The organism is Cohnella sp. AR92 (genome assembly GCF_003990975.1).
Taxonomy (GTDB): Bacteria; Bacillota; Bacilli; order Paenibacillales; family Paenibacillaceae; genus Cohnella.
Window position 1 is genome coordinate 2501 of sequence record NZ_RZJR01000005.1, and the last position, 115343, is coordinate 117843.

General features: G+C 57.4%; 107 protein-coding genes, 2 rRNA genes and 3 riboswitches (2 of these 112 running past the window's edge). Of the genes, 72 read left to right on the forward strand and 37 right to left on the reverse strand.

What is annotated here, in order from left to right:
• Together ELR57_RS08755 and rrf are read left to right on the forward strand one after the other, a co-directional pair.
• Positions 1 to 1351, forward strand: a 23S ribosomal RNA gene (locus ELR57_RS08755) (it extends 1580 nt beyond the left edge of the window).
• A 104-nt stretch (positions 1352 to 1455) separates the two neighbouring features.
• A 5S ribosomal RNA gene (gene rrf / locus ELR57_RS08760) occupies positions 1456 to 1572 on the forward strand.
• A gap of 204 nt (positions 1573 to 1776) precedes the next feature.
• Here the strand turns inward: rrf and ELR57_RS08765 are convergent.
• The gene (locus ELR57_RS08765) at positions 1777 to 2286 is read right to left on the reverse strand and encodes a transposase (protein ID WP_126958663.1); all 510 of its coding nucleotides are present in this window, start codon (positions 2284 to 2286) and stop codon (positions 1777 to 1779) included.
• Positions 2287 to 2464: 178 nt separating this feature from the next.
• Between ELR57_RS08765 and ELR57_RS08770 the strand changes: the two genes are divergently transcribed.
• From ELR57_RS08770 to rsmI, 11 genes are all read left to right on the forward strand, one after another.
• Positions 2465 to 2635: a sigma factor G inhibitor Gin gene (locus ELR57_RS08770; protein ID WP_238162459.1), complete on the forward strand. Its 171-nt coding sequence runs from the start codon at positions 2465 to 2467 to the stop codon at positions 2633 to 2635.
• 129 nt (positions 2636 to 2764) lie between these two features.
• Positions 2765 to 4240: an aminotransferase class I/II-fold pyridoxal phosphate-dependent enzyme gene (locus ELR57_RS08775; RefSeq protein ID WP_126958665.1), complete on the forward strand. Its 1476-nt coding sequence runs from the start codon at positions 2765 to 2767 to the stop codon at positions 4238 to 4240.
• Between the two features lie 44 nt (positions 4241 to 4284).
• Positions 4285 to 5730: a glycan biosynthesis hexose transferase WsfD gene (gene wsfD, locus ELR57_RS08780; RefSeq protein WP_126958666.1), complete on the forward strand. Its 1446-nt coding sequence runs from the start codon at positions 4285 to 4287 to the stop codon at positions 5728 to 5730.
• A 69-nt stretch (positions 5731 to 5799) separates the two neighbouring features.
• Positions 5800 to 6447 (forward strand): dTMP kinase, encoded by a 648-nt coding sequence (gene tmk, locus ELR57_RS08785; RefSeq protein WP_126958667.1) that lies wholly within the window; start codon positions 5800 to 5802, stop codon positions 6445 to 6447.
• Positions 6448 to 6548: 101 nt separating this feature from the next.
• Entirely contained in the window at positions 6549 to 6878 is a 330-nt protein-coding gene (locus ELR57_RS08790; RefSeq protein ID WP_126958668.1) for a cyclic-di-AMP receptor, read from the forward strand.
• A gap of 23 nt (positions 6879 to 6901) precedes the next feature.
• Positions 6902 to 7345, forward strand: a complete 444-nt coding sequence (locus ELR57_RS08795) for a YaaR family protein (protein WP_126958669.1) — start codon at positions 6902 to 6904, stop codon at positions 7343 to 7345.
• 109 nt (positions 7346 to 7454) lie between these two features.
• Entirely contained in the window at positions 7455 to 8432 is a 978-nt protein-coding gene (gene holB / locus ELR57_RS08800; protein ID WP_126958670.1) for a DNA polymerase III subunit delta', read from the forward strand.
• A 2-nt stretch (positions 8433 to 8434) separates the two neighbouring features.
• Positions 8435 to 9235, forward strand: coding sequence for a PSP1 domain-containing protein (locus ELR57_RS08805; RefSeq protein WP_126958671.1), 801 nt, complete (start codon positions 8435 to 8437; stop codon positions 9233 to 9235).
• A gap of 46 nt (positions 9236 to 9281) precedes the next feature.
• Positions 9282 to 9644 carry an initiation-control protein YabA gene (locus ELR57_RS08810; RefSeq protein ID WP_370452233.1) on the forward strand — a complete coding sequence of 121 codons (363 nt, stop codon included), beginning with the start codon at positions 9282 to 9284 and terminating at the stop codon, positions 9642 to 9644.
• Between the two features lie 173 nt (positions 9645 to 9817).
• Positions 9818 to 10633 carry a tRNA1(Val) (adenine(37)-N6)-methyltransferase gene (locus tag ELR57_RS08815; RefSeq protein ID WP_238162460.1) on the forward strand — a complete coding sequence of 272 codons (816 nt, stop codon included), beginning with the start codon at positions 9818 to 9820 and terminating at the stop codon, positions 10631 to 10633.
• Positions 10630 to 11610, forward strand: a complete 981-nt coding sequence (gene rsmI / locus ELR57_RS08820; protein ID WP_126958672.1) for a 16S rRNA (cytidine(1402)-2'-O)-methyltransferase — start codon at positions 10630 to 10632, stop codon at positions 11608 to 11610. Before ELR57_RS08815 ends, rsmI begins: the two co-directional genes overlap by 4 nt.
• Positions 11611 to 11782: 172 nt before the next feature.
• Here the strand turns inward: rsmI and ELR57_RS08825 are convergent, their stop codons facing one another.
• Positions 11783 to 12037 carry an AbrB/MazE/SpoVT family DNA-binding domain-containing protein gene (locus ELR57_RS08825; protein ID WP_126958673.1) on the reverse strand — a complete coding sequence of 85 codons (255 nt, stop codon included), beginning with the start codon at positions 12035 to 12037 and terminating at the stop codon, positions 11783 to 11785.
• Between the two features lie 337 nt (positions 12038 to 12374).
• Between ELR57_RS08825 and ELR57_RS08830 the strand changes: the two genes are divergently transcribed.
• From ELR57_RS08830 to ELR57_RS08900, 15 genes are all read left to right on the forward strand, one after another.
• A complete protein-coding gene (locus ELR57_RS08830; protein ID WP_126958674.1) occupies positions 12375 to 13667 on the forward strand; it encodes an HD domain-containing protein in 1293 nt (430 codons plus the stop codon).
• Between the two features lie 38 nt (positions 13668 to 13705).
• The gene (locus ELR57_RS08835; protein WP_126958675.1) at positions 13706 to 14479 is read left to right on the forward strand and encodes a TatD family hydrolase; all 774 of its coding nucleotides are present in this window, start codon (positions 13706 to 13708) and stop codon (positions 14477 to 14479) included.
• Between the two features lie 178 nt (positions 14480 to 14657).
• A riboswitch (cyclic di-AMP (ydaO/yuaA leader) is annotated at positions 14658 to 14872 on the forward strand.
• A 275-nt stretch (positions 14873 to 15147) separates the two neighbouring features.
• Positions 15148 to 16296, forward strand: a complete 1149-nt coding sequence (locus ELR57_RS08840) for a resuscitation-promoting factor (protein ID WP_126958676.1) — start codon at positions 15148 to 15150, stop codon at positions 16294 to 16296.
• A gap of 227 nt (positions 16297 to 16523) precedes the next feature.
• Positions 16524 to 17090, forward strand: coding sequence for a ribonuclease M5 (rnmV, locus tag ELR57_RS08845; protein WP_126958989.1), 567 nt, complete (start codon positions 16524 to 16526; stop codon positions 17088 to 17090).
• A 4-nt stretch (positions 17091 to 17094) separates the two neighbouring features.
• Complete coding sequence (gene rsmA, locus ELR57_RS08850; RefSeq protein WP_126958677.1) at positions 17095 to 17994, forward strand: 16S rRNA (adenine(1518)-N(6)/adenine(1519)-N(6))-dimethyltransferase RsmA; 900 nt, start codon at positions 17095 to 17097, stop codon at positions 17992 to 17994.
• Between the two features lie 63 nt (positions 17995 to 18057).
• Positions 18058 to 18930 carry a sporulation peptidase YabG gene (yabG, locus tag ELR57_RS08855; RefSeq protein WP_126958678.1) on the forward strand — a complete coding sequence of 291 codons (873 nt, stop codon included), beginning with the start codon at positions 18058 to 18060 and terminating at the stop codon, positions 18928 to 18930.
• A 146-nt stretch (positions 18931 to 19076) separates the two neighbouring features.
• Entirely contained in the window at positions 19077 to 19352 is a 276-nt protein-coding gene (gene veg / locus ELR57_RS08860; RefSeq protein ID WP_126958679.1) for a biofilm formation stimulator Veg, read from the forward strand.
• 140 nt (positions 19353 to 19492) lie between these two features.
• On the forward strand, positions 19493 to 19672 hold the full coding sequence (locus tag ELR57_RS08865) for a small, acid-soluble spore protein, alpha/beta type (RefSeq protein WP_126958680.1): 180 nt from the start codon (positions 19493 to 19495) through the stop codon (positions 19670 to 19672).
• A gap of 186 nt (positions 19673 to 19858) precedes the next feature.
• A complete protein-coding gene (ispE, locus tag ELR57_RS08870) occupies positions 19859 to 20713 on the forward strand; it encodes a 4-(cytidine 5'-diphospho)-2-C-methyl-D-erythritol kinase (RefSeq protein ID WP_126958990.1) in 855 nt (284 codons plus the stop codon).
• Between the two features lie 128 nt (positions 20714 to 20841).
• A complete protein-coding gene (gene purR / locus ELR57_RS08875; RefSeq protein WP_126958681.1) occupies positions 20842 to 21675 on the forward strand; it encodes a pur operon repressor in 834 nt (277 codons plus the stop codon).
• Entirely contained in the window at positions 21675 to 22067 is a 393-nt protein-coding gene (locus ELR57_RS08880; RefSeq protein WP_126958682.1) for a RidA family protein, read from the forward strand. Before purR ends, ELR57_RS08880 begins: the two co-directional genes overlap by 1 nt.
• A gap of 118 nt (positions 22068 to 22185) precedes the next feature.
• Positions 22186 to 22470, forward strand: coding sequence for a septation regulator SpoVG (gene spoVG / locus ELR57_RS08885; RefSeq protein WP_027092136.1), 285 nt, complete (start codon positions 22186 to 22188; stop codon positions 22468 to 22470).
• Between the two features lie 139 nt (positions 22471 to 22609).
• Positions 22610 to 24004 carry a bifunctional UDP-N-acetylglucosamine diphosphorylase/glucosamine-1-phosphate N-acetyltransferase GlmU gene (glmU, locus tag ELR57_RS08890; RefSeq protein WP_126958683.1) on the forward strand — a complete coding sequence of 465 codons (1395 nt, stop codon included), beginning with the start codon at positions 22610 to 22612 and terminating at the stop codon, positions 24002 to 24004.
• A 48-nt stretch (positions 24005 to 24052) separates the two neighbouring features.
• Positions 24053 to 25009, forward strand: a complete 957-nt coding sequence (locus ELR57_RS08895; RefSeq protein WP_126958684.1) for a ribose-phosphate diphosphokinase — start codon at positions 24053 to 24055, stop codon at positions 25007 to 25009.
• Between the two features lie 61 nt (positions 25010 to 25070).
• Positions 25071 to 25718 (forward strand): 50S ribosomal protein L25, encoded by a 648-nt coding sequence (locus tag ELR57_RS08900; RefSeq protein ID WP_126958685.1) that lies wholly within the window; start codon positions 25071 to 25073, stop codon positions 25716 to 25718.
• Between the two features lie 86 nt (positions 25719 to 25804).
• Here the strand turns inward: ELR57_RS08900 and ELR57_RS08905 are convergent, their stop codons facing one another.
• A complete protein-coding gene (locus ELR57_RS08905) occupies positions 25805 to 26005 on the reverse strand; it encodes a hypothetical protein (protein WP_126958686.1) in 201 nt (66 codons plus the stop codon).
• Between the two features lie 169 nt (positions 26006 to 26174).
• Between ELR57_RS08905 and pth the strand changes: the two genes are divergently transcribed.
• From pth to ELR57_RS09015, 22 genes are all read left to right on the forward strand, one after another.
• Positions 26175 to 26744 (forward strand): aminoacyl-tRNA hydrolase, encoded by a 570-nt coding sequence (gene pth / locus ELR57_RS08910; protein WP_126958687.1) that lies wholly within the window; start codon positions 26175 to 26177, stop codon positions 26742 to 26744.
• A gap of 106 nt (positions 26745 to 26850) precedes the next feature.
• Positions 26851 to 27081, forward strand: a complete 231-nt coding sequence (gene fin / locus ELR57_RS08915) for an anti-sigma-F factor Fin (RefSeq protein WP_126958688.1) — start codon at positions 26851 to 26853, stop codon at positions 27079 to 27081.
• Positions 27082 to 27293: 212 nt separating this feature from the next.
• Positions 27294 to 30818 carry a transcription-repair coupling factor gene (mfd, locus tag ELR57_RS08920; RefSeq protein WP_126958689.1) on the forward strand — a complete coding sequence of 1175 codons (3525 nt, stop codon included), beginning with the start codon at positions 27294 to 27296 and terminating at the stop codon, positions 30816 to 30818.
• The gene (locus tag ELR57_RS08925; protein ID WP_126958690.1) at positions 30805 to 31878 is read left to right on the forward strand and encodes a peptidylprolyl isomerase; all 1074 of its coding nucleotides are present in this window, start codon (positions 30805 to 30807) and stop codon (positions 31876 to 31878) included. Before mfd ends, ELR57_RS08925 begins: the two co-directional genes overlap by 14 nt.
• Before the next feature lie 377 nt (positions 31879 to 32255).
• Entirely contained in the window at positions 32256 to 33551 is a 1296-nt protein-coding gene (gene urtA, locus ELR57_RS08930; RefSeq protein ID WP_238162461.1) for an urea ABC transporter substrate-binding protein, read from the forward strand.
• A gap of 251 nt (positions 33552 to 33802) precedes the next feature.
• Entirely contained in the window at positions 33803 to 34708 is a 906-nt protein-coding gene (gene urtB / locus ELR57_RS08935) for an urea ABC transporter permease subunit UrtB (RefSeq protein WP_126958691.1), read from the forward strand.
• A 48-nt stretch (positions 34709 to 34756) separates the two neighbouring features.
• Complete coding sequence (urtC, locus tag ELR57_RS08940; RefSeq protein WP_126958992.1) at positions 34757 to 35872, forward strand: urea ABC transporter permease subunit UrtC; 1116 nt, start codon at positions 34757 to 34759, stop codon at positions 35870 to 35872.
• On the forward strand, positions 35814 to 36608 hold the full coding sequence (gene urtD, locus ELR57_RS08945; protein WP_126958692.1) for an urea ABC transporter ATP-binding protein UrtD: 795 nt from the start codon (positions 35814 to 35816) through the stop codon (positions 36606 to 36608). Before urtC ends, urtD begins: the two co-directional genes overlap by 59 nt.
• Positions 36586 to 37293, forward strand: a complete 708-nt coding sequence (gene urtE, locus ELR57_RS08950) for an urea ABC transporter ATP-binding subunit UrtE (protein ID WP_126958693.1) — start codon at positions 36586 to 36588, stop codon at positions 37291 to 37293. Before urtD ends, urtE begins: the two co-directional genes overlap by 23 nt.
• A 142-nt stretch (positions 37294 to 37435) precedes the next feature.
• Positions 37436 to 38485 carry an agmatinase family protein gene (locus ELR57_RS08955; RefSeq protein WP_238162463.1) on the forward strand — a complete coding sequence of 350 codons (1050 nt, stop codon included), beginning with the start codon at positions 37436 to 37438 and terminating at the stop codon, positions 38483 to 38485.
• Entirely contained in the window at positions 38454 to 39128 is a 675-nt protein-coding gene (locus tag ELR57_RS08960; protein ID WP_126958695.1) for an energy-coupling factor ABC transporter permease, read from the forward strand. Before ELR57_RS08955 ends, ELR57_RS08960 begins: the two co-directional genes overlap by 32 nt.
• A complete protein-coding gene (locus tag ELR57_RS08965; protein WP_126958696.1) occupies positions 39125 to 39508 on the forward strand; it encodes a PDGLE domain-containing protein in 384 nt (127 codons plus the stop codon). The genes ELR57_RS08960 and ELR57_RS08965 overlap by 4 nt, the downstream gene beginning before the upstream one ends.
• Positions 39477 to 41063: a cobalt ECF transporter T component CbiQ gene (cbiQ, locus tag ELR57_RS08970; protein ID WP_126958697.1), complete on the forward strand. Its 1587-nt coding sequence runs from the start codon at positions 39477 to 39479 to the stop codon at positions 41061 to 41063. Before ELR57_RS08965 ends, cbiQ begins: the two co-directional genes overlap by 32 nt.
• Before the next feature lie 259 nt (positions 41064 to 41322).
• Positions 41323 to 41865, forward strand: a complete 543-nt coding sequence (spoVT, locus tag ELR57_RS08975; RefSeq protein ID WP_126958698.1) for a stage V sporulation protein T — start codon at positions 41323 to 41325, stop codon at positions 41863 to 41865.
• Positions 41866 to 42108: 243 nt separating this feature from the next.
• Entirely contained in the window at positions 42109 to 43776 is a 1668-nt protein-coding gene (locus ELR57_RS08980) for a polysaccharide biosynthesis protein (protein WP_126958699.1), read from the forward strand.
• 105 nt (positions 43777 to 43881) lie between these two features.
• Positions 43882 to 45363, forward strand: coding sequence for a bifunctional methyltransferase/pyrophosphohydrolase YabN (yabN, locus tag ELR57_RS08985; RefSeq protein WP_126958700.1), 1482 nt, complete (start codon positions 43882 to 43884; stop codon positions 45361 to 45363).
• A gap of 205 nt (positions 45364 to 45568) precedes the next feature.
• Positions 45569 to 45841 carry an HU family DNA-binding protein gene (locus tag ELR57_RS08990; protein WP_126958701.1) on the forward strand — a complete coding sequence of 91 codons (273 nt, stop codon included), beginning with the start codon at positions 45569 to 45571 and terminating at the stop codon, positions 45839 to 45841.
• Positions 45842 to 45844: 3 nt separating this feature from the next.
• Positions 45845 to 46117 carry an RNA-binding S4 domain-containing protein gene (locus ELR57_RS08995; protein WP_126958702.1) on the forward strand — a complete coding sequence of 91 codons (273 nt, stop codon included), beginning with the start codon at positions 45845 to 45847 and terminating at the stop codon, positions 46115 to 46117.
• Positions 46118 to 46405: 288 nt separating this feature from the next.
• Entirely contained in the window at positions 46406 to 47569 is a 1164-nt protein-coding gene (locus ELR57_RS09000) for an IS110 family RNA-guided transposase (protein WP_126958703.1), read from the forward strand.
• A gap of 222 nt (positions 47570 to 47791) precedes the next feature.
• Positions 47792 to 49786, forward strand: coding sequence for a M1 family metallopeptidase (locus tag ELR57_RS09005; protein ID WP_126958704.1), 1995 nt, complete (start codon positions 47792 to 47794; stop codon positions 49784 to 49786).
• A gap of 10 nt (positions 49787 to 49796) precedes the next feature.
• Positions 49797 to 50615, forward strand: a complete 819-nt coding sequence (locus ELR57_RS09010) for a hypothetical protein (protein WP_126958705.1) — start codon at positions 49797 to 49799, stop codon at positions 50613 to 50615.
• Positions 50616 to 50787: 172 nt separating this feature from the next.
• A riboswitch (cyclic di-AMP (ydaO/yuaA leader) is annotated at positions 50788 to 50928 on the forward strand.
• A 4-nt stretch (positions 50929 to 50932) separates the two neighbouring features.
• Positions 50933 to 51412, forward strand: coding sequence for a C40 family peptidase (locus tag ELR57_RS09015; RefSeq protein ID WP_126958706.1), 480 nt, complete (start codon positions 50933 to 50935; stop codon positions 51410 to 51412).
• An 88-nt stretch (positions 51413 to 51500) separates the two neighbouring features.
• Here ELR57_RS09015 and ELR57_RS09020 read toward each other — a convergent pair whose 3' ends face one another.
• The 3 genes from ELR57_RS09020 to ELR57_RS09030 form a co-directional block, all read right to left on the reverse strand.
• A complete protein-coding gene (locus ELR57_RS09020) occupies positions 51501 to 52289 on the reverse strand; it encodes a glucose 1-dehydrogenase (protein WP_126958707.1) in 789 nt (262 codons plus the stop codon).
• A gap of 225 nt (positions 52290 to 52514) precedes the next feature.
• The gene (uxaC, locus tag ELR57_RS09025; RefSeq protein WP_126958708.1) at positions 52515 to 53924 is read right to left on the reverse strand and encodes a glucuronate isomerase; all 1410 of its coding nucleotides are present in this window, start codon (positions 53922 to 53924) and stop codon (positions 52515 to 52517) included.
• A 12-nt stretch (positions 53925 to 53936) separates the two neighbouring features.
• Positions 53937 to 55238, reverse strand: coding sequence for a Gfo/Idh/MocA family protein (locus ELR57_RS09030; RefSeq protein WP_126958709.1), 1302 nt, complete (start codon positions 55236 to 55238; stop codon positions 53937 to 53939).
• Between the two features lie 136 nt (positions 55239 to 55374).
• Between ELR57_RS09030 and ELR57_RS09035 the strand changes: the two genes are divergently transcribed.
• Positions 55375 to 56229, forward strand: coding sequence for an AraC family transcriptional regulator (locus ELR57_RS09035; protein WP_158629971.1), 855 nt, complete (start codon positions 55375 to 55377; stop codon positions 56227 to 56229).
• A gap of 134 nt (positions 56230 to 56363) precedes the next feature.
• Here the strand turns inward: ELR57_RS09035 and ELR57_RS09040 are convergent, their stop codons facing one another.
• Positions 56364 to 57239 (reverse strand): ABC transporter ATP-binding protein, encoded by an 876-nt coding sequence (locus tag ELR57_RS09040; RefSeq protein WP_126958711.1) that lies wholly within the window; start codon positions 57237 to 57239, stop codon positions 56364 to 56366.
• A gap of 220 nt (positions 57240 to 57459) precedes the next feature.
• On the opposite strand from ELR57_RS09040, the gene ELR57_RS09045 reads away from it, so the two are divergent.
• Positions 57460 to 57810 (forward strand): hypothetical protein, encoded by a 351-nt coding sequence (locus ELR57_RS09045; protein WP_126958712.1) that lies wholly within the window; start codon positions 57460 to 57462, stop codon positions 57808 to 57810.
• A 43-nt stretch (positions 57811 to 57853) separates the two neighbouring features.
• On the opposite strand, the gene ELR57_RS09050 is transcribed toward ELR57_RS09045, so the two are convergent.
• A complete protein-coding gene (locus ELR57_RS09050) occupies positions 57854 to 58633 on the reverse strand; it encodes a YheC/YheD family protein (RefSeq protein WP_126958713.1) in 780 nt (259 codons plus the stop codon).
• A gap of 170 nt (positions 58634 to 58803) precedes the next feature.
• On the opposite strand from ELR57_RS09050, the gene ELR57_RS09055 reads away from it, so the two are divergent.
• From ELR57_RS09055 to ELR57_RS09065, 3 genes are read left to right on the forward strand one after another with little or no spacing between them, the layout of a single operon-like run.
• A complete protein-coding gene (locus tag ELR57_RS09055) occupies positions 58804 to 60039 on the forward strand; it encodes a phenylacetate--CoA ligase family protein (protein ID WP_238162464.1) in 1236 nt (411 codons plus the stop codon).
• A 13-nt stretch (positions 60040 to 60052) separates the two neighbouring features.
• The gene (sbnA, locus tag ELR57_RS09060; RefSeq protein ID WP_202866405.1) at positions 60053 to 61162 is read left to right on the forward strand and encodes a 2,3-diaminopropionate biosynthesis protein SbnA; all 1110 of its coding nucleotides are present in this window, start codon (positions 60053 to 60055) and stop codon (positions 61160 to 61162) included.
• A complete protein-coding gene (locus tag ELR57_RS09065; RefSeq protein ID WP_126958715.1) occupies positions 61159 to 62121 on the forward strand; it encodes a 2,3-diaminopropionate biosynthesis protein SbnB in 963 nt (320 codons plus the stop codon). Before sbnA ends, ELR57_RS09065 begins: the two co-directional genes overlap by 4 nt.
• A gap of 58 nt (positions 62122 to 62179) precedes the next feature.
• Here ELR57_RS09065 and ELR57_RS09070 read toward each other — a convergent pair whose 3' ends face one another.
• The gene (locus ELR57_RS09070) at positions 62180 to 63040 is read right to left on the reverse strand and encodes an alpha/beta hydrolase family protein (protein ID WP_126958716.1); all 861 of its coding nucleotides are present in this window, start codon (positions 63038 to 63040) and stop codon (positions 62180 to 62182) included.
• 493 nt (positions 63041 to 63533) lie between these two features.
• Here ELR57_RS09070 and ELR57_RS09075 point away from each other — a divergent pair, with 493 nt between their 5' ends.
• From ELR57_RS09075 to ELR57_RS09085, 3 genes are all read left to right on the forward strand, one after another.
• A complete protein-coding gene (locus ELR57_RS09075) occupies positions 63534 to 64811 on the forward strand; it encodes an EAL domain-containing protein (protein WP_238162465.1) in 1278 nt (425 codons plus the stop codon).
• Between the two features lie 216 nt (positions 64812 to 65027).
• Positions 65028 to 65780 carry a 3'-5' exonuclease gene (locus ELR57_RS09080; protein WP_126958717.1) on the forward strand — a complete coding sequence of 251 codons (753 nt, stop codon included), beginning with the start codon at positions 65028 to 65030 and terminating at the stop codon, positions 65778 to 65780.
• Between the two features lie 21 nt (positions 65781 to 65801).
• On the forward strand, positions 65802 to 66560 hold the full coding sequence (locus ELR57_RS09085; protein WP_126958718.1) for an exodeoxyribonuclease III: 759 nt from the start codon (positions 65802 to 65804) through the stop codon (positions 66558 to 66560).
• 52 nt (positions 66561 to 66612) lie between these two features.
• Here the strand turns inward: ELR57_RS09085 and ELR57_RS09090 are convergent, their stop codons facing one another.
• The 3 genes from ELR57_RS09090 to ELR57_RS09100 all read right to left on the reverse strand — a co-directional run bounded on the left by ELR57_RS09090 (position 66613) and on the right by ELR57_RS09100 (position 68658).
• Positions 66613 to 67374, reverse strand: a complete 762-nt coding sequence (locus ELR57_RS09090; protein ID WP_126958719.1) for a MerR family transcriptional regulator — start codon at positions 67372 to 67374, stop codon at positions 66613 to 66615.
• A gap of 87 nt (positions 67375 to 67461) precedes the next feature.
• Entirely contained in the window at positions 67462 to 68025 is a 564-nt protein-coding gene (locus tag ELR57_RS09095; RefSeq protein WP_126958720.1) for a hypothetical protein, read from the reverse strand.
• 180 nt (positions 68026 to 68205) lie between these two features.
• A complete protein-coding gene (locus ELR57_RS09100) occupies positions 68206 to 68658 on the reverse strand; it encodes an SRPBCC family protein (protein ID WP_126958721.1) in 453 nt (150 codons plus the stop codon).
• A gap of 135 nt (positions 68659 to 68793) precedes the next feature.
• Here ELR57_RS09100 and ELR57_RS09105 point away from each other — a divergent pair, with 135 nt between their 5' ends.
• Positions 68794 to 69618 carry a helix-turn-helix domain-containing protein gene (locus ELR57_RS09105; protein WP_126958722.1) on the forward strand — a complete coding sequence of 275 codons (825 nt, stop codon included), beginning with the start codon at positions 68794 to 68796 and terminating at the stop codon, positions 69616 to 69618.
• Between the two features lie 23 nt (positions 69619 to 69641).
• On the opposite strand, the gene opp4C is transcribed toward ELR57_RS09105, so the two are convergent.
• From opp4C to ELR57_RS09140, 7 genes are all read right to left on the reverse strand, one after another.
• Complete coding sequence (gene opp4C / locus ELR57_RS09110; RefSeq protein ID WP_126958723.1) at positions 69642 to 70562, reverse strand: oligopeptide ABC transporter permease; 921 nt, start codon at positions 70560 to 70562, stop codon at positions 69642 to 69644.
• Positions 70559 to 71533 carry an ABC transporter permease gene (locus ELR57_RS09115; protein ID WP_126958724.1) on the reverse strand — a complete coding sequence of 325 codons (975 nt, stop codon included), beginning with the start codon at positions 71531 to 71533 and terminating at the stop codon, positions 70559 to 70561. Before ELR57_RS09115 ends, opp4C begins: the two co-directional genes overlap by 4 nt.
• A gap of 21 nt (positions 71534 to 71554) precedes the next feature.
• Entirely contained in the window at positions 71555 to 72553 is a 999-nt protein-coding gene (locus ELR57_RS09120; protein ID WP_126958725.1) for an ABC transporter ATP-binding protein, read from the reverse strand.
• Positions 72550 to 73551 (reverse strand): ABC transporter ATP-binding protein, encoded by a 1002-nt coding sequence (locus ELR57_RS09125; RefSeq protein WP_126958726.1) that lies wholly within the window; start codon positions 73549 to 73551, stop codon positions 72550 to 72552. Before ELR57_RS09125 ends, ELR57_RS09120 begins: the two co-directional genes overlap by 4 nt.
• Before the next feature lie 103 nt (positions 73552 to 73654).
• Complete coding sequence (locus ELR57_RS09130) at positions 73655 to 75298, reverse strand: ABC transporter substrate-binding protein (RefSeq protein WP_126958727.1); 1644 nt, start codon at positions 75296 to 75298, stop codon at positions 73655 to 73657.
• A 237-nt stretch (positions 75299 to 75535) separates the two neighbouring features.
• Positions 75536 to 76318 (reverse strand): DUF1684 domain-containing protein, encoded by a 783-nt coding sequence (locus ELR57_RS09135; RefSeq protein WP_126958728.1) that lies wholly within the window; start codon positions 76316 to 76318, stop codon positions 75536 to 75538.
• Entirely contained in the window at positions 76315 to 77193 is an 879-nt protein-coding gene (locus ELR57_RS09140; protein WP_126958729.1) for an alpha/beta fold hydrolase, read from the reverse strand. Before ELR57_RS09140 ends, ELR57_RS09135 begins: the two co-directional genes overlap by 4 nt.
• 242 nt (positions 77194 to 77435) lie before the next feature.
• Here ELR57_RS09140 and ELR57_RS09145 point away from each other — a divergent pair, with 242 nt between their 5' ends.
• The 5 genes from ELR57_RS09145 (at position 77436) to ELR57_RS09165 (ending at position 82507) form a co-directional block, all read left to right on the forward strand.
• A complete protein-coding gene (locus tag ELR57_RS09145) occupies positions 77436 to 77891 on the forward strand; it encodes a MarR family winged helix-turn-helix transcriptional regulator (RefSeq protein ID WP_126958730.1) in 456 nt (151 codons plus the stop codon).
• Between the two features lie 30 nt (positions 77892 to 77921).
• A complete protein-coding gene (locus ELR57_RS09150) occupies positions 77922 to 79184 on the forward strand; it encodes a YhgE/Pip domain-containing protein (protein WP_126958731.1) in 1263 nt (420 codons plus the stop codon).
• A 179-nt stretch (positions 79185 to 79363) separates the two neighbouring features.
• Complete coding sequence (locus ELR57_RS09155; protein WP_126958732.1) at positions 79364 to 80446, forward strand: mechanosensitive ion channel family protein; 1083 nt, start codon at positions 79364 to 79366, stop codon at positions 80444 to 80446.
• A gap of 198 nt (positions 80447 to 80644) precedes the next feature.
• Positions 80645 to 81253 carry a DUF2306 domain-containing protein gene (locus tag ELR57_RS09160; RefSeq protein WP_158629972.1) on the forward strand — a complete coding sequence of 203 codons (609 nt, stop codon included), beginning with the start codon at positions 80645 to 80647 and terminating at the stop codon, positions 81251 to 81253.
• Positions 81254 to 81454: 201 nt separating this feature from the next.
• Positions 81455 to 82507: an NAD(P)/FAD-dependent oxidoreductase gene (locus tag ELR57_RS09165; RefSeq protein WP_126958734.1), complete on the forward strand. Its 1053-nt coding sequence runs from the start codon at positions 81455 to 81457 to the stop codon at positions 82505 to 82507.
• Positions 82508 to 82874: 367 nt separating this feature from the next.
• Here the strand turns inward: ELR57_RS09165 and ELR57_RS09170 are convergent, their stop codons facing one another.
• From ELR57_RS09170 to ELR57_RS09180, 3 genes are all read right to left on the reverse strand, one after another.
• The gene (locus tag ELR57_RS09170; RefSeq protein WP_126958735.1) at positions 82875 to 84623 is read right to left on the reverse strand and encodes a methyl-accepting chemotaxis protein; all 1749 of its coding nucleotides are present in this window, start codon (positions 84621 to 84623) and stop codon (positions 82875 to 82877) included.
• A gap of 142 nt (positions 84624 to 84765) precedes the next feature.
• A complete protein-coding gene (gene aguB, locus ELR57_RS09175; protein WP_126958736.1) occupies positions 84766 to 85641 on the reverse strand; it encodes an N-carbamoylputrescine amidase in 876 nt (291 codons plus the stop codon).
• Positions 85638 to 86651: an agmatine deiminase family protein gene (locus tag ELR57_RS09180; protein WP_370452244.1), complete on the reverse strand. Its 1014-nt coding sequence runs from the start codon at positions 86649 to 86651 to the stop codon at positions 85638 to 85640. The genes aguB and ELR57_RS09180 overlap by 4 nt, the downstream gene beginning before the upstream one ends.
• Before the next feature lie 179 nt (positions 86652 to 86830).
• Here ELR57_RS09180 and ELR57_RS09185 point away from each other — a divergent pair, with 179 nt between their 5' ends.
• The gene (locus tag ELR57_RS09185) at positions 86831 to 87715 is read left to right on the forward strand and encodes a pentapeptide repeat-containing protein (RefSeq protein WP_126958738.1); all 885 of its coding nucleotides are present in this window, start codon (positions 86831 to 86833) and stop codon (positions 87713 to 87715) included.
• A 427-nt stretch (positions 87716 to 88142) separates the two neighbouring features.
• Here ELR57_RS09185 and ELR57_RS09190 read toward each other — a convergent pair whose 3' ends face one another.
• The 7 genes from ELR57_RS09190 to ELR57_RS09220 all read right to left on the reverse strand — a co-directional run bounded on the left by ELR57_RS09190 (position 88143) and on the right by ELR57_RS09220 (position 94257).
• Complete coding sequence (locus ELR57_RS09190; RefSeq protein WP_126958739.1) at positions 88143 to 88436, reverse strand: lipid-A-disaccharide synthase N-terminal domain-containing protein; 294 nt, start codon at positions 88434 to 88436, stop codon at positions 88143 to 88145.
• 2 nt (positions 88437 to 88438) lie between these two features.
• A complete protein-coding gene (locus tag ELR57_RS09195) occupies positions 88439 to 89146 on the reverse strand; it encodes a glycosyltransferase family 2 protein (RefSeq protein ID WP_126958740.1) in 708 nt (235 codons plus the stop codon).
• On the reverse strand, positions 89143 to 90174 hold the full coding sequence (locus tag ELR57_RS09200) for a GDP-mannose 4,6-dehydratase (RefSeq protein WP_126958741.1): 1032 nt from the start codon (positions 90172 to 90174) through the stop codon (positions 89143 to 89145). The genes ELR57_RS09195 and ELR57_RS09200 overlap by 4 nt, the downstream gene beginning before the upstream one ends.
• A gap of 4 nt (positions 90175 to 90178) precedes the next feature.
• Positions 90179 to 91522: a UDP-glucose dehydrogenase family protein gene (locus ELR57_RS09205; RefSeq protein ID WP_126958742.1), complete on the reverse strand. Its 1344-nt coding sequence runs from the start codon at positions 91520 to 91522 to the stop codon at positions 90179 to 90181.
• A 351-nt stretch (positions 91523 to 91873) separates the two neighbouring features.
• Positions 91874 to 92140, reverse strand: coding sequence for a metal-sensitive transcriptional regulator (locus tag ELR57_RS09210; protein ID WP_126958743.1), 267 nt, complete (start codon positions 92138 to 92140; stop codon positions 91874 to 91876).
• 60 nt (positions 92141 to 92200) lie between these two features.
• Positions 92201 to 93580 carry a sensor histidine kinase gene (locus ELR57_RS09215; RefSeq protein WP_126958744.1) on the reverse strand — a complete coding sequence of 460 codons (1380 nt, stop codon included), beginning with the start codon at positions 93578 to 93580 and terminating at the stop codon, positions 92201 to 92203.
• Positions 93577 to 94257: a response regulator transcription factor gene (locus ELR57_RS09220; protein ID WP_126958745.1), complete on the reverse strand. Its 681-nt coding sequence runs from the start codon at positions 94255 to 94257 to the stop codon at positions 93577 to 93579. Before ELR57_RS09220 ends, ELR57_RS09215 begins: the two co-directional genes overlap by 4 nt.
• A 164-nt stretch (positions 94258 to 94421) precedes the next feature.
• Between ELR57_RS09220 and ELR57_RS09225 the strand changes: the two genes are divergently transcribed.
• Entirely contained in the window at positions 94422 to 95453 is a 1032-nt protein-coding gene (locus ELR57_RS09225; protein ID WP_126958746.1) for an FtsX-like permease family protein, read from the forward strand.
• Between the two features lie 2 nt (positions 95454 to 95455).
• Positions 95456 to 96133 (forward strand): ABC transporter ATP-binding protein, encoded by a 678-nt coding sequence (locus ELR57_RS09230; RefSeq protein WP_126958747.1) that lies wholly within the window; start codon positions 95456 to 95458, stop codon positions 96131 to 96133.
• Between the two features lie 99 nt (positions 96134 to 96232).
• Here the strand turns inward: ELR57_RS09230 and ELR57_RS09235 are convergent, their stop codons facing one another.
• Entirely contained in the window at positions 96233 to 97717 is a 1485-nt protein-coding gene (locus tag ELR57_RS09235; protein WP_126958748.1) for an alpha-N-arabinofuranosidase, read from the reverse strand.
• A gap of 200 nt (positions 97718 to 97917) precedes the next feature.
• Between ELR57_RS09235 and ELR57_RS09240 the strand changes: the two genes are divergently transcribed.
• Both ELR57_RS09240 and ELR57_RS09245 read left to right on the forward strand, forming a co-directional pair.
• Complete coding sequence (locus ELR57_RS09240) at positions 97918 to 98838, forward strand: ArsR/SmtB family transcription factor (RefSeq protein WP_126958749.1); 921 nt, start codon at positions 97918 to 97920, stop codon at positions 98836 to 98838.
• Between the two features lie 33 nt (positions 98839 to 98871).
• Positions 98872 to 99156, forward strand: a complete 285-nt coding sequence (locus ELR57_RS09245; RefSeq protein WP_126958750.1) for a DUF6171 family protein — start codon at positions 98872 to 98874, stop codon at positions 99154 to 99156.
• Here the strand turns inward: ELR57_RS09245 and ELR57_RS09250 are convergent.
• The 6 genes from ELR57_RS09250 to ELR57_RS09275 all read right to left on the reverse strand — a co-directional run bounded on the left by ELR57_RS09250 (position 99135) and on the right by ELR57_RS09275 (position 111024).
• Positions 99135 to 100613, reverse strand: coding sequence for a protein adenylyltransferase SelO (locus tag ELR57_RS09250; protein ID WP_126958751.1), 1479 nt, complete (start codon positions 100611 to 100613; stop codon positions 99135 to 99137). The genes ELR57_RS09245 and ELR57_RS09250 overlap by 22 nt on opposite strands.
• Positions 100614 to 100873: 260 nt before the next feature.
• Entirely contained in the window at positions 100874 to 101434 is a 561-nt protein-coding gene (locus tag ELR57_RS09255) for a hypothetical protein (protein WP_126958752.1), read from the reverse strand.
• 185 nt (positions 101435 to 101619) lie between these two features.
• Positions 101620 to 102180: a hypothetical protein gene (locus ELR57_RS09260; protein ID WP_126958753.1), complete on the reverse strand. Its 561-nt coding sequence runs from the start codon at positions 102178 to 102180 to the stop codon at positions 101620 to 101622.
• Positions 102181 to 102216: 36 nt separating this feature from the next.
• The gene (locus ELR57_RS09265) at positions 102217 to 109959 is read right to left on the reverse strand and encodes a DUF3289 family protein (protein ID WP_126958754.1); all 7743 of its coding nucleotides are present in this window, start codon (positions 109957 to 109959) and stop codon (positions 102217 to 102219) included.
• Positions 109960 to 109988: 29 nt separating this feature from the next.
• Positions 109989 to 110342 (reverse strand): hypothetical protein, encoded by a 354-nt coding sequence (locus ELR57_RS09270; RefSeq protein ID WP_126958755.1) that lies wholly within the window; start codon positions 110340 to 110342, stop codon positions 109989 to 109991.
• A gap of 82 nt (positions 110343 to 110424) precedes the next feature.
• Positions 110425 to 110500, reverse strand: a riboswitch (cyclic di-GMP riboswitch).
• 176 nt (positions 110501 to 110676) lie between these two features.
• Positions 110677 to 111024, reverse strand: a complete 348-nt coding sequence (locus ELR57_RS09275; protein WP_126958756.1) for a DUF805 domain-containing protein — start codon at positions 111022 to 111024, stop codon at positions 110677 to 110679.
• A gap of 135 nt (positions 111025 to 111159) precedes the next feature.
• Between ELR57_RS09275 and ELR57_RS09280 the strand changes: the two genes are divergently transcribed.
• Positions 111160 to 111930 carry a TSUP family transporter gene (locus ELR57_RS09280; RefSeq protein ID WP_126958757.1) on the forward strand — a complete coding sequence of 257 codons (771 nt, stop codon included), beginning with the start codon at positions 111160 to 111162 and terminating at the stop codon, positions 111928 to 111930.
• Between the two features lie 116 nt (positions 111931 to 112046).
• Here ELR57_RS09280 and ELR57_RS09285 read toward each other — a convergent pair whose 3' ends face one another.
• Positions 112047 to 112964 (reverse strand): DMT family transporter, encoded by a 918-nt coding sequence (locus ELR57_RS09285; RefSeq protein ID WP_126958758.1) that lies wholly within the window; start codon positions 112962 to 112964, stop codon positions 112047 to 112049.
• A 176-nt stretch (positions 112965 to 113140) separates the two neighbouring features.
• On the opposite strand from ELR57_RS09285, the gene ELR57_RS09290 reads away from it, so the two are divergent.
• Positions 113141 to 114286 (forward strand): winged helix-turn-helix domain-containing protein, encoded by a 1146-nt coding sequence (locus ELR57_RS09290; RefSeq protein WP_126958759.1) that lies wholly within the window; start codon positions 113141 to 113143, stop codon positions 114284 to 114286.
• Positions 114287 to 114346: 60 nt separating this feature from the next.
• Positions 114347 to 115343: the 5' portion of an MFS transporter gene (locus tag ELR57_RS09295; RefSeq protein ID WP_126958760.1), read on the forward strand. It continues 266 nt past the right edge of the window; the window shows 997 of its 1263 coding nt (coding positions 1-997); its start codon is at positions 114347 to 114349; the stop codon falls past the right edge of the window.

Genomic DNA, 115343 nt, shown 5'->3' on the forward strand with positions numbered 1-115343 from the left:
AGGGAAAATTACAGTACCGAAGGTTCCGTGCTCACGCTGCCGAGAAAAGCCTCTAGCCAGGTGATGGTGCCCGTACCGCAAACCGACACAGGTAGGCGAGAAGAGAATTCTAAGGCGCGCGGAAGAACTCTCGTTAAGGAACTCGGCAAAATGACCCCGTAACTTCGGGAGAAGGGGTGCCTCGGTAGGGTGAATAGCCCGAGGGGGCCGCAGTGAATAGGCCCAAGCGACTGTTTAGCAAAAACACAGGTCTGTGCGAAGCCGTAAGGCGAAGTATACGGGCTGACGCCTGCCCGGTGCTGGAAGGTTAAGAGGAGCGGTTAGGGGYAACCCGAAGCTGTGAATTGAAGCCCCAGTAAACGGCGGCCGTAACTATAACGGTCCTAAGGTAGCGAAATTCCTTGTCAGGTAAATTCTGACCCGCACGAATGGCGTAACGACTTGGGCGCTGTCTCAACGAGAGATCCGGTGAAATTTTAGTACCTGTGAAGATGCAGGTTACCCGCGACGTGACGGAAAGACCCCATGGAGCTTTACTGTAGCTTGATATTGAACTTTGGTACGGTCTGTACAGGATAGGTGGGAGCCTTTGAAGCCGGAGCGCCAGCTTCGGTGGAGGCGACGTTGGGATACCACCCTGATCGTATCGGAGTTCTAACCTGTCGCCATGAAACTGGCGAAGGGACCGTGTCAGGCGGACAGTTTGACTGGGGCGGTCGCCTCCTAAAGCGTAACGGAGGCGCCCTAAGGTTCCCTCAGAATGGTTGGAAATCATTCGAAGAGTGCAAAGGCATAAGGGAGCTTGACTGCGAGACCTACAAGTCGAGCAGGGACGAAAGTCGGGCTTAGTGATCCGGTGGTACCGAATGGAAGGGCCATCGCTCAACGGATAAAAGCTACCCTGGGGATAACAGGCTTATCTCCCCCAAGAGTCCACATCGACGGGGAGGTTTGGCACCTCGATGTCGGCTCATCGCATCCTGGGGCTGAAGTAGGTCCCAAGGGTTGGGCTGTTCGCCCATTAAAGCGGTACGCGAGCTGGGTTCAGAACGTCGTGAGACAGTTCGGTCCCTATCTGTCGCGGGCGTAGGAAATTTGAGAGGGGCTGTCCTTAGTACGAGAGGACCGGGATGGACGCACCGCTGGTGTACCAGTTGTTCCGCCAGGAGCATCGCTGGGTAGCCAAGTGCGGGAGGGATAAGCGCTGAAAGCATCTAAGCGCGAAGCCCGCCTCAAGATGAGATTTCCCAATYMGTAAGACCCCTTGGAGAACACGAGGTTGATAGGCTCGGGGTGTAAGCACAGCAATGTGTGTAGCTGACGAGTACTAATCGGTCGAGGGCTTATCCTAATAAGCCACACAGGCARGAAGATTCTAATTTTACGTTAAATCGTGAACGCTAACTCGTTTCGTATCCGGTTATCAAGGCGCAAGCCTTGGACACCTAAACATGGTTTGGTGATGATGGCAGAGGGGTTCCACGCGTACCCATCTCGAACACGACCGTTAAGCCCTCTAACGCCGATGGTACTTGGACCGCAGGGTCCTGGGAGAGTAGGAAGTTGCCAAGCCAAGAAGAAGAGCACCCATTGCTGGGTGCTTTTTTTGTGCTTTCAATTGGTCTTCGATAGAGGAAATAAAAAAAGAACCCGCAGCAACGAGGCCGCGGGCTACAGCAATCTATATATCAGAAGGGGTCATGGGATTATCTTATCTCTACACGATTAAAGCTTCCTGATTAGAACCTTAATATTGGATGAAAGTTTGCGAAAAGCTCAACGATGGTAATAGGAGATCTCCGAGCCCTGGAGCCGAATAACGCCGTCCCCCCTGTCCTTGCGCATACGCATAAGCAGATAGAAACGGGGCGCTAGCAGCCAGAAGTGCCAATAAATCAACGCGATGACCAGAGAGGCGCTCGTCCAAGGGTAGAACAGCCCCGCTACGCAGCAGCCGACGAGCAGGAGGTGAAAATGGAGTCTCCGGAATAAGGACAGGCTTGTATCAGAGACGGGCAGCGGTCCGATCCACGGAAGGTCGAAGCGCAAGAACCACTTTTTCTCCGCGGGCTCTTCCACCCTTCTGAGCGTGATCTTAAGCACGATGGCATGCACCGCGAACATAAGAACAAGACCCAGGAGGGAGAAGATGAAGCCTGCCCACCGGTCAAGAACGGACAGCACGGCAATCCCCATGAAGGCGGTAACCAAGTAGGCGTATTTCATCTCCGGAAGAAGATTCAGTTTGCGGATCAGCTTATAATGATAGATAGTCGCATCGTTCATGCTTACGGCTCCTTACTTAGACGCTCTGTTCATTACTATCGGCTTGAAGATTGGGAAATGTTAAGGTTCAGAGGCAAACCGCTAGCATTGAGTATATTTTCATAGAATGCGGGCCATACTATACATACTATAAGCGATAAGTGAATAGAAAGCAGGGATGCCAGTGGAACAGGAAATCATGTCGACCTGTATAGTCTGCGGCCAACCGAAAGAACAGGGCATTCATATCGTCAATGAGTTTATTTGCTTGGATTGCGAGACGGAGATGGTTCAAACCAAAGTAGAAGACGAGAAGTATCCGTTCTTCGTCCATCGACTTCGTCAGATTGCGGTTCGTTATCATGTGTGAGATCGCCATAGCATGCATTGGTTAAGCCGTCAGTGTACCCTGTATCGGGCGCTGGCGGCTTTTTGTTGCTTCCTCCGGATGCGGGTTTGGTATAATAGACCGAAGCTTACATAAGGAACGGTGTTGAAAATGAATTCAAACGAGGATCGGGCGCCTCTCTTCGACGCTCTGCTGCAGCATGCGAAGCGGAAGCCGGCAAGCTTCCATGTTCCAGGTCATAAACAGAGAGAAACGGCCTATTGGGCGGAAGACGCGTCGATCTTCCGAGAGCTGCTCTCAATCGACTTGACCGAGCTGTCCGATACGGATGATCTCCATCAACCCGAAGGCGTTATCGCCGAAGCGGAGCGGCTTGCGGCACGCTGCTTCGGGGCCGAGGAGAGCTGTCTGCTCGTCGGCGGCAGCACTTCCGGCAATCTGGCCATGATTCTGGGTGTCTGTCAGCCCGGGGAGCTCCTTCTCGTTCAGCGGAATGTCCATAAATCGGTCATCCATGGCTTGATTCTCGCCGGAGCCCGCGCCGTGTTCCTATCGCCGGAGATCGATCCGGACAGCGGTCTGGCTTTGGCTCCTTCCTCCGCAACGGTAGAGGCTGCTCTGGACCGTTATCCGCTTGCCAAGGGGCTAGTTCTCAGCAATCCGAATTACTACGGGCAGGCCTCGGATTTGTCCTCCCATATCGCATTCGCGCACGAACGGGATATTCCGGTTCTGGTCGATGAGGCTCACGGTCCCCATTTTGGACGGCATGCGGCTTTTCCTATGGGCTCTTTAAGCCTTGGTGCGGACGCGGTCGTTCAATCGGCTCATAAGATGCTGTCGGCGATGACGATGGGAGCCTATCTTCATCTGCAGGGAGAGCGGGTCAATCGGCAGACCGTCAGGCAGTACTTGCGGATGGTACAGAGCTCGAGCCCTTCTTATCCGATTATGGCGTCTTTGGATCTCGCCAGATGGCAGGTGCAAACGCAGGGCGAGAGCCTCTTCAACGACGCGCTGGCGGTCTCGGACGAGATTCGGACAGCTCTCGCGCTATCCCCTATTCAGGTGCTTCCTTTGCAAGGAGCTTCATTCGGTTGGAGAGGAGATCCGCTTAAGCTCGTTATAACGGACGCGACCGGTACGCTCACCGGCTTCGAGCTGCGTGATGAATTGGAATCGCAGGGCTGCCTAGCGGAGATGGCGGATGATCGATACGTCGTTCTAGCACTTGGTACGGGAACGCGAGCGGAGGATGGGGAAGCATTGGTCGGAGCCGTAGGAGAGATCATTCATAAATATGGGCTCCAGAAGAAACCCTATAAGGAAAACCTCTCCCACTCCCAGATCGAATACCAGGCGATAACGGAGCCTCCTTATTCTTCGCCCGTTGCCTTCACCCGCCATTCCCCTAAGACCGAATCTCTCGTCCTCGAAGAGGCGGAGGGAAGAAGATGCGGAGAATGGATCATTCCGTACCCGCCGGGCATTCCGGAGCTTTACCCGGGCGAAGAGATAACGGCTGCCGCGATTCACCGGCTTAAGCAATGGCGTCTTCAAGGCTCGCGCATTCAGGGCGCGGAAGACCAAGGGCTTAAGCGAGTGCGGGTGATTGCCGAAGAGTAGTCGTCTGCGCATCGGGAGGGGAAGTCCAAGGAGCTGACCTTCCCATGAATCGTTCCGATGAGGATATCCGCCCGGCTATTAGCCGTTTAGCTACGCTGTTGGCGTCTCTTCTGATTGTCGGCCTTATCATGCTTCCCCCTGTCGTCGGAGTAGCCGACAACGGAGATTTCGCCCGGGTGATGGGCGCTGCCGGAATAGCTCCATTGGATCCGCAAGAGTCCTACGCCGAGCGGTACTTCCGCCATGCCCATTCAAACTTCGCATACGGCAGCTTCCTCAAAGGCGGTTACGTGTCCACTCACGTCGTATTCGTCGCTTTCTCCGGCCTGGTCGCACGTCTTCTGCAAGAACCCCTGTACGATATCCGTTCGTTGGGTCTGTGTTATATGACCGCTCTTCTCCTAGCGTTCTCGCTGTTCATTCGGCATATGCCGGAATTATCGAAACGGCGCAGCAACATGATCTTGGCTGCCGCTCTAAGCATCGCTTTCGCCTTCGTTTTCATGGACATCGGTTATCTCGCCTACTTCCAATCCTTCTTCGGCGAGCCTTACGCGATGGTCGGCATGCTGCTGTCGATAGCGTCGGCCGTCTCTCTGGCTTCGTCCAAGCATCCTTCAGCGAAGCTGCTGGCGCTCTTCATCGGTTCCGCCATGGCCGTCACCACCGCCAAGATTCAATACGCGCCGCTGGGCGTTGTCTTCGCCGCGCTCGCTTGGAGAATGGCGCCCCTGGCAGACCGCGGGGAGTGGCGCCGTCAGGCCCGCGCCGGAGCTCTCCTGCTCGCGGCAGGGACGGTTGCGATGATGCTGGCCGCGCCGAATCGGCTCGTTCACACGAACCTTTACCAATCGATTTTCTACGGCGTGTTGAAGGATTCCCCCTCCGTGATGGCCGATCTTGAAGAGCTTGGGATTCCTCCTAAGTATGCCTCCCTCGCGGGAACGAATTATTTTCAGAAGGATACGGCCATTCCCCAGAGAGACGCGGGCCTCCGGCAGGACGTGCTTGAACGGTTAAACCACCGCACGATTGCCCTGTTCTATCTTAAGCATCCTGAACGGCTGATCGATAAGATGAACAAAGCGGCGCGAGCAGGAACGGCGATCCGCCCCTATTACCTGGGAAATTACGATAAGGAAGAAGGGAAGGCGGACGGCTCCTTGAGCTATCGGTTCAGCGCGTGGAGCGAGTTCAAGAAGCATCGGATGCCGAAGTCGCTTGCCTGGTTCGCCGCTGTCTTCGCAGGGTACATAGGGATTATTACGGCTGCATGGCTTCGATGCTCGACTCGAGGGGGGCGATTGGCGTTCGAGGCGCTGGCGGTTGTCGCCTTATGCGGTCTCTTTGCCTTCGTCATTCCGCTCATTGGAGACGGGGAGGCCGATCTGGGCAAGCATCTGTTCCTCTTCAACGTTTGTTTCGACATGATGCTGCTTGCGCTGTTTGTTCTCGGACTGTACGGATTGGGCAAAAGGTTGGAACGATAGGGACGCGGAGGAGTCGAATAGTATATAATAAAGGGAGAATTTGAAGACGCGAGGATGGGTACACCGGTCATGACTAGAGGTTATTTTCTATCGGTTGAAGGCAACGAGGGAGCCGGCAAGTCTACCGTCCTGACGATGGCGGCCGAGCATCTGGCGAGCAGGGGAGTCGAAGTCGTGACCTCCCGCGAACCGGGAGGAATCGCCATTGCGGAGCAGATCCGGGCGATTGTTCTTGATAAGGGCAATACCAAGATGGATGCGCGTACGGAAGCTCTCCTCTATGCGGCTTCGAGAAGGCAGCATTTTGTGGAGAAGATAGTCCCTACCCTGGATTCGGGCAAGACGATTCTGTGCGATCGCTTTATCGACAGCAGCTTGGCTTATCAAGGGTACGCACGCGGCATCGGAATCGACGAGATTCTGGCCATCAATCAATTCGCGATCGAGGATACGTTCCCCGACCTGACGCTGTTCCTGGACGTCGATCCGGAACGCGGACTCGAACGCATAAACGCGAACAAGAATCGGGAAGTCAATCGATTGGATTTGGAAGCGCTCAGCTTCCATGAGAGGGTAAGGGAAGGCTACCTGAAGATCGCCGACCGGTTCCCGGAACGGATCGTCCGAATCGATGCCAATCGCACGGTTCCCGAAGTGCTTGATGAGATGAAGCGGGCTTTGGATGCCTTCCTAGCGCGGGGGACTCTTTCTTCCTAAGGATTCGTTTGGCGGGTAGAAGAGGATTTTGGCCGCATCGTGTCTAATTATAAGAAGTAGGATTGAAGCGCAATGCTGATAACCGAAGGAGGGACAGGCCGATGAAGCTGTTGATTGCCGTCATTCAGGATAAGGATAGCAGCCGATTGTCAAACGCTCTCATCAAGGAAGGCTTCCGGGCGACTAAGCTTGCCAGTACGGGGGGATTCCTTCGCGCGGGCAATACGACTTTTCTCATAGGCGTCGAGGATGAGAAGATTCAACAGGTGCTTGACGTGATTCGGGCCAATTGCAAGATTCGCGATCAGCTCGTGACGCCGGTATCCCCGGTCAGCGGCGCGGCCGATTCGTATATTCCATTCCCGGTCGAAGTTCAGGTTGGCGGCGCGGCGGTGTTCGTGCTTCCGGTTGAGAGGTTCGAACATTTCTAACGAGACAGTGTGGTGATGCGCCAGTGAAGATCGAACCCGGATTCAGACCGATTAATAAAACGCTCGTGCGCAACGAGATGCCGAACCGGCAGGCGCAGGCGCAAACGTTCGGCGACTTCATGCAGCATCAAGAGGAGAGCCGCACGATCGAGGAGTTGAGCCGCAAGCTGGAGGAGATCGGAGCGCAGGGCGACCGCCTGATGCGCTCGATGACCGTCCGAGAGTTGAAGCAATACCGCCTTATGGTCAAGGCCTTCCTGGAGGATACTCTTAGACGGGGAATCAAGCTCAAGGAGACCAAGGGCTGGGACAGGCGCGGTCGCGGCAAACGATACAAGATTCTCGACGAGGTCGACTCCCTGCTTGTCGCGATGGGAGAAGAATTGCTGCAGTCCGAGGAAGGCAGACTGGAGCTGCTCGAGAAAGTCGGCGAAATTCGCGGCTTGCTGATTAATTTAGTATTCTAATGGATATGCTGTGCAAGGCCGTCTGCGCGAGAGTCGAGCTAATCGAGTCGAACCTTGCGAGCGGCCTTTGTTATTATACATAAACGGGATCAGGAGAGGGGGAGAGAGGATGTCGATGCAAGACGTTCCCGGGCAGCGCCGGGCGAAGTCGCTGCTTCAGAACGCGCTGCGCGCCGGCAAGGTGGCTCACGCCTATCTGTTCGCGGGGCCGGCGGGAAGCGGCAGGAAAGCGATGGCCCAGGCGTTCGCCCAGACCTTGTTCTGCGAGAAGCAAGGGATCGATGCTTGCGGAGAATGCCTGGAATGCCGCAAGGTGCTCCACGGCAACCACCCCGATCTCCATCTGGTCGTTCCGGACGGGGCGACGGTGAAGATCGAGCAGGTTCGCGAGCTTCAGAAGGAGCTATCCTATCGAAGCGCGGGAGCGGGACGCAAGATATATATAATAGAAGGCGCGGAGACGATGACGACGCCGGCGGCGAACAGTCTCCTTAAGTTTCTGGAAGAGCCCTCTTCTCCGGTCGTTGCGATCCTGATCGCCCCGAGCGCCCAGGCGGTGCTTCCGACCATCTTGTCGAGAAGTCAGCTGGTGCCATTCGTTCCGGGCGATCCCGAGGAATTGGAGCAAGCTCTCGTCTCCGAGGGCAAACCCGCGTTGATCGCGAGAACCGCGGTACATCTGACATCGGGTCTCGACTCGGCGAGAGCTCTCTCCCAAGAGAATTGGTTTGCAGAAACTCGAAACGTAGTGATACAATTGGGGAAGGAGAATTCGTCGCGATTCCCTGCTGTCCTGCTCACGGCGCAGCAGCAGGTGTTCAAGACGGATCTTGCCGAACATACAGACACCTTGCTGCAGATGTTTGCCTTATGGTATAGAGATATGATTTACGTCATGACCGGCCGAGAGAAGAAGATAGTGTTCTCGGATCAAGTAGATTGGATCGCCAAGCATGCCTGGAGTCGCAGCTTGGACAGCTGGCTTGCGGCGATGGAATCGGCGTTGACGGCGGCTCGCCGAATTAAGGCGCATGTACAGCCGCAGCTCGCCTTGGAGCAATTTTTGGTTAACTCGCGGGAGGGATAGAATTGTACGACGTTGTCGGCGTCCGCTTTAAGAAGGCGGGCAAGGTCTACTATTTCGATCCCGCCGAGCATTCGGTATCCAAAGATCAGAACGTTATCGTGGAGACGGCCCGCGGAGTGGAATATGGTCTCGTGGTCATCGGACCCAAGACCGTCGGAGAATCCGACGTGGTGCTGCCGCTGAAGAAGGTCATTCGAGTGGCGGGAGAGCAGGATGCCCGGGCTGTCGAAGAGAATCGGAATGCGGCTAAGAATGCCTTTGCGATAGGCCTGCAGAAGATCAAGGATCACCAATTGAAGATGAAGCTGGTAGACGTGGAGTACACGTTCGACCGCAACAAAATCATCTTCTATTTCACGGCCGAAGGCCGCGTCGACTTCCGGGAGCTCGTCAAGGACTTGGCGGGGGTATTCCGGACACGGATCGAATTAAGACAGATCGGCGTGCGCGATGAAGCGAAGATGCTGGGCGGGATCGGCCCGTGCGGACGGATTCTCTGCTGCTCGTCTTGGTTGGGAGACTTCGAGCCTGTCTCCATCAAGATGGCGAAGGATCAGAATCTGTCGCTCAACCCGACGAAGATATCGGGCCTGTGCGGGCGATTAATGTGTTGTCTGAAGTACGAGCACGACAACTACGAGAGTGCAAGAGAAGAGATGCCGGCGGTTGGCAAGTTCGTCGTAACTTCATTCGGCGAGGGCAAAGTCGTAGGATTGAACGTAGGCAATCGCACGGTGCATGTCCAGTTGTTCGACCTCGGCAAAGTGAAAGAACTATCGTTCGAGGATGTCGTGGTCAAATAACCGTTTCGACACTGACACAACCTGATGCTTGAGGTGTAAGCTGTTGATGAATGACATTTTCCAACGCATGGAAGAGATTGAAGCGCAGCTGCTCCATGCCCATACCGAATTCGGATCGCTTAAGTTTAAGATCAAAGAGCTCCTCGAACAGAATCAGCAGCTGCTGATCGAGAACGAGCAACTGCGCAAGGTCTTGAAGCGTGAGAACGGCTATGCCGCCGTCGAGACGGAGCAACGGGCGGCTGCAGGACCTTCCAAAGAAGCAACGGGATCGACGAATGGCGTCGGGGAAGGCTACGATAACTTGGCCCGGCTTTATCATGAAGGATTCCATATTTGCAACGTTTATTATGGGCATCTGCGGATGGAAGGCGATTGTCTGTTCTGCCTCTCCTTCTTAAGCAAGTAAAGACAGCTCTTAGGAGCCATGCGAAGCACGCGCTGTTCTTCCTTCATTGCGAGGAGGAATGGCGCTTTTTTAATTCCCGCCGCCGGATAAACGGCTGCAAGGGTGGCATTTCGCCTGCGGATCGGGTAAGCTAATGGGCATGAACTTGTATGGAACGGATGGTGGGGGAAGAAATGTTGGATTCGCCGATGAATGCCGAGGCCTATGCGGATTCCGAGCTCAGGCCGGGAGAACGGCTGGATGACCTGTTGACGTACGAGCTGAAGATCATTCAGAGCCAAGAGGTATTCAGCTTCTCCTTGGATGCCGTTCTCCTGGCGCGGTTCGCAACGGTTCCTCCTCGCGGACGGGTGCTTGATCTATGCACGGGCAATGGAGTTATCCCTATCTTGCTGTCGACGCGAACCTCCGCGCAGATCGAAGGCGTGGAGATTCAGCCGCGGCTGGCGGACATGGCGGAACGGAGCGTCGCGCTGAATGGGCTTGCCGATCGGATTCGGATCCGGCTCGGCGATCTGAAGGAGTTCGACAGCCCGGACGGACCTTATGACGCCGTAACAGTGAATCCTCCGTATATGCCCGTGAAGTCCGGCGAGCACAAGGAGAATCTCCATCAAGCGATGGCTCGACATGAGCTGGGCTGCACGCTCGAGGATGTCGCGTCGGCCTGCTCCCGCTTGGTCAAGCGGGGAGGGCGCGTCTCGATGGTCCACCGGCCATCCCGTTTGGCCGAGATCATGGAAGCGCTGCGGAAGAACCGCCTGGAGCCGAAGCGGATACGCTTCGTCCATTCCCATGCGGACAGCGAAGCGAATATGGTACTGATCGAAGCGCTGAAGGAAGGCAAGCCGGAGGTTCGGCTGCTGCCGCCGCTTATTGTCTACCATAAGGATAGGCAATATACGGAAGAGCTGCTGGACGTCTTCTATGGTAGAAAAGATCGGCTAATCGATAATGGCACCCAGGGGATGGAGGAGAAAGACCAATGAGCTCACGGGAGAAGGAACGGGAAACGGGTGGAGGAATCGGGAGCGAGAGCGTCAATGGGACAAGCCCAGAGGTAACTATCCAGAAGAGCTTCGCCAAGCGGGATAAGCCCGGCACGCTGTATCTGGTTGCGACCCCTATCGGCAATCTGGAGGACATGACCTTCCGGGCCGTCCGCACGTTGAAGGAAGTCGACCTGATCGCCGCGGAGGACACTCGCCTATCCCGCAAGCTTCTGACGCACTTCGAGATCAGCAATCGCCTGGTCAGCTATCACGAGCACAACAAGGAAGCAAGCGGTCCTGAGTTGATTCGCCTGCTGTCCGAAGGCAGCCATGTCGCGCTGATCAGCGACGCGGGTCTGCCGGCTATCTCGGATCCTGGCGCCGATCTGGTGGCCGAAGCCGTCTCCCTGGGAATTCCCGTCGTCCCCATTCCGGGGGCCAACGCGGCTCTGTCGGCGTTGATTATCTCCGGCCTGCCGACGGACCGGTTCCTGTTCGCCGGGTTCCCTCCTCGCGATCGCAAGGGATTGGACCGCTTCCTCGACGGAATCGGCTCCGAGCCGGGAACGGTCATCCTCTATGAAGCCCCGCATCGGTTGAAGAAGACGTTAGAGGCGATCGCGGCCAAGTGGGGTCATCGCAGGCTGGCGATCGTGCGCGAATTGACCAAACGATACGAGGAAGTCGTTCGGGGTACGGCGGAAGCGTGTCTCGGCTATCTAGAGGAGGTTCCGCCTCTGGGAGAGTGCGTTCTTCTGCTAGAGGGAACCGCTAGCGCCGGCGATGCTTCGGGAATGGAGCCCGGACAGGCTTCGGGCGAAGCGGAAGCTTGGTGGGCCGCTCTGCCGCTCGCCGAGCATGTTAACCGTTACGAGGCGGAAGCGGGCAATCGGAAGGAAGCGATGCGTCTTGCTGCCCGTGATCGCGGGTTATCGCGCAGGGATGTCTACCAAGCGCTGCTTGAACAGGAGTAGGTTGTCCACAGAACCGATCCGACGGTCGGACGACTTATGCCCTTGCTGCTTGTCCACTTGTGGACAAGCAAAAAAATCCCTCCCGAATGAGGCTCGGGAGGGTTGCAAGGAGATATAAAAAGGTTAGAATTAACAAATTTTAGACTTTCGTTTTCTATTATAGCACACTTCTTTAATTTGTCACAGGTGTAGGCATATCCTTCAGGCAATCTCTGCAAACAATTTTGCCTTTGAAGTAGATGACGCTCTCCGCATTTCCACAGAAGATGCAAGCAGGCTCATACTTCTTGAGCATAATGCGCTCTCCATCCACATAAATCTCAAGCGCGTCCTTCTCTCCGATGCCCAGCGTACGACGCAGCTCGATCGGGATGACCATCCGTCCCAGCTCGTCCACTTTACGCACAATACCAGTCGATTTCATCATTTGGAAAACTCCCTCATCTCAGGTTAAAATAAATGCAAAGCTCTCTAGCAAACGATCAACAAAGTCGGATTAGTATTCGTCAGTATTCGACAAAATTCTCGGTTCACTGGCTATTATCATACCAACCATTCCCAGATAAGTCAACTGAGATTGTGTGACGGAGTAGAGAAAAACCTTGAAAGGCCTTTAAATACAGGAACATTACAGATACTGAGGCGAAATGCTGCAGCAAAGCAAGTCATTAAGTCCTATTACATATAACGACATTATTCGACAATAGTTTCGGTTTTTTGTCGATTCTTGTGAAAGAAAATTATGGAATGCGGAGGTGCTGCCTATGTTTCGACTTTTAGATGAAGAGAAAGTATTCAAGGATCCGGTTCATCATTCCGTCTACGTGCAGGAGGAGACGATCTGGAGGCTGATCAACACGCCGGAGTTCCAACGGCTCAGGAGAATCCGGCAATTAGGCACGACGTATCTGACTTTCCATGGCGCGGAGCATAGCCGGTTCTCCCACTCCCTTGGCGTCTACGAGATTACGCGGAAAATCATCAATCAGTTCGAGCGCAACGGGTACAAGGATTGGCCTCAAGAGGAGAAAATGGTGAGCTTGTGCGCGTCCTTGCTCCACGACGTCGGTCACGGGCCGTTCTCCCATGCGATCGAGCAGGTGTTCGACATGGACCATGAAGAATGGACGTGCGCGATTATTCTAGGAGATACGGCGGTCAATCGGGTACTCAAGGAAGCCGACGAGGAACTTCCGCAGAAGGTCGCTTCGGTCATACGCAAGACGTATGACAAGCCGATCGTCGTCAGCCTCGTGTCCAGCCAGATGGATGCGGACCGAATGGACTATCTTCTCCGGGACGCCTATTACACGGGAGTCAATTACGGCACCTTCGATCTGGACCGGATTCTTCGCGTCTTAAGGCCCCATCAAGGGCGAATCGTGGTCAAAGAGAGCGGAATGCATGCGGTAGAGGATTATCTGATGTCGCGCTACCAGATGTACTGGCAGATTTACTTCCATCCGGTGACCCGAAGCTCGGATATTCTGCTCAAGAAAATTTTCAAGAGGGCCATGGAGCTGCATCGGAACGGGTACACGTTCAAGTTCATGCTCCATCCGCTAAGGCAGCTGCTGAAGGGGGAGCTTACGGTCGCCGATTATTTAAGTCTGGACGACAACATCGCCTTCGCGGCCTTCAGCCAGTGGGCCCTTGAGGAGGACGAGCTGCTGGCGGATCTATCCCGCCGATTCCTCAACCGGCAGCTATATAAATATGTACAGTTGGAGACGATGGATCTGAAGCTTGCGGACAGCCTGCGCGAGGAGTGGACTTCCATCGGCTTGGATCCGGAATACCACCTGGAGACGGATACGGTGGTCGATCTTCCTTATGACCTGTATAAGCCGGGAATAGAAACGGGCCCCTCGGAGAAACCTCCCATCCTGCTGCTCGACGAGAAGGACCAGTTAACGGAGATCTCCGCGAAGTCGGATATCATTCGCTCGATTGCCGGCATCCACCGCGGAAAGTACTTCATTTATTATCCGGAGGAGCTGCTCCGGGAGAAGGCCGATCTGCTGAAGACTCGGACCCGGGAGCTATTGCATCTATAATAGAAGCAACAATTAGATAGAAGGAGACAAAACCCGACATGTTATTTGACACCCACGCGCATATGGATTCCCCGAAGTTCGACGACGATCGCGAAGAGATGATCGAGCGCGCCCGCGCGGCCGGAGTCGAAACGATCGTGAACATCGGCTTTAATCGCGAGACCATACCGACAACGATGGCGCTTGCGGAGAAATACCCCTTTATTTATGCGGCTGTCGGCTGGCACCCGACGGATGCGATCGACATGAAGCTGGAAGAGGATCTGTCCTGGATCGAGCGGCTGTGCGCTCATCCGAAGGTCGTCGCTATCGGCGAGATCGGCCTTGATTATTACTGGGATACGTCCCCCAAAGACCTTCAGCAGATCGTGTTCCGCGAGCAAATCCGGTTGGCCAAAAGGCTCAAAAAGCCAATTATTATTCACAATCGGGATGCCCATGCCGACGTTGTGAGACTCCTCCAGGAGGAAGGCGCATCGGAGGTCGGAGGCATCATGCACTGCTTCTCTGGAAGCTGGGAAACGGCCAAGCAATGTCTCGACATGAACTTCTATATTTCGTTCGGAGGGCCGGTCACCTTCAAGAATGCAAGGGTTCCCAAAGAGGTGCTTGAGCAGGTTCCGAACGACCGATTATTGATCGAAACGGACTCCCCTTATTTGACTCCGCACCCCTATCGAGGGAAGCGAAATGAGCCCGCTTTCGTACGTCTCGTCGCAGAGGCCGCGGCGGAAATAAAAGGGATTTCTCTGGAAGAAATCGCTAAATTAACGACGCGAAATAGTCTGGAGTGTTTTGGTCTAGCGAGATAAAACGCTTCCAATCGAAGGAAAACGAATCCCCCCTACGAAAAAAATGATATTTCTTTAAGAAAACGGACATTTGGGGTTTAATTCATCGAAAATGGGCCAAATTCGCCAATTGCCCCTTCTTTACACCTTTAGCGCCGAGAGGTTATCATCACAATCAGAAGTTTGAATATGGCATCCCTTTTCCAGTGCGCTTAATCTCCGATAAGGAGAACGGGGGACCCGCTGCAGCCGGTTGGATCGGTTCGATCCGCTCCGGTGCAGACGAGCAATCTTGGGGTGAATTTCGAGGATGAGAATTCGGCCGATTATCGGCTGCGTTCATCGGAATCGAATAGGGCGACTCTCTTCGTCCGAACCCGACAGCTAACCTCGTAAGCGTGTTAGAGAGAGGTCACCTCGTGCTGCCCATTTCCCTTATTTATTCGTACACAAGCGGAAGCCACGAACAGATCCTCTGTCTGTCGATGGCTTCTTTTTTGTTGTCCGTATAACTGGAGACCCAAGGGAATATGCGTGCAAGCCCCAGGAACCACGTACTGGGCAAGGCGGCGCAACGTTCGTGCGATTGCCGCATCGCATGAATATCCACGCCGTTATCATAAATGGATAGTCGCGTCAGACAACATGCGTAACAGTCGACGGCGGGGCTATGAAGGAGGAACGAGAAAATGGGCTTTGTTCCATCAGGGGACACCCATGATCCACGACCGACCGGCAAGCTTATCGCAGCGCGATGGAAGCATGGGCACTTACGCTTGGTCCTACTCAGCGTAATTCTCTCTTTTGCTATGACCATCTTGTTTCTAATGCTGCTGCACGGCGCGTCCGCCATGAGCGTGACCGTCGTGGACGGCGGGAAATCTACCGTCATCCAAACGCGTAATTCCGATGTGCAATCGCTTCTTGAGGAGCATAGCATCTCCGTGGGTCCTTATGATGAACTGTCGGCTCCGCTTGCGACACCGCTAAGCGACGGCAGCACCATCGTCATCGACCGAGCAGTGGGAGTCACCCTGCTTGCGGACGGGAAGAACGCAGTCGAATATACGACCGAGGAGACCGTCAAGGATGTTCTGGCATCCAAGAACCTCTCGCTCGGAACGGACGATCGAATCTATCCGTCGCTCGACACTCCGGTGTACGAAGGCATGAAGATCCGTATCGTCCGCGTTAAGAAAGAACGGAAGGAAGCTCAGATCGAAGTTCCTTTCACGGTCGTGGAGAAGAAGGACGCAAGCATGGAAGCCGGTATGCAGAAGGTCGTTCAGACCGGCAAACAAGGTCTTGTCGTCAAGCAGTTCGAGAAAGTGTACGAAGACGGCAATCTCGTCAGCACTCGCATGGTCTCTAAGACCGTATCCGAACCGGCCGTTCAGAAGATCGTGGCGGTCGGAACGAAGAAGAAAGCCGCGGTGACGACATTGTCCTACAAGGCTAACTCCGAAGCGAAGACGCTTAAGCTTAACGGCGAAACCGTCAAGGTGAAGAGCGTGCTCAGCAACGTCGTCCTGACCGCCTATACGGCCGGACCTGAATCGACAGGGAAGGACAAAGGCGATCCAGGCTATGGTATTACCGCATCCGGAACCACGGTATCGGAAGGACGGACGATCTCGGTCGATCCGGACGTCATTCCGCTTGGTTGGTGGGTCTATATCGAAGGCATCGGCCTCCGCCGAGCCGAAGATACCGGAAGCGCCATAAAGGGCAAGAAGATCGATGTTTACTTCGATAGCGAGAGCTATGCGAATAAGTTTGGTACGAAGCGCGGATACACCGTGTATGTGATCGGACCCGTGAAGCCGTCTGCCGACTAAGGTCGGACCGTACGGCGGCCGTTAACAGAGGACGGTCCGGCAACGAGAACAATGGGATGCCATCCTTGCACCACATCGATATCAACATATGCGGAAGCTGGCACTAATTGCTGGGGGAAGAGGCGTGAAGCCTCTTCTTTTTGTTATAATACGGATATTGCGTTCTGAGAAAAGGTACGGGTTAACGGAAGGCGGCAGGCAAGTTGGCTAAACTAAAGATACAGGAAATGATCGTGGTGGAAGGCAAGGAGGACACCGTAGCCATCCGGCGAGCGGTCGATGCCGACACGATCGAGACGGGCGGCTCGGCGATCAACGAGGACGTGCTGCGGAGAATCGAACTTGCGCAGGCAAGGCGCGGCGTGATCGTGCTGACGGATCCCGATTCCCCGGGCGAGCGGATACGCAAGATCGTGGAAGCCAGGGTTCCTTCCTGCAAGCACGCCTTCCTGCTGAAAGACGAGGCTCGCGGCAAGGACGGGATCGGGGTCGAGCATGCTTCGAACGAGGCGATCATTCGGGCGTTGGAACGGGTACGAAGCTCGGGCGGTTCGAACGCGACCGAAGCGGAGTCCGCGGCGGCGGAACTCGAGCCCGAGATCGAGTGGAGCGACCTGTTGGACGCGGGACTCATCGTCCACGCCTCGGCGTCCAAGCGCCGGGAGCGCATGGGAGAGCTGCTCGGAATCGGCTATGCGAACGGCAAGCAATTCTATAAGCGTTGCGTGAATTTCCGCATAACCCGGCAGGAGTTCGCAAGAGCTCTGGAACAATTGGAGAAGGAAGGAATTTAACGACATGACTCAATCGAACCTCCGGACCGGAGCGGATATCGCGACGCCCAATCGGACCAAGGATATTATTCGCAAGCACGGCTTCACCTTTAAGAAGAGCCTCGGACAGAACTTCCTCGTCGACAAGAACATCCTCGACAAGATCGTCGCCGCCGCCGAGCTGAGCGATTCGAAGGGGGCGCTGGAGATCGGCCCCGGCATCGGAGCGTTGACCGAGCGGCTGTGCGAAGAAGCGGGACACGTCGCCGCCGTCGAGATCGATACCCGGCTGATTCCGATCCTGAGAGATGTGCTGGCGGATCGCGACAATGTGAATATCGTCCATGCGGACGTCTTGAAGACGGACCTCCGCCAGCTGTGGCAGGACCAATTCTCCGCATGCGAATCGGTCAGCGTTGTCGCCAACCTGCCTTATTACGTGACGACTCCGATTATCATGAAGCTTCTCGAAGAAGGGCTTCCGATCGAGAGCATCGTCGTGATGGTGCAGAAGGAAGTCGCGGAGCGCATGGCCGCGAAGCCCGGGGGCAAGGACTACGGCACGCTGAGCATAGCCGTGCAGTATTATTGCGAGCCTCAGCTGGTCTGCATCGTCCCTTCCGGCTCGTTCATACCGGCCCCGAACGTCGATTCGGCGGTTATCAAGCTAAGACGCCGCAGCGAGCCTGCCGTTGCCGTCAAGAGCGAAGAGGCATTCTTCAAGGTCGTTCACGCGGCGTTCGCCCAGCGACGCAAGACGCTGCAGAACAATCTGTCGCAGCTGGCGGGCAAGGAGAGGAAGGCGGAGCTCGGAGCTCTGTTGGAAGGCTGCGGCATCAAGCCGGAGCGCAGAGGCGAAACCCTGACTCTCCAGGAATATGCGACCCTGACCGAAGCTTTGCTGGAAGCGGGAATCCTCGCCTGATTCCGATAATTCGTCACCATGTGCCTATCGCCTCCATACGATAGGCTTAGAGGTGATTTGCCCATGAAGCAGGGGGAATTGGTCGTCCGCAAATCCTATGGCGGCGATATGTTGTTCCGCGTTGACGCCGTATTCGAACGGATGGCGTTATTGCGCGGGACGGATTACAGGCTGCTGGCGGATTCGCCTGTCGACGACCTTCAATCGGTGCGGAACCCGGACGAGCTTGGAGGGACGAGGAAAGCCCGCATCCAAGCCAACGAATCCTTGAAGCGGATGAAGGAACAACGGGCGAGCATCAGCCTGTCGAAGCTGCCTACGCTTCTCAGCGCGGACAGACGTCCTTATTTCGAGATGCCCGGCAAGGTTCTCCATCTGGATGGAGATCCGAATTATCTTCAGAAGAGCATGGCCGTATATAACCAGCTCAGGGTTCCTGCGGAGGGAGCTCATTGCCATGAGTCCCAGATGCCGCAGGTGCTGATGAGGCTGCTTCCCAAGGTTCGCCCCGATATCGTCGTCATCACCGGACATGACGGGGTACTGAAGCAACGCGAGGATTGGCACAAGCTCACCAGCTACAAGAACTCGGTCAATTTTGTCCAAGCCGTTCATGTCGCCCGCGATTTCGAGAGCCACAAGGACTCCTTGGTCGTCGTGGCGGGCGCCTGCCAATCCCATTTCGAAGCGCTCCTCGGAGCCGGCGCGAACTTCGCGAGCTCGCCCGGCCGCATCATGATCCACGCGCTGGATCCGGTCTATGTGGCCGTGCGCGCGGCGTTCACTCCATTCCGGGAGACGATCAACATGGAGGACGTCATCTCCAACACCATCAGCGGCATGCAGGGAGTGGGCGGGCTCGAGACGATGGGACGTTACCGGATCGGCGTGCCTAATCCCAAATCATTGACTCCCAGCGCGGGAATCGGACAGTGAGCATTCGGTCCTATTTTGCGGAAATGGGCTAAGATGAGAGAAAATCACCGTTGACAACATTTGATCTCGGCCTTATAATATTTGATCGTTTGACATCACCCCTCTTTTTTTGTTATAATTTACAGGGAAAGAGGTGGTAGTGGATCATGGCTAAGAATGCGCTTATCGAGATCAAGCGAAGCTTGGAACCGCATGTCGGTTCTAAAATCATGCTCCGCGCCAATGGTGGCCGCCGCAAGACCGTTGAACGTACCGGCGTGCTGGAAGAGATATACCCTTCGGTGTTTATCGTCAAGCTGGATCAGGAACAGAATGCCTTTAAGCGGGTTTCGTACAGCTATGCAGATATCTTGACCGAATCCGTTGAAGTGATGGTTTGCAATGAAGAGGGTCAGGTAAAGATCAATTTCATGTCGCACTGACAAGATTCGGATGATGGGCAGCCGCGTTCCTTGACGCGAGCTGCCTATTTTGTTTGGATGAACGCCGCCAACCCGGGGAAGAATAACGGCAAGGCGCCGACAGGCGTTCCACATTCGCGTTGCGCGAGAGGAGCGGAAGAATGAGCCGGAGAAGAAGGAGCACGATGTCCGAGGAATTCAAAGCGGAGCTTGCGAAGGATCTTGGTTTCTACAACACCGTTCAGAATGAGGGCTGGGGCGGCATACGCGCCAAGGATGCCGGGAATATGGTCAAACGGGCGATTCAGATTGCCGAGCAGGCGGCTTCCCGCAAGCCATGACCGAACGGCCAACGATGGAAATAGCAGCATAACGGCGGCGCTCTTCTTCTAACGGGAAGGGTGCCGCTTTCTTGTCTTTCTCCTGGCGCAGGGACGGAAATCGCATTTCTCTCGGGGGTTTGTTATAATATGTAAAGCTTTTTCAAGCCCAAGATTGCACTGCTCCTACAGGTGATGATAATGACAATAAAAGTGTACGAAAAGGCTCCGGCCAAAATCAATCTGCTGCTGGATGTTCTGCGCAAGCGCGAGGACGGCTACCATGAGGTCGAGATGATCATGACCATGGTGGATCTAGCCGACCGGCTCGAGATGTACGAGCTCCCCCGCGACCAGATCGTTCTCTCCAGCCACGCCGGGTTCATTCCCCTCGACGAGAAGAACCTCGCTTTCCAGGCAGCGCGGCTCATCAAGGATCGATATGGAGTGAAGCGCGGCGTTTACATCCATCTGGATAAGCAAATCCCGGTCGCGGCCGGCCTTGCGGGAGGCAGCAGCGATGCCGCCGCGGCGCTGCGGGGACTGAACCGGCTGTGGGAACTGGGACTGTCGCTGCCCGAGCTGGAAGCTCTGGGAGCGGAGCTGGGTTCCGACGTTCCGTTCTGCATTCGAGGAGGCACGGCGGTTGCGCGAGGCCGAGGCGAGAAGCTGGAATCGATCGAGAGCCCTCCGCAATGCTGGGTCATCCTCGCCAAGCCTCCGATCAACGTGTCGACCGCGGACGTCTATGGCAAGCTCCGCGCGAACGAGATCAAGGATCACCCATCGATCCCGGGAATGATCGACGCGATCCGGCGCGAGTCTTTCCACGACGTATGCGCCGGGCTCGGCAACGTTCTGGAATCGGTCACTCTGCCTAAATATCCGGAGGTCCGCCAGATCAAGGAAGTCATGACCAAGCTGGGAGCCGACGGCGTGCTTATGTCCGGCAGCGGCCCAACGGTGTTCGGCCTGGTCTCCAAGGAATCCAAGGTGTCGAGAATCTATAACGGGCTGCGAGGCTTCTGCAAAGAAGTTTACGTGGTACGGCTCCTTACTTAAAAAAGGACATACTTACAAGTTCGATGTCAGGAATGTTACCATGACAATGAGTGAAGTCTTGCTCAAAACCGGATAAAGATGTTATGATTGCGATAAATTATTCGGGTTTTGGACGGGAGAGAGGACCTGTGAAAAAGTTGAAACGAAGCGCGCGGCTTGTAGAGATGACTCAGTACTTGTTGGCCCGTCCCCATACGTTAATATCTCTGACAGCCTTCGCGGATCGCTACCAATCGGCCAAGTCTTCCATTAGCGAAGATCTGGCTATTATCAAAGAAGTGTTCGAAGGAGAAGGTATTGGGGACCTGCACACGCTGGCCGGGGCCGCCGGAGGCGTCCGCTTTATTCCGCGGTGCAGCAAGGACTTCGCTCTGGAGAAGATCAAGGAGATGTGCCGCCAGCTGGAGCAGCCGGACCGACTGCTGCCGGGAGGCTATTTATATATGACCGATCTGCTGGGCCAACCCGCGCTGCTGCAAGAGGCCGGCCAGATGTTCGCTACGGCGTTCGCCGATCGGGAGATCGACGCCATTATGACCGTGGAGACGAAGGGGATTCCGTTAGCCTATGCCACTTCCTTGTACCTGAATGTCCCGGTCGTAATCGTTCGCCGGGACCATAAAGTCACGGAGGGCTCCGTAGTCAGCATCAATTACGTGTCCGGCTCGACCAAGAGAATTCAGACCATGTCTCTCGCTAGACGCGCTTTAAGGGAGCAATCCCGCGTGCTGATCATCGACGACTTCATGAAAGCGGGCGGAACGGTTCAAGGAATGATCGACCTGCTTCATGAGTTCAGGGCCGTCGTAGCCGGCGTAGGAGTGTTCGTGGAATCCGGGGAGATCGATAACGAAGAGAGGCTGCTTCACGATTACGTCTCGCTCGCCCGTTTGACAGAGGTAGATTTGAAGACAAGACAGATTACCGTTCAACCCGGTAATTTCTTTAAGGAGGAATCATGATGGCAGCTTTGGAGAAGATCTCTACGAATTCGGCACCTGCCGCGATTGGCCCTTACGCGCAAGCCGTACGCCATGGCGATCTGCTATACACGTCCGGACAGATTCCGTTGACCCCGGAAGGCACTCTCGTCGAGGGAGGCATCGAGGAGCAAACGCATCAGGTGTTGGCTAACCTGAAGGCCGTTCTGGCCGCCGTCGGAGCCGACCTGACGAACGTCATCAAGACGACCGTCTTCCTGAAGGACATGAACCAATTCGCGACGTTCAATTCGGTTTACGGCACCTACTTTTCCGAACACACCCCAGCCCGCTCAACCGTAGAAGTGGCGCGGCTTCCGAGGGATGTTCTTGTCGAAATTGAGGTTATTTCGACAATCCCTGTCGAAGCTTAGAACGAGCAAAAAATTATTTCAAGTTAGACCGGTTATTTTCCAATAAAAAGAAGGAATTTGCACGGTAATGTGGAATATTACACCAAGTCTTCCGAAGGGACAAAGGTGGTGAACACAAGTGCAAATTACAGATGTGAGGCTCCGCCGCGTTAATTCCGAGGGGCGCATGAAGGCTATTGCTTCCATTACCATTGATAACGAGTTCGTCGTTCATGATATCCGCGTGATCGACGGCAACAATGGGATGTTCGTTGCTATGCCGAGCAAGCGGACTCCAGATGGAGAGTTCCGTGACATTGCTCACCCCATTTCCTCCGGCACACGCGAGAAAATCCAATCCGCCGTTCTGGCGGAGTACGAACGGGCTGCTCAAGACGAAGAAGTATTGGTCGAAGGCGCCTAACAGGCATGATAGAGAGACGGTTAATAAGTTTCGATTCAGAGAGGGCCCGACTTGGGCTCTCTTTTCATTTGCGCCGGAATAAGCTAAACTTTAGAGATTGCGGATTGACTTGGATGATGGAAAAAGGGGGTCTCGTTGTTTGAGAAGATTGGCTATCGTATTAGCGGCCGGACAAGGCAAACGGATGAAATCCAAATTATATAAAGTCCTTCATCCCGTATGCGGCAAACCGATGGTAAGCCACGTATTGGATGCGGTGAAAAAAGCGTCTTGCGAGCGTTCGGTCGTCATTGTGGGTCACGGGGCCGAAGCGGTGAAGGCGCATCTCGGCGATGCCGCCGAATACGTTCTGCAGGCCGAGCAATTGGGAACCGGACATGCCGTGCTTCAGACCAAGGCGCTGCTCGGCGATCTGGACGGAGTGACCTTGGTCGTTTGCGGAGACACTCCGCTGGTTACGGCGGAGACGCTTGAGGCTCTGGCAGCGCTGCATGCCCAAGAAGGAGCTTCCGCCTCGATTCTTACCGCCGACCTGGAAGAACCCACGGGCTATGGGAGGATCATTCGCGGGCAGAACGGCGAAGTCGTGGGCATCGTCGAGCAGAAGGACTGCACGCCGGAACAAGCGCGAATTCAAGAGATTAATACCGGTACCTACTGCTTCGATAACCGCAAACTGTTCGAAGCGCTCTCTCAGGTCACGAATCAGAATGCCCAGGGCGAATACTACCTTACGGACGTGATCGGCATTCTGCAGAAGCAGAGCCTGCGAATCTCCGCCTACAAGTCGAAGGATCCCGCCGAGGCGATCGGCGTCAACGACCGCATCGCGCTTGGCGAGGCGGAACGGCTCATGCGCGGAAGGATCGCAAGAGCGCATCAGGCGGGCGGCGTTACCTTGATCGACGCCGCAAATACGTATATCGAGGCGGACGTGACGATCGGAGAGGACACGGTGATTTATCCCGGAACCGTCCTTAAAGGCCGTACCTCGATCGGATCGGATTGCGTGATCGGTCCCAACTCCGAGCTTAAGGACACGTCGGTCGGGAACGGCACGACGATTCGCCAGTCGGTGACGGACGAAGCCGAGTTGGGCGAAGGCTGCAGCGTCGGTCCGTTCGCTTATCTGCGTCCAGGCACCAAGCTGGCCGCCCGCGTTAAGATCGGCGATTTCGTCGAGGTGAAGAACGCAACGGTCGGCGAGGGAAGCAAGATTCCTCACCTAAGCTATGTCGGGGACGCAACGGTCGGCTCCGGCGTAAACATCGGATGCGGCGCGATTACCGCCAACTACGATGGTTATAATAAGTCGAGAACGGAGATCGGCGACAATGCCTTCGTCGGCAGCAACGTCAATCTGATTGCTCCGGTTACCGTAGGCGAAGGCGCCTATGTCGTGGCGGGCTCTACGATTACCCAGAATGTCGGAGCCAACGACGTCGCGATCGCCCGCGAACGCCAGGTCAACAAACAGGGCTATGCGGAGAAGCTCCGCGCCAGGGCGCGTGCCCAAAAAAACAAGAACCAATAACTCGTTCTCTCGTATCTATTCTATAAAAGTATTTTAAGGCGGTGCGTCATGACTTACCCAGATAATACTCTCAAGCTTTTCTCCGGCAACTCCAACCCGCGTCTAGCTGAAGCAATCGCTCGCAGCATCGGAATCAAACTAGGCGACGCGGAGATGAGACGATTCAGCGACGGCGAGATCCATATTCGCCTGAACGAAAGCGTTCGCGGCAGCGACGTCTTCGTCGTGCAGTCGACCTCTCAGCCGGTCAATGAGCATCTGATGGAGCTTCTCGTTATGGTAGACGCCCTGAAGAGAGCTTCGGCGAAGACGATCAACGTCGTCGTGCCTTACTACGGCTATGCGAGACAAGACCGCAAGGCTCGCTCGCGCGATCCGATCACCGCGAAGCTGGTCGCGAATCTGATCGAGACGGCCGGAGCTCACCGCGTCATCGCCATGGACTTGCATGCGATGCAGATTCAGGGCTTCTTCGACATTCCGGTCGACCATCTGTTGGGAGTTCCGATTCTGGGCGACTACTTCCAGAGCAAGGGACTGCTTGCGCCGGTCGTGGTCTCTCCGGACCATGGCGGCGTCGTTCGCGCTCGCCGTCTGGCCGATGAGCTCCAAGCTCCGCTTGCCATCATCGACAAGCGCCGTCCCGAGCCTAACGTCGTGGAAGTCATGAACATTATCGGTGACGTCTCGGGACGCACCGCGATCCTGATCGACGACATTATCGACACCGCGGGAACGATCTCGCTGGCGGCGGAAGCGCTCATGAAAGCGGGAGCTCGCGAGATCTATTGCTGCTGTACGCACCCGGTTCTCTCCGGCAAGGCGCTGGAGCGCTTGGAAGCGGCTCCGATCACGGAAGTGGTCGTGACCGACACGATTCCTCTGAGGGATCCTTCCGCTTCGACGAAGCTTAGAGTGCTCTCCGTTGCTCCGCTTATCGCGGAAGCGATCGTCCGCATCCACGAGCAGCAGTCGATCAGCAAGCTATTCGAGCCGCACGTTTAATGTTTAGGCTAAGGCGCTAACGGGTACTAATAGGTGTATCACCGTCAGGAGGGATCGCCTAATGAGTACGACGTTACATGCCGAAGCACGCCAGCCATCCACCAAGAGCGCTCTGCGTCAGCTGCGGAAGCAGGGGAAGATTCCGGGCGTTGTCTACAGCAAGGAGATGGGGACAGGCTCCGCCATCGCATTGGACAGCAAGGAGCTTATGCCCCTGCTTAGAGGCGGGGACGCCAGGAGCATTCTTCAGTTGGAAGTCCCGGCTCAGGGCAGCAAGCCGGTCTTGTTATCCGAGCTGCAACGCGATCCGATGAGCGGACAAGTTCTCCATGTCGACTTCCGTCATATCAACCTGAACGAGAAGATTCATTCCTTGGTCCGATTGGAGATTCAAGGGGTAAGTCCGGGAGAGAAGGAGGGCGGGATGCTTCAGCCTATCCTGCATGAGCTGGAAGTGGAATGCGTCGCGAAGGATCTGCCGGCTTCGATACCGGTCGATATCGGTACCCTGGAGATCGGCGGCCATATTCTGGTCAGAGACCTGAAGCTTCCCGAGGGAGTTACCGCAGCGGCGGACCCGGAAGCGGTCGTGATCGCCGTGCTCGCTCCGCAGAAGGAACGCACGGAGGCCGAGCTTGAGGCGATGGACGATGCGGCGGAAGAGAACGAGAACCATGCTCGCGCCGCGATGGCCGTGGAGACGGATTAAAGACGGGCTTCCGAACGGGAGTCGGCCTGTGCATGAGGAGAGTGCGGACGAGCATGCGTTCCGCACTCTCTATTTTTCCATAGGGGTCAATATCCGGGCCGCGAGATGAAGGTGAATTGCTTGCGGCTGTACAAGATGCTGTTGACCTTAACGAATTCTTTGCCATAATATTCGATGAAGCCTATGTCCTTGTGGATGGTGCCCCGATACACTTGAATGGGCACGTCGGAGGCCATATGATCGAGGAAGTGGCAATCATCGAATATCATCTGTCCGTTCAAGTACATCTACCATACCTTCTTTCGATCGGATAAGTTGGCTTTTATAAATGATGACACTTCAGGATGCGGAATCGTTCCATGGCATGAACCACTTTTTTATAAGCGGTCGGTCCCAACGAGCTTGGGTTCATGGCAACGATGACATTCTATTCGGGAAGATCGGGGGATTATTCATATGAGATGGATTGTGGGATTGGGGAATCCCGGATCCGCCTACGAAGCGACGCGGCACAACGCCGGCTTCATGGTGATTGACGAGCTGGCGAGAAGATGGGGAACGAGCGTCGCCCAGAACAAATGCAAGGCGCTGATCGGCGAAGCGCGCGTGGACAACCAGAAGGTTGCCTTGATCAAGCCGATGACCTTCATGAACCTGTCCGGCGAATCGGTGCGCGCGTTCATGGACTTCTACAAGGTCAAGCTGGAGGACATGATTGTCGTATACGACGATCTGGACACCGATATCGGGCGTATCCGGCTTCGGTACCAAGGAAGCGCAGGAGGTCACAACGGAATCAAATCCATCATTCAGCACGTCGGCACCCAAACGTTCAATCGAGTTCGCATGGGAATCTCCCGTCCGAAGAACGGGCAGCCCGTCGTCGATTTTGTCCTCGCTCCTTTCGCGAAGGCGGAACAGACGGATCTCCGCAGAATGATAGAGGAAGCCTGCGATGCGATAGAATTCGCGCTATCCCATCCGTTCGACCAATCCATGGCGAAGTTCAACGGCAAATCGGACTGAAGCACGTCTTATAATCCGAAATTCGCGCTTAATAATGGCGGGAACGGGGCATACTGAAGGTGACGCGGCCCAGGCCGCATACCCCATCTTCAGGAGGCATACATATATGGCTGTAAACTATGTCTGCCGGCATTGCCGGATGCCGCTTGGAAGCTTGGATTCGCTGCAAGTAGAGGACTACAGGCTGGGCTTCCATTTCTTGACCCCCGAGGAGCGAAAGCGTATAATATCGTATAATTCCAACGGGGATGCGACTGTTCAGGTGATATGCGAATACTGCAGTCAAACCTTGGAGAGCCATCCGGAGCTGGTCCTGCAATCGAATCCGCTCCAGTGAGCCCTAATCGATTGATAGCGAGGCCTTGGCATGTGCCGGGGCTTCTTTTTGAACTTCCTCTATGCCCGCGGCTGCTCCTCTTCGAATGTGCGATTCTTAGCTGATCCCCGCGATGCTTCGCCTGCGTCCCCGATCTCATGAGGATGTTGGATTGCGATTTCGTAAGCAACTGTTTTTGCTTGTTCGGTGCCAGTAATGAAAGGGGAAACGTAATGAAGGCGCTAATGAATACGTTTGCCACAGATCCCGAGCTGGTCTCTATCCTGTCGGGGATTCGGGGAGGCATGCGCGAACAGCTTGTCGCCGGGCTTACCGGGTCCGCAAGACAGGTCATGATAGCAGCGATGTACCGCGAGCTGCAGAGGCCCTTGCTTGTTGTGACGCATAACATGTTCTCCGCCCAGAAGATGGCGGAGGATCTGCAAGAGTGCTTGTCCGAAGACGAGGTGCTGATCTATCCGGCTAACGAGCTGATAGCCGCGGAAACGGCTATCTCAAGTCCGGAGACCTCGGCAAGGCGGATGGACGTACTGATACAACTCGCTGGAGGATTCCGCGGGGTTATTGTCGTGCCGTTCTCCGGGGTTCGCCGGTTCCAGCCGGATCGCCAGACGATCTCGCAAGCCATGATCTCTCTTAAAGTCGGCGATTCCTTGCCGATGAACCAATTCCTCGAGAAGATGATCGGGCTTGGCTACGAGCGGGTGGACCGCGTCGAACAGAAGGGGCATCTGAGCGTTCGCGGAGGCATTGCGGACTTCTATCCGCTGACGTCTCCGGTCGCCGTCCGGGTAGAATGGTTCGACGACGAGATCGATTCGATTCGGACGTTCGACCCTGCGGACCAGAGGTCGGTCGATAAGCTGGATACGTTCCTGGTTCGTCCGTGCCGGGAGATCATCGCCGATTCCAGGCGCTTCGCCAATGCGGCCCAGCATGCGAGCGAGCTGCTGGATATCCAGCTGTCCAAGATGACCGATCGGCAAGCCAAGGAGAAGCTTCAGACCGAAATGTCCAGAGAAATCGATTTCTTGAGACAGAACGTTTATTTCTCCGAAATCTATAAATATATTTCTTTGCTCTATCCGGAGAGACAGACCCTGCTGGATTACGTTCCGAAAGATACGCTTCTGCTCATGGATGAGCCGAATCGCCTGACCGAGACGGCGCGCCAGCTGGAGCGGGACGAGATGGAATGGACGACCCACCTGCTGCAGCAGGGCAAGTCGCTTCCAAGCTTCGTTCTGGCTCTAAGCGCGGAGCAAAGCTTGTATCCAAAGATGTTCCAGGTCGTCTACCTGTCGCTGTTCGTCCGCCAGATTCCGCATACCCAGCCGCAGAATATCGTCAACTTCGTCTGCCGCTCCATGCAGAACTTCCATGGGCAGATGAACGTCCTTAAGACGGAGATGGAGCGTTGGCGCAAGAGCGGCTGCCATATCGTCATGCTGGCCGGCAACGCGGAGCGGGCCGACCGGATGAGGAGGGTGCTCGACGATTACCACATCGAGCTTCCGGATATCTCGGAAGGGAACCTTCAGAGCGGCTTCGAGCTGCCTTCCGTTAAGCTCGTCGTCATCACGGAAGGCGAGATGTTCACGCAGAAGCAGCGCAAGGCGCGCCGCGTGGATCGCCGGATGGACAATGCCGAGCGGATCAAGAGCTATACCGAGCTGAAGGTCGGAGACTATGTCGTTCATCAGAACCATGGCATCGGCAAGTACCTGGGTATCGGAACGCTGGAGATCAATGGGATTCATAAGGATTATCTGCATGTCGTCTATGCCGGAGGAGACCGTCTCTCCATTCCGGTAGAGCAATTCGATCTCATTCAGAAGTATGTCGGATCGGACGAGAAGGAGCCGAAAGTCAGCAAGCTCGGCGGCTCCGAGTGGACGCGCGCGAAGACGAAGGCTCGCTCCTCCGTTAAGGATATCGCCGACGATCTCATTAAGCTGTACGCCGAGAGGCAAGCGACATCCGGCTTCGCCTTCGGCGAGGATACGCCATACCAGCAGGAATTCGAGGCGATGTTCCCGTACGAGGAGACGCCCGACCAGCTTCGCGCGATAGAAGAGATCAAGAAGGATATGCAACTTTCGCGGCCGATGGACCGTCTACTGTGCGGAGATGTCGGCTATGGCAAGACAGAGGTTGCGGTACGCGCCGCCTTCAAGGCGGCGATCGAGGGCAAGCAAGTCGCGGTGCTGGTTCCGACCACGATTCTGGCGCAGCAGCATTACGAGACGTTCCGCGAGCGGTTCTCCGGCTATCCGTTCCAGATACGGGTACTGAGCCGCTTCCGTTCCCGCAAGGAGCAGAACGAGACGATCAAGGGAGTCAAGGCCGGAACGGTCGACGTGGTGATCGGCACCCACCGCCTGCTCTCCCAGGATCTCGTATTCAAGGATCTCGGGCTTCTGATCGTCGACGAGGAGCAGAGGTTCGGCGTCTCCCACAAGGAGAAGCTGAAGCGGCTCAAGACGAACGTCGACGTGCTGACCCTTACGGCGACGCCTATCCCGCGCACCTTGCATATGTCCATGCTCGGCGTCCGGGATCTGTCCGTTATCGAGACGCCTCCGGAGAACCGGTTCCCGGTGCAAACCTATGTCGTCGAGTACAGCCCGACTCTCGTTCGCGAAGCGATCGAGAGAGAGTTGGCCCGCAACGGCCAAGTCTACTTCCTCTACAATCGGGTCCAGGGCATCTACCAGATGGCGGAGCAGATCAACGCGCTCGTTCCCGATGCGCGCGTGGCCGTCGCTCACGGCCAGATGTCGGAGCAGGAGCTGGAGAGGACGATTCTCGACTTCCTTGACGGCGAATTCGACGTCCTGGTCAGCACGAGCATCATCGAGACGGGCGTCGACATTCCGAACGTCAACACTCTTCTTGTTCACGACGCGGACAAGATGGGGTTGTCCCAGCTGTACCAGCTTCGCGGCCGGGTGGGCAGATCGAACCGCATCGCTTATGCTTACTTCACTTATCAACGGGATAAGGTGCTTAACGAAATCGCCGAGAAAAGGCTGCAATCGATCAAGGAGTTCACCGAGCTGGGCTCGGGCTTCAAGATCGCCATGCGCGACCTCTCGATCCGCGGCGCCGGCAACCTACTGGGTGGGGAGCAGCACGGCTTCATCGCTTCGGTAGGCTTCGATCTCTACTCGCAGATGCTCGCGGAAGAGATTCAAGCTCGCAAGCTGGAGCGTTTCGGCAGCCAGGAGCAGCCGGAGATTCCGGTCAATACTCAGCTCGATCTTGGCGTGGATGCGTATCTGCCGCCGGAATATATCTACGACAGCATCCAGAAGATCGAGATCTACAAGAAGGTGGCGGCCGCCGCGTCGATGGACGACGTGACGGATATCTTCGACGAACTGACCGACCGCTTCGGAGATCCTCCGAAGTCGGTCTTGAATTTGCTTGCGGTTGCCCGGCTCAAGGTATTCGGGCGCCAATACGGCATCGAGTCGATCAACAAGCGCGGAGACGAGGTTCTCATCAAGATCGAAGCCCGCCGCCGCGAGCTGATGGACGAGACCAAGCTGAAGGCGCTCGAGCAGAAGCTCAAAGGCAAACTCCAGTTGCAGAGCATGTCCCCCCAGCCGACGATGAAGCTGTTCGTTCGAGGCATGAACGACGACGCCATGTTGGCATTTGTCGAAGAGTTTCTGGTACAATACAAAGAAGTGAACAAAATTAAGGGGGAATTACAGGATGTCGCACCCTAAGCGCAGCTCCTATGGCCGGTTTGCGATCATGCTGCTGGTCGTCGGGCTGATCGTCAGCTTAGCCGCTGGCTGCGGGAAGAAAGAGAACGGTAAAAAGGTCATAGCGGAATACGAAGGCGGACAAGTTACCGCTGACGAATTCAAGTCCTATAAGACGTTCCTGAAGGTCGTTAACCCGACTTACGCAAGCATTATGGAAGAGGATTCCGTTCAAGAAAGCATCCTGACTTCATACATCGGGTTCAAGATTCTTGGCGATCGCGCATCCGACGAAGCCAAGAAGCAAGGGACAGAGACGGCGAACACGCAATTCGATTCGATGAAGAAGCAGATCGAAGCGGATGCGAACACGAAGAAGTCGGTCGAGGACCTCATGAAGGAAGGCGGCCTGACCTACGATCAGCTGAAGACCTTCATGACCAGCCAGCTTATCGCGATGCAGGACGCCGATCTGAAGGTGACGGACGATCAGATCTCCACCTACTATAACGAGAACAAGGCTTCGTTTAATTACGCGACCGTACGCCACATTCTGATCGGCTTCACGGATAAGGACGGCAAGACTCGCGAGAAGGCCGACGCGCTGAAGCTCGCGCAAGAAGTGAAGCAGAAGCTGGTGGACGGCGGCGACTGGAAGGAACTGGCGAAGCAATACTCCGACGATACCGGTTCTTCCGAGAACGGCGGCCTGTATGAGAAGGTCAACCCGGACAACTGGGTCGAAGAATTCAAGAAAGCGGCCAACACGCAGCCGCTGAACGAGATCGGCGATCCGGTGGAGACCGAATACGGCTATCACGTCATCAAGGTGGAAGCCCGCGGCACGAAGACGCTGGAAGAATCCAAGGAGACGATCAAATCGACGCTCAGCAACCAGATCATCGACAAGTTCATGTCGGACGAGCTGCCGGGCCTGATCAAGAAGATGGACGTCGTCAAGCCTAGCGCTTCCCCGTCGGCAAGCGCATCGCCATCGGCATCCGCTTCGGCAAGCCCGTCGGCGAGCCCATCGGCATCCCCGAGCCCGGAAGCTTCCGCTTCGGCGTCGGCGAGCAAGTAATCGAATAGCCAAACCGCACATAAGCCTCAGGATCCAAATCGGATCCTGAGGCTTATTCCATGTTCTGTCGAAATCCCGAATGGAATGCGCTTTCCTTATAATCCAAACGGATGGCTGGCGAATAGTATGTTATATAACATTACACAACTTAGAAAATCAGAGGTCTAATTGCCTAAATAGCGTAATTAAATATAACGTATAAGGCGCGAAAAAAAGAAGAAAAACTGAACAACAGGCGAACTAGCACTATTTTTGTTAGGTTTATTGACGCAATTGTTAGCCTCCCCCTATAATTGGCTCACGAACGGTCGGACTCATTCCGAGCCTGAATGTTCGGATATAGAGAATAAACCAATAGGATGGGGAGTGTATGAAGGATGGGGAGAGGTTGGCTGAAGGGTTCCGTGATTCTGATTGCGCTAGGCATGGTCTTGGCGGCTTGCGGCAGCAACAATAATAATCAAGGAGCCGCATCGCCGTCCGCTTCCTCGCCTACGCCGTCGGCATCGCCGTCTGAATCGGCATCAGGCGAGGCAAGTCCGGCAGCTAACGATGGCGGAACGGTGAAGGTAGGGGTGCTTCACTCCCTAAGCGGTACGATGGCGATCAGCGAGGTGTCCGTCAAGGATGCGGAGCTGCTTGCCATCGACGAGATCAACGCGAAGGGCGGAGTACTAGGCAAGAAGATCGAGCCGGTTATCGAAGACGGCGCGTCCGACTGGCCGACCTTCGCCGAGAAGGCGCGCAAGCTGATCTCGGAAGACAAGGTGGCGACGGTGTTCGGCGGCTGGACGTCCGCGAGCCGCAAAGCCATGCTGCCGGTCTTCGAGGAATTGAAGGGGCTTCTCTGGTACCCGGTCCAGTACGAAGGGATGGAGAGTTCTCCTAATATCTTCTACACCGGCGCGACGACGAACCAGCAGATTGTCCCTGCGGTCGATTGGCTGCTAGAGAACAAGGGCAAGAAGTTCTACCTCCTCGGCTCCGACTATGTCTTCCCCCAAACGGCCAACAAGATTATCAAAGCCCAGCTCAAAGCCAAGGGCGGAGAACTCGTCGGCGAAGAATACACTCCTCTCGGCCATACCGACTATTCCACGATCATCGCCAAGATTCAAGCAGCGAAGCCGGACGTCGTGTTCAACACGCTGAACGGCGACAGCAACGTAGCTTTCTTCAAGCAATTGAAGGATGCGGGCATAACCTCCAAGGACCTCACGACCTTGTCCGTGAGCATCGCCGAAGAAGAAGCGCGCGGGATCGGCCCCGACATTCTTCAAGGACACCTCGTCGCCTGGAACTACTACCAGACGACCGATACGCCGGAGAACAAGACGTTCGTCGAGAACTACAAGAAGAAATACGGCTCCGACCGGGTGACCGACGATCCGATCGAAGCCGGCTACGTCGCCGTCTACTTGTGGGCGGCAGCCGTCGAGAAGGCCGGTTCGTTCGACGTCGACAAGGTTAAGGCAGCGGCCAAGGGAGTCGAATTCAACGCTCCGGAGGGCAAGGTGACGATCGACGGCGATAACCAGCATATCCTGAAGACCGTCCGCATCGGAGAGCTGCAGGCCGACGGAATGATCAAGGAGCTGTGGAATTCCGGCAGCCCCGTCGTGCCGGACCCTTACCTCAAAACCTACGATTGGGCGGCAGGTTTAAGCAAATAACCGCGCGGCGCACTCAATAAGAACGGTGGCTATTAAGAACGATAGCTAACGAAGGGCGAATCGGATTCTCGGATTCGCAAGCAACGCAGCATTCGCAATCAGCATTCACAATCAGCATTCACAATCAGTGTTCGCCATACTGCATTCGCAATCGGCATTCACCAGCGAAGGGAGCCCCACCTCGGCCGCCGCGCCGATCCGGGGGACCCTTCGCTTGCACCGTCAATGGAAGCGGCCGGGGAGGGAACGGAATGGCTTTGTGGCTTACGCAATTGTTCAACGGGCTAAGCGTCAGCTCCATCCTGCTGTTGATCGCGCTCGGCTTGGCGATTACCTTCGGTCTGATGCGCGTCATCAACATGGCGCACGGCGAATTCATCATGATCGGCGCCTACGCGGCGTATCTCATGCAGAAGATCTTCCAAGACTCGCTCCCGGGAAGCTGGTTCGGCGCTTATTTTCCGCTCGCCATCGTCTTCAGCTTCGTCCTGGCCTTCACGATCGGCTACCTTCTCGAAACGACGCTCATTCGCTTCCTGTACGGGAGACCGCTGGACAGCTTGCTGGCGACCTGGGGAGTCGGATTGGTTCTGCAGCAGCTGGCCCGTTCGATCTTCGGAGCGCCGAACGTGGGCGTGACCAGTCCGTCCTGGCTGGATGGGGGCTTGAGGGTGATGACGGGCGTCGTGTTCCCCTATAAGCGGCTCTTTATCATCGGATTGGTCATCCTCTGCCTGCTCGCGATGTACTTCTACATTTACCGCAGCAATCCGGGGCGCCGAATGCAGGCGGTCATGCAGAATCGGGACATGGCGGCGTGTCTTGGCATCTCCACGCGGAGAGTCGACTCCACCACCTTCGCGATCGGCTCGGGCATCGCCGGGATCGCGGGCTGCGCCCTGACGCTGATCGGCCCGATCGGCCCGACGATCGGAACGAATTACATCATCGACGCGTTCATGGTGGTCGTGCTCGGAGGCGTCGGCAAGCTGGCGGGAACGCTGGTCGGCGCGCTCGGCATCGGCATGCTGAACATGCTCTTCGAGTGGTGGACGACAGCCTCGCTCGGCAAGGTGCTCGTGTTCCTCTGCATCGTGGCGTTCCTGCAGTGGAAGCCGATGGGCCTGTTCGCGGTCCGCTCTCGTTCGCTGGATTAGCTTGCTAACATGGGAAGGAGGAGGAACGCCATGAACGCATGGAACGCCATGCTGTCTGCCATCTCGCTGCCCCGCGGCAAGCTCTGGCTGTTAGCCGGCTACGGAGCCGCGCTTGCCGTTCTGCTCACGGCTCCTCTCTATCTGAGCGACTTCCGCTTGAACATCCTGGCGAAGTGCCTCGCCTTCGCCATCGCGGCGCTCGGCCTCGATCTCTTATGGGGCTATACGGGCATCCTGAGCCTCGGACACGGGGTGTTCTTCGGACTCGGCGGCTATGCCATGGCGATGCACCTGAAGCTGGTCGCGAGCGGGGATCGGCTTCCCGACTTCATGGACTGGACCGGGGTCACGAAGCTGCCCTGGTTCTGGGAGCCGTTCCGGTACGCCGGGTTCGCCATTCTGATGGGCATCGTCATCCCGTCCGTCCTCGCGTTGATCCTGGGCTTCTTCACGTTCCGCAACCGCATCAAAGGAGTTTATTTTACCATCCTCACGCAAGCGCTCGTCATCATAACCGTCACGCTGTTCGTCGGCCAGCAGAAGTACACCGGCGGCACGAACGGCTTGACCGGTTACGCGGAGCTGTTCGGCGTGCCGCTCAGGAATGCGGGAATGAAGAACGCTCTCTACTTCGCGACGGTAGCCGCTCTCCTCGCCGCCTTTCTCCTCTGCCGGTATCTGGTCAAGAGCCGCCTGGGCAAGGTGCTCCGGGCCATCCGCGACGGCGAGAACCGCGTGCGGTTCCTCGGCTTCGACCCGTCCGTCTACCAGATGGCGGCGTTCGCGGTCTCCGCCGGACTCGCCGGCTTGGCGGGAATGCTCTTCGTGCTTCATGTCGGCATCATCTCTCCATCGATGATGGCGATCGTTCCTTCGGTCGAGATGGTCCTGTGGGTCGCGATCGGAGGAAGAGGAACGCTTGTCGGGGCTGTTATCGGAGCTATCGTCATCAACGAGGCGAAGAGCGGTCTCAGCGAATCGTTCCCGGATATATGGACTTTTTTCCTCGGGGCGTTGTTCATTCTAGTTACGGTATTCCTGCCGGGCGGCCTGGTCGGCCTCTTCCGGCAGGCGAGTCAGAGATTCCGAAGGAGGGAACCAGCGCATGAGCACGACGCAATCGACGTCAGTCCTGTCCTGCGAGAAGGTAACCGTAGCGTTTGACGGCTTCAAGGCGGTTCAAGAGATGGACCTGACGATTCTGCCGGGAGAGCTCCGCTTCCTGATCGGCCCGAACGGCGCCGGCAAAACAACGATGCTGGACGTCATCTGCGGCAAGGTGAAGCCGGTCGGCGGCAAAGTCGTCTTCAACGGCAGGCACGGCGCGGTCGATGTGACGAAGCGGAAGGAGCACGCGATCGCGGAGCTGGGCATCGGGCGGAAGTTCCAGACCCCATCGATCTTCTCCGGGCTTACGGTGGAGGAGAATCTGGAGATCTCCATGTCCCAGAAGCGCGGGGTATTCGCCGCCCTGCGGGCGAAGATGTCGAAGTTCGACCGGATGCGGATCGAGACCGAACTGGACCTGATCGGGCTCCAAGCGAAGAAGCGGCAGCGCGCGGGGCTGCTCTCGCATGGGGAGAAGCAGTGGCTGGAGATCGGGATGATGCTGCTGCAGGAGCCGGAGATTCTGCTGCTCGACGAACCGGTGGCCGGCATGACCGACAAGGAGACGGAGAAGACCGGGGAGCTGCTGAAGCAGATCGTCCGCAAGCGCACGGTCGTCGTCGTCGAGCACGACATGGAATTCGTCCGCCGCTTCGCGAGCTCGGTAACGGTCATGCACGAAGGGAAGCTTCTGAAGGAAGGCAGCATGGACGAGGTGCAGCGGGACGACCGGGTGGCCGAGGTTTATCTGGGCAGAAGGCGGGATGCCGATGTTATCGGTTCAACAGCTTGAATCCGGGTATGGGGAGAGCGTCGTTCTAAGGGGAGTGTCGCTGCAGGTGCAGCCCGGGCAAGTCGTATGCCTGATGGGTCGCAACGGCGTGGGCAAAACCACGCTGATAAAGACGATCATGGGCCTGATCAAGACTAGAAGCGGATCGGTCACTTTCAAGGAGCAGGACATCACCGGCAAGGCGCCGGGGCAAAGAGCGAAGAAGGGGATCGGTTACGTTCCTCAGGGACGGGAGATTTTCTCCCAATTGACCGTGTACGAGAATCTGCGCATCGGGCTGGAAGCCTCCCGGGATTGGGCCGTACGCAAGTCCAAGGTGATTCCTCCCAAGGCGCTCGAGAAGTTCCCCGTCATCCGGGAGATGTACCGCCGCAGGGGCGGGGACTTAAGCGGCGGCCAACAGCAGCAGCTGGCGTTCGCGCGGGCGCTGTCTTCCGACCCGGAGCTCCTGCTTCTCGACGAGCCGTCCGAAGGAATCCAGCCTTCTATCGTCGAGGATATTCGGCAGGTCATCCGTTCCATTCGCCAGGAGGGGAAGACCGCCATCCTTCTCGTGGAGCAGAGCCTCGACTTCGTTCGCAGCGTTGGAGACCGTTTCTATATCATGGAAAAAGGAGCCATCGTCTGGTCCGGAGATCGGGAAGGGTTGGAGGATCCGGCGGTGATGCGCTACTTGACCGTATAGTCGGCAGCCTTCGATAGAAGTCCGCTATTCGAGTCTGCCGGAGATGGTGCCGAGGGAGATGGAGCAGGCTCCGAGCCCTCCTTTTTTTTCGATCGGAATGGAAACGAATTCTTGAGGAGAGAGGCGGAGCGGGATGGGCTTCATGGGCGATCACGGAAGGGAATGGAGGCGGACGGGAAGCCTCTCGGAGCCGAAGAATGGCGATCTTCTCGGAATCGGGGAGGAGACCTCCGGAAGAGAGGGCAAGCCTGCTTTCTTGGGAGCGCCAATCGAGCGGGATTGGAACCGCATTGCCGAATATGACGCCGCGATCGTCGGAGCGCCGTTCGATCTCGGCCATTCGGTCCGGACCGGAACGAGGCTGGGGCCGCTCGCGATCCGCAAGGTATCGGAGCTTTATCAGCCCTTCCACTATCGGACCGGCATCGACTTAAGAGAGCGGCTCCGCTTATGCGATATCGGGGACATGGCGGTCTGCGACAGCGTTCAGACGAGCTTCGACACGATAACCGATGCCGTCTCCCGGTTGATGCGATGCGGAACGATGCCGATCATCCTCGGGGGGGACCATTCCATCGGGTACCCTTGCATTCGGGGAATTGCGGAGAACGTCGAAGGCAACGTCGGCATCATTCACCTAGACCGCCATCTCAACATCGAAGCGAGCGAACGGGACGAGCGCATGCATACGACTCCCTGGTTCCATGCGACGCATATTCCGAACGCTCCGCCCGGCAACCTGGTCCAGATCGGCATCGGTACTTGGCAGGTTCCTCATGCCGGCATTCATGTCAGCGAAGAGAGAGGGACTAACGTCCTGACGATCCATGACGTCGATGAGCTCGGTATCGAGAAGGTCGCGGAGATGGCGTTGGAGATCGCCTGGAAGGGAGCGAGCGCCGTCTACTTGAGCTTCGACCTCGACTCGGTGGACAGCGGCTTCGCCCCGGGAGCGCGAGGGGCGGAGCCGGGAGGCTTCCTGCCCCGGGAAGCTCTTCGGCTCATGGAGCTGGTCGCGCGAGAAGGGCTTGTCGGCATGGAGGTAGCCCATGTGGCGCCCTCCTGCGATCTCGGGGACCAGACCGCGCTCCTCGCCGCGCGCGCGATTCTCGACGTGCTGGCCACGATGCTTCACCATAACAAGCTGGGAGGCGGGAAACATGCACATTCCGGACGGATTTCTGGACGTTAAGGCGTGCGCGGCGACCGGAGCCGCGGCGGCGGTCGCGCTCGGTTACGCGCTCAGCCGTTCCGAAGGGGCATTGAACGCGAAGCTGGTGCCCAAGATCGCCCTGACGGGAGCGTTCGTCTTCGCGGCCCAGATGCTGAACTTCCCGGTTGCGGGAGCGACATCGGGGCACTTCCTCGGCGGCGCGATGGCGGCCATTCTGTTCGGCCCCCGAATAGCGGTTATCCTGATGGCGGCGGTTCTGATCGTTCAGGCGCTGGTGTTCCAGGACGGCGGACTGACGGCGCTGGGCGCGAACATTCTATGTACGGGGGTCATCGGTTCTTACGTCGGCTATGGCGTTTACCGTGCCGGCGGGATGCTGCTGCGCGGCAGGGGAAGCAAGGCGGTCGTCTTCTTCTCCGCCTGGTGCTCCATCGTCGCGGCCGCCGCGGGCGTCGCCCTGCTGCTCGCATGGTCGGGCACGATTCCGCTCGGACTCGCCCTGCGGGCGATGGTCGGCTGGCATAGCCTTATCGGCATCGGAGAAGGTCTCATTACGATGCTGGCGGTCTCTTACCTGACGGAGCGCCAAGCCTTTCCGGCAAGACCCGCTCGCGGCGCCGTCTCGGAACCGGCCCTGGCTGAGGGGACGGTGCTGCGATGAGCCAACTGGAGCAAGGAACCGCCACCGAAGGAAGAAGGGTCGGACGGCGGCTTACCGCCAAGAAGGGCAGATGGCTCCTATTCGGCCTGGCGGCGCTGCTCGCCGGAGGCTTGCTCTCCCTCTTCGCTTCCGGCAAGCCGGACGGCTTGAACCGCGTCGCGGAGGACCACGGCTTCGCGGCGAAGGAGACGGGACGCGGATGGACCGCTTGGCTGTCCGGCTACGAGATGCCGGGAATCGCGTCGCCGCTCTTGAAGGCGGCTGTTGCGGGAGCGGGCGGGGCCGTACTGCTTTTCCTATTGCTCTATGGAGCCATGAAGCTGATCGCGCGCGGAGAGGAGCCCTCGAATGGCCGGACCGACGATCCTGACGCTTCATGAGCCGGATGGGGTGCGGCCGCTGATCAGACGGCCCTCCCTGCGGTTCGGAGTCGTCATTCTCTCTCTTTTTGTCGTTGTCGCCATGTCTCGTCCATGGCCGCTGCTCGTTCTGAGTGCGCTGCTTCTCGTCGCCATTCGCATATGCCGAATTCCATGGCTTCTCCTTCTTCGCCGAATCCTGCTGTTGCTTCCTTTCGGGGCCGGAACGGCGCTTTTGGTTCCTTTTCAGCTGCCGGGGCATGTCGTCTGGGAAGGCTTCGGGATTACCGCTACCCGCGAAGGGATCGACCGGGCGGTCCTCTTGCTGCTCAAGCTGGGCTGCGCCAACCTGTTGATCACTTATCTTCTTGCCGTTACGCCATTGTTCGCGCTGCTCCGTACGCTGCGGCGGTTCGGGGTTCCCGCGCTGCTCCTCGATATCGTTATGATGACCATGCGCTATTTTATCCTGTTGAGAGAAGAGGCGTCGTCCATGCTCCGAGCGCAGCGTTCCCGGGGGCTGATGCTGGAACGGCGGTTCTGGACCGGGAGAACGTATCGGCGGTTCGGGCAGTTCGTCGGCGCGCTGTTCTTGCGGGCTTATCATCGCAGCGAGCGGATCTATGCCGCCATGACGGCCAGAGGGGGAGGCTTACCATCCATGGGAGGGAGAGAAGTCGGCGGAACGGGAAAAAGGGGAATGGGCGGCAATCTTGTCGAAGCCCGCGGATTATCTTATTCATACGGGGATTATCGGGCGTTGGACGGGATCTCCTTCGACATTCCGGCCGGAGCCAAGGTGGCGCTGATGGGTCCGAACGGAGCGGGCAAGTCGACCTTGATCTCGATCTTGAACGGGCTGGAGGGAGCGGCCGGCGGCGAGCTCCGAATGTTCGGGGAGCCGATGACGGAGCGCAGCCGTAGTCGCCTTCGCGGCAGAGTGGGCGTCGTCTATCAGGATCCCGACGACCAGATCTTCTCGACCACGGTAGAGGAGGATGTCGCCTTCGGCCCCCTGAATTTGGGAATGCCCCGCGAAGTAATTATGGAACGAGTTGACAGAGCGCTGGGCTCCGTCGGAATGAGGGAGCATCGGGATCGCTCGCCGTTCGAATTGAGCTATGGGCAGAAGCGCAGAGTAGCCATTGCCGGGGTGCTGGCCATGATGCCGGAGCTCCTCATTCTGGACGAACCGATGTCTTTTCTCGATCCGAGGGGCCGAGATGAGCTGCAGGCTCTGCTGGAGAGCATGCACTTGATGGGCATGACGATCATGGTGGCTACTCATGACGTGGACTTCGCGGCGGAATGGGCCGATGTCGTGCTGCTGCTTAAGGACGGACGCCTGCTGGCCAGCGGTTCGGCGGAATTGCTGTTCGACGACGGGCTCATCGAAGAAGCGTCGCTGCATCTGCCCCGGCTGGCAAGGCCTTTCCGCCTGCTTCAGGGAGTCGGTCATTCCCGGCCGCGCAACGTCCGGGATGCGGCGCAGCTTATCTGGAAGCTGCTGAGAAGAGGGCCGGAGCCGAGCGATTCCGCCGGAAGGACGGCTGTCTCGAGCAGATACTACAAATAATGGAACGGGAACTCGGCCTTCGCTCGGCCCGCTAGAAAAACGCGCCATTCAGGGTTGCCAAGTTCGGCTGACGATAATCTCCATCGGTGGGCAAGCGCATAAGAAATTGGGAGGGGTTGAATACTATGCCCAAGTTCAAGGTCACCTTTCTAACCAATGGACAACGGTTCGTCATACAAGCCTAACGCAAGCCAGAAGTCTCAAGCGGCAGGCTGATTCCAAGGTTTATTACATCCAAGAAAGTGGGGCAACACGAGCTATGAAAGCAACCGGGATAGTACGTCGCATTGATGACCTCGGTCGGGTCGTTATTCCAAAGGAAATTCGCCGCACGCTCCGCATTCGCGAAGGGGATCCGCTCGAGATCTTCGTGGATCGAGACGGAGAAGTCATTCTCAAGAAGTATTCGCCGATTGGAGAACTAGGCGACTTCGCGAAGGAGTATGCCGAATCGCTGCACGAGAGCACGGGCCACATTGCGATCATCTCGGACCGGGATACCTTCATTGCCGTGGCTGGCGCCTCCAAGAAAGAGTACCTGGACAAGCCGGTCGGCGGCATGCTGGAGAATTGCATGGACAACCGTAAAATCATCGTCGAATCGCAGTCGGGCAGCTACGAGATCCAACGCGACAACGCCGAGATGTTCAGCTCGTTCGCGATGGCTCCGATCGTGGCGGGCGGAGACCCAATCGGCACGGTTCTTCTGATCAGCAAGGAAGACAACGTGAAGATGGGCGAGCTCGAGAGCAAGATGGTCGAGACGGCCGCCGGCTTCCTGGCTAAGCAAATGGAACAATAGGACGTTCTCTCTTAGCAAGTTTCGCTTGATCGAAAATAAAAGCTTCCCGGCGGCGGAACGATCGTGAACGTTCCCATGGCGGCGGAGCTTTTTCTTATGGATTCGGTCGTCGAGAGGACGGCCGGATCGAGGCAGGAAGGGGCCGGGACGAGCCTTCGCGCGGAATATGCTATAATGCTTCATGGATGGTTAACCAATCTTTGCGCCAATCGTTGCGTTTGATGCCGGGGAAAGGAATGCGCCATGAAGACGGTTAGGAGGAAATCCGAAGGAGGGGGCTCCGCCCTGTGGCAGGGCGCGGCTCTCTTGGGAGGAGCCGCCCTGCTCTCGAAGGTGATCGGCACGTTCCAGAAGATCCCGCTGCAGAACCTTGCCGGCGATCAGGTCTTCGGTCTCTACAGCGCCGTTTACTCGCTCGCCGTGATGTGGATGACGCTGGCTTCGGCGGGGGTCCCCGTCGCCGTGTCCGTGCTTGTCGCGGAACGGTCGGCGGCAGGCAACGAGGACGGAGCGCGGCGCGTGCTCCGGTATTCCCTGGGCGTTCTGACCGTTAGCGGACTTCTCGCGTTCGCGATCCTGATGCTGGGGGCGGATGCGTTCGCGAGGTGGATGGGCGTCGGCGACGCGGCTCAAGCGATCCGCACGTCCTCGCTGGCGCTGCTGTTCGCTCCGATGACCGCGGCACTCCGCGGTTATTCGCAAGGGCGGATGCGGATGCTCGCTCCGGCCGTATCGCAGCTCTCCGAGCAGACGGCCCGCGTCGCGTTCATGCTCATCGCCCTTCTGTGGGCGATAGACAGCTCCTGGTCGCCGGGCGCGACGGCCGCTGCGGTTCACGGAGGGCTCGCGGTCGGCGGGGCGGCCGGGCTTGCGGCGATGCTGGCGATGAGCCTTAGGGATCGGAAGGAGGGAGCGCCTAGGGTCGAACCCGACGCGCCCAAGACATTCGAGCCGGAATCCCGCTCGGCGCTGCTTCGCCGAATTGTGGCGGTCGCGCTGCCGGTTGCGGCCGGTTCGATCGTCGCGCCGCTGTTCGGGCTGATCGACGCCTTCACGCTGCCGCGCCTGCTTCAGCACGCGGGCGCGACGGCTGCGGAGGCGATGGCCTCCTTCGGCGAGTACAATCGGGGCATCGCTCTGCTGCAGCTGATCGTCATGGCGGCGGGCGGCGCGGCCGGAGCGCTCGTGCCCGCGTTGACGGCGGCCCGGACGCGAGGCGACCTGGCCGGCCAGCGGGAGCAGGCGGCATTCGCCCTTCGGCTCGGCTGGTGGTTCGGCGGAGCGGCCGCCGTCGGGCTCGCTCTCTTGGCCGGGCCGATCAACATCGCCTTGTTCGCCGATGCTCACGGCACCGCGGCCATGGCGATTCTGGCTTTCGCGGCCTTGGGCGGCACGCTCCAGGCGGTCAGCGCCTCGCTGCTGCAAGGGCTCGGCGACCTTCGCTCGCCCGCCGTCCACCTGGCGGCGGCCATGCTCGTCAAGGCGGCGCTCAACGCGCTGCTCGCGCCCAGCCTGGGCATAGACGGCGCCGCCATCGCCGCGCTGGCCGCCTACGGCTCGGCCGCGCTGCTGAACGCGCTCGCGCTGCGCCGCCGCATGCCGCCGCGCCCGGCCGTCGCCGGAACCGCCTCGCGCTCCGGCGCGCGCCTTGCGCTGGCGCTCGGCGCCATGGCGGCGGCCGTCGCCTTGCTCGCGGCGCTGCTCGACGCCCTGACGCGCGGCCTTGGGCCTCGCGTCGCCGCGCTCCTGACCGCGCTGCCGTGCATCGCGGCAGGCGCTCTCGTCTTCGCGGCGGCGCTCGTCGCCTTCGGCGCCGCGGCTCCGCGCGACTGGCGGGCGCTCCCCGGCTGCGGCGAGGGCTCGCGGCTGGACCGCTGGCTGAGGCGGCTTCGACCGCAGCAGCCTCTGTAGCCGCGACTGGCCAGCGTTTCGCGATATAACGCATAAGCCGCCCATAAGGGCGTTTGTTGCAAGCATGCTTGTCGATTCCAGTTCAACCGGGAAGGATGATGGACGATGTCCCCCTCCATTACGATCGTCGGGCTCGGCTCCGGCGGCGAAGATCAATTGACGCTCGGCATTCTGAAGAAGCTGGAGAGTTCTTCCTTCCGCTTCGCCCGCACCGCCGAGCATCCGGCCATCGCCGATCTCGCGGCCCGCGGCCTTTCTTTCGAGTCGTTCGACTCCCTCTACGAGAGCCTGAACGGCTTCGAAGAAGTGTATGAAGCGATCGCGGGCAAGCTGCTGGACTTGGCAGAAGAGCATCGATCCGCTACAATCATCTATGCCGTTCCGGGCCACCCGATGGTCGCCGAGCGAACGGTGCAGCTTCTGCGCGGCAGGGCGCAGGAGCGCGGCATCGCCCTTGAGATTCTGGGCGGGGAGAGCTTCCTCGATCAAGCGTTCGTTCGGCTGGGCTTCGATCCGATCGAGGGCTTCCAGCTTCTCGACGCTTCCGAGCTTCGCCGCGAGCACCTGCGGCCGCAGCTCCATACCTTGATCGGCCAGGTCTATGACGAATTCACCGCATCCGACGTGAAGCTGAGCCTGATGGCCGTCTATCCGGACGAGCATCCGGTCGTCGTCGGGCAATCGCTCGGCGTTCCCGGCGAGGAGAGGATTCATCGAATTCCGCTGCACGAGCTGGATCGGCTGGAGGACTACGGAAACCTGACGCTCGTTTACGTACCCGCAAGCGAAGATGCCGGCCTGCGCCGTCATTCGTTCGAGCGGCTGCACGAGATCGTCGCGATCCTTCGCAGCCCGGAGGGCTGTCCTTGGGACCGTGAGCAGACACACGGCTCGATCCGCAAGAACTTCGTGGAGGAGACCTACGAAGCGATCGAAGCGATCGACAACGACGATCCGGACAACATGAAGGAAGAGTTCGGCGATGTCCTCCTTCAAGTGCTGCTCCACAGCCAGATGGAAGAAGAGGTCGGCTCGTTCGATGTCTTCGACGTTCTGGCGGAGCTGAACGACAAGCTGATCTTCCGGCATCCTCATGTCTTCGGCGGAGAGAACGCCCAGGACGCCGAAGAGGCGCTTCGCAATTGGGAAGCGATGAAGGCGGAGGAGAAGAGGCGCAAGGGAGTCGCCGAGCGGCAATCCAAGCTGGACGGCATTCCGAAGGATCTGCCTGCCCTTCCGAGGTCGTATAAGCTTCAGAAGAAGGCAGCCGGAGTCGGCTTCGATTGGCCCGATCTGACGGGCGTCTTCGAGAAGGTGGACGAGGAGCTGGCCGAGCTGAAGAAAGCCATCTCTAGCGAATCGCATGATCGTCAGAAGGAAGAGTTGGGGGATCTGCTGTTCGCGGTGGCGAACATCTCTCGTTTCCTCAAGATTGACCCGGAGGAAGCCCTTGCCGGAACCAATCGCAAATTTTCCTCCCGTTTTCAATATATCGAGGAGCAATTACGTATAAGAGGACGTTCCTTTGACGAGACTGATTTACAAGAGATGGAAGAATGGTGGCAGCAGGCCAAAAGCCTTAACTAGAACGCTTTTTAGGCGGCTTCTTGGCGTGGATTCCACACAATTCTAGGCATTTCTTCATATTTCGCGATTTTTTTTGCGAGCGAGGCAGGATTTTTTTAACAGAGAACAGAATACTATTCATCGTGTTACTGCAACCTGAAATTCCTTACGCCCAGAGGCGTTCGGACCAACATCTAAATCAACTTTTTTGGGAGGAATTTTATTTATGAACAAGACAGACCTGATCAACAACATCGCCGAGAAGAGCGGATTGACTAAGAAGGACGTAGAATCCGTTCTGAACGGCTTCCTGGGCGAAGTTTCCGACGCGCTTTCCAAGGGCGACAAGGTTCAACTGATCGGCTTCGGCACGTTCGAAACTCGCAGCCGTTCCGGCCGCGTAGGCCGCAACCCGCAAACGGGCAAGACGATCGAAATCGCAGCTTCCAAGGTTCCAGCATTCAAAGCCGGCAACAAGCTTAAGGACGCTGTTAAGTAATAGATGCGTCTCGATAAATACCTGAAGGTGTCGCGTCTCATCAAGCGCCGCACCGTTGCGAAGGACGTGTCCGATCAAGGGCGCGTCCTTCTCAACGGAAGGGAAGCCAAGCCGGGCAGCGTCGTCAAAGCCGGCGATACGCTCGAGATCGAATTCGGCCAGAAGACTCTGACCGTAAGAATCGAGCGGACGGCGGACTCGGCCAAGAAGGAAGATGCGGAAGGGATGTACACGATCCTGAAGGAAGAGGCTCGCAAGATCGAACCGTTTCTCTAAGAACAAGCTCGCTTTAACTGGCCTTGCGGCGGTTGGGCGGGCTTTTCGTATTATTAGGTCAGCCAGAGATTTCTGGTTGGCCTATTTTTGTGGTCGTTCTATGATGGCGGTAGCCGGGAGAACGTCGGGCTTTTAGGGACATCGATCCCGTACTAAAAACTGTTCTCCCACTACCTCCAATGACCATGTTTGAGCTGGTTGGGGCAATTGACCTCGTATCACAAGCGAAGCTATGGGTTTGGAACCATCGTGGGATTGCCGGCTAGATTTACATCAGGAGGAGCTGACATGGAACCGGTTATCGGATTGGATGTTGCGAAAGGATTTAGCGTATTACAAGCGTTCACGAAGCGTGGTGAGGCGTACGGGAAACCGGAAACCATTCGACATGCCGGTGGACTTGAAAGGCTAGACCATATCATTCGTCAGTTAGAAGAGCAAACAGATATCAAGCCCGTTGTTATTTTGGAAGCAACCGGACATTACCATCGGGTGGTTGTAGCCTATTTGCAGCAGATGAATATTGAGTATTTTATCCTAAATCCCTTGTTGTCCAAACGCTCAAAAAGCGCACAGTTACGCAAAGTTAAAACGGATGCGGCAGACGCCTGGCATTTGGCTGAGATGTACTATCGTGGCGATGTAAAGCCTCACCGAAGTTGGGAAGATCGAATAACAGAGATGCAACACTTGACGAGGCAGCATGAGTTTATGACGGCTCAATTCGTGCAGTCGAAATTGAACGCGAGAGCGTTATTGGATCAAGTTTGCCCGGCATATGAAGGCGTGTTTCATGACCTGTTTTCCAAGACTTCGTTGCGTGTGCTCCTTCATATGCTTCAGGGGGCTGTCGTAACGGAGGAAGTAGTGCGCGAAACAGCAGGCAGTTCGCACGGGAAAGCATGGATTCAATCGAAAGTAGGGCAAATCCAAAACCTGCGGCTCCCTCAGAAGCAAAGCGCCGCTCAAAGGGCAGCATTGTTGTTTATGGTGGAGATCCTGCTTGCTCAACAAGAACAGTTGACCCGACTGGAGATGAGAATCCAAGAAGAGGCGAAGGAGATTCCGGAAGTGGAGTTGCTAAAGACGATTCCAGGCATCGGGGATAAGCTAGCTGCTTCGCTAATAGCGGAGATTGGGGATGCAAAGCAGTTTGAAGATCCAAAACAGTTAGTTGCCTACGCAGGGCTGGATCCGAGTGTGCATAGTTCAGGTCAATTCGTAGCGTCCAGCACTCGCATCACCAAACGCGGCTCTAAACGGCTACGACGCGCACTGTATTTGGCTGTACAATGCGGTATAAGAGGAAGTACGAACGAAAGGCTACGAGCGTACTACGATAAGAAAAGACAAGAGGGCAAGCCCTACAAGGTGACGGTGATTGCTTGCGCCAACAAGCTATTGCATCACATATACGCCATCTTGAAGAAGGGCACGCCCTACACCGCATAATCCATATTTAACCAACATCCTCCGAGCCAACGGAGGTTATTTGGCATGTACAGAATTATAACAAGGTTTTTTCCTAAGACCAAGACGTCAAAGCTTGACAAACATTAGCTGGTTTTTTGTTTTCAGCCGGCTAAGCCCCTGCTTGTTCAAACCCGCAGATATAATCGTCGGACAACCAACATATACATGCCCTAGACGCTTGTCAACGGGAGGGTTAACCGTATGCCCCATCGTCGTATGTACCGCATGCTTGTCCTAGCGGTCTCCGCTGCATTGTTAGTCAGCTCCTTCAAATTCGGATTCGCGGACGCTTGGGCCGGCCAATATGTCTTGCCCGCGGACACGACGCCGCAAGGCTTGCCCGTCATTGGCGAGTCGCTCACCGTTCCCGCATCCGAACCCAATGCCGATGTTCCGTTGGCGCCTACGGCCACCGTGCTAAGCAATCGCGTGTCGGAGTACCACATCTCCGTCACTCTGGGGGATGACGGGACATTGAACGCCCAGCAGACCATCACCTGGAAGAATCCCGGCCGCAAGGAGGTGTCCGACCTCTATCTTCATCTCTACCCGAATGCGTTCTCCCCCGGCAGCACCTTCCTGAAGGAATCGGGAGGCCAGCTGCGCGGCGACAAGATGCAAGCCGGCAGCTACGGTTCGATGACGCTCAATTCCTTGACGACCGAAGAAGGAGAGACGCTGCTCCCCCGGCTCCATTACGTGCAGCCCGACGACGGCAATAGGTCGGACAAGACGCTGGCGACCTTGCTGCTTCCTCATTCGGTCAAGCCGGGTAAAAGCATTACGCTGAGCATGACCTACACCGTGAAGCTGCCGCAGGTGTTCGCCCGGATGGGCAAGGCCGGAGACTTCGTGATGGCCGGTCAGTGGTTCCCCAAGGTCGCCGCCTACGAGACGGTCGGCACGCGCGGAAGAACGACGGAGGGCTGGAACGCCCACCAGTACCACGGCGACTCGGAGTTCTACTCCGACTTCGGCATCTACAGCGTGAGCATCAACGTCCCGGAGAAAGACAAGGTCGCCGCGACCGGCTTCCAGACGAAGCCCGCCGTCATCTCCGAAGGCCGCAAGGTATACCAATTCTACGCGGATGACGTTCACGACTTCGGATGGGCCGCTTCGCCGAACTTCGAATTCGTGGAGGACACGTTCTCTTCGGCGGGGGTTCCCGGGGTACGCATCAAGCTTTACATCGACCCTCTGCACAAAGACCTCGCCGAGAGATACATGCACGCCGCGAAGTCCGCGCTGGCCAAGCTCGGCGAATGGTACGGGGATTATCCGTACTCCACGCTGTCGGTCGTCGTTCCTCCGGCCGATGCGAACGGCGCCGGCGGCATGGAATACCCGACGCTAGTGACGGCCGCGGCTGCGAAGAGCGACAAGCCGGGGTACGACCTGGAGAGGACGCTCGTTCACGAGATCGCGCATCAGTACTGGTACGGCATGGTCGCTTCCAACGAATTCGAGGAGGCGTGGCTGGACGAAGGCTTTACCTCTTATTCCGAGGATAAGCTGATGTCCTCTATCTACGGCGTATCGCCGAGCACGACGGTTGAGGCCAGCTACATGACCCATCCCGAACCGCTCAAGCTGGATTCATGGCGCTACAGCGGCTCGGAGCGGTACGCGGAGAACGTCTACATGCGGGCCAAGCTGGTTCTCAAAGCGATGGAGAAGCAGGTCGGAGACAAAACGATGAACCGAATCCTCCGAACTTACTTCCAGAAGTACAAGTTCAAGCACCCATCCTCCGCCGACTTCCAGAAGGTCGTCGAGTCGGTCACCAAAGACAAGTGGGGCGACTTTTTCCAAGCGTACGTCTATCAAGGGCAGATGGCCGACTTCGCGGTCGAATCCATCCATTCCGTCCCTCAAGACGGAGGCGGTTACGTGACGACCGTGGTGGTTCGGAGAAACGGGGGCAGCGCCCAGCCCGTTGGGGTCCTGTTCCGGTTCGAGGACGGACAGACGGTCCGCCAGACCTGGGACGGACAGCAGAAGCACGCCACTCTGCAGTTGAAGCACGGCTCTCCGCTCTCCTACGCGGCGATCGACCCGTCCATGTCCGTCGTCCTGGATAACCTGCGATTCAACAATTACCTGAAGGCGGAGATCCCGGAGAAGAAAAGAACGCGCTTGAATATCGGCTTCTCGACAATCGTCGAAGGCCTGCTAGGCACATTGGCATGGTGAGGTGAGAGCGATGCGCAACTATCTGCTGCAAGGCTGGACGATGACCCTCAAGCACAAATACGTCCTCATCGTCCTATTCCTGTACCGGCTCCTCTGGGGATTCTTCCTGTATCGCTTCATCGACTCCATCGTCTCTCCCGTGCTGGCCCGATATCCGAACGATCTCCCGAATCCGGAGGCCGTGCGCCTCTTCTTCATCGAAGCGCAATTCCGGCTGTTCAAGACCGATCTCTCCTACGGAGCGCTCGCCATGCTTGCCGGGATGTTCCTGATCCGAATGATCGTCACCCCCCTTATCAATGCCGGACTCTTCTATTCGTTCTGCCATTCGGAGGATTCGCAGGGCACTAAGGTGATGGCCGGAATGCGGCGCTCCTGGCGCGGAGTCACTCTTCTCTATTGGATAGAGACGCTTCTGACGATCGTTCCGCTCGTCTGGCTTGTCCCGAAGCTCTATTCTTCCTACCTGAAGGCGATGACTGCTGGCGCTTGGCTTCAAGAGCTTCTCCCCTACGCTCTGGTCTGGATCGTATGGAGCTTCGCCATTCATCTGCTGTTTCAATTCATGCAGTTCAGCTCGGCCGCGGACGGCTCCATCCTGAACGGGCTGCTCCAAGCTTGCCGGCGGGCGCTTCCGCTGCTGGCCGTCTCGCTGATCCTGGTCGGGCTCGGCCTGCTCGCGTCGCTCCTCTTGACCTCGACGACCCTGCTGTGGACCGGGTTCGCCGCCATCGTTCTGCATCAAGCGTTCCAGCTCGTTCGCTCGCTGCTCTCTCTCTGGACGGCCGCCTCGCAATACGAGGTATGGAGAAGCGAGATCTCCTCCTGATTTTCCTAAAATCCTAGCTTTTGAGCCAAGCCTCCTTATCGAGCGGACGACAGAGTCCGCCGAATAAGGAGGCTTGTCCGCGCTTATTCGTGCGGTTCTAGCTATCATTAAGGTTTTCTAATCTTTGAGAAGCAGGAAAATCGGACCAGAAACCCGAATATATTAACCTCAGTGCAAAAAATTGCCGAATTCCCGCGCACAAGGGAAACGGGGGAACCAGTATTCTGGGTGAATTGATCTCGCTACACAGGGATCATAGGGAACCTTCAACCGAACCCTCCAGCTAACCTCGTAGGCTTTGGAAGGAGTCACCTGTTTTGCGCAAGAAGTTTTCTGCAATCTTTATGGGACTTGCTTTATTGCTTGCTTTCCAGGTTGGCAGCGCTTCGGCGGAGTCTAAACTGGATGGCGAAGTCAGCAAGCTGATTGGCATCGACTACGATTACGGAGGAACGACCACGAGCGGCTTCGATTGCTCCGGCTTCACGGCCTACGTGTTCAAGAAGCTCGGTATGACTCTTCCGCATTCGTCTAGCCAACAGTACGCGCTGGGCGATAAAGTAGCCAAGAGCGACCTGAGAGCTGGCGACCTGGTGTTCTTCAATACCAGCGGCAGCGGCGTCTCTCATGTCGGTGTGTATGTCGGCGATAACAAGTTCGCGCACGCGGCTTCCAAGGGCGTCACGATCTCCGACCTCGATGAGAAGTACTACGCGAAGCGTTATCTCGGCGCACGTCGAGTGATGAGCGATGAAACGTACAACAAAGTCACTTCCGATACCGCGGCAGTGGCGTAAGGTTCGGATCCCCGATCCGTAAAGAAAGAAGGCTATCCGGTCTACTCCTCGAGGAGCGATCGGATAGCCTTCTTTCTATTGCTTGGAATTAATATTGGTTGGATTGGCCGCCGTCGATCGGAATGACGACGCCGTTGATGAATTCGGATTCGCCCGAGAGGAGGAAGGCAACCAGACGGCCGACTTCTTCCGGCTTGCCGAAGCGCTTCTTCGGATTGACGCTGACGAATGCCTTGCCCGCTTCTTCCCAGCCGTCTTCGCCGCCGATTTGCTTCAGCGATCCGACGACCATGTCCGTCATGATAGCGCCCGGAGCGATGGCGTTGATGCTCAGGTTGTATTGGCCGTATTCGATGGCGGCGTTCTTCGTCATGCCGGCTACCGCGTGCTTGCTCGCCACGTATGCGGCTTGGTTATGAACGGCGCGGATGCCTCCGACGGAAGCGACGTTGACGATGGCGCCGGATTGCTGTTCCTTCATGACCGGCAGCACGTACTTCATGCCGTAGAAGACGCCCTTCAGGTTGATGTCGATAACCTTGTCGAACACGTTGCTGTCGTACTCGGCTGTCGGAGCCTGCTTGCCCTCGATGCCCGCGTTGTTGTAGAAGCCGTCGATGCGGCCGAACTTCTTGACGCTGTCTTCCACGTATTGCTTAACGGCCTCTTCGTTCGAGACGTCGGCCGTAAGGAGGAGGAGCTCGGCGTTCGGAGCGACCGCCTTGATTTGATTCTGGGTCTCGACGAGAGACGCTTCATTCAGGTCGATCAGCGACAGCTTGGCGCCTTCCTTGGCCAATTCCAGGGCGGTTGCGCGTCCCAGACCGGAACCGGCGCCCGTAATGACGACAACTTTAGAAGCAAAACGATTGCTCATTTTATTTCCTTCCTCTCTACTCGTTAATAGAATGGGAAGTCGACCGCGGATGCTTCATGCGATCGGCTTTATGTTGGTTTGTTACGTTCTTTATTATAGCGCTATTTATGTCGATTGTCGACAATTTTTATTTGCCTTATTCACGATGTCGTCACCGGATGCCGGCAAAAAGGCCGATCGAACAGCTAAAAGCCTGTTCGATCGGCCCAAATGGACAACCTATCGTTAGAATTGGAAATATTCCTTCGCATTGCGATAAGAGATATCCTGAACGAGTCCGCCCAACAGCTCCATGTCGAGCGGCGCCTCTCCGTTCTCCGCCCATTCTCCCACCAGATTGCACAGAATGCGGCGGAAGTATTCGTGCCTCGTGTAGGAGAGGAAGCTGCGCGAGTCGGTCAGCATGCCGACGAATCGTCCAAGCACGCCGAGGTTGGCCAGCGCCCGGAGCTGCTCCAGCATGCCGTCCTTCGTATCGTTGAACCACCACGCCGAGCCCAGCTGCATTTTCCCCGGGATGCCCCCGCCTTGGAAGCTTCCGATCGCGGACCCTAGCACGGAGAGGTGCGTCGGGTTCAGCGAATAGACGATCGTTCGAGGCAGTCGATCTTCCCGCTCCAGAGCGTCGAGCAACGGCACGAGCGCCGTGCCGACGTTGCTGTCCCCGATCGAGTCGTAGCCGGTATCCGGACCGAGCTTCGCGAACATTCGGGAGTTGTTGTTCCGGGAAGCGTTCATGTGCAGCTGCATCGACCAGCCGAGACGAGCATAGATGCGGCCGAGGAACAGCATCGTGTACGTCTTGTACTTGCGCTCTTCGGAAGGACTGATGGTCTCCCCGGCTCTCGCCTTGGCATAAACGGCCGCCGCTTCCTCCTTCGTCGCTTCCTCGTAGACCGCGACATCGAGCGCATGGTCGGATACTCGGCAGCCTGCGTCATGGAAGAACCGAGCTCGCGCTTCCAAGGCATGAAGCAGCTCGTCGTAGCCGGCAAGTCCGGAGCCCGTAACGGTCTCCAACCGCTCCAGCCAAGGAAGGAACGTTGGCCGGGTGATCTCGAGCGCCTTGTCGGGACGATAGGAAGGCAGCACTTTGACGTGGAAGTCCGGCAGATCCCGGATCTTCAGGTGATCCTCCAACGTGTCGGCCGGGTCGTCCGTCGTGCAGATGACCTCGACCCCGGAGCGCACGATGAAGTCGCGCACCCGGAAGCCTTCCGGCTGCCGAAGCTTGGCGTTCGCCTTCTCCCAGATCATCGGCGCGTTCTTCTCGTTCAGCAGCTCCTCGATTCCGAAGTAACGCCTCAGCTCCAGGTGAGACCAATGGTACAGCGGATTGCCGATCGTCGCCGGAACGGTCTTCGCCCAGGCCAGGAACCGATCGTAGTCGCTGACTCCCTCGCCTCCTGTCACGTACTTCTCCTCGACTCCGTTCGCGCGCATCGCTCTCCACTTGTAGTGGTCCCCGTACAGCCATACTTGCGCCAGGTTGTCGTAGGAGCGATTCGCCAGAATGTCCGCTTGGTTCAGATGGCAATGATAATCGATAATCGGTTGATTCGCCGCGTATTCGTGATAGAGCTTCTCGGCCGTCTCGTTGGACAGCAGGAAGTTCTCGTTCAGAAAGGGTCTCATCCCCATCGCCTCCTACCGATAGAATCGCACGAGATCGTCGATTTGTACAGCTTGGCCGGTGCGGATGGAACGGTTCGCCGCGATTCCCGTCAGAATCGAGCGAGCCCCGTCGACATGGTTCGCCGCACGATGGAACGGATCCGGGACCGGCGTGCCGAACAGGTCGTTAAGGAGTACGGGATCGCCTCCTCCGTGGCCGCCGACGCCTTCTTCGACATTCGCGATATAGGGAGCGCCGAACATCGGGAGTACCTTGATCTGCGCGCCCAGAATCGCTCCCTCGTCCGCTTTGTCCCCGCCGGAGTTCACGTAGGACTGTTCGACGACTTGCATCTCGATGCGGCCCTTCGTGCCGTTGAAGGCGATGCGGTAGCCTTCCCATGGAGCGTACGCCGTCAGCGAATAGGTCAAGATCGCTTGATTCTTATAACGGACGATAACGCCCATCGTGTCTTCGATGTTGATGCCGTCGCCGAAGACGCTCTGGTCGCGGCGGTAGCCGTCCTCGTGCTCGGCGTCGAGGTACATCGCCTTCAGGTGTTCGTTCGAATCCAGGTGGAGAGCGAACGGATCATCCTTCGCGAGAGGATTGCCGGTCGCGCGCTCGTAGAACTTCGTGACGCCGCGCTGTTCGGCATTCTCTCTGCCGTAGAACAGCAGGTCCCCGAAGGCGAACACCGATTCCGGCTGGGAAGCGATCCAGAAGTTGACCAGGTCGAAATGGTGGGTGGACTTGTGAACGAGCAGCCCTCCGCTGTTCCGCTTGTCGCGATGCCAGCGGCGGAAGTAATCCGCTCCGTGCTGGGTGTTGAGCAGCCACTCGAAGTGAACCGACGTCACCTTGCCGATAGCGCCGGAAGCAATAAGCTCTCTCGCTTTCGTATGGTGGGGGGCGTAACGGTAGTTGAAGGTGACGCGGACGCTGCGTCCCGTGCGCTCCACCGCGTCCAGGATTCCCTGGCACTTCTTCTCGTCCACCGTCATCGGCTTCTCGGTGATGACGTCGCAGCCGAGCTCAAGCGCGCGGATGATGTACGTATGGTGAGTCCGGTCGACGCTGGTCACGATGACCGCGTCCGGACGCTGTTCTTCGATCATGCGGTCGAACCGGTCGGAAGGGTAGGTGGCAACGGCCTTGTAATCGTAAGCTTCTACAAGCCGCTTGTTCGCGTAATCCATGCGCGTCTGATTGATGTCGCAGAATGCGAGCAGGTCGGAGGTATCCCGGTAATGGGTGGCGATGGCTCCATAGAAGAATTCGGCACGTCCGCCCGTGCCTACCAATACGTATTTTCTCTTCGCTTGCGATTGCATGCTCAGGTCTCCTGTCCTTCGGGAATGGGAATATGGCTTTATTCTAATGCATGGTAATGCTATAATTCTGCTAAAATCATGCCATAATTGCCTTAAACCCCGCATATCTTGCGCATTGCCAAGGAGAGACCCGCTCATGTCGATCGAAGCGTTCAGCTATGGAAGCACTAGCAGCCTCTACGTCGAATACGTGAAGCGATCCGAGCCTTATACGATGTCGATCGATCACTTCCATTCCTATTACGAGATTTATTACCTGCTCTCCGGAAGCCGGGTTTACTTCGTGAAGGATCGTACCTTCCGGGTGGAGCAAGGCGATCTCGTCTTCATCGACAAGTCCGTCGTGCACAAGACGCTTCAGGGACCGCTCGCTCCCGAGCACGAGAGGATCGTCATTCACTTCACCGATGCCTACTTGGAAGGTGTCGCCGGCTCCAATTCCGCGCTGCTTCTGGAGCCCTTCCGTCAGGCGAGCCCCGTCATCCGTCTTCCCCGCTCCGAGCTCCGCAGCGCGGATACGGTCATTCGCCGGCTGCTGGGCGAGATCCGCCTGAAGCCCGCGGGCTACGAGCTGGTTCCGCCGGCCGCCGTCACCGAGCTTCTGCTGGCGACCTCGCGGAGCCTCCGGGAGAACGCCCACATCGGGCTGGACGGCGACACTTCCCCCAAGCACGCCAAGATCTTCGAGATCGTCCGTTACTTGAACGAGCACTACGACGAGCCCGTTAAGCTAGGGGAGATCGCCGCCGATTTCTATATTAGCCCCTATCATCTAAGCCGTTCCTTCCGCGAGGTGACCGGCTTCACGTTCTCCGACTATCTGCTGCTTACCCGAGTGAAGGAAGCGCAGAGGCAGTTGAAGGAAACCGATCTCCCGATCGCCGGGATCGCGGCTTCCTGCGGCTTCGACAACTTCTCCCACTTCGGCAAGATGTTCAAAAAAATAACCAGGCAGTCCCCTCGGGAGTACCGGAAGGGAGCCAGGTTCTGAACGTTGCTGCCTGTTGCGGCGGATGGTGAAGGATGCCCGCCGATGAGGTTCGCGGTTCACCGAGGTTGATCTCGGCTGACCGGAGTTGACTGGTATGGACTGGGGTTGACCCAGGTTGATGGAGTTCGGTTCGGTCAGCCTGCGGCTCCTACGGGCTCGGCATGCGGAATCGCAGCAGGCGCTTCCGAGCCGGCGGCGGCGCCGGACGCCGCTTCGGCCTGCGCTTCGTGAGCCAATCCGTAAGGCAAGCACATCGGCGTGCCCGAGCGGGGATCCGGAATGACGTCGGCGTCGATTCCGAAGACGACGCGGAGCATCTCCGGAGTCATGACCTCGACCGGATCGCCTTCGTACCGCACGGAGCCTTGCTTCAAGGCGACCATGTGCTGGGCGTAGCGGGCGGCATGGTTCAAGTCGTGGACGACCATGATGATCGTGCGCTTCTGCTCCTTGTTCAGCTTCTCCAACAGCATCATGACTTCGATCTGATGCGCCATATCGAGGAAAGTCGTCGGTTCGTCGAGCAGCAGCACTTCCGTGCCTTGGGCGACGGCCATGGCGATCCACGCCCGTTGGCGCTGCCCGCCCGACAGCTGGTCGACCGGCCGGTCCGCGAACGCGAGCATTCCGGTCGCTTCCATGGCCCATTCGACCATGCGCAGGTCTTCCGACTTCAAGCTACCGAATCCCTTCTGATGCGGATACCGTCCGAACGAGACGAGCTCTCTTACCGTCAGCCCGTCCGGCGAAGTCGGGTTCTGCGGCAGAATGGCCAGCTGCTTCGCCACTTCCTTCGTCGGCTGGCGGTGAATCTCCTTGCCGTCGAGATAGACTCCGCCGCTCAGGGGATTCAGGATCCGGGCCATCGACTTCAGAATGGTGGATTTGCCCGAGCCGTTGGAGCCCACCAGGGCCGTGATCTTCCCGTCGGGGATCGACAGGTTCAGCTCCTCCACGATTCTCCGGCTTCCATATCCCAACGACAGTTGATTCGTATTCAGACGAGACATAAGATCTCTCCTCGTTATCGCATTTATGTAGCAATGCCTGCCTTCGGACATTGAAAATGCTTCTCAACATCTTGCATTATGTTGATGATAATCGTTCTCAATGAATATGTCAACCCATGCGACAAGCCGGGCCGGGGCCAAAATGTTCCTTCCTCGCCTTGATATCCCAGTAATTCATAGTATAATACTAGGTAAAGTTTTGACGGAGGGAGAGACGGAGATGGATGCCCTTCATCGGCAAGCGGCCGACGATTGGATAAACGATCATCTGGATTTATACAATCACGCGCTCCAAATCGGCGACTCGGCATGGCAAGAGCAAATCCTGGATACCCTCAATCAGAAGGAAGAAGCGATCCGGCTGCTCGTGAACGTTCTGATCCTTCAGAAGCTCTGGGACCGATTCGATGCGATCAACCGCCTGATGCTGAGTCTTTACGACCTGGCCCGCGAAGACGAGAGCCCCGCAGGCCAGAAACAGCTCTATCGCGCGGTGCGGGAATTAGGGAAACAGCGAGCGGCCGTCACGAGCCAGATCCGGTCGTTAACCTCATCGCCCCCCTTGGAATAGAAACGAACGCCAATGCCTCCCGAGCGGCATTGGCGTTCGTCGTTTATCCTTTCTTCGCCTTGCGGATGGTCAGGTCATAGATTCTTCCGTATCTCTTGCCCAGCTTCACGATTCGCTTGATCATCGATTGGTCGTCCAGCAGCACGAACGGCTTCGCGTCGGGGGCCGTGTTGATCTCCAGGATCCAGCTCCTATTTTGGTTGTCCATGGCGATATCCAACCCCAGCTCGTTAAGCTTGGGATAGACCTTCGCCAACCGTCTGGCGGACAGATGGGCCAACCCCCGGAACTCCCCGAGAATGGCCGCCCCCCTTCGGCTCCCGGCTATTCGGTCGAGCATCGTTCGGGATGGATAGATCGTGCCTCCCTGGCTTCCGTTCGTCACCGCTTTCCCCGGATGCGCTACTCGGGCGAGACTGCCCGTCACTTCCCACTTTCTTTTCTCATTGCGCTGGATCATCACCCGGTAATCGATGGGACGGTTGCCGAGGCGAACCATACGAATCCCTCTCTGAACCAGATACACCCGTTTCTTGCGGTTGTTCTTTATCCACCTAAACGCGCTTTCGAAGGTCGCCAGTTTCTTGCGCACCGTGCCGTAATGAACGAAATACCCTTTGTCCAGCTTCTCCACCTTCATGACGCCGACCCCGCGAGCGCCGATATCCGGCTTCACGTACACCATCCCGTATTTTCCCAGCATCGCCCTTAGCGAAGCTTCGCTCATGATGCGAGTCTCCGGAACGTGGGCCGCCAGCCGCGGAACGCCAACAATACACTGGGTCTTCGCCCATTTGCTTCTGGCACCCGGTTTCGTCCCCATGGAATCCTCCCCTTCACGCGCCTTATTTTGATTACCGTCTCCTTACCATATGGCGATTTCCCCAAGCTGCAAGGGCAAGCACCTAAGGCCGGCCCAGAACCAATAAGCTTTAGGCTCATAAAATGTTAAAAGGCTTGAACAATGTCTCAGTTGGCGGAGGGTATCGAGAATTGGACGCAATTGAGCTTAAGCGCAAGATCCATCAGACGATCCGTACCTTCCCTTGGTACGAGACGGCGATGAAACAGCACGGCTGCCTGAAAGCCGGAGAGGAAGTCCTTACTCTAAGCGATCTGCCCCTCATGACGGCCGAATGGTTGGAGAAGCACTACTATACCCCTCATCAGCCGCTTAGCAGGCATCCGGGGCTTCGCTGCTACCGGACGTCCGGCACGAGCTCCGGCCTGCGCAAAGCCATCTATTATTCCGAGGAAGACGAACTCGCCTACGCGCGAATCAAGAGCCGAATTTTCGGACGATTCCTGGGAGGCTCGAGCGTTCGCACGGCCCTGTCCGATATGGGTACCGGGCATGCCGCGGACACGGCTCCCGAGATCTTCGCCCGCATCGGCCTGCAAGCCGAAGCCATCTCCTTCCGCTTGCCGGTGGAGATGCATCTGGAGAGGCTGCTTTCCATGCGTCCCCATGTCCTGTACACGATGCCGTCCATCCTGGACAGCTTGCTTCAGGCGGCGGACGATCCGACGCGCTTCGGGATTCGCAAAGTGATTCTGGTCGGCGAGGCCGCGGCTCCCTCCTGGATCGCAAGATCGGCCGAACGTCTGGGCATTCGTACGACCGATGTGATGGACACTTACGGTTCCATCGAGATCGGCACGATCGCTTATTTCTCGCATGAACACGGAAGATACTTGATTGCCGAAGGGCTCGAGGCCGAAGGAGTGCGGGATATTCCCATGCCTTCCCGCGGGAATGCCGCTGCATTGGATGAAGATGAGTCCGTCCTGGTCCTCACCGCGACGGTTCGCGAGATGTTCCCCGCCATGCGCTACGTCACTTACGACGTCGTGCGGGATTTCCGCCCTATCCTGGTGGACGGCGTCTGGCGCCAGAGCTTCCAAGCTCTCGTTAGAAGGCTGGGGCCGGAGCTGAAGCACGGGGAGAAGATCAGCGTCTTCGACATCGAGGAAGTCGTCTTCCGCCATATCGGCCAGACCATCGTTCGCGTCGAAGTGGCCGACAACCGGCTCCGCATTCATATCGGGGGCGAGAATCCCGGAGAAGAGAAGCTCCGCGCGATCTCCCAAGACCTGCAGGATCGAATTCCCGAGATCGGGAGAATGGTGCGAAACCGGCTGCTGGAAGAGCTTCAGGTGCTGCGTCTGGAAGAGGGGGCTTCCCTGGAAGGAAGCTCGATCAAACACAAGAAGATCTATTACAATTGAGGTGCATGACGCGGTGGATCTGAACGAAGGCGTACTCGCCACGATAGGCCGAACTCCGTTAGTTCCTCTCAAGAGAATGTTCAAGGATGCTCCTTTTCAGGTATACGGCAAGCTGGAGATGACGAATCCGGGAGGCAGCGCCAAAGACCGTCCGGCTCTCCACATGCTCAAACAAGCGGTCAAACGCGGAGAGGTCGGCCCCGGGACGACGATCATCGAATCCAGCTCCGGCAACCTCGCGGTCAGCCTGGCCCAGATCTGCGGCTGCTTGGGGCTGCCCTTCATCTGCGTGCTGGATTCCCGCACGACGTCCTATCATCTGAGACTGATCCGCAGCCTCGGCGCGCGGGTCGAATGGATCGACAAGCCGGATCCTGAGACCGGGGAATATCTTCCGGCCCGGATCCGGCGGGTAAAGGAGCTGCTCTCCGAGATTCCGGACAGCTACTGGACGAACCAATACGGCAACCCTGACAACTACCTCGCCCATTACGAAACGACGATGCCGGAGATCCGGCAGGCGCTCGGCCAAGTCGATTATCTATTCTGCGGGGTCAGCACCTGCGGCACGATCCGCGGCTGCTCCGAGAGAATCCGCGACGACGGCCTTCCAACGAAGGTGATTGCCGTGGATGCGGTCGGGAGCGTCATTTTCGGCGGCGATGGACGAGCTTCTAGACGGCTGCCCGGACTGGGCGCCGCGATCGTTCCGCAGCAGCTTCGCAGCGAGCTTGTCGACCGGGTCGTCTACGTCGACGATCTTGCCTGCGTCCGCGGATGCCGCGACCTGCTTCGCACGGAATCGATCCTGGCCGGCGCTTCCTCCGGCGGAGTGCTGGAAGCCATCCGGCTCATGCAAGACAAAATCCCAGCAGGCTCCGTATGCGCAGCCATTCTGGTCGACCGGGGCGACCGCTATTGGGACACGGTCTACAGCGATGAATGGGTTGCCTCGCTTGCGGTGCCGACTCGCTCCGTCGCGGGCCCCGGCTTGGACTCGCGCTTGGACTCGCACAGGGATTCGAGCAGGGATTTGAGCTTGGGTTCGAGCTTGGGTTTGAGCAGGGATTCGAGCAGGGGCTTCGGCTCGGGTTCCGGCTCCGGCGGTGAGGCTAAGCCGTGATCCACTTGAACGATCGCCATATCACCCGGATCGGCACTCCTTGGCGCGAGCTGCAGGAACAAGTCGAGGCCGTCCTCCGGCTTCAAGGCACTTCCGAGGTCGTTCAGCCGCTGAAGCCTTACCTTCGATTCCGCGACCCGCGGAACCGCATCATCGCCATGCCCGCCTTCGTCGGAGGAGAGATCGAAGCCAGCGGCATCAAGTGGATCGCGAGCTTCCCCGGCAATCTGGAGCGCGGGCTGCCTCGCGCCCACAACACGCTGATCATGAACGATCCGTCCACCGGCGCCCCGATCGCTTTCATCCGCAGCGACCGGCTAAGCGCCATCCGTACGGCGGCGGTGAGCAGCCTGATGCTGGATGCCTATCTGGAGCGCAGCTCGAAGCCGGATTTCCGTGCCGGAATCATCGGAGCCGGACCGATCGGCATCACGCATCTGCTGATGCTTCATTCGCTCTACGGCGATCGGCTCGAGGAGATTCGGGCCTACGACCTGCGGGGCATCCAGCGGAGCAAGCTGCCGCGGGAGCTGCAGCGCCGGGTCCGAATCTGCTCGGACTGGAGAGAAGTCTACGACCACTCGGATGTCTTCCTTACCTGCACCGCCTCTTCGGCACGCTACATCGATGAGCCTCCTCGTCCCGGCACCTTGCTGCTCAATGTCAGTCTTCGGGATTATCAGCCGGAGAGCGTCAGCGGATTGAAGGCGATCGTGGTCGACGATTGGCGGGAGGTATGCCGGGAGAATACGGATATCGAGCAGCTCCATCTGCTGCACGGCCTGGAAGAGAAGGACGTCTTGACGCTGAAGCAGATCGTCTGGACGCGCGGGCTTGAGGCCTTCCCGCCGGAGGAGCCGGTCTTCTTCAACCCGATGGGAATGGCCGCATTCGACATCGCCCTGGCGGCATTCTACCTTCGGGAGGCGAAGCGCCTAGGGATCGGCAGCCGCCTCTGAATTCGATAACCGCCTCTCATCGACGATGAAGCCCGCCGGCGCCGGCGGGCTTCTCTTCTTAAGCGCGGAACTCCCCTTCCCGGCACTCCTTCAGGAATTGCGCCGTGATGGAGATCGCTTGATCCAGCTCGGTCGACGCCCCCAAGAAAGGATGGGTCGTGTTGAAAGCATGGTCTGCGCCTGCCACGAGGACATGGCGCTGATGAGGCGCCGCATCGCGCAGCTGTCGGCTTCCTCTTAATATTTGCTCCGAATCCCGCTCTCCTTGGACGAACAGAGCCGGAAGCCGCAGCTTGCCCATCTGGTCTAGGATGTGGTAACGCTCCTTATTCCGGTCGAGATCCTCGAACAAGCCGGCACGGATCGGCATTTGGTTGCCCGTTCGCGGATCGTGCACGTAGCCGATGCCCTCGCGCAGCACCTTCTCCCGGAACTCTTCCGGGAACAGGTAGCAGACCGCGTTCCCGTTCCAGGAGACGATGCCCTTCACTTCCGGATGCGCGGCGGCATACAGGTCCGTGGCCGCCGCGCCCCGGCTGAACCCGAGCAAGAAGAGCTCCTCGGGGAGAACGCGGTCGGGGAGAGGCAGCTCGCCCGCCCGCAGCGCGTCGACGATCGCCGACAAGTCGGCCTGCTCCTGGCTGAACGTGTTATAGCCGAACTTCTCCAACTCGTCGTAATCGGTCTCCTTCACGCCGTTAAGCGAGAAGTTAAAGGTGATGACGAGGTAACCGGCGCGTGCGAAGCTCTCCGCCGCATAAGGGATGAACCCCCAATCCTTAAACCCCTTGAAGCCGTGGGCCATGATCAGAACCGGCCTTCTTCCTGAGCCATCCAACGCCCTGACCTCGCCGCGAACGACAAGGTCTTCTCCCAAAGCCAGCTCGAACGGCTCTTTGCGGATGCCATTGTCTTGCATGAGCGATCCCCTCCTCTTGTAATTCAATCTCATGAATTCCGCCGCGAGTCGCTCCCAGAGGGCCGTGTTATTGCGATTTCGGCAATAACGCCACGTCGGTTCGCCCGCCAAGGACCAAGTTATTGCGATTTCGGCAATAACGCCATACCTTAGCGACGTCACTAACGTAATAGACTCGCACCTTCAACACTCGACGAATCCAACGCTATGCGGCGTATGCTACTCTAGCCGTCCAGCTTCGAGGTCCCCCCTGTATCGTGAAACGCTCGTCAACAAACATGACACAACACTCCCGTTATGCAAAACCATTACAGCTATGCTCCTTCGAATACTCGTATCTTAAGCGCAAATTTGTCGAATTCAAAGCGTATTTGCCTCTTTTCGTCGAATTGCACTATGTTTTCACGTCAGAATCCTTTACAATAACAGAAAATGGCCTAAAATTTTGCATTTTCTATTCTATTTATCGATGACAAAGGGGATTAGAGCCACCGTGAACGAACACCCTTCCGCCCACTCGATACCCCTCCCTCCTCCGGAAAATCAACTTGCGGCGTTCTTCCAGCCTATCCTTGCGCTGGACAGCCGCCGAATCATCGGATACGAAGTGCTTGGCCGGCAGCTGGACGGCGATTCCGTTCGCAGCCTCGGTCCTTTCTTCTCGGATCCCAGAGTTCCCGTATCCGAGCAGATTCGAATCGACCGTCTGCTTCGCGAGCAAGCGATCGCCAAGCTAGGCTCCATGGACGAGCCCCCGTCCATCTTCCTTAATCTGAAGCCCTCCTGGATCTACCGGCACTTCAAACAGACCGGGGAGCTGCAGACGCTGCGGATGCTGGAGCGGCACGGCATCGATCCTAGCCGCGTCTGCATCGAGATCACGGAGGAGGAGTTCCGGGGCTCCTTCAAGGAGCTGAACGAGATCATTAACCTTTATCGCGAGCAGGGCTGCCGAATCGCGATCGACGACGTCGGCTCCGACTTCAGCAGCTACGATCGGATCGCCCAGCTTCAACCGCACTTGCTCAAGGTGGATATCCACCTGATGAAGCGAAGCGCTAGCCATAACGGTTATCTCGGCGTCCTTCGCTCGTTCTCCACCCTCGCCGAGCAGATCGGGGCATCCCTGCTGGTCGAAGGAGTCGAGACCCGGCAGGACCTGCAGCGCGCGATTCAGATCGGAGCCCGCTACGTCCAAGGCTACCTCTTCTCTCCGGCGGAACCGGAGTTCCGCGCCGGGAACGAATTTGCCCCGCTGATCGAGGAGGAGCTGGAGGGGCATCGGAAGCTCCTCCACCGGACGGAGCTCTACTGGACGAATCGCGGCAAGGAACTGCTCCGTTCGATTCGCGAGAACCGGATCCGCGAAGAGCTGGAGCCGGCCGAGGAATATCTGAGGATGGAGAGCGAAGGCGAGAGCGCCGTCGGCCAAGCCTCGGACGCGGCGGACGCCATTCTGGAGAAGTGGCGTTCCCAGCTGGATTCCACCTGCTTGAGGGTCTACCTGTGCCTGGATAACGGCACGCAGCTCTCCTCCAACCATGCGCGCATGGCAGACGGCAGTTGGCGGTACGAGCGGGAATACCGCAAGTCGGACTGGAGCTGGCGGCCTTACTTCATTCCTCACCTGTCCCGGATGGATGGCCTCGCGGAATCCAGATTGTCCCCGAAGTACGCCGACCTCAACACGCGGGAGTGGATTCGCACGCTGTCGCTTCCCATCGGGAAGCGTCTTGTCCTGTTTCTGGATATGGAGGAGCCGTCGCTCTGACTGCGCTTCTCCGGACTCTTCTCGGCACCCTACGCACTCTCCGTGCTGTCTGCCGCTTCCCCCGCAACTCTCTTCTCCTTGAACTTCCATAACCCCTCATTCCCTCGCTCGCTTCCCCCTCCCGCCTCCTCCTTTTCCAACTACTCTTGTTCGCTACCCGGGCACACCTTAAATTTGATACAATGAAGGTCATGACGACAAGCGGGGGTTACCGGATTGGACTACATTATTCTGGATATTGAATTCAACGGGCGCAAGTTCGCCAGCGACCTGCCGATGGAGGTCATCGAGCTGGGAGCCGTGCGGCTGGACTCTTCGCTCGCTTACGTCGACGAGTTCTCCTCGATGATCAAGCCTGTCTACTTCCCCAAGCTAAACAGCTTCCTTAAGAAAAAAACGGGCATCGCCCAGGAAGAGATCGACAGCGCGGACGGCTTCACCCAGGTGATCGGCCGGTTCAAGGAATGGCTCGACGCAAGCGAAGAGCGCCTGCTCGTCACTTGGGGCGGCGAGGACATGAAGCGCATCGTCTTCGACACGCGCATGCACAAGCTCGACGACGGCTATTGGATGAATACCGACTACTTCGATCTCCTGAAGGGCTATATTCGCTTCAAGGGCGTGACCAACGACGTAAGCGTCGAGGCTGCGCTCGCGGATCTTGAGATCGACGCTTCGGGCTCCGCCCACCGGGCTCTCGACGATGCCCGCATGACGGCCGAGGTGTTCCGCGCCGTCTTCGAGCAGCTGGACCTGAGCCATAAGCAGCGGTTCAAGGATACGTACTCGAACGCGAAGGAACGGCGCTTCGTGAAGAACGCCATCCGGATGATGAAGGCTCAGAAGCTGGCTCTGACTTGGGAGGTTGCGTTGGAGAAATTCCCCTCCGGCAAGCTCGATACCGAGAACAAGAAGAAGATGGAAGAGCTGCGGGAATACTTCGAGGCCGAGATGAACAAGCAGGACTAGAACGAACTGGGGAGATCTTTTATGCGATTGGTATCTTGGAACGTGAACGGACTGCGCGCTTGCGTCAACAAAGGTTTTCTCGATTACTTCAAGGAGGCGGACGCGGATATTTTCTGCCTTCAAGAGACTAAGCTGCAGGAGGGCCAGATCGAACTGGCGCTCGGCGAGGAATATGCGCAGTATTGGAACTACGCTCAGAAGAAGGGCTACTCGGGCACGGCTATTTTCACCAGGAAGAAGCCGCTCTCCGTCCGTTACGGAATCGAAGAGGACGAGGAGCCGGAAGGCCGCATCATCACGCTTGAGTTCGACCGCTATTATATCGTTACCGTCTATACCCCGAATGCCAAGAGAGACCTGTCGAGGCTGGATTACCGCCTGGAGTGGGAGGAACGGTTCCGCTCCTACCTGCAGAAGCTGGACGAGCATAAGCCGGTCATCGCCTGCGGCGACCTGAACGTGGCCCACAAGGAGATCGACCTGAAGAACTGGCGGGGCAATCGCGGCAACTCCGGGTTTACGGACGAGGAACGGGGGAAAATGACGCTGCTGCTGGAGGCCGGCTTCACCGATACGTTCCGCCATCTGCACCCGGAGCAAGAGGACGCGTATACGTGGTGGTCCAACATGCCGAAGGTGAGAGAACGGAACGTAGGATGGCGCATCGACTACTTCCTCGCCTCCTCCCGGCTGGAGCCTGCGATCTCGGGGGCGGGCATCGACGCCCACGTCCTGGGCAGCGACCATTGCCCGATCTATCTCGAGCTCGCGGACGAATAACAAGAAGAAGGCCAGGAAGCTCCCGATAGGAGTCTCCTGGCCTTCTCGCCGTCTAATTCTGTCCGGTGTAAACAAGAACGGCATCGCGCAGAAATTCGGCCGTTCCCGGCTTTTCCTTGTCGTAATAAGCTCGGAAGCGCTCATCGTCCACATACATCCGGGCGAGTCCGGCATGCGCCTCCTTGCTGTACTCTCCCCAGTAGAAAAGCAGCCACTTCTTGTGAAGCTCCGCCGCCCGCTGCGCTTCGGCTCCGGCCGGATCGCCGGTCTCGTAAGCTTCGGCCAGCACTTCCCGGATCTCCTCCGCCAGCCGGCTCGCTTCCTCGTGCTGCTCCTTCGACATGCCGCCAAGCTTCCGGTAGGATTGCTCCACCGCCTCTTCGCCGTACTTCTCGCGAATCTCCTGGCCGTACTTCTTCTCGTTCTCTTCGATCATTTGCCGCTTGAAGCCCTCGAACCTCATCTGCTCGCTCATCGTCCCTCTCCCTTCCGCCTGCGCGATCGTCCTCTCCACGTTCCGGAGAAGCACGTCGAGCTGGCGCCGTCTGTCGAGAAGCTTCTCGCGATGCTGGTACAGAGCTTTGGTGCCGTCGAAGTCCTTCGCGCTCACGATCCTTCGAATGGTATCCAGATCGACGCCGAGCTCCCGGTAGAAGAGGATGTGCTGCAGAAGCTCCAGCTCCCTCGGGCCGTAGATGCGGTAGCCCGAAGAGCTCAGTCTCGCCGGCTTAAGCAGGCCGATCTCGTCATAATACCGCAGGGTCCTGGTGCTGACTCCCGCCAGCTTCGCAAGCTTCTGTATCGTATGCTCCATCTGATCGCCTCCCGACAAGGTAACGATATACCTTTACGCAACGTCAATGTCAACACCCTCCGAAAGCAGCGCAAGGAGGCAGCCCGTTTAGACTGTCTCCTTGCTCTTGCGAGGCCAAATCGTATAACTGAAGCTGATTAGAAAATCGACAAGAAGAATGATGCTCCACAGTTGAGCGACTTGAGGAAGCTCCTTCGTTCGGCTGTCGTCCCCAACCAGAGCGATCATCCCGTACAGCAGAAGACAGCCGATTCCCCAAGCCAGCAGATGCTTCAGCCAGGCTTGCCGTTCGGCCCGAGCATGCTCCGGTCCGTGCTTCGGCTTCTTCCGCGGAGGCGGTCCCCCGGCGAACCGGTAAGCGAATCTCTCGTCCGCCCAACGAACCATGGAGCGGCCGAACGCGATCGAGACGCCGATGTAGATAGCGGCAAGCCCATGCGCGAAGCCGGCCTCCGCCCCGTCTCGCAGATGGAAGACCGTCGCGATTAGCAGAACAAGATCGATGACCGGAGTGAGGAGCAGGAGAGCCGCTCCCGTCCTTCTCTTCCGAAGGAGATACCGACAAGCCAGCCCTCCCAGGACAAACACCCAGAACGCGATTTCGCAGCCGATAATGAACGCGATAATCGTAAGATTCCCCCTTCGCGGCATAATGATATGCGGCTATTATAATACGCGGGTATAACATGCGGAGTTTCGGCGGGACCGATGAAGCATAAATCAAACAAGGGCTGCTCCGCCCGGCCTCGCCGGCTTCAGGGGCAACCCTTGCTTCGTGAATGGAGAATACGTCTAATTATAACCGAATGAACGTTTGACCTCGTTAACCTTTTACCAGCCGAAATCCATCGTCTTGCCCGTCTCGATCCACGACTTGGCATTGCTTAGAATAATCGCCCAGCTCTCCTTGGTGCTCTCGTAGGAAGGGTGCTGGTCCGGCCACCGGTCGTTAACGACCGTCAGCTTCGTGCATCCGCCGACCTTGTCCAGCGTCATGGTGATCCTCGTCTCCAGCTCGGCATGGTTCTCCCGATAAGAAGGACCGGGATGCTCGAGGAAGCTCATCACGCGGTACGGCTCGAACTCCAGGACCGTCCCGTAGACGTGCACCGTGTTCTCCCCTTCGGCGCCGGGGCCGACATATTCGTATGGGGAACCGACCTCGAAGGTCGAATTCAGCACGGATCCGAAGAAGAGCGCCCGAACGCTCTCCGGTTCGATGAAGGCTCTCCAGACGGCTTCCGGTTCGGCATTGATATAGAACGTGTATTTGAGATCTTCCACTGCTAACGTCCTCCATTCGTTCGTTTAAGGGTGATTTGCCAGCATAACGGTCGGCTGGTATTCTTTACTATAGAATGGACATTCCGGGTTGTATTGTAAAATCGCGACAACTTTACGTTTCGAGGAGGATCCCGAATGAACGAAACCGCGCTGCAGACGAACAGAGGCATCGTTCGAGCCGATGAAGGCTACCGCAACTTCACGCTGGCCCGCTTCGAGCCCGATCCCGCCTTGGCTCATCTCGTCGAGCATTTTTGGCTCGTCCGCTGGGACCTCAGCGGCAAACCGGAGTTCCGGCAGCACATCCTCTCCTACCCTAGCGCGCAGTGGGTGTTCGAGAACGATTGGACCGGAACCAAAGCGTGGCTCTACGGAGTCCCCGAGCCTTCCTATACGCGGCTGTTAAGAGACCGGGGAGAGAGCCTCGGCGTCAAGTTCCGGCCCGGGGGCTTCTATCCCTATTGGAGGCAGGAGCTGTCCAAGCTGACCGGGCAGCGAATAGGCACGCCGGAGGCATTTGGGGCAGAAGCGGCGTCTCTCGAAGAGGGCTTCTGGGAGCTGCCGGACGACGAATCGAGGGCGCGGCGCATCGAGGGCTTCCTGCTGAAGCGGATGCCGGAGAGAGACGAGCAAGCGGAGTTGGCGGATCGAATCGTGCAGTCGGTGATCCATGACCGCGAGATCGTTCGGGTGGAAGAGGTGGCCGAACGCTTCGGACTCAGCGTCCGCTCCCTGCAGAGGCTGTTCAGCCGATGCGTCGGCGTCAGTCCCAAGTGGGTGCTGAAGAGATTCCGGCTGCAGGAAGCGGCCGAGCGGCTGGACCAGGGAGGGGCCGTCAATTGGTCCGAGCTTTCCCTTGCGCTCGGCTACTACGACCAATCCCACTTTATCAAGGATTTCAAGGCGCTGCTCGGTCAGTCGCCCGAAGAATACGCGAAAAAGGCGCAGAACGGGAGGTAATCCCATTCGCGCCTTTTCGTTGTTTATTTGCGGTTCTTCGGGTCCATCGCATCGCGAAGGGCGTCCCCGATGAAGTTGATCGAGAGCACGCACAGAACGATCATGACCCCGGGAGCGACCCAGAGCCACGGCTTGTCGGTCAGCACGGTCAGCGACTGCGCGCTCGCCAGCATGTTGCCCCAGCTTGCCGTCGGCGGCTGAACGCCCAGACCCAGGAAGCTGAGGGCAGCTTCGTCCAGGATGGCGCCCGCCACGCCGGAGGTGGCATAGATCAGAAGCGGCGCGGTCGCATTCGGCAGAATGTGGTTGAACAGGATGCGCGGGGTCTTGTAGCCTAGCGCAACGCTTGCCTTGATATATTCGGTCTGCTTGATCGACAGCACGCTGCCGCGAACGAGCCGCGCCACGCCGGGCCATCCGAGCAATCCGAGGATCAGAATGATGTTCTTGAGTCCCGGACCTACGATGCTGGAGACGACGAGAATAAGCATAATGTACGGAAAAGACATGAACATATCGGTAATCCGCATGATGACTCCGTCGATCCAGCCGCCGAAGTAGCCGGAGATCAGGCCGAGCACGGCGCCGATGATAGCGGAGATAAGAACCGATCCGATCCCGACGGACAAGCTGACCCGCGCCGCGAAGATGATCCGGCTCAGCACGTCCCGTCCGACCTGGTCGGTGCCGAGCAGGTGGCTCCAGGTCGGCCCCTCCCCGAAGGAATCCGTGATGGCGCTGGGGTGATAAGGAGCGATCCAAGGAGCGAAGATGGCGCAGACGGCCATGATTCCGATGACGAAGAGTCCCGCGACAGCCAGCTTGTGCTTCCGGAAGCGGCGCCAGAACGCGCCCTTGGGTTCGCCCTCCCCCTCGGAAGCGATCGCGATCAGATCGGCCTCGGGCTGCTGCCTGACTCCCAGATATCTCTTGAATAGATTCATGACCGTGCCGCTCCCTGGTAACTATGTTTGATTCGCGGATCGACTAGGGCGTAGACGATGTCCGTGAGAAGATTCGCGAAGATAACGACTATCGCGGCCACCAGGTTCAAGCCCATGATGGTGGAGTAGTCCCGGCTCATGATCGAGGACAGGGTCAGCTGCCCGATCCCCGGCCAAGAGAAGATCTGCTCGATGACGACCGCGCCGCCGAACAGAATCGGAATCTCCATCCCGAGAATCGTCACGATAGGGATCAGCGCGTTTCTCATGGCGTGCTTGTTCACGACAAGAACTTCCTTCAAGCCTTTGGCGCGCGCCGTGCGCAAGTAATCCTGCCCGATAATCTCCAGCATGCTCGAGCGTACGTAACGGATCGTACGTCCCGTCACGTTCGCCGTCAGAACGATACATGGCAGAATCAGATGCAGCACCACGTCCTTGAAGCTCCCGCCTTGGCCGAGCTCGGTCATGCCGCTCGTCGGCAGCCAATCGAGCTTAAGCGCGAAGAGATAGACAAGGCCCAGACCTAGAAAGAAGTTCGGGATCGAGATGCCGAGGAAGCTCAGCGTGACAACCGTATAGTCGAGCTTGGAATATTGCCGAACCGCGCTGATGACCCCGAGCGGTATGGCGATCGCCAAGCCCAGGATCAGCGAGATCCCCATGAGCAGCAGCGTCGGCCAGAGATGCTCCCCGATCATCCGCGTGACGGGCTCGTACGTGATCATGGAGTATCCGAGATCCCCATGCAGCACGAGATTCTTCAGCCAATTCCAATATTGCTCGTAAGCCGGCGCATTCAGGCCAAGCTCCATCCTCTTGGCTTCCACCGCTGCCGCAGGCAGCTTCGGATTGACCAGCATGTCGACGGGATTGCCCGGAGCCATCTTCATGATGATGAAGTTGATGACGGTCACCCCGAACAGCACCGGAATGGCGATCAGGATGCGGCGCATGACATAATTATACAACTACAGCACCTCGGATCTTCTTCAATGGGAGAACCAGCAGGCCGATGCATGATCGCCTTCGCCTACCAGAAGCGGCTCTTCTTCGCGGCATTTCGCCTGAGCCATCGGACAACGGGTGTGGAATCGGCATCCGCTCGGCGGATTCACCGGGCTGGGAACGTCGCCTTCCAGCACGATCCGTTCCCGGTCCCGCAGATGGGGGTTCGCGATCGGATACGAATCGAGCAGCGCCCTCGTGTAAGGGTGCTTCGGATTGCGGAAGAGCTCCTTCGTCGGTCCGATCTCCACGACCTTGCCCAGGTACATGACCGCGATCCGGTCGCTGATGTACCGGACGGCGCCAAGACCGTGCGCTATGAATAGATAAGTCAGATTGAATTCCTTCTGCAGCTGCTTGAGCAGATTCAGAACCTGAGCCTGAATCGACACGTCGAGCGCCGATACCGGCTCGTCGCAGACGATCAGCTTCGGCTTCAGAGCAAGCGCGCGGGCAATCCCGATGCGCTGCCTCTGGCCGCCGGAGAACTCGTGGGGATACCGCGACTTGCTGGTCTTCGGAAGCCCGACGATGTCCAGCAGCCGGTCCACCTCCGAGACGACCTTGTCCGAAGGAACGACGCGGTGAACCTTCACGGCCTCGGCCAACAGGCTTCCGATCGTCTTGCGGGGATTCAGCGAGGAATAGGGATCCTGGAAGACGATCTGCACCTCGGAATGAAGCTTGATCATCTCGCTGCCGGACAGCTTGGAGATATCGGCTCCCTCGAACAGGATTCGCCCGTCGGTCGGCCGCTCCAGGCCGACGATCGATCGCCCGATCGTCGACTTCCCGCAGCCCGATTCCCCGACCAAGCCCAGCGTCTCCCCCGGCACGATGTTCAGGCTGACTCCGTCGACAGCCTTCACGTACTCCGCGGTTCGGTTCAGCAGGCCTTTGCGAATCGGATAATACTTCTTCAGTTGATCCAGCACGAGAAGAGGCGTCTGTGAAGGGGCCGAACGGGTTATCGCTTCGCTCATCTCGCCTTCCCCTCCTCGTAATGAATCGTAGCCGCTTCGATCTCCCAGCAGCGCGACGTATGTCCGTCCTGCGTCCGAATGAGCGGCGGAAGCTCCGTCCGGCACTTCTCGGTCGCGAACGCGCAGCGATTGTGGAAGCGGCAAGCCTGCATCTTGTGGTACCTGGCCGGCACCGTTCCCGGGATCGCTGCCAGCTCGTCCTGGTCGTCCGCTTCCAGATGCGGAACGGAACGGAGCAGGCCCTGCGTATAGGGATGCTGCGGATGATCGAACAGCGTGAAGACGTCCGCTTCTTCGACGATCTGTCCAGCATACATGACCAGCACGCGATCGGCCATCTCAGCTACAACACCCAGATCATGCGTAATCAGAATGATCGCCGTGCCCGCTTCCGCGCACAGGTCCTTCATGATTCGCATTATCTGGGCTTGTACGGTAACATCCAGCGCGGTCGTCGGCTCATCCGCGATCAGAACCGTCGGCTTGCAGGCGAGCGCCATCGCGATCATGACCCGCTGCCTCATTCCGCCGGAGAGGGCGAACGGATACTCGTCCATGATCTGCTCCGGCCGAGGCAGGCCAACCTTCTTCAGCATCTCCACGGCATGAGCTCTCGCTTGTTTCTTATCCTTGTTCAGATGAAGTCGAATCGCTTCCATCAGCTGATGGCCGATCGTGAAGACCGGATTCAGCGACGTCATCGGCTCTTGGAAGATCATCGAGATCCGATTCCCGCGAATGTCCCTCATCTTCTTCTCGTCTAATTCCAGAATGTTAACGCCATTCAGCCGTATCTCGCCATCGCTGACGCGGCTGCCCTTCCCGAGCAGCCGCATGATGGATAACGCCGTTACGCTCTTGCCGGAGCCGGATTCCCCTACGATCGCAAGAGTCTCGCCGGCCTTAAGCTCGAAGCTGACGCGATCGACGCTCACAACCTGCCCCTGATCCGTGTCGAACGACGTTCGGAGATCTTTGACGGCCAATAAGCTCTCCATCGCGATCACCTCCGTAATCGATCAAGGGGGAGCAAGCTCCCCCTGTAACCTTACCTTTAAGTTCTAATCAGCAACTCATAAATACTTGCTAACTTCTTGCTTCTTACTTAACGTCCCACTCGTTAACGTTGATGAACATGCCGAAGTCCTTCGGCGTCGCTCCCGATACCCGCTTATTCACGGCTCCGAGCGCCTTCGTCGCGTAGATCGACGGCATTGGAACGTCCTGAGCGATAATCTCCTGCAGCTTGTCGTACGATTCCTTGATCTTGGCTTCGTCCACTTCCGAGCCGATCGCCGCGATCAGCTTCTCGGCTTCCGCGTTCTTGTAGCCGCTCGGGTTGCCTTCGTTCAGGAAGTAGGCAATGTCCGGAAGCGGATTGACCGGCGTCAGAGAGACGGTCAGAATGCCCAGATCGTAATCCATCTTCGTCAGCTTGTCGATCAGGGTCGCCAGATCGAGCATTTGGATCTTGACGTTGACGCCGACAGCCCTTAAGTTCTCGGCGATGATATTGGCCGCTTGCTCCAGCGTTGCGTCGCCGGACAGAACGGACATCGTCAGCTGCTTGCCGGAGTTCCAGCCCGATTCCTGAAGCAGGCTCTTCGCCTTCTCCGGGTCGTAAGCAACCGGCTTGATGTTCTCGTTCAGGTACGGGCTCGTGCTGTTGAAGAAGCTGTCGACGACTTCCCCTGCGCCCTTGAGCAGCTTGTCGACGATCATCTCGCGGTTGATGGCGTAAGAGATCGCTTGTCTCTGCTTGGCGTCCGGGACAACCTTCTCGTTGATGTACATATATTGGGTAGCGAGCGGAGTCGCTTCCGCCGTCGTTACGTTGTTCAAGCCCTTGACCTTGTCATAATCTTCGATCGGAATGACGCCGGCCGAAGGAATGTTCATGTCGATCTCGCCGCTCTGGAGCTGCGCGGCGATCGCCGTGCCCTGCATGACCTTGAAGTTCAGTTGGTCGATCTTCGGAGCGCCCTTGAAGTAATCCTTGTTCGCTTCCATCGTCACGTAGTGGTCGCGGTCGATGTCGACGAGCTTGTAAGGGCCGCTCGTAACGGTCGGCTTCTGCATGAAGTCGCTCTTGTTGAGGTCCGCCGGAGCGATATCCTTGAGGGCGGATTGCGGCAGCGTCATCAGGTTGCGGCCGATCGTATCCTTGAAGATATCCAGCGTCGTCGGAGCCTTGGTCTTCATCGTGAGCTTGTGGTCGTCGACCTTGGTCACGCCGGAGATCTCGGTTTGGCCTTCCGGCAGGTAACCGGAGTCGTCGAGACCTTCGATGGTTGCGAAGATATAAGCGAAGTTGGACGCGATCGTCGGATTGCTCATGAGCTTCAGCGTGAAGATCACGTCGTCCGCCGTTACCGGCGTGCCGTCCGTCCATTTCGCGTTCGGATTCAGGTTGATGGTGAACGTGGTGTTGTCCGTCGTCTCGATCGAGTCGGCCAACATCGGCTTGTACGTCAGATCGGAGTCGATCTCCACCAGAGGCGGGAACATCAGTCCCGCGACATAAGTCGACACCAAGCCGACGGGAGCAAGCGGATTGATGCCGCTTGGCGCATAAGTAACGCCGATGTTGACCGTCTTCTTGCCGCCTGCGGCGGTAGAAGCGCTGGCGCCCGCGGAGCTCTCCGCGTTCGAGTTTGTATTATTGTTGCCGCACGCGGACAGCACCATCAATGCCGCGAGAAGCAGGATTCCGAGCGAAGCGAATTTAGACCCTTTCCCTTTCATCGTTGCACTCCCTTTTTGAGTAATCCCTATGATCTTACTATGCTTTGATAATAGTAAGTCGTTTAGCCGAAAAGTTCAATACATTTAAGAGCTGCCTATTTTTCACAAGAAAACCCGCAAACCCTTGATACGACTGGGATCTCAGCCATTCTCCGCCCCTCGTAACGATAAGGTGCGATAATAGCAGCTATAAAAATTCATAATAATATCATAATTATAGCCCGAATTTCTCTTTATTTAACCGATATTTCTCCTTATAACCTGCTTCTCGCCCGCTTCGATTCGGAAGGGAAGCCGGTTGTTCGCGGGCGGCATCGGGCAATTAAACGCATAGGAGAAAGCGCATGGCGGGAGGAAGGCCCGGTTGAAGTCGAGGATGGCGTTTCCGTCCTCGTCCATCTCGACTAGCACCATTCTTCCCATTCCGTACGTGTCGTTGCCGTTCGTCCGGTCCCCGAAGACGACGATCAACGAGTCGCCCGAGGCAAAAGGAGTAAGAACGTACGTCTCGCCGTCCGCCTGAATTCGGATATCCCCCGGGGAACGGTGTTTGCGCGTTACGCCTTCTTGATCGGATTGGTGGGCGAAGCCGACCGTTCGGCTCTCCTGTCCGGCCGCGAATTCGCCGCGAAGCACCCAAGCGGGATCCTCCGGATAGAAGGAGATTCCCTCATAATCGCGGAGATTATCCGCCTCGGAGTCCCATACCTCCAGCAGATGATCGGAGCCCGGCTGCTCGGTCGCCATCGCGGTCAGCCTGTCCGAGATCCGGACGAGGGTATGGTCGACGGCCAGCGTGACCGTTCCGTTCACCACGGAGCCGTTCACTTGAATCCCGTCTTCGGCCGATGCCGTCAGCTTCAGGCCGGGCAAGCCCGGAGCAACGGGCGCCCACACGCCCGGGAGACCGTCTACCGGCCCCTCCCTGTCCACGGAATGAAGGGCGATCATCGACAGATCTCCTTGGGGACCGGATGCGGATCGTACCCGTTCCTCCCGCCATTCCCGAAGAGTCGTCATTGCGCGGACTCCTCCTTGGAATCGCGAGCCAGGAAGCCGGTTACTTTAGCAAGGAAGGCGTCATGCTCTTCGATAAAAGGCATATGTCCGCTTTGCTCGAAGATCGCGAGCTCCGAGCCCGGAATCAGGCGGTGCATCTCCTCGGACTGGGATACGGGGGTAATCCAGTCGTATCTCGCTCCGACGATGAGAGTCGGCACGTTCAGCTTGGGAAGCTTGCCGCGAACATCGTAGTTCGGAATGAAGTGCGCGAACGTATAATTGGCCACCTCCAGCGAGCCGATCGGCCGATTGCCCGTCTCCTGCATGACCAGCTCGTCCTGCACGTGGAAGTAAAGCGGATAGCAGATGTCCCACCAGCGCACCAGGTGGGCGTCATCCTCAATTCTTCCCTCGAACAATTCGGGAATAACCGCGAGCTGTTCCGGCGTGGCCACTCGGCTTGCGTAATCCAGGGCCGCCGGGTAGAATTCCTTGCTTGGGGCCGTGTTGACCAGCAGAAGCTTGTCCACCGATTCCGGGTGCCTTGTCGCATACACTTGGGCCACCATCCCCCCGAAGGAATGGCCCAGAACGCTGATCCGCTCGAAGCCGAGGTAGCGGCGAAGCTCTTCGATGTCGTCCGCCAGCTGCTCCAGCGTGCACGTTGCGGGATCGACGCGCTCGGACTGCCCGTTGCATCTCTGGTCGAGGTAGACGATCTGGACGTGCTCCGTCAGCGGGGTCAGCCATGGCTTAAAATCGGAATGATCGCTGCCCGGCCCGCCGTGAACGGCGAACAGAACGGGCCGATGAATCATTTTATCCTTGCGCGGCACATAGCCGGAGCCTTCAATGTCGAAGTAGATACGTGTTCCATTTATTTTCGCAAACATTGCCACACTTCGCTTTCCGTTGTCGAATAATAACCATGCTTCCCATTATCCAATAGGAGCAATCGCCGGTCAACTTCCCGCATAAGCAAACGAAGCATTGTAAAATATTGATGGATTAAAGCGATTTATTTCGTTTTTTCTAAGTAAATTATTGAAATTAACGAGTTTATTAACGGATATTCATTTTACAACTTAGAATGTTTGAACTAAAATAGAGATATCCAGAGAGAGCGGGTGACGCAGTGAGTACCGAGTTCCATGTGAATCCGGACATGATCGTCCAGTTATATAATGAAATATCCAAGCACTTCTCCAGCCAGCGCGTCAGACGGCTCGCCGAGCATCTGCGCAAGAACGACCTGTCGCTTAATCAGTTCTCGGTTCTGAACATCGTGAACCATGAGAGCGAATGCTCCTCCATTCACCTAGCCAACATGCTTAAGCTTAAAGCGGCTTCCATTACCTATATTATCGATCTATTGGTCAAGAGAGGGCTGGTGGATCGAGTGGAGAATCCGGAAGACCGGAGAAGCCACTTTATCAACCTGACCGAAGAGGGCAGGAAGCTGTTGGTCGTACCCGAAGACACGGCCGATCTCATCCAATCGTTCGAAGCCTTGGAACAGGACGATCTGGATATGCTTTATCTGTCGCTTCGCGTCCTGAAGAACCGAATCATCAGGAACGACAAGAAATGACACGCTAAATTCGAATAGGAGATAGATACCATGAGAAGATTGCTCGCAATCAAGATCGCTTGGTTCCCCGTATGGGTCGTGGCGGTGCTGATGATGGCAATGATCAGCGTCTATCTGCCCGTGTTCAGCGGCGGCACCCAACGGGTCCACGATTTTCCTCTAGTGATCGCGAATGAAGACCCTGCCTTCGCCGAATCGGCGATCGGGCAGAAGATCACTCAGCAGCTGACGACGACGTCCGGGGACAAAATCCATTGGACCCTGGAGAAGAGCAAACAAGACGCTCTGGACACGATCGAGAAGGACAAAGCCTTCGGCGCTCTCGTTATTCCGGCCGGCTTCTCGGACGCCTTGGCCAAGCTGGACGCTTCGCTTAAAGCGGGAGACGCGAACGTCGAGCCCGTTCCGCTCGAGATTCTGATCAACGAAGGCAGCGGACAGCTCTCCACCTCGGTCGCGTCCGCCACCCTGCAGCAGATCGCCGCTTCGCTGACGAGCGCGTACAGCGCGCAGATGTCGGCCGAGCTCTCGGCGAACGGAATTACCGTCACTCCGGCAGGCGCGGCTCTCCTCGAGAATCCGATACGGACGACGACGGCCAACGCGCTTGGATTGCCCGCCAACCTTAACAAAGGCATGACTCCGTTCGTGCTGACGATCATTCTCTCCATCGGCGGCCTCATGGGGACCCAGATGATTCACGGGTTCCTGAGCAAGATCGTCGAGAGCATCAAAGCTAGAGGGGGGCGTCTCAGCCGAACAACCGTACTCGCCACGGAGTTCCTGCTAGGATTGGCTTTGATCCTGGGGATCTCCATTCTCGCGCAGCTCTTCGTGTTCGGCATCTTCGGCAGCGTGCATACCGCCGCTCTCTGGAAGATCTTCCTGTTCACCCTGCTCTGCCAGCTGACCATGTTCTTCCTGTTTAAGACGGTCACCCTGATCTTCGGCGGCAAGTGGGCGATGCTCGCGATGTTCCCCATCAATATTCTCGGGATCTTCGCCAGCGGCGGCGCCATCGCCCTTACGGGACTGCCGGCGTTCCACCGCTTCTGCAGCTACTTCCTGCCGACTCGATATATGGTCGACGGCTTCCGGTCCCTTCTTTATTACAACGGCAAGATGGAGTCGGGTCTGGGACTGGCATTAATCGTAATCGTCACTTATCTCGCCGTCTTCCTGTCGTTCTGCATCGCCAAGTTCTTCCTTGCGCATCACCAGGACAAGAACGACAAGGCGGCGAAGCCCGAAGCGGCGCCGCAGGCTCATGCGGCGGCAGCGAGTCACGCTTAACATCGGCGGTTCGGTTCGTCCGAATGTGCCGTAATGCCGGAAGGCTCTCCTGCGGAGGGCTTCCGGCTTTCTTTTTTGATAGGATTAACAATAAACGACTCGAATGTTCAAGCGAGCGGAATATTCCCGGCTTCATTCGTTACCTTCATCATGACTCAAGGGAGGACCCGCATCCTATTATGAATGGGCTGACATCCTTTATCGAACGCATTCGCGGAGGAGAATGGCTGATCGCGATCGGCATTGTTCTTCTCTTCTATCTCTTCAGCAAGCTGCTGACCGGCTGGCTGCTGCCCCGACTTTTCCGCCGATGGGCTCATGGAGAAGAGGGCACGACGTGGATGGAATCCATTCGCAAGCCCACCCGTGCGCTGCTCGTGCTCCTCGGCATCTATGCGGCTTGGGAATTCTATGTCCCTTCCGGTTGGGCCCATGAGGCGCTGATTCAGAGGACGGTTCGAAGCCTTGCCGTCTTCTTCGCCAGCTGGGCGCTGTACAACATCGCCGCCGTCTCTTCCTCCCTGTTCCAATCGATTTACAGGCGGCTTGGCATGGACGAATCGAGCATGCTCATCCCCTTCCTGTCGAAGCTGATCCGCTTCCTGATCATCGCGACGGCGCTGGCCGCGATCGCCGCCGATTGGGGCTTCAACGTGAACGGAGTCGTCGCGGGCATGGGTCTCGGCAGCCTCGCCGTCGCGCTGGCGGCCAAGGATACGCTAAGCAACGTGATCGGCGGAATCGTCATCATCACGGAGAAGCCCTTCTCCAAGGGCGATTGGATTCTCACCCCTAGCGTCGAAGGCTTCGTGGAGGATATCACCTTCCGCAGCTCGAAGATTCGCACGTTCGCCGACTCTATCGTCACGGTGCCCAACGCCACTCTGGCCAGCCAGCCGATAACGAACTGGAGCCGCATGGGCAAGCGCCGCGTCACGTACACGTTCGGGGTCGCCCTGGACACGAATCCCGAAGCGCTCGAGAGAGCCGTTGCCCGCATCGAGATGGAGCTTCGCCTGAACGATCAAGTCCACCCGGACGTCATTCAGGTTCGCTTCAACGAATTCCAAGCGGGCTCGCTCGGCATTCTCGTCTACTTCTTCACCAACACGACCGTCTGGCTCGAGCATACGAGAATTCGCCAGGACATCAACTTCATGATTCTCGAAGTGCTGGAGAGCGAAGGCATTAGACTCGCTTATCCCATCCAACGGGTCAAGCTGGAGGAGAACGCCGCCTTTGCTGCCGAATCGATCAGATAGGAGAGCGATCGGAGATACGGTCTTATCGCTTGGCAGTTCATTCGACGAATCCATCCTCAGTCCCCCCGTCCCCGTCTTCCGTTCAGGCATTCTCCCCGCCGCCAGCCGCTGTCGGAGCCGCCTCCTCACTGGTACATTGAGGAAGAGCTCCACCTATAAAGGAGGCATCGGGTGATGGACGGAAGAGCATTTCGCGCAATGAAGTTTGGCTTTCTGGCGTTGCTGGCGATCGGCGTCGGAGCCTACGCATGGATGGTCTACGGCAATCCTTCGAAGGTTGGCGAGCAATCTTTCGTTATTGAGAAGGGAGCGCTTCCGGACTTGTGGAGCAAAGCGCTATGGGCGCATGCCGTCTCCGCAGGCTTCGCCATTGCGATCGGCTGGCTTCAGTTCCTCGGTCGGCTAAGACGACGCGCGCCGGCTCTTCACCGGATTATCGGTTATGCTTATTCGCTAGGGATCGCGATCGCGGGTGTATCGGCCCTTTATCTCGCCGTCTATGCGGATGGTGGTCCAAGCGGCAAGCTTGGCTTCGGCATGCTTGCGCTGCTCTGGCTGTTTACCCTCGTTCAGGGGCTACGCTCCATCATCGTATATCGCGATTCCAAGCGGCACGGCCGCTGGATGATCCGCAATTACGCACTGACATGCGCCGCCATTTCCCTTCGATTGTATACTTTACTAAGTGCAGCACTCTTCGGCTTAAGCGACACCAATGACACGTTCGTCGTCATCAGCTGGCTTTGCTGGTTACCGAACCTACTGCTGGCCGAGGCTTGGGTTCGCCGTCGCTCTCACGTTTTCTGAATAGGTTCACAAGGTGCGCCCCACGAAAATGGGGCTTTTTCTGCTTATCGCCCTTCGTTCGTCTCGTTTTGGATTTTCCTAGAGAGATTTGCTCTCTCATCATTGACGATGATAATTATTATCAATTAATATAGATGTAGACCTGAATTCTCAACCATCTGCATGAACGGATTCCTTATTTTTAGAAAGAAGGAACAACATTTGAACGGACAGCTCGAGCTATATGACGTGACAATTATCGGCGGCGGTCCCGCCGGAATGTATACAGCTTTCTACAGCGGAATGAGAGACCTGAAGACGAAGCTGATCGATGCGAACGACCAGCTGGGCGGACGCATCCTGATCTACCCGGAGAAAATGATCTGGGACGTCGGAGGCCTCACCCCCACTCTCGGCGCCAAATTGATCGAGCAGCTGAAGCAGCAGGCGATGACGTTCGATCCGACGATCGTACTGGGCCAGCAGGTGACGGGCTTGGAACGTCTTCCCGACGGAACCTTGCTGCTTACCTCCGCGAACGGGGAGCAGCATTGGTCCAAGACGGTCGTCCTGGCAATAGGCTACGGCGTGCTGGAGCACGCGAAGCTGGAGATCGAAGGCGCCGACCGCTTCGAAGTCTCGAACCTGCACTATACCGTGCAGGAGCTGGAAGTGTTCCGCGGCAAGCGCGTCCTGATCTCCGGAGGCGGAGATGCTGCAGTGGACTGGGCGAACGCGCTCGAGCCGATCGCGAAGAGCCTGACGGTCGTCCATCGCCGCGACAAGTTCGGCGGCCACGAGCGCAATGTGGCTGCGATGAAGGCATCGTCGGCAAGGGTGCTCACGCCGTGCACCGTTCAATCCTTGCACAGCAAGAACGGCTGCGACATCGACCAGGTCACGATCTGCGACGTCGAGAGCGGAGATACGGAGTGCATCGATGTCGATGCGGTTGTCGTCAGCCACGGACTGCGCTACAACTTCGGTCCGGTGAAGGACTGGGGCCTCGACATGACGGAATGGAACGCCAAGGTCGGTCCCGGCCTGCAGACGAACATTCCCGGCGTGTTCGCCGCCGGCGACTTCGTCGACCATGGCGGCAAGGTACGGCTGATCGCCGGAACGTTCACGGATGCCGTTCTCGCGCTCAACAGCGCCAAGCTCCACATCGAGCCGGAAGCCGACAAGGTAGCCTACGTGTCCTCGCACAACTCCAAGTTCAAGGAGCGGAACCGCGCCCTCGGCGTGAAGGTGGATGACGACGACGAGCACTGAGTAACATTGAAGGGGAGAGTCTCCGAAGCCTAACAGGCTTCGGGACTCTCCCCTTCTTGATTATCGGCACTTTGCGCAGCTCCCCGCGCAAGGCGGCAGCGCCTAACAGCATGGCGGCTGTCACAATTGTATATGAAAAACCGAACACATTTCCGCAAAAACCGGCAAATCCGGCGATTCTATTCGAAATATCATACACAATATCGCTCATACGCCCCGACACGCTCATTTATAGATGAAATATCGCATATAACTGCCGATTTCACGCCTTTCCCGCCGATTATATTCGAATAACCGAATATAATCGCATCGCGCAAAAAGAAAACAGAGCCAGGGACTCCTTTCGTCCCTGGCTCTATCCATACCCTTAAAGCTTAAACCGCCCCATGGCTTCCTGAAGCTCGGCGGCCAGCTTGCGCAGCTGCTCCGACGCGCCCGCGACCTCCTCGACCGAGGCCAGCTGCTCCTCGGAGGCGGCGGCGACATCCTGCGAATGCGCCGCGGATTGGCGCGCCATTCGCTCCAGCTCCTCCAAGGACGCCGCGATCTCCTCGCTGCCGGCCGACATCTGCTCGGAGGCGGCGGACACCTCCTGCACTTGCCCCGATACCTGCTGGATCGATTGGAGGATCGCGCGGAACGATTCCCCGCTCTCCTTCGCCAGCTTCGTCCCCTCGCGGGCCTCGTCGGCGGATACCGCCAGCGAAGCGTTGACCTGCCCGGCTCGCGCTCCGATCAAGTGGAGAATGGCCGCGATCTCCTCCGAGGACTCCTTCGAGCGCTCGGCCAGCTTGCGAATCTCTTGCGCGACGACGGAGAAGCCCTTGCCGTGTTCGCCGGCCCGCGCCGCTTCGATCGAAGCGTTCAGGGCCAGCAGGTTCGTCTGGTTCGCCACCTCCGAGATGTGCCCGAGAATGTCCTCGATCTTCTCGTTCGATCGATTCAGCTCCTGCATCGCGTCCGAGGCGCCGATAACATGCTCCTCGATCGTATTCATCTGCCGGACCGTCCGGGTGATGACCGCTTCCCCTTCCGCCGCCATCGTCGCCGTATCCGCCGCAAGCTCCGATACGATCTGCGAAGACTCGGAGATTCGCTGGATGCCGATCGCCATCTCGGTCATCGCGATCTGGCTCTCCTTCGAGCTCGCCAGCTGAGTCTCCATGCTCGAAGCGACGTCTTGGATCGAATGGGCGATCTCGTCCGCCGCCGATGCGGTCTGGCCGGCCGTCTCCTTCAGGTGAAGGGAGGAATCCGCCACCTCCTGGGAAGTGCGATTGATCTGGGAGGCCAGCTCCCGCAGGCTCGCGATCATCTGGTTAAACGAGCTGGCAGCCTGTCCGATCTCGTTCCCGCTCGTTGCCGGCACGACCACCGTCAGATCGCCCATCGCGGCTTCCTTGGCTCTTGCGGCAAGCGTCCGAAGCGGCTTCAGCACCAGGATGATAAGCCCGACGGCGACCGCGATCCCGATAATCGCGACGATGAGGCCGATCGCGATCGCCTGCCAGAGCATACCGTTCATGCGGGACTGCACCCTGTCGTAGTCATAGTCGACGCCGAAGATTGCGATGACGTTGCCGTCCTCGCTCTTAATCGGCTGCATGAAGGTGACCCAGGAGCCCCATTCGTCTTGGTAGCCGTCCGAGAGCCCGATCCGATCCTGCTTCGCCGCCTTGAACGCTCCCAGCAGGTCGTTTCCGGCCGCGAGCTCCTGTCCGGCTCCCGCATCCGCATCCGAGAGGCTCTGGTTCGATTGAAGCATCTTCAGATAAGTCTTGCCGTCGCGCTCCGTCCCCTCGGGTGCCATCAGATAGGCGTTGGCAATCTGCTCGCCGTCCGTCATGGCGTCCAGCTTGCGCTTCAGCAGCGCAAGCTCCGTGGCCGGAAGCTCCCCGCCCGCTTCGATCGCCGATGCGACCGCGGCGACCTGGCTCTGCTCCGCCTGAACCTGGTCTCTAAGCTTGGAGCCGACCTGCTTGAATTCGCGGAAAGCCGCGTCCTTCTCCGAGCTGTACATCAGATAAGTCATCGTCCCCACCAGCACGAGCAGCAGGATCGACAGAACCACCGAACTGGTCGCGACTAAACTTCTTTTTTTCATCCAACCGAGCATTACGCGCACCCCTTATGTACGTTCATCGATCGGATTATATAAAGAATCTGTTAAGCTCATACTCGGGAAAGTGTTAGGAAAGAGTTAGATTGGAAAAGCCCGCACCGGCGATAACCGCCGAGTACGGGCTTTGGGCTGCAAGTTAGATCATCGTGCTTCCGTCGTAGGATGCGATCGCGCGGTACAGCTCCGGACGGCGATCGCGGAAAATCCCCCATTCGATGCGCTGGACCTCCAGCTGATCGAGATCGAACTCGGCCACGAGCGTCGTCTCCTCCGTCCGCCCCGCTTCCTTCACCAGATTGCCCTGCGGGCCTGCGATAAAGGAGGAGCCGTAGAACGTAATGGACGAATCCTCATCGGATTCCGCGCCGATGCGATTCGAGGCGATGACCGGCATCAGGTTCATCGCGGCATGGCCGCGCATGCACATCTGCCAATGGTCCTTCGAATCGATGGAGCCGTCCTGCGGCTCCGAACCGATCGCCGTCGGGTAGAACAGCAGCTCGGCTCCCATCAGGGCCATGCAGCGAGCCGCTTCCGGGTACCACTGGTCCCAGCAGACGCCGACGCCGATCTTGGCGTAGCGCGTGTTCCACACCTTGAAGCCCGTATCGCCCGGGTTGAAGTAGAACTTCTCCTCGTACCCCGGTCCGTCCGGAATGTGGCTCTTGCGGTACAGGCCGAGCACGGAGCCGTCCGCGTCGATGACCGCCAGGGAGTTATAGCGGGCATAGTTCTTCTTCTCGTAGAAGCTGATCGGAAGCACGACCTGAAGCTCCTTCGCGAGCTTCTTGAAGTGGTTGACCGCCTTGTTGTTCTCCAGCTCCGTCGCGTAGACGTAGTAGTCCGACTTCTCCTTCTGGCAGAAGTACGGAGTCTCGAACAGCTCCTGGATCAGGATGATCTGCGCGCCTTGGGCGGCAGACTCGCGGACGAGCTTGTCCGCCTTGGCGATATTCTCGTCTATATTCGTGGAGCAGGCCATCTGAGTGGCCGCTACCGTTACTTTTCTCACTTTCCGGTTCCACCTTTCCGCGGCATCTGCTGCGTCGTACAGTGCACGTTGCCGCCTTCTTTGATAATGGCCATCCCGTCGACCGTGCGGATTCTTCTCTCCGGGAACGTCTCTTGCAGGATGCGCTCCGCCTCCCGGTCGGCTTCCGTTGCCGGGCCGCCGAATACCGGCAGCACGATGCCTCCGTTGACGAAGTAGAAATTCAGGTAGCTCAGCGTCAGGCGGCTGTCTTCATGCATCGCCTTCGGCGGCTGGGGAATCGCCACGATCTCCAGCTTCCGGCCCTTGGCGTCGGTCTCTTCCGCCAGGATGCGCAGGTTCTCCTGCGTGATCGCGTAGTTCTCGTCGGACGGGTCGTCGCACACCTGCAGCACGACCTTGCCCGGCGCGGCGAAGCAGGCGATGTTGTCCACATGGCCGTCCGTCTCGTCGCCGTCCAGCCCGCGCTTCAGCCAGATGACCTTCTGCACGTTCAGGAACTTCTTCAGGTGCTCCTCGACCTGCTCCCGGCCGAGCTCCGGGTTGCGGTTCTCGTTCAGCAGGCACTCCTCCGTCGTGATCACGGTGCCCTCTCCGTCCACGTGAAGGGAGCCTCCCTCCATGAAGAGCGGCGCGTCGAAGCGGCGGGCGCCGACATGCTCCAGAATTTGCGGAGCGACGTCGTCGTCGAGGTCCCAAGGCGCGTACTTCCCGCCCCAGGCGTTGAACTTCCAATTGACGCCGGCGAGCTCTCCGTCTTCGCCTACCACGAAGGTCGGCCCGTTGTCTCTCAGCCAGGCGTCGCTATGCGGAATTAGGATTAGATCGATATTGGGAGAATCCAGATGGCTCTTGGCCAGCGCTTCGTCGGCCGCGTTGACGAGCACGGAGACCGGCTCGAATTCGGCGATCGCCTTGACGATCTGCGCGTAGCCGGCGCATACGCTCTCGTGGTCTTCGGGATAAACCATCGAATCCTTGACCGGCCAGGACATGAAGGTGCGCTCGTGCTCCACCCATTCGGGCGGCATCCGGAAATTAAGCTCTTGTGGGTTCACAGTCGGTTCAGCTCTCTTTATCGTATTTTCTCAGAACATCATAAACGATATGGGAGTCGATCACAATCATCAAGAACTGGACGGCCTCCGTTTCTTATCTGCTATACTATTAATAGAGTATTTTCCTATTCGCACAAAAAGGAGCAGCGACCATGTCCCACCTCGATGAGCAGAATGCAGCCGAGAACCCCGTTCTCCCTTGGAGCAGCCTGCAGGCCGATTGCGAGAGCTGCTTCGGCTTGTGCTGCGCGGCGCTGCCCTTCTCCGCCTCCTCCGACTTCGCCCGCGACAAGGCGGCCGGGCAGCCTTGCCCGCAGCTTCGCGAGGACTATCGCTGCGGCATTCACGGCAAGCTCCGGCAGCAGGGCTACCGCGGCTGCACGGTTTACGACTGCTTCGGCGCGGGGCAGAAGCTCTCGCAGCATACCTTCCAAGGGAGCGGCTGGCTCGAGGCGCCGGAATCCGCCAGCCGGATGTTCGAAGCGTTCCCCGTCCTGTGGCAGCTTCAGGAGCTTCTCTCGCATCTGAACGAGGCGCTTACCCTCAAGGCCGCCCAGCCGATTCGCGGTGATCTTCTCGCCTCCCTTCGGGAGATCGAAGAGCTCACCCTGCAGAGCGCCGACCGCCTGTCGGAGCTGTCCGTCTCCGTCTATCGCGCGGCCGTGAGCCCTCTTCTGCTTCAGGCAAGCGAGCTCGTTCGGCAGGAGGCGCGCAAGACGTTCAGCGGCCCCCTTCGCACGCCGAAGAAGGCCGGACGGGGGGCCGACCTGATCGGAGCCAAGCTGCGCGGGGCCGATCTTCGCTGCGCGAACCTAAGAGGCGCTTACCTGATTGCCGCCGATCTTCAGGGGGCCGATCTGCGTTACGCTGATCTGATCGGCGCCGACCTCCGCGATGCCGATCTCCGCGGAGCCGACCTGACGGGCTGCCTCTTCCTGTCCCAGGCCCAACTGAACGCGGCCAAGGGCGACGAAGCCACCCGCATTCCGCCAAGACTGGCCAGGCCGTCCCATTGGCAGCCCGGCAGCAGCGTTTAAGCCTGGTTCCACAAGCTAAACCGCCCTTCCTGCACGTTGGGCGCCATAAGCATGCTTCGCTGAAGCTTGGATTCTCTGGCGGCATGGCGGCAGGTTTTCGACTAAGAGCGAATATGCACTTAACTCCCTACACAAGAGGCGGTTTGCCGCGAAATTAGTGCACTTCTGCACCTAATTCGGGATTTTCCGCGAAAAGGAGCTCGACTAAGTGCACTTTCGCTCTTAGTGGGCGGTGTCTTGTAATGGTGTCTTGGCGTCAAAAAATACCTTCGAGCGGTAAACGTCAATGGATCCCATCAAAAGGCGCCATCAACGGTAACGTCAATAGTCGCAAACCGAAAAGGCTGCCTCCCAGGCTCATGATGAACCTGCTCGAGACAGCCTTTTCCGGCCATATCCAGCCACTTTCAGCCTTTTCCGCCGTGCGTTATCCTTTGGAGCCTTGCGCCGCCCTGTCCGTGTTCCTCATCAGAATCAGATTGCGCGCGTAGATGAAGATCCCGGGAACCTGGCCTAGAATGTATACAGGGTCCTTCCGGTAGATGGCGTAGACGGACAGAATCGAGCTGCCCAGAATGCCGAATACCCAGAAGGACTTCGTCACGACGCTCTGCTTCGCCTTCTCGCTCGCGATCCACTGAACGACGAAGCGTCCCGTGAACATCAGCTGGCCGATCAAGCCGAAGCCGATCCAGAACCATTCCCGCGCATGACTGCTCATCCTTACTCGCCTCTGATCTGATAGTTTATCTTGCGCTTGCGGAGCCAGCCGATGACGATCGCGTCCATCAGCCCGACGAACGCCCGGTTAAGCACCCCGTACTTGGACGTGCCCGACGTTCGCTCGCGGTGGCCGACGGGAACCTCGACGACGCTGAAGCCGTTCATTCTCGCCAAGGTCGGCAGGAAGCGGTGGAAGCCCTCGTATAGGGTGAAGCTCTGGGCCACCTCGCGCTTGAACAGCTTCATCGGGCAGCCGGTATCCTGAATCCGGTCTCCCGTGATCTTGTTGCGTACCCCGTTGCCGACTTTGGAAGAGACCTTCTTGACCAGCGTGTCCTTGCGGTTGACCCGCGTTCCGTTGGCGAAATCATATTCCTTCATATAAGGCAGGAGCTTGATGATATCCTCGGGGAAGGTCTGCAGGTCCCCGTCCATCAGCGCGACGTAACGTCCTTCGGCCGCCTTGAGGCCCGCGGCGATGGCCGCCGTCTGCCCGCAGTTCTTCTCGAAGTGGATGACGCGCAGCTTGGCGTCGCTCTCGGCGAGCTTATCCAGCTGGGGGCCGCTGCCGTCCGTGCTTCCGTCGTTCACCAGAACGATCTCATAGTCCTCGAGATGGGGGTTAAGCGCCCCCGTAATGGCGAAGTAAAGCCGAATCAGATCGTCTCGTTCGTTATAGATCGGAACGACAACCGACAATTCCATCATGACAAATTCCCTCCATACCACCTTGCGAAATTCCGGATGCCTTCCTCGAACCTCGTCCGAGGCTCGTAACCGATCAGCCTCTTGGCCTTGCTTATGTCCGCGAACGTCATGGTCATATCCCCCGGCTGGGCGGGCAGCCTGTTCAGGACCGCCTTCTTGCCCAGCTCGTTCTCGAGGCAGGCCACCATCTCGTTAAGCGACACCATCCGGCTGTTGCCGAGGTTCACCACCTCATAGACCGATTCGTTATTCTCTACATAGGAGAGCGCCCCGCGAATTCCGCTTACGATATCTCCGATATAGGTATAGTCTCTCTTCGTGGAGCCGTCCCCGTAGAACGGAATCTCCTTGCCTTGGTCGATCAGCCTGGCGAATTTATGAATGGCGAGGTCCGGCCGCTGCCGTTCCCCGTACACCGTGAAGAAACGAAGCATGATGCTATCGATTCCATAAAGATGATGATACGTATATCCCATGAGCTCGTTGCTCTTCTTCGTAGCCGCATAGAGCGAGATCGGGGAATCGACCGAATCGCTCTCCGAGAAAGGAACCTTCGTATTATTGCCGTATACCGAGGACGAGGATGCGCATACCCACTTGCGGACGCCGTATTTCTTCATCGTCTCCAGCAGCAGGAGCGTGCCCCTGACATTGACGTCCTCGAACAAGAGAGGCTGTTCGATGGAAGCCCGCACGCCGGGCAAGGCCGCCAGATGGACGACGGCATCGATCCGTTCGGATTGGAAAATACGCTCCAGCGCATGCGCATCCCGTATATCGACCGTCTCCAAGCGATACTGCGCGCTGTCCAGGCTGCGGCTCAGCTCGGCCAGGGCAGACTCCTTGTCGGACAGGGCGGCAACGTTCTCCCGGCAGGTATCCTGTTGGACGTTGCGGATCTTGACGCGATAGTCGTAGGAGTCGGAGAAGCTGTCGAGGGCGATCACGCGATGCCCGCCGGCCATCAGGCTCTCGCCGAGATGCGACCCGATAAACCCCGCTCCGCCGGTAACCAGATAGGTTGCCATGAGTTCATCCTCCCCTTCTCTTCAGCCCGATCGGCCGATAGTCGAATAGCTGCCGTATCTCGCCGTTCGCGGCGAACATGTTCCTAAGGTCGAGCATGGCTTGGCCCCTCATGGAAGCCTTCAACCGGCGCAGATCCAGGCCGAGGAACTGAGGCCAATCCGTGACGAGGACCAGAGCGTCCGCGTTCGCCGCGCAGGAATATTCATCCTCCGCGTAAACGATGGAGCCCACGCAATCTTGAAGCGCCAGCGCCGCTTGTTCCATGCCGTGCGGGCAGTACGCTCGGATCGACGCGCCGCGCTCCGCCAGCTTGCGGATGATATGCAGGCTCGGCGATTCCCGAACGTCGTCCGTTCCCGGCTTGAAGGAGAGGCCCAGAATCGCGATCGTGCGGCCGGATAAATCCTCGCCCGGGCCGACCGATTCCGCGATGCGCTCGACCATCGCATCTTGGTGGCGCTCGTTCGCCTCCTGGGAGGCCCGCACCGTCAACAGGTCGAGACCGTGCTGGCGCGCCACGCCGATAATGGCCGAATTGTCCTTCGGGAAGCAGCTCCCGCCGTAGCCCGCCCCCGCCTGCAGGAAGCGGGGACCGATCCGGCTGTCCAATCCCATGCCGTAAGCAAGGTCGATCACGTTCGCCCCGACCTTCTCGGACAGAAGGGCGAATTCGTTAATGAAGGCAACCTTTAACGCCAAGAAGGAATTGGACGCGTACTTGATCATCTCCGCCGTCTCCGGATTCGTATGGACGAATGGAACGGCTTGATCGGAGTAATCCTTATAGAGAGCCGCGAGCGTCTCTCTCGCCAGCTCGCTGTCGGTGCCGATCACGACGCGGCTCGGCTCCATCGCGTCCTTCAGGGCCGTACCTTCCTTCAGGAATTCCGGATTCATCGCCACCCCCAGAGGGTAATCGACGCCTCTTGCCCGCAGCCTCTCCCGGATAATCGCTTCGGCTTGGCGAGTGGTGCCGACGGGAACCGTCGACTTCATGACGACCGTCCGCGGTCCGTTCATATGCTCGCCGATCTCGGCCGCCACGGAGAGCACCGGATCGGTATTGGACGATCCGTCGTCCCTGGGCGGGGTGCCGACCGTTATCATCAGCACTTCGCTCTGCCGGATCATGCCGGCCAGATCCGTCGTAAATCGAAGACGGCCATTGGCGATGCCCTCCTGCAGCCGTTCCGCCAATCCCGCTTCATGAATCGGAATCTCCCCATGGTTCAAGCGCTGTATCTTATTCTCATCCACGTCTGCGCAGATGACCTCATGGCCCAGCTTCGCCAGGACGGTCCCGTAGACCAGCCCGACATAACCGGTGCCGATAATCCCTGCTCTCATGTTTCGATCTCCTTCAGTAGATAAATGGACGAAAGGGAAATAAGGCATAGCCCACGGCTCCATGCCCTCTAAATCAATCTCTCTATCTCTATCTTTATGCTTCTAGATCCGTCCTATGTCCACCGACAACCTTCATATTAGTTCAAATAATCTAAGTTGTAAATTGAATCTTTGTTGGTAATAACCCGTTATATCAATTTTTTATTAAATTCATCAAAGTATTATTTCTATTATTATACATATCACCCGAATCTGTCTCTTAAACTACATAATTGCATGCAATCTATTCCGCGCATCGACAAAAAAAACCGCCTTCCCTTTGAATAGGGAAGACGGCTGAAGCAACCGGCTTTATCTGCTTTTAACCAAGAGCTCGATGGCTTCCTTCACCAGCTTGTCCGTGGAATTGCCCGACGCTTGCTCCTCCAGGATGCACTGCTGCAGGTTCTCCGCGACGATCTGGGCGATCGCCTTGTCCGAGGCGTTGCGAACCGCCGACAGCTGGCTGACCACTTCCTTGCAGGACTTTCTCTCCTCCATCAGGCGAAGAACTCCGCGAACCTGCCCTTCTATCCTCTTCAGGCGCATTTTCAACTCATCCGTGTATTGGTATTCCATAGCAAGTCACCCTCCTCAGGCGTTCGTCCATATGACTCCATTATATCGCATTCCCGAGCCTCACGCAGGAAGAATCACCGTAATCGACGTCCCTTCGCCAAGCGCGCTTCGGGCTTCGATCTCTCCGTCATGAAGGTTCACGATCTGCCTGGCGATGGACAGGCCCAACCCGCTGCCGGACCGCCGGCTCCCCCGCGCTTTGTCGGCCTTATGGAACCGTTCGAAGATGAACGGCAGGTCCTCCTCCGGAATGCCGCAGCCTTGGTCCCAGACGGTCACTCGAACGGAACGGCCTTCCCTTCGAAGCAGGACTCCGAGCTTCCCGCCGTCCTCCGAGAACTTCATGGCATTGGAGATCAGGTTCAGCCACACCTCGTAGAGAAGCTCGGGATCCCCCTCCACGACGACCTCCTCCAGGTCCGGCTCCAGCTCCAAGCTGCGGGAAGCCCATTGCCACTCCAGGGAGATCAGCACTTGGCGAAGCTGCTCGTCCAGCCGGAAAGCCGATCTTCGCAGCGCCTTGTCTCCCTTGTCCAGAGAAGCAAGCGTCAAGAGCTGCTGGCTTAACGAGGACAGCCTTCGGCTCTCGGATTCGATGACGTCCAGGTAGCGGTTCGCTTCCGTCGCCGAAGGGCTCTCCTCGCGAATCGCGCGAACATAGCCCTGTATCGAGGTCAGAGGCGTCTGAATCTCATGGGAGACGTTCGCCACGAACTCCTGGCGCATCTCGTCCAGCCGGCGAATGGAATCCGTCATGCGTGAGAAGTGGTTGGCCAGATCCCCGATCTCGTCCTTACGGGAGGTCTCCAGGCCGACCCGGTAATCGCCTTGGACGATCTTCTTCGTGGCCATCGTCAGCTTCTTGACGGGCTTAACGATTAATCTCGTGAAGAAGGCGATCAGCAGGAGCGAGAGAAGGAACGTGCTGGCGATCAGAACGGCCACGATGATCCGGACCTCTCCGATCTGCTGCTGCAGGTCGGGACGAACGAACAAGGCGGCTCTGCCTTCCGGCGTCTCGAGAGGAACCCCTATCGTGTTGCGGACGCTGTTCTCGAAGTACGCGATGAGCTCCAGCCGGCGATTCTCGGCCCCCATTCCGTTGTAGGTCCGCCCTTCCAGCACGGATCGGATCTCTTCTTCGGACAGGCTTCCGTGCTTGAACGGCGAACCGTAGGATACCGCTCGTCCCTCTTCCGTAACCAGATGGAGCTGGTACCCCATCTCCGCGACGGCCGGCAAGTAGTCCCGCTCCAGGTCCATCTCCGGATATTGCTCGTAGAGCTGTTTTATTCTCCCGCTGATGGCCTCGATCTTCCGTTCGTTGTCGGATTTAAGCACCTGCTCGTAATAGAGGCTGGTGACCAGCAGCCCCAAGAGGGAGCTGAAGAACGCGATCAGAACGAACGTGACCGTTATTCGAACGTACAACGACTTCATTCTTCCCGAACCTCCAGCTTGTAGCCTAATCCCCTTACCGTCTGGATCGCGAACGAGTCGTCGCAGTCGGCGAACCGTTCCCGAAGCCGCTTCACATGAACGTCCACCGTGCGGCTGTCGCCGGCAAAATCCGCTCCCCAGATCAGCTTGATCAGCTGTTCCCTCGTGTAGATGCGGCCCGGCTGGCTCGCGAATTGGGCCAGCAGCTCGAACTCGCGCAGCGGAATCGTACGCGTCTCGCCGCGTACCCGGATCTCGTAGCTGCGCCGATCGATCAGCAGCGCCCCGATCTGAATCTGCTCGGCGGACACCAGCTTGTATCTTCGGAGCAGGGCTTTGATCCGGTACAGCAGCTCTTGCGGCTCGAACGGCTTGACCAGATAATCGTCGGCTCCCGATTCGAACCCCTCTTCCTTATCCTTAAGGGCGCCCTTGGCGGTCAGCATAATGACGGGAATATCGTAATGCTCCCGAATCTCGCGGCACAGCGCGAGTCCGTCCTTGCCCGGCATCATCACGTCGACGATAGCCAGATGGACTTGTTCCCGCTCCATCAGAAGAGAAGCCGCCTCGCCGTCGGCCGCCTCCAGCACGACATACCCTTCCTTGGTCAGGTTCAGCCGGAGCAGTTCTCGAATGGGCGGATCGTCGTCCGCGATCAGGAGATGGACTCTCATGGGCTTGCCCCCTTGCCTCTGCTTGTGTACCTGTGTATCCCCATGATGAACGATCGGACTCCCGATAGCAATGAGGGAAGAGCCGTTCGGAGCATTTGTAAGGAGCCGTTCACGGTGCGTTCATCTTCCGAACCTAAATTCAAGGGGAACAAGGAGGGAACCATATGAAGTTAGGTTGGCAAGAAATGAAGCGCAGCAAGACGAAATTTCTCATTCTCGGATCGATCCTGTTCCTGGTCAGCTTTCTGGCTTTTATCGTAGAGGGGCTGGCGAACGGCTTGTCCCAGGACAATTCGGCCCTCGTCAAGAATTTGCCCAACGGCCATTTCTATATGAGCGAAGAAGCCGATCGGACCTATTCGTTCTCCAGCATCAAGCCGCAGGCGCAGGCCGACGCTTTGAACGCTCACCCGGATGCGATAGCTCTCTCGATTCAGATGGGCTTCTTGATCGACGCCTCGGGCAAGCAGCGCAGCTTTGCCTTGGCGGCAACGGAAGGGGCGGGGCTGCTGCCCTCCGTTAAGCGCGGAGAGGTCGTACTGGATCGTTCCATGGAGAAGGAAGGCATCCAAGTAGGCGACCGGTTATCCAACGACAACTACGGCGGCGCGCTCACGGTCGTCGGGTTCGCCGATAGCCAGAAGTTCAGCCATGCCTCCGTCGCCTTCCTGCAGGCGGAGGATTACAAGGAGATCACGGGACGAAGCGGCATGCAGCTTCTATTCCTTCCGGGATCGGACGCTCCCGCGCTGCCCGGCCTCGTCTCCTTCTCCAAGAACGGGTTCCTGAAGACCATCCCCAGCTACAACGCGGAACAACTGACGCTAAACATGATCATCGGATTCCTCGCGGCGATCAGCGGACTGTTGTTCGGGATCTTCTTCTACATGATGAATGTGCAGAAAATGGGGCTGTACGGCATCCTCAAAGCGATCGGGGTCCGCACGGGCGCTCTGTTCCGCATGATGTGGACGCAGATGGCCGTCATCACGGTTGCCGCCTTGTTGTTGTCCGCCGCTCTAAGCTTACTGTTCGGAGCTTTCGCGCCGGAGGGAATGCCTTACCTGCTGACCGCGGATCGTGTCGCCCGGCTGTCCGTCCTGTTCCTGATCATCGGGTTCGCGGGATCGGCCCTATCCGGCATTCAGATCAAGAAGGCCGCGCCGCTGCAGGCCATTCAGCAAGGAGAGATGTAACGATGAAGGGCTTCGAATTGCAGAACATTATCAAGTCGTATCCGGATGGAGATGCTGAGGTTCAGGTGCTGAAGGGCGTCGACCTTCGCCTTGTACCCGGCGAACTGACGGCTCTGGTCGGATCGTCCGGCTCCGGCAAGAGCACTCTTCTTACGATTGCCGCGGGACTTCAGCGGGCCACCGAGGGGCGGATTCTGTTGGACGGGCGCGATCTGGCGAAGATGTCCCAGGAGGAGATAAGGAAGATAAGGGCGAGCCGCTTCGGGTTCGTGTTCCAGGCCGCTCATCTCGTTCCGTTCCTTAGCGTGGAGGAGCAGCTTGCCCTTATGCTGGAGGTGTCGGAGAACAAGCTGGACGTGAATGCCAAGAGAGAAAAGGCGAACGCCATGCTGAAGCTGGTGGGCATGGAGCACCGCCGGAAGGCCTATCCGGCTTCCCTGTCCGGCGGAGAGAAGCAGAGGGTGGCCATCGCGCGCGCCATCATTCACGAGCCCCGGCTGCTGTTCGCCGACGAGCCGACCGCCAGCCTGGATTCGAAGCGAACGCACGAGATCATGCAGTTGATTCAAGGATTGACGAGAACCTTCCAGATGTCCACCTTGCTCGTTACCCATGACGAAGAGACGCTAGCTTACGCCGACCGCGTCGTTACGATGAAGGACGGACAAATCATCCTCTAGGGAAGGTATAGGACCTAATACAAACGCAAAGCCCGCTTCTCCGGCTGGAGAAAGCGGGCTTCTTTCTATTCGATAGATGAAGCGATATAGTCCGCCCGCTTACGCTTCCAACGTCAGGAGGACAACCGAAGCCGCAGGAAGCTTGACGGAGAGCTTGTTGCCGTCCATCTTCGCTCCTTCGAACGGCGCAGGAGCGACGCGTTCCGGATTCTCGAACGTGTTGTGCGCGTCGATCGCATCGCCGACCAGAATGACTCCCGCGCAGGAATGAGAACCTTCCGCTCCGCGGAGCTCCAGCTCGAACTCGGCGGATTCGTCCGGGCTCAGGTTGCAAAGGCTGACATGCACCTTGCCGTCCTTCTTCGAAGCCGACACGCTGACATGCGGAAGCGATTCCCCGTTCTCCAGCGCGATCTCCCCGATCTTGCCGTGGAACGCGAGCGCCTCGGCGTCCTGATGAACCTTGAACATCTCGAGGACGTGATAGGTTGGCGTCAGCAGCATCTTCTCGCCTTCCGTCAGAATGACGGATTGAAGAACGTTCACCAGCTGCGCGAGATTCGCCATCTGCACGCGGTCGCAGTGCTTCTGGAAGATATGCAGATGAGCCGCGGCGACGACCGCGTCGCGCATCGTGTTCTGCTGGTAGAGGAAGCCCGGGTTCGTTCCCGGCTCGACCGCATACCATGTGCCCCATTCGTCGACGATGATGCCGACCCGCTTCTGCGGATCGTAACGATCCATCACCGTGCTGTGGCGAGTCAGGAGCTCATCCATCCGAAGGGCTCTCTGCAGCGTCTCGAACCAAGCTTGCTTGTCGAAGTCGAGCGCCAAGCCCTTGTTCTCCCAGGTTCCCGGCACCGTATAGTAATGAAGGCTAAGGCCGTCCATCATCCCATGCGCTTCCCGCATCAGGACGTCGGTCCAGTGATAATCGTCCGTATTGGCCCCGCCGGCAATCTTATAGAGCTTGTTGTCGCCGTAATTGCGCGCGTAAGTCTGGAACCTCCGGTATTGGTCGGCATAATACTCCGCCGTCATGTTGCCGCCGCAGCCCCAGTTCTCGTTGCCGACGCCGAAGTACTTCAGCTTCCAAGGCTTCTCGCGCCCGTTCTCCTGGCGCCATCTGCTCATCGGGGATTCCCCGTCGAAGGTCATGTACTCGACCCACTCCGACATCTCCTGCACCGTTCCGCTTCCCACGTTCCCGCATATGTAAGGCTCGGTGTCGAGCAGCTCGCACAGCTGGAAGAACTCATGCGTGCCGAAGTGGTTGTTCTCCACTACGCCGCCCCAATGCGTGTTGATCATCCGCTTGCGGTTCTCGCGAGGGCCGACGCCATCCTTCCAGTGGTACTCGTCCGCGAAGCAGCCGCCCGGCCAACGCAGCACCGGAATGTTCAACTTCTTGAGCGCGGCCAGCACGTCCTGGCGAATCCCCTTCGTGTTCGGAATCGGAGAATCCTCTCCCACCCAAAGCCCTTCATAGATGCAGCGTCCCAGATGCTCGGCGAAATGACCGTAAATGTTCTTATTGATCGTTCCCAGCGACCAATCGGCGTGAATCACTACCCGGTTCGACATGGTTCATCTCCTTAACGGCGAATAGCCTTCTGTATGCGTGCCCATTCCTTTACAATATAAAGCGCTCTCATTGGACAGTCAACACCTTTTTATTCAATATTTTATATTTTGGTTGATTATTAAGTTTGAATGAGAATTATATTGCCAATACAGAAACGAAAGGATATGCTGGAGAAAAAATAGAGCGGGGTAGAGGCACTATGGAAACGTTGGTCTCCGAAAGCAATCTTCCGCTGTTCGAAGCGCTGGCGAGCGGCGTTCGAATCCGGATCATCGAGCTGCTGGCCCAGGAACCGATGGTCATGAAGGACCTGGCCTCCGCCATCGGCTTAAGCAATTCGATTATCACGATGCATATCAAGAAACTGGAGAAGGCGGAGCTCGTGCGGATCGAGATGATTCCCGGCAAGGGAGCCGCCCAGAAGCTGTGCCGGCTGACCGCCGACCGCATGGAGCTGGTCTTCCCGAGGCCGGGGATCGTACCGCGCCGCTTCCACCTCTCCAGCGTCGCCATCGGCCACTTCGTCGACTTCGACGTGAAGCCGACCTGCGGCCTGGCGACCAAGACGAAGGTGATCGGCAGCGGATTCGACGATCCGCGCTACTTCCTGGAACCGGAGAGGGTCGACGCCAAGATCCTGTGGTTCTCGCAGGGACACGTCACCTACAAGATCCCGAACTATCTGCTTCCGTCGGAGAATCCGGAGGAGCTGGAGATGACGATGGAGATCGCTTCCGAGGCTCCTTCGTTCAACGAGCATTGGCCGTCGGATATCGACTTCACGTTCAACGGAGTCAATCTCGGGAAGTGGACGAGTCCCGGCGATTTCGGGGGAACCCGCGGCAAGTTTACGCCCGATTGGTGGGACCTGAGCCTGAACCAGTACGGCATTCTGGTTCACATCCGCATCAACGCGGACGGCACGTTCATCGAGGGGACAAGGGTATCCGGCTATACGATCCACGACGTCGGGATCCGCAAGCCTCAGTGGGAGCTGAAGCTGTCCGTCCGGGAGGATGCCGAACATATCGGCGGGCTGACGCTCTACGGCACGGGCTTCGGCAATTATCACCAGGATCTTCAATTCAAGCTGTCTTACACGGGAAGCAAGTCGGAGTAGAGGGACTGGCACAGAACGAAGGGGGCAAAAGCCATGAGCGGAGCTTGCAAGGGCTGTACGGCGAGCGTGCATCTATCGGATGAGAATATTCGGCGAATGGTGGAGAAGGTCGCGAAGCTGAGCGAGCTCTGCGTGACGGACGACGTCTACGAGCAGAGGCTCGCCAGCTGCGCGGCGTGCCCTTCCCTGCAATACGGCACCACTTGCGCCCATTGCGGCTGTATCGTGCAGGTTCGCGCGAAGCTGAAGGACAAGGGCTGTCCCGCTCCCGGCCGCGAGAATGGCTTCTGGAACGTTCAGGTTCCGCAGAACGTCTGATACGGAAGCTCCGGCTCCTCGGGAAGCGCGGCGTATTCTTCCTGTTCCGCGGAATAAGCGTAAGGCTGGCTCAGAGCAGCAAGCAGCTTGTTCATCACGCTGAAGTCTTCGCGCCCGGCGGCCTCCAAGGCTTCCTCCACGCGATGGTTGCGCGGAATGACCGCCGGATTGGCGCCCCGCATCCGCTCATAAGACGCTTCGAGCGATTCGGGCTGCCGCTTGCGTCTCTCCTCCCAGCGCTCGAGCCAAGCGTCGAATTCCGCGACTCCGGCCAGAGGCGACCGAGCCTGATCGCCCAAGGTCAGCGCACGGAACGTATTCGTGTAGTCCGCCTCGTGCTTCTGCATCAGGCCGAGAAGCTCCCGAACGAGCGCCTCGTCCTGCTCTTCTTCTCCGAAGAGCCCCAGCTTCTCCCTCATTCCGGACATATAGCTCCGAAGATAGAGCTCCGGGAACTCCGAGAGCGTCTCCTCGGCGATCACCACGGCTTGCTCGATATTCTCATGAATCAACGGCAGCAAGGTCTCGGCGAATCTCGCCAGGTTCCAGCCCGCGATCGGAGGCTGGTTGCCGTAAGCATACCGTCCTTGCGTATCGATGGAGCTGAACACGGTCGCCGGATCATAGGCGTCCATGAACGCGCACGGACCGTAATCGATCGTCTCGCCGCTGATCGCCATGTTGTCGGTGTTCATGACGCCATGGATGAAGCCGACCAGCTGCCACTTCGCGATCAGCTTGGCCTGGCGCTTGATGACCTCCTCCAGCAGAGAGAGATAACGACTCTCGTTCCGCTCGATCTCCGGATAATGTCGGCTTATCGTATAATCCGCAAGCGTGCGGACGTCCTCCGTCGTTCCGAAGGCCATCATATATTGGAACGTGCCGACGCGAAGGTGGCTGGCCGCCACGCGGGTCAGGATCGCGCCGGGCAGCGCCGTCTCGCGATAGATGCTCTCTCCGGTCGCCGTGACCGCTAGGCTGCGGGTCGTCGGAATGCCGAGGGCATGCATCGCTTCGCTGATGATGTATTCGCGTAGCATCGGACCGAGCGCCGCGCGGCCGTCTCCCCTTCGGGAATACGGCGTCGGTCCCGAGCCCTTCAGCTGAATGTCCACTCGTTCCCCGGACGGGGTGATCTGTTCGCCGAGGAGATTCGCCCTTCCGTCCCCCAGCCGATTGAAGTGGCCGAATTGGTGCCCGCCGTAGGCTTGGGCCAGCGGACTCGAGCCCTCCAGAATCCGGTTGCCGGCCAGCGCCGCCACCTGCTCCGCGCTCCGCAGCCTCTCGGCGTCCAATCCGAGCGCGGCCGCCACCGGCTCGTTCAGAACGATCAACCTCGGCGAGCGTACCGGCGTCGGATCGACCCGCGCGAAGAAATTGTCCGGCAGCCGCGAATAGCTGTTATCGAAGCGCCAGCCCGCGGCCGCGTCTTGGCTTGCTTGTTCCTCGTTCATCTCTTCTTCTCTCCCTTGTTCATTGGCACCTATGGCGAGTGCCTGATGTACGTTATTTTGTCCAATTGTTCCCTTTGGACAATCTGTTTCGCTCGTATGTGGCCCCGAACACTTTTATTCAAATTCTATCTTATAATCTGTGTCTTTTGTTTTATCAGCTACCGCCTGTACTATCTTTATTTTAGTTGGTTCATCAATCATGACTTCATCGTGTGGCGGCTCCCAGTTCCAGTGATCTTCAAATTCACCTCATCACCCTTTCACTCCACCACCCATGCATGGTACCAATGATCTGTTATCTTCTTTAACTTATAATGCCTTTTTGTATTCAGGGCATTTACAGATTTAGGTTTATGACCGTCTCTTCTGTTTACCAATGAATATAGACCATTTTCGATTCCAAATTCTACTTGGTCCTTTCTAACTCTGATTACGGATAAATATGCCATATCACCCTGATGAAAAGCATTTGCCATTATATTCTCCAAAGATGTTCTCTCTCTTTGGCTCAACGCTGCTTCCACCATAGTTTCAGTCTTGGAATTTTCATAACTAAAATGAACGGATCCATCCGAATTCTCAGTTACAAGTATATAAGAGTCCTTCATTTGACCTTTGCTAAACTCACGATAAGCCAAGTCCGCAATAGTCTGGAAATCGCTTCTATAGGTATCAAAATCCCTTACTCGGTAATCCCAAGTCGACCACAGAAGATTCCCTAATAAAGATTTAAAAACTGCAACTAACACGCTAAATGAAATGATGGCTATCAATAACAATGTAATTATCAATTTAATTAATTTTGTTGTGTTTATTTTCATTCAATCAATCCTTGTTTGGTCGTTTTTAAATGATACATTGTTAGGTATTCATTTTATCGGCAAACCAAGAGGAAAAAGAAAACCACATGGAGTTGTCACACTCGCATGTGGTTTATTAGATAAATTAAGTCTCTATAACTTTATCTTGCATACTTAACAAAAGTCGACGTTGTTCAAACCCCTCTTTAATCTTCTATTACCCTTGCATGATACCAGTGAGCAGATATCTTCTTTAACTTAAAATTATGTGGAGAATTTTTAAATTTAGGTTTTTTACCATTAACTGTATATACCAATGAATAGTGGCCATTTTCTATTTCAAAAGCTACCTCATTTTGTCTAACTCTAATTAAAGATAAATACGCCATATCGCCGTGATGAAAAGCATTTTTCACAATTTCCCCTAAGGAATTTCTCTCCTTTTGGCTCATCGTTACATCAATGAGGTCTTCACTGTTGACCTTTTTATAGTTTAGATTTACTGATCCATCAGGATTCTCTTCAACATTTATATAAGAGCTCTTCATTTGACCTTTGCTAAACTCACGATAAGCCAAGTCCGCTATAGTCTGGAAATCGCTTTTATAGGTGTCAAAGTTTTTTACTTTGTACTCCCAAATTGAGGTATACCACATGATTGTCCCTGGTAAAAAATTATTAAATCCAAGCAACACACTAAATGAGATGATTGCAATCAATAACGATTTAAATAACGATTTATTTATTATTGTTTTTAATAATTTCATTCAATCAATCCTTTCTTGGTATTTATTGATAAACTGTTACAGCTTTTCATCAAACTCAATAATTGTTAGAAAAGGCTTGTGTTTTCCTTTGAATTTTGTGTAATGTTGTAAAATGTACCATGACCTTAAACCTGCCCATCCTATTTGTTGAGTTACGTCCTCTTCATCCAACCCGAAATTATCCCAAAGCTTAAAATGTAATGTCCCACTATACGAAGACCCCTTCTTTTTAACGGATGATAATTTTATATTATTTCCTTCAAATCCATGAATGGTTATTCCATAACCTTTAACTTTACTATCTAAGAATCCATTGAAAGAGGGTTGATTAATCGAATTATCTCTCATTTCTACTACCATTAAAGAATTTTCTCTATTTGCTGCATCATATTTTAATTTGGATGTGTCACCATTGTACTTCTTCAACAATTTCTTGACCGTTTCCTTGATATCGCTAACATACTTCTTAACAGGCCCTTTATTTCGCACTTTATTTGTTAACGTATTGTTTATATATGGAGTACCTGTTCCAGACATGAAATGGTCCACCATGTCCAATGCGATATCTTGCATTCCCCCATAAGAAGTTGTTTTGAATAAATTTTTAACATCATTTAGAAAATTATTTTTATTTTTAAACTTATCATTATATTTCCAATAACCACCTAATATATTCTTTATTTGTTCTTTAGACTTGTCGTTGTATTGCATATCCTCGGGGTTCTCACTTATTGGAGCTTGATAGATTAGCAACGGGTCAGCATCACATTTTTTATCTCCTTCACAGGGCTTATGTCCATTGGGATCGACATATTTTATCGGATTACTACTTACATAAACATACATATTCAAGCTCTGAGGCTTTTCAATCTCACCCTCATAAGTATCCTCAGAGATAAACCGCCCCGGGCGAGGATCGTAGTAACGAGCCTGCAGGTAGTAGTACTGCGTCTTCCGATCCCAGTAGTAGCCAGCGTAGCGATACGGATTCTCTTTAACGAGATCGGTCGTGATGTCTTCAGTCGGATCGACATCTGCCGTATCCATCTCATCCAAGGAGGCCGTGTCGATGCCGGATAAGTCGGCGGCTTCTTCAACGTCGCTGGAAGCTTCGCTATCCGGTAGAGCGTCTTCCTCTGTAGCTGCAGTGACCGAATCGGATTCCGTGGCGGAAGGAGTTGCGGACTCTTCAGCAGAAGCGCCCTCGAACGACTGAATCCGAACAGAAGTCTTGTTGCCGTTGCCCCTGTTGTTATCTTTGCCGCCGCCTTCTCCGTTGCCGACGCCGTTGTTGCCTTTGTTATTGCCGTTGCCGGTATCGTTGTTCTGGCCGTTGCCCGGTTCATAGTCCGGCACGGTGTTGCCGTTCTCGTCTTCAGGACCTTGGAGAGAGCCCGGGCTGCCGTTGCCGGAGCCGAGGTCGCCGATCCAGCCGATGCCTTCGCGTACCCGCTCGCCGTAACGGTTGTACATGCGGGTGACGACGCCCCAGGCATCGTATTCGTAGCGGGCGGCGACGTTGCCGTTCTTGTCCGTCAGAGCGACGACATCCCCGTGTCCGTTGTACACGTACCAGAACGTTTGTCCCTTGAACGTGATGGACAGCGGGCGGTCGTTCGCGTCATAGGTGTAGGACTTGGACGATTCACTGTCTCCGTCCCCGTTCACGACTTCCTCGGTAATCGCCCACGTATCGCCCTTGTAGTGGTAAGTTGTCGTCTGCTGCGAGTTGCCTTTATGGTTGAAGTCCGTCTTGGTCACGCGGCGGCCCAGCATGTCGTACGTATACTTCTCGCCGAATCCGTCCGGGAAGGTGATCTTCGTCAGTTGGCCGCGAGCGTTCCATTCGTACTTGCTTCGACCGTCAGTGAGCACGTTCCCCGCATCGTCGTACTTGTAATCGTAATCCTCGTAGCGGATCAGGTTCTCCCGATGGACAAGCTGATTGCGCGAGTTATACTTATAGTTCGTGCCGATGACGGTGTAACCCTTGCCGACTTCGCGGATTCGCTCGAACAGCTTGGTCTGTTCGCCCGGCGGCAGGTTCACTTCTCCGTTAACGATATTGTCGATAGCGGCCAGGATGTGCTCGATCTTGCCCGTCTCGAACAAGGTTTCGATGCTGAGGCTCGTGTCCGAATTCCCGGCAGTTCCCGTAGATGAGCCGGACTCGGAGCTGCTTCCGAACAGCTTGTCCAGCTTCTTGTACAGCCCCATCTTCTTGCCGTTGCCATTCTCGAGCGCCTTCAGCCAGCCCGGGGACTTGCAATCTCCGGAGGAGCTGCCTTTATTCCCGTTACCGTTTCCGTTACCGTTTCCGTTACCATTGCCGTTTCCGTTTCCGTTTCCGTTACCATTTCCATTGCCGTTACCCTTACCGTTGCCGTTGTTGGCAGCAATGAAGTTCATGTCCGTCGAAGCGATCTTGCCCTCAACGAAGGATGTTTTCTTGCCATTGCCATTCCCGTTACCGTTGTTTCCGTTACCGTTGTTGCCATTGCCGTTTCCGTTATTACCATTACCGTGATTGCCGTTATTGCCGTTGTTGCCATTCCCATTGTTCGCCTTGCAGGAGCTAACGTCGCCGGAACCGGATTCCGAAGAGCCGGAGGAATCGTCGGAGCGTTCCTCCTCGTCCTTGTCCGGCATCGGCTTCATTCCATAAGAAGCGAGAACGAGCTCGAGCAGCTTGTCGGCCGTGATGACTTCGTTCTTGTCTTCAACCGCGCCTTGAATGGTCGTCTTCCGGACGGTACGGTTGCCGGCCTTGTCGTATTCGTACTGCATAACGTCGCCTGCCGGCGTCACGACGCGTTCCAGCTGCTCGCTATCGTTGTAGACGTAAGAAGAGGATTTTCCCTGCTCCTTCGAGTCCGTGATGAAGTCTCGCGCATTGTAGCCGTACCCACTCGCTTGCAGCTCGGCATTCGCGCGATACGTGTTCTTCGTCTCAATGAGGTGCCCCGGCAGGTAGTCGGTGGACGTTCTCGTCCCGTTCGGGTAGAGAATGCCCGTGACGTAGCCGTCCGCATCGTATTCGTACGTGTACTTGTTGTTGTTCTCGTCGACGTATGTCAAAGGGCGGCCGGTCGGGTCGCCGACGATCTCGACTCTCTTGCCGTTGACGATCTCGGCGGACTTCTCGCCGTTCTCGTTGTATTCGTATACGATGGTATCCCCGTTCGGATACGTCGCCATCTTCAATTGGTTGTTGTCGTAATACTCGTACGCAATCGTGCCTTCCTCGCTGGAGCGAGTCAGCACGTTGCCGGCATTATCGTAGGTATAAGAGGTCCAAGTGCCGTCGCTGTATTCCTCCCGCGTCTTGCGGTTCATGAAGTCGTACTGATAACGGATGGACGTGCCGCCCGGCTTGGCTTCGTACAGCAGATTGCCGTTCGCGTCGTACTCGTACTCGAACGTATCCTGTCCGGATTCCGGACGAACGACGACCTTCTGCACGCGGCGTCCAAGCTCGTCATAGTCGTAGGAGGTCAACTGAGTGTTGCCGTCCTGTTGGCTCGTGCGGTTCAGCTCCGCATCGTAGGTATACGCTGTCTTCGCCTGCGGCTCGGTTACGGCAGTCAGGCTGTCCCGATTATCATAGGCATAGGAGGTCGTGCCGTAAACCGGCTTGGTCTCCGCCAACTGATTGCCGACCGAGTCGTATGCGTACGAATAGCTGCCCTTGTTGGCCGTCGTCCTCGAGATCATCCGGCCCGCTTGGTCGTACTCGTACTGCGTCGCTTCCTTCAAGCGGTTGAATTCCGTCTTCGTACGGCCGTCCAGATCCAGGTCGAACCGGAGGACCTCGCCGTTGGCGTCCTTCTCCTGAAGCACATTCCCGCGATAGTCGTATGCCCACTCGGTATCTCGTCCAAGCGGACGACGCTCCGCGGTCCGGAAGCCGGCAGGGCTGTATTCGCTGCGCACCCAATGGCCTACGGCGTCCGTCTCCTGCGTCAATTGGCCTTCCGAGTCATAGCCATAGGTCGAAGTATGGCCGTTGCCGTCGGTCAGGGCAACGATCAGCCCCCGCGGGTCGTATTGGTACGACATCGCGATCTGGTCGCCCAGCATGGACGGATTCGCATAGTGGATCTCTTGCGTCTGGCTTCCGTTCGCATCGTAGACATAGCGAATCACATTGCCGTTCGGATCCTTCTCCAGCGCGACATTGCCGGCTCCGTCGTACACATAACGGGTGAGCGACGAGACGTTCGCTTCGTTCAGGCTCGTCGTTCCTTCCCGGTAGCTGATGATTTCGGTCTCCCGGCCGTTCAAGTCATACCGATATTCCATGATATTGCCGAGCCCATCCAGCGAGATGCGGACATTGCCGGCCGTATCATAGACGCTGACTTCCTCGCTGCCGTCGGGTTGAATCGTCTTCACCGTACGGCCCATAGCGTCATAGCCGTAGTACGTGCTGCGTTCGGTCACTTGTTCTCCGGCTTTGTTGCGTTCGGTAAGCTGCTTCAGCTGTCCGTGAGCATCATAGGAATACAGCGAGACCAGTCCCGACGGGGAAGTCGACTGCTTAAGATCGCCTTCCGGCGTATAAACGTTGGTCGTAGTCGCCCATTCGCTTCCGTTTAATTGCCGGCGTTCCTCAAGCGTGTTCCCCCACGCATCCGTCTTATACTGGATCGTCTGCGTCGCTCCCGAACGGTCGACCTCCTCGATCCGCTCGGACAGGCGGCCGTAAGCGTCCGTATGATAAACAATCTTCTGGCCTTCCTCGTTTACGCTCTCGGTCGCATTGCCGAAAGCGTCATACGCGGAAGAGGCAGTCTCTCCGGCTTCCGTTACCGTCTTGATAACCGCTCCGTTCGCATCGTAAGAAGCCTGGCGCGTATAAACGACGGCTTGACCGTTCTCGTCCGTCGCCGGAATCTTTATCGTCACCGTGCGGCCCGAATAACCGTATTCCGTGACCTGGCCGTTGCCATCCGTCGAGCGAATCAGCCGGCCCAGCTTGTCGTACTCGCTCTTCGTGCTGGATAGAATCTCTTGCCCATCGTAGAGCTTATCAGGCGTTCCCGTCCCGAGGGCGACACCGTTCCAGGCCGGAACCGGCCCTCCGGCCGACGTCTCCTCGACGTTGCCGTTGCCGTCGTAGACATAGCGAACCCAGGCGCCTTCGGGATCCTTCTGTTCGACAACCCTTCCCGCGCTATCGTAACGGTAAGAGGCAATGGCCGTCTGTTCGGCAGCCGAACCGGGGCTTACGGTCATCCCGTCTGGGAAAACAGGCTTGATCGTCGTTTTCTGCTGAATGACCCGGTCCCATAGATCATAAACGTACTCGGTACGGCCTCCGTCAGCCGCCGCGACCGCCGATTGGCGGCCCGCCTCGTCGTATTCGTACGAGGTGATGCGATTGTCCGGCGTCACGGTAGAAGCAACGACTTGGCCGGCCAGGTTGTACGCCGTCGCGGTCGTCTCCCCGCGCGAATCCGTGTGCTTCACCACCAGCCCTCGGTTATCGTAGACGTAGGACTCCGAGATTTTCCCCGTCGCGCCTGCTTCCAGCGGAACCGTCTCCTGAGTCAGAACGTTCCCCGCTCCGTCCAGGGTATAAGTCGTCTTCGTAAGGTCGTCCGATTGCTCGACCAGATGGCCGCCGTCGTCATAACGATACGCGCTTCGAATCGCCTTCTCGGCATCGTTCTTATCCGTCTGAACATGCTCGATCACGCGGCCCCAAGCGTCATACTTGAAGTCCTCGACAAGGCCCGTCGGGCCTTCCCGGTGCGTCACCCAACCGACGTCATTAAACGCGGATACGGTCTTCGCCTCGTCAGAAGTTCCCGCATCGACGATCGCTTCGGTTGCATTCCCAAGTTGGTCGTTCGTATAGGAAGTCCTCGTGCCATCAGACGTTAGGAAGCCGTTCGCGTCATACGTATAAGCGAAAACATTGTTCTCGCCGTCCGTGCGACGAGTCAACAGCCCTTTGTCGTTATACTGCTCCTTCGTAACGATCTTCTGGAACGGATTGATGCCGGCCGGATCGATCGCCGACGTCGTCGTGGTCTTGGAGAGGAGCTTGCGTCCATCCTTGACGTAATCGTAGGCGACTTCGTAGCCGCCGGGTCCCTTCTCGCGGAGCAGGTCCATCTGATCGTCGTACTCGTAATGAAGGATTCGGCCGGACGAACTCCGCTCGGCCTCGACCAGATCGTGATCATTGTACCGATAGCGCTGCTCGCGGCCCAGAGGATCGGTTACGGAGACGAGATTGTTCGCGCTGTAGGCATACTTCGTGATCGCCGGCTTCTCGCCCTCCGGAGTAAGAACCTTCTCTTCATGCTCGGTGAGACGATTAGCGCTATTCCAGCGAAGCGTATATTCGCCGAGGGGCTGGGCGACCGTCGCCGAGCCGTTCCCGTACTGCACGCCCAAGAACTCTTCCTTCTGATCCTGCTTGCGCTTCATGCTCAAACGGGTTACGCGGTTCCGGTCATCGTACGTCCAGCCCGTGACGACGGAGTCCTTCGTGATCCCGGTTCCGCTGCGGTTGTTGTCCCCGTTCTCGACGACGGAGGTCACCCGATGCGCATCGTCGTAGGTAAAGCGGGTGATCTTCTGGGACGGCTCCCGGTAGCCGACGAATTCGCCGTCCTCGTTGTACATGAAGAAGAATTTCTTCTTCGGGCTGCTGGCCGTATTGCCGATCCCGTCCAAGTCGGACATGACGGTCGACTTCAGCTCGCCGGTTCCGCTCTCGTAGTTGAACAGCACCTCATGATTGTTCGTATCGTGAACCGACTCGATCCGAAGATCCCGGCCGTAAGAGGTTTGAATGCCCGTCCACTCGAAGTAGATCTCGTTATAATATCGGTCCTGGATCATCCAGAACCGGCCGTCGTTCTTGAAGCGGTAGCGGAGCTGATCCGGCCACTCCATCACGAACGCGTTGAGATCGAGCGGATTGCTCTCATTCGGGTCCATCGTCAGATGCGGATAATATTGCTGCTGGCCGTTCGCATAAGTCACATACTCGTTCCCGCTGGGCTTGAACCAATAAAGCGTCCCATCGAAGCCCTGCCAGGTGATGTCCCCCGTCGCCCACTTGGTCAGCCTGGAGTCCAGATTGAAGCTCCAGCCGTAGCCTAACGAGCTCTTCATCCGGTTCTGGTGGTTGTAGGTAAAATAAATGTCCAGATCGACGCCCGGCCCCTGCTGCGTGAAGCCTTCGAACGTCTGCGTCCCATTGCCCGTCGCCAGATTGATGCGGACGTTCCGGTCCGCCACGGTTGCTTCCGCGTTCGGAATGGAGGCCTCCGTACCGGTCCCCGGCATCAGTGGATCGGCCGGCAGCTTCTCCTCGCGCTTATTGCCCGCGGCATCCGTCAACGTGACGACCAGATCTCCCGAGCCATTCGGCTTGACGGACAAAGCGGCGAGCATCGGTCCGTCCGTCCAGCTCTTGGAGGCTTGTCCGACTCCCGTTACCGATACCGACTTCAAGCCCGATACGTAATCCTTGGCCTCGACGGCGACTCGATCGCCCATCGGGACAATGCCGACCAGTTCGGGAGCCGTGCGATCCAGCGCGACCAGCTGATATTCCTGGTCGTAGGCGGGTGCCGTGAGCGCCTTCTTCGTTGGCGCACCGCCTTCTGCTTCAGGCGGCAGCTCAAAGGTAACCTGCGGCGCTGTCGCTTTGATTTTCCAATAATAGTTGCCGTCCGGAATGAGGTTGCCCTCCGCATCCTTGCCGTTCCACTTGAACGAGTTCAGGCCGCTGCTGTCCTTATGGTCGCTGAGCAAGGTGTAAATCTCGCTGGTCTGAGCATCCTTCAGCTCAGCGTCATCGATCCCGCGGAGGATGGGAAGTACGCGGCCGTATCGCCCATCTTCAGGTAAGCCCCGCCTCCGCCCATCCGATCATCCGGCTTCTCCGGGTGCTCCTCCAGCACCTGGTCGCCGGTGAATTGATAGTACTGCGGAGTCTCGGTAAGATCCTCCCCGTCCTTCCATTGCTCCTGCTGCTGCTCCTGCTTCAGGCTTGCGGCTATCGCATCCCAGCCTTTGGCCAGAGCCGAGCCGGCTTCATTCGCCGCCTCCGCCCATACGGCCCCCGGCGCTAAACCCAGGAGCAAGCTCGCGATTACCGCCGAGGCTACTCCCTTATTGAATCTTCTTTTCCCCATTCTGCTCCCGCACGAGACAACAAAAAAAACCGCAACGCCAATAAGCGTGCGGCTTCCTATTCAAGGCAGCTCAAACAAGCGCTTCGGCGGTCTGGCGATCCGACGTGGGACCCATGACTTTGCGTCCCCACCTTGCGATGGGTTTGCCTTTTTCGGTTAAACTTCGTTGAGTCTTCGTTTCTATCTGGGACAAATTTACTTTTATTATAGCGATTTATGGGGACTTGAGTAGTATATTGTGGAAAAATAGTCCAAAAGGAGGGGGTTGAAGCCGAGAACTAAAAGAAGCCGTCCCTTGGAGGAACGGCTTCCGGTATCGCAGCGTTATCGCTTCTTATCCGACGAATTTCGGATTCGGCCCATGGTCATTGTCCGCGTCGCTGTCGGTGCACCAGAAGACCAGCAGCACGATCGCGCCGATGAGAGGAATCAGGCCGATGAGCAGCCACCAGCCGCTTCTCCCGATGTCATGCAGCCTTCGCACGGAGACCGCCAGGTTGGGGATCAGGATCGCCAGGCTGTACAGATCCTGCAGCGCCCTCCCCGTTCCCGTAATGCTCCCGATAATCGCAAGGGCAAGCCCGATGATGAAGTTGATCAGCAAGAACATCCAGAATTCCTTGCGCCGCGCCCTCCCGCTAAAGACGGCATAGTTCTTCAGGACCTTCAGGTACCATTCCATGAGATCGCTCCTTATTAGGAAAAAGTGGTATTGTCCTTACCGATAAACTATGAAGGAGCGCAGCTCCCGATTCTCATTTTACTCTATTTCTGCGACAATAGATGCACTTAAGCGGAAAGGGCGTCTACCTCATCTATGGAACTCACTTGGGAGATTGTGCTTCTGGTCGCGGCGGGAGGCTTCCTCGCCGCGTTTATCGATTCCGTCGCGGGAGGCGGCGGCTTGATCGCCGTCCCCATCCTGCTGACGGCGGGGCTTCCTCCCCACCTGGCGCTCGGCACCAACAAGCTGGCCGGAACGTTATCCTCTCTGACCAGCACTCTGACCTTCCTCCGGTCCGGGCACTTGGACTGGAGGAGCACGGGCAAGCTCGTGCCGCTGACGGCCATCGGGGCGGTCGGAGGTGCCTTGCTTATGCAGGAAGTATCGTCCGACTGGATGCGGCCGATCATCGTCGTCATGCTGACCGCCGTCACTCTTTATACGCTGCTGAAGCGCGACTGGGGCGCGATGCGCGCCGGATCGGCGGAGCTTGCGCCGTCTCGCGCAGGCCGTCTGGGTCTAGCTGCGGCCGCTCTCCTGCTCGGCGGCTACGACGGCTTCTTCGGGCCGGGAACCGGCTCGTTCCTTATCTTCGCCTTCTTGCTGATGGGCCTCGACTTCGTGCAGGCGGCCGGCAACGCGAAGCTGCTGAACTTCACCAGCAACCTCGCGAGCCTCGCCGTGTTCCTCCTGCTCGGACAAGTCGCCTTCGGCATCGGCCTTGTCATGGGCGCAGCCATGGTGGCCGGCTCCTTGGTCGGGTCTCGCGTCGCGATCAAGAGCGGCGTCCGCTATGTTCGGCTGCTCTTCCTCTCGGTCAGCGCGGTGCTGATTGCCCGGCAGATTTGGCTTCTCGTGGAATAATGTTCAATATTATCTCCACTGAAATGAACCTTGGTCCGGTATCCCTTGTCTATTCGTTTGAGGCGATCATAATAAGAAGACCCGCAGCCTCCTATCGGAGCGCCCGCGGGTCTTGTTCAATTATAGCGCCTTTGCCGCAATCCACGAATCGAAGGAAGCTGGGGAAGGAGCATCCCCGCCAGCATGAAGACGCAGCCCAGCACCCCCCGCACGCCGAGCTGCTCGTCCAGGATCAAGAAGCCTCCGAGCGCCGCGAACACCGACTCCGTGCTCAGAATGATGGCCGCCTGCGTCGGATGGGCGTCTCGCTGTCCGATGATCTGCAGCGTATAAGCGATCCCCACCGAACAAACCCCGCCGTAGAGGAGGGGGATCCACACGTTCGAGACGCCGTCCAGGGTGATCGTCTCGGTCGCAAGAGCCGCGATCCAGCTAAGGACGGCGCAGACGACCGTCTGGAACAGCGACAGCTTGAGCCCGTCCGCGGTCTGGGACAGCTTGTCGATCAGCAGGATGTGCAAGGACCAGAAGAAGGCGCCGGCAAGCGCGTACAGATCGCCGCGATTCAGCGACAGATCGTTCGTCACGCAGAGCAGGTAGAGGCCCACGACCGCCACGATCGCCCCGAGCACGCTGTTGAGAGCCAGACGCTGCTTCAGGAACAGGCCGAGGAACGGCACGATGACGATGTAGAGCCCCGTTACGAAGGCCGCCTTGCCGGCGGTCGTGTACACGAGCCCGATCTGCTGAAGGGAAGAGCCGGTGAATAGAATCAGCCCCGCCAAGACTCCTCCTAACGTTCCTCTGCGCAGCTCCGCTTTTCCCTCCGATCGCGAAGCCTTGCCTGTCTTCTTCTTATTCAAAAAGTAGATAAGCGGAAGGAGCGACGCCGCGCCGAGCATGAACCGGATAGCATTGAACGTGAACGGCCCCATGTGAGACATGCCCTCTCGCTGAGCGACGAAGGCGAAGCCCCAGATGCAAGCCGCAAGGAGCAGCAGCAGATTGGATTGCAGACGTTTAACGGGAATCATAGGACGGGTTCTCTCCTGCCGACGGATAATGCGTGCATTTTCCTCAGTTTAGTTGCCAGCAGGCTCTAATTCAATTGGAAAAAAACTCGAAGCTCAACGCGCTTGCTTTCCCTTCCCGTCCGTGCCATCATCTCTAAATAGAAGATTAATCGGACTTGAACGGCGGGAGGCTCGCCATGATCGCTTTTGATTCGGATACCTACCAGGTCGCCTATGCGAGTGAGAGCATTGCGCTGCTTCCGAAGGAATTCGCTCTGCTGCGTTACTTATATGAGAATGAGGGGCGTTCCTTCACGCGGGAACAGCTGCTGGACGCCGTCTGGCCTTTGGAGGCGCCGACCGACCGGACCGTGGACGACCATATCTATCGCATCCGCAAGAGAATCGCAAGGTGGTCCCATCTGCTGACCATCGAGACCGTCCGCGGGCAAGGTTATAGGCTGAAGAGACAGGACCGGGCACGGACGGCAAGCCCCCTGCTTGGCGACGAGGCATTCGCGGAGGACGTAAGCCGGATGCTCTCCAAGTATCACGGCATGGGAATGGGGGCCGCGCTCCAGCTGCTGACGGCGAATAAGGAAACCCTCGGATTGCCAGGCGATTCGTATTACGACGTCTATGTTCATTTTGTTCGCGGGGACTTCGGGTGGCTGCTCGAGACTTCTCTGATGGAAGATTGGGAGAAAACGGCCTATGCCGCTTTCATTCACGCGACGGTTCAATCCAGTCCAAGCAACTCCGTGCCTTATTTCGAGAAGCTGGTCGCCCGAAGCAAGGAACAATCGATGCCGGCTCATTGGTTATACGATCTTCGGCTGGCCCTTATCGCGCTCTATCAGGAATCGGGCATGCGGGAGCGTGCCCGCGAGGAGATCGAAGCGAATCGTCCGGAGATGGCGGCGCTTCAATCGCCCAGCTTCATGGCCATCTACCTGCTGAGGGAGATGCAATCGTTCTTGCTTGAGGGCAGCCGCGACAAAGCGGAGGCCAAGCTGAAGGAGTGCGAGGAGCTGCTGGAGCGTCACCCGATCCAGCGCGAGCGCGGGGCGTTCCTGGTCGCGAAGGCCATCCTCCTCTATGACCAAGGGGAGATTCCCGCCGCCAGACGAACCTTGGACGAGGGCATCGAGACGTTAAAGCACACCTATTTTGTTCCTCACCTGATCGCCAACGTGAATGCCATTCTGCATTATCTGGAGAAAAAAGCCTGCGACGAGAGTTATCAAGCCCAATATGAGCGGCTGTGGCACCAGTTGGCGGAGCAATACGGGTTCGAGAAGCTGCGGAAGGCCGCCGAGCGGTGGCTGGACCGCCATCTCTGATCATTCTCTGACAATCCCCTGTTACGCTGTCTGCAAAGACTCGATTCAGGGGGTTTTCTCATGTTAAAGCGCAATCGCTCCTTCGCCAAGATGTTCGTGGCCTACGGCCTATCCGCCTTCGGCGACTACCTGGACTTCATGGCCGTCACGATTCTGCTGGGCTTCGCTTGGAAGGCCGACGCGATGACGATCGCGCTCGTTCCGCTCACCTTCGCCGTGCCCGGCATCCTATTCGGGCAAGCGGCCGGCATTCTGGCGGACCGCTGGAACAAGCGGAACCTGATGATCGCCGCCGACCTGATCCGCGCCTTCCTCACCGCGCTCCTTATCTTCGCGCCTAACGAGTGGACGCTGCTCGGACTGCTTACGCTGCGTTCCTCCATCCGCACGTTCCATTATCCCGCCCAGCAGGCGATGACCCGGAACGTCGTCGGTCCCGATCAGCTGCTTCAAGCGGTCTCGCTGAACGGCTCCGTATTCCAGCTGTCCAAGATCCTGGGTCCGCTGCTCGGCGCGTCCATCGCCGCCGCGTTCTCTCCCTCCGGCTGCATGGCGATCAATGCCGTTTGCTATATTCTATCCGCGCTTCTGCTCGTTTGGATTCCCCCCAAGCACGGAATCTCGGACAGGTCCGTTGGTTCCATCGATGCGCAGCCGACCGAGATGACAGCCCCTTCCCGCTTCGGCGACGTCTGGAAGGAAGGCTGGCGGATGCTCCTGCGCAGCCGGCTGCTGCTCGCGAGCGTCGGCTTCTGCCTGGTCGGCCTGTTCGGGATCCAGCTCATCGATGCCCAGATCGCCGTCCTGCTGCGAGAGATCGCCCCCGACCGGCCGGAGCTCATCGGCTGGCTCGTCACCGCGATCGGCGCCGGCGGCCTCGCGGGCGTCGCCTGGCTGCACCGCTACCGCGAGCTTCGCGCCTATGGCTGGCTGCTCGGCGGAGGCTTGGCGCTGATCGGCCTGATGTTCGCCGCCGCCGGCCTGCAACGGCCGGACAGCCCAATCGGGCTCCTTCTTCTCGCCTGCTTCGTCGGCGGGGTCGGAACCGGCTTCACCT

Bases quoted from the DNA above. Each gene is read 5' to 3' on its own strand.
- ELR57_RS08765 (WP_126958663.1), bottom strand. From the start codon at position 2,286: ATGAACGATGCGACTATCTATCATTATAAGCTGATCCGCAAACTGAAT.
- ELR57_RS08770 (WP_238162459.1), top strand. From the start codon at position 2,465: ATGTCGACCTGTATAGTCTGCGGCCAACCGAAAGAACAGGGCATTCAT.
- ELR57_RS08775 (WP_126958665.1), top strand. From the start codon at position 2,765: ATGAATTCAAACGAGGATCGGGCGCCTCTCTTCGACGCTCTGCTGCAG.
- wsfD (WP_126958666.1), top strand. From the start codon at position 4,285: ATGAATCGTTCCGATGAGGATATCCGCCCGGCTATTAGCCGTTTAGCT.
- tmk (WP_126958667.1), top strand. From the start codon at position 5,800: ATGACTAGAGGTTATTTTCTATCGGTTGAAGGCAACGAGGGAGCCGGC.
- ELR57_RS08790 (WP_126958668.1), top strand. From the start codon at position 6,549: ATGAAGCTGTTGATTGCCGTCATTCAGGATAAGGATAGCAGCCGATTG.
- holB (WP_126958670.1), top strand. From the start codon at position 7,455: ATGTCGATGCAAGACGTTCCCGGGCAGCGCCGGGCGAAGTCGCTGCTT.
- ELR57_RS08810 (WP_370452233.1), top strand. From the start codon at position 9,282: ATGAATGACATTTTCCAACGCATGGAAGAGATTGAAGCGCAGCTGCTC.
- ELR57_RS08815 (WP_238162460.1), top strand. From the start codon at position 9,818: ATGTTGGATTCGCCGATGAATGCCGAGGCCTATGCGGATTCCGAGCTC.
- rsmI (WP_126958672.1), top strand. From the start codon at position 10,630: ATGAGCTCACGGGAGAAGGAACGGGAAACGGGTGGAGGAATCGGGAGC.
- ELR57_RS08825 (WP_126958673.1), bottom strand. From the start codon at position 12,037: ATGATGAAATCGACTGGTATTGTGCGTAAAGTGGACGAGCTGGGACGG.
- ELR57_RS08830 (WP_126958674.1), top strand. From the start codon at position 12,375: ATGTTTCGACTTTTAGATGAAGAGAAAGTATTCAAGGATCCGGTTCAT.
- ELR57_RS08835 (WP_126958675.1), top strand. From the start codon at position 13,706: ATGTTATTTGACACCCACGCGCATATGGATTCCCCGAAGTTCGACGAC.
- ELR57_RS08840 (WP_126958676.1), top strand. From the start codon at position 15,148: ATGGGCTTTGTTCCATCAGGGGACACCCATGATCCACGACCGACCGGC.
- rnmV (WP_126958989.1), top strand. From the start codon at position 16,524: ATGATCGTGGTGGAAGGCAAGGAGGACACCGTAGCCATCCGGCGAGCG.
- rsmA (WP_126958677.1), top strand. From the start codon at position 17,095: ATGACTCAATCGAACCTCCGGACCGGAGCGGATATCGCGACGCCCAAT.
- yabG (WP_126958678.1), top strand. From the start codon at position 18,058: ATGAAGCAGGGGGAATTGGTCGTCCGCAAATCCTATGGCGGCGATATG.
- veg (WP_126958679.1), top strand. From the start codon at position 19,077: ATGGCTAAGAATGCGCTTATCGAGATCAAGCGAAGCTTGGAACCGCAT.
- ELR57_RS08865 (WP_126958680.1), top strand. From the start codon at position 19,493: ATGAGCCGGAGAAGAAGGAGCACGATGTCCGAGGAATTCAAAGCGGAG.
- ELR57_RS08880 (WP_126958682.1), top strand. From the start codon at position 21,675: ATGGCAGCTTTGGAGAAGATCTCTACGAATTCGGCACCTGCCGCGATT.
- ELR57_RS08895 (WP_126958684.1), top strand. From the start codon at position 24,053: ATGACTTACCCAGATAATACTCTCAAGCTTTTCTCCGGCAACTCCAAC.
- ELR57_RS08900 (WP_126958685.1), top strand. From the start codon at position 25,071: ATGAGTACGACGTTACATGCCGAAGCACGCCAGCCATCCACCAAGAGC.
- ELR57_RS08905 (WP_126958686.1), bottom strand. From the start codon at position 26,005: ATGTACTTGAACGGACAGATGATATTCGATGATTGCCACTTCCTCGAT.
- pth (WP_126958687.1), top strand. From the start codon at position 26,175: ATGAGATGGATTGTGGGATTGGGGAATCCCGGATCCGCCTACGAAGCG.
- fin (WP_126958688.1), top strand. From the start codon at position 26,851: ATGGCTGTAAACTATGTCTGCCGGCATTGCCGGATGCCGCTTGGAAGC.
- mfd (WP_126958689.1), top strand. From the start codon at position 27,294: ATGAAGGCGCTAATGAATACGTTTGCCACAGATCCCGAGCTGGTCTCT.
- ELR57_RS08925 (WP_126958690.1), top strand. From the start codon at position 30,805: ATGTCGCACCCTAAGCGCAGCTCCTATGGCCGGTTTGCGATCATGCTG.
- urtA (WP_238162461.1), top strand. From the start codon at position 32,256: ATGGGGAGAGGTTGGCTGAAGGGTTCCGTGATTCTGATTGCGCTAGGC.
- urtB (WP_126958691.1), top strand. From the start codon at position 33,803: ATGGCTTTGTGGCTTACGCAATTGTTCAACGGGCTAAGCGTCAGCTCC.
- urtC (WP_126958992.1), top strand. From the start codon at position 34,757: ATGCTGTCTGCCATCTCGCTGCCCCGCGGCAAGCTCTGGCTGTTAGCC.
- urtD (WP_126958692.1), top strand. From the start codon at position 35,814: ATGAGCACGACGCAATCGACGTCAGTCCTGTCCTGCGAGAAGGTAACC.
- urtE (WP_126958693.1), top strand. From the start codon at position 36,586: ATGTTATCGGTTCAACAGCTTGAATCCGGGTATGGGGAGAGCGTCGTT.
- ELR57_RS08955 (WP_238162463.1), top strand. From the start codon at position 37,436: ATGGGCGATCACGGAAGGGAATGGAGGCGGACGGGAAGCCTCTCGGAG.
- ELR57_RS08960 (WP_126958695.1), top strand. From the start codon at position 38,454: ATGCACATTCCGGACGGATTTCTGGACGTTAAGGCGTGCGCGGCGACC.
- ELR57_RS08965 (WP_126958696.1), top strand. From the start codon at position 39,125: ATGAGCCAACTGGAGCAAGGAACCGCCACCGAAGGAAGAAGGGTCGGA.
- cbiQ (WP_126958697.1), top strand. From the start codon at position 39,477: ATGGCCGGACCGACGATCCTGACGCTTCATGAGCCGGATGGGGTGCGG.
- spoVT (WP_126958698.1), top strand. From the start codon at position 41,323: ATGAAAGCAACCGGGATAGTACGTCGCATTGATGACCTCGGTCGGGTC.
- ELR57_RS08980 (WP_126958699.1), top strand. From the start codon at position 42,109: ATGAAGACGGTTAGGAGGAAATCCGAAGGAGGGGGCTCCGCCCTGTGG.
- yabN (WP_126958700.1), top strand. From the start codon at position 43,882: ATGTCCCCCTCCATTACGATCGTCGGGCTCGGCTCCGGCGGCGAAGAT.
- ELR57_RS08990 (WP_126958701.1), top strand. From the start codon at position 45,569: ATGAACAAGACAGACCTGATCAACAACATCGCCGAGAAGAGCGGATTG.
- ELR57_RS08995 (WP_126958702.1), top strand. From the start codon at position 45,845: ATGCGTCTCGATAAATACCTGAAGGTGTCGCGTCTCATCAAGCGCCGC.
- ELR57_RS09000 (WP_126958703.1), top strand. From the start codon at position 46,406: ATGGAACCGGTTATCGGATTGGATGTTGCGAAAGGATTTAGCGTATTA.
- ELR57_RS09005 (WP_126958704.1), top strand. From the start codon at position 47,792: ATGCCCCATCGTCGTATGTACCGCATGCTTGTCCTAGCGGTCTCCGCT.
- ELR57_RS09010 (WP_126958705.1), top strand. From the start codon at position 49,797: ATGCGCAACTATCTGCTGCAAGGCTGGACGATGACCCTCAAGCACAAA.
- ELR57_RS09020 (WP_126958707.1), bottom strand. From the start codon at position 52,289: ATGAGCAATCGTTTTGCTTCTAAAGTTGTCGTCATTACGGGCGCCGGT.
- uxaC (WP_126958708.1), bottom strand. From the start codon at position 53,924: ATGAGACCCTTTCTGAACGAGAACTTCCTGCTGTCCAACGAGACGGCC.
- ELR57_RS09030 (WP_126958709.1), bottom strand. From the start codon at position 55,238: ATGCAATCGCAAGCGAAGAGAAAATACGTATTGGTAGGCACGGGCGGA.
- ELR57_RS09035 (WP_158629971.1), top strand. From the start codon at position 55,375: ATGTCGATCGAAGCGTTCAGCTATGGAAGCACTAGCAGCCTCTACGTC.
- ELR57_RS09040 (WP_126958711.1), bottom strand. From the start codon at position 57,239: ATGTCTCGTCTGAATACGAATCAACTGTCGTTGGGATATGGAAGCCGG.
- ELR57_RS09045 (WP_126958712.1), top strand. From the start codon at position 57,460: ATGGATGCCCTTCATCGGCAAGCGGCCGACGATTGGATAAACGATCAT.
- ELR57_RS09050 (WP_126958713.1), bottom strand. From the start codon at position 58,633: ATGGGGACGAAACCGGGTGCCAGAAGCAAATGGGCGAAGACCCAGTGT.
- ELR57_RS09070 (WP_126958716.1), bottom strand. From the start codon at position 63,040: ATGCAAGACAATGGCATCCGCAAAGAGCCGTTCGAGCTGGCTTTGGGA.
- ELR57_RS09085 (WP_126958718.1), top strand. From the start codon at position 65,802: ATGCGATTGGTATCTTGGAACGTGAACGGACTGCGCGCTTGCGTCAAC.
- ELR57_RS09090 (WP_126958719.1), bottom strand. From the start codon at position 67,374: ATGGAGCATACGATACAGAAGCTTGCGAAGCTGGCGGGAGTCAGCACC.
- ELR57_RS09095 (WP_126958720.1), bottom strand. From the start codon at position 68,025: ATGCCGCGAAGGGGGAATCTTACGATTATCGCGTTCATTATCGGCTGC.
- ELR57_RS09105 (WP_126958722.1), top strand. From the start codon at position 68,794: ATGAACGAAACCGCGCTGCAGACGAACAGAGGCATCGTTCGAGCCGAT.
- opp4C (WP_126958723.1), bottom strand. From the start codon at position 70,562: ATGAATCTATTCAAGAGATATCTGGGAGTCAGGCAGCAGCCCGAGGCC.
- ELR57_RS09120 (WP_126958725.1), bottom strand. From the start codon at position 72,553: ATGAGCGAAGCGATAACCCGTTCGGCCCCTTCACAGACGCCTCTTCTC.
- ELR57_RS09125 (WP_126958726.1), bottom strand. From the start codon at position 73,551: ATGGAGAGCTTATTGGCCGTCAAAGATCTCCGAACGTCGTTCGACACG.
- ELR57_RS09130 (WP_126958727.1), bottom strand. From the start codon at position 75,298: ATGAAAGGGAAAGGGTCTAAATTCGCTTCGCTCGGAATCCTGCTTCTC.
- ELR57_RS09135 (WP_126958728.1), bottom strand. From the start codon at position 76,318: ATGACGACTCTTCGGGAATGGCGGGAGGAACGGGTACGATCCGCATCC.
- ELR57_RS09140 (WP_126958729.1), bottom strand. From the start codon at position 77,193: ATGTTTGCGAAAATAAATGGAACACGTATCTACTTCGACATTGAAGGC.
- ELR57_RS09150 (WP_126958731.1), top strand. From the start codon at position 77,922: ATGAGAAGATTGCTCGCAATCAAGATCGCTTGGTTCCCCGTATGGGTC.
- ELR57_RS09155 (WP_126958732.1), top strand. From the start codon at position 79,364: ATGAATGGGCTGACATCCTTTATCGAACGCATTCGCGGAGGAGAATGG.
- ELR57_RS09160 (WP_158629972.1), top strand. From the start codon at position 80,645: ATGAAGTTTGGCTTTCTGGCGTTGCTGGCGATCGGCGTCGGAGCCTAC.
- ELR57_RS09170 (WP_126958735.1), bottom strand. From the start codon at position 84,623: ATGCTCGGTTGGATGAAAAAAAGAAGTTTAGTCGCGACCAGTTCGGTG.
- ELR57_RS09180 (WP_370452244.1), bottom strand. From the start codon at position 86,651: ATGCCGCCCGAATGGGTGGAGCACGAGCGCACCTTCATGTCCTGGCCG.
- ELR57_RS09185 (WP_126958738.1), top strand. From the start codon at position 86,831: ATGTCCCACCTCGATGAGCAGAATGCAGCCGAGAACCCCGTTCTCCCT.
- ELR57_RS09190 (WP_126958739.1), bottom strand. From the start codon at position 88,436: ATGAGCAGTCATGCGCGGGAATGGTTCTGGATCGGCTTCGGCTTGATC.
- ELR57_RS09195 (WP_126958740.1), bottom strand. From the start codon at position 89,146: ATGATGGAATTGTCGGTTGTCGTTCCGATCTATAACGAACGAGACGAT.
- ELR57_RS09200 (WP_126958741.1), bottom strand. From the start codon at position 90,174: ATGGCAACCTATCTGGTTACCGGCGGAGCGGGGTTTATCGGGTCGCAT.
- ELR57_RS09205 (WP_126958742.1), bottom strand. From the start codon at position 91,522: ATGAGAGCAGGGATTATCGGCACCGGTTATGTCGGGCTGGTCTACGGG.
- ELR57_RS09210 (WP_126958743.1), bottom strand. From the start codon at position 92,140: ATGGAATACCAATACACGGATGAGTTGAAAATGCGCCTGAAGAGGATA.
- ELR57_RS09215 (WP_126958744.1), bottom strand. From the start codon at position 93,580: ATGAAGTCGTTGTACGTTCGAATAACGGTCACGTTCGTTCTGATCGCG.
- ELR57_RS09220 (WP_126958745.1), bottom strand. From the start codon at position 94,257: ATGAGAGTCCATCTCCTGATCGCGGACGACGATCCGCCCATTCGAGAA.
- ELR57_RS09225 (WP_126958746.1), top strand. From the start codon at position 94,422: ATGAAGTTAGGTTGGCAAGAAATGAAGCGCAGCAAGACGAAATTTCTC.
- ELR57_RS09230 (WP_126958747.1), top strand. From the start codon at position 95,456: ATGAAGGGCTTCGAATTGCAGAACATTATCAAGTCGTATCCGGATGGA.
- ELR57_RS09235 (WP_126958748.1), bottom strand. From the start codon at position 97,717: ATGTCGAACCGGGTAGTGATTCACGCCGATTGGTCGCTGGGAACGATC.
- ELR57_RS09240 (WP_126958749.1), top strand. From the start codon at position 97,918: ATGGAAACGTTGGTCTCCGAAAGCAATCTTCCGCTGTTCGAAGCGCTG.
- ELR57_RS09245 (WP_126958750.1), top strand. From the start codon at position 98,872: ATGAGCGGAGCTTGCAAGGGCTGTACGGCGAGCGTGCATCTATCGGAT.
- ELR57_RS09250 (WP_126958751.1), bottom strand. From the start codon at position 100,613: ATGAACGAGGAACAAGCAAGCCAAGACGCGGCCGCGGGCTGGCGCTTC.
- ELR57_RS09255 (WP_126958752.1), bottom strand. From the start codon at position 101,434: ATGAAAATAAACACAACAAAATTAATTAAATTGATAATTACATTGTTA.
- ELR57_RS09260 (WP_126958753.1), bottom strand. From the start codon at position 102,180: ATGAAATTATTAAAAACAATAATAAATAAATCGTTATTTAAATCGTTA.
- ELR57_RS09270 (WP_126958755.1), bottom strand. From the start codon at position 110,342: ATGGGGAAAAGAAGATTCAATAAGGGAGTAGCCTCGGCGGTAATCGCG.
- ELR57_RS09275 (WP_126958756.1), bottom strand. From the start codon at position 111,024: ATGGAATGGTACCTGAAGGTCCTGAAGAACTATGCCGTCTTTAGCGGG.
- ELR57_RS09280 (WP_126958757.1), top strand. From the start codon at position 111,160: ATGGAACTCACTTGGGAGATTGTGCTTCTGGTCGCGGCGGGAGGCTTC.
- ELR57_RS09285 (WP_126958758.1), bottom strand. From the start codon at position 112,964: ATGATTCCCGTTAAACGTCTGCAATCCAATCTGCTGCTGCTCCTTGCG.
- ELR57_RS09290 (WP_126958759.1), top strand. From the start codon at position 113,141: ATGATCGCTTTTGATTCGGATACCTACCAGGTCGCCTATGCGAGTGAG.